Origin of the sequence: Actinomadura rubteroloni, from assembly GCF_002911665.1 — a bacterium.
GTDB classification, from domain to species: domain Bacteria; phylum Actinomycetota; class Actinomycetes; order Streptosporangiales; family Streptosporangiaceae; genus Spirillospora; species Spirillospora rubteroloni.
The window spans coordinates 456,369-542,245 of the sequence record NZ_MTBP01000004.1 but is presented as its reverse complement, the minus strand read 5'-3'; the positions used below and the strand labels follow the sequence as shown (position 1 = coordinate 542,245).

69 protein-coding genes and 1 rRNA gene (1 of these 70 only partly in view) are annotated in these 85,877 nt (G+C 74.7%); 28 read left to right on the top strand and 42 right to left on the bottom strand.

From position 1 onward, the window contains the following. Positions 1-95: ribosomal RNA gene (locus BTM25_RS26650) — 16S ribosomal RNA — on the bottom strand; the annotation flags it as partial. A gap of 689 nt (positions 96-784) precedes the next feature. Between BTM25_RS26650 and BTM25_RS26645 the strand changes: the two genes are divergently transcribed. From BTM25_RS26645 to BTM25_RS26620, 6 genes are all read left to right on the top strand, one after another. Next, a complete protein-coding gene (locus BTM25_RS26645) occupies positions 785-2,245 on the top strand; it encodes a flavin-containing monooxygenase (RefSeq protein ID WP_103565842.1) in 1,461 nt (486 codons plus the stop codon). A 9-nt stretch (positions 2,246-2,254) separates the two neighbouring features. Next, positions 2,255-3,022 carry an SDR family NAD(P)-dependent oxidoreductase gene (locus BTM25_RS26640; protein WP_103565841.1) on the top strand — a complete coding sequence of 256 codons (768 nt, stop codon included), beginning with the start codon at positions 2,255-2,257 and terminating at the stop codon, positions 3,020-3,022. Positions 3,023-3,128: 106 nt separating this feature from the next. Continuing rightward, positions 3,129-4,073, top strand: coding sequence for a DMT family transporter (locus BTM25_RS26635; RefSeq protein ID WP_103565839.1), 945 nt, complete (start codon positions 3,129-3,131; stop codon positions 4,071-4,073). Positions 4,074-4,082: 9 nt separating this feature from the next. Then, positions 4,083-4,826, top strand: a complete 744-nt coding sequence (locus BTM25_RS26630) for a serine protease (RefSeq protein WP_103565838.1) — start codon at positions 4,083-4,085, stop codon at positions 4,824-4,826. A 9-nt stretch (positions 4,827-4,835) separates the two neighbouring features. After that, on the top strand, positions 4,836-5,771 hold the full coding sequence (locus tag BTM25_RS26625) for an NAD-dependent epimerase/dehydratase family protein (protein ID WP_103565836.1): 936 nt from the start codon (positions 4,836-4,838) through the stop codon (positions 5,769-5,771). A 10-nt stretch (positions 5,772-5,781) separates the two neighbouring features. After that, positions 5,782-6,102: a GroES family chaperonin gene (locus BTM25_RS26620; protein ID WP_103565834.1), complete on the top strand. Its 321-nt coding sequence runs from the start codon at positions 5,782-5,784 to the stop codon at positions 6,100-6,102. Here the strand turns inward: BTM25_RS26620 and BTM25_RS26615 are convergent, their stop codons facing one another. Together BTM25_RS26615 and BTM25_RS26610 are read right to left on the bottom strand one after the other, a co-directional pair. Then, the gene (locus BTM25_RS26615; RefSeq protein WP_103565832.1) at positions 6,103-6,912 is read right to left on the bottom strand and encodes a class I SAM-dependent methyltransferase; all 810 of its coding nucleotides are present in this window, start codon (positions 6,910-6,912) and stop codon (positions 6,103-6,105) included. Next, positions 6,909-8,129, bottom strand: coding sequence for an alpha-hydroxy-acid oxidizing protein (locus BTM25_RS26610; protein WP_103565830.1), 1,221 nt, complete (start codon positions 8,127-8,129; stop codon positions 6,909-6,911). Before BTM25_RS26610 ends, BTM25_RS26615 begins: the two co-directional genes overlap by 4 nt. Positions 8,130-8,489: 360 nt before the next feature. Between BTM25_RS26610 and BTM25_RS26605 the strand changes: the two genes are divergently transcribed. From BTM25_RS26605 to BTM25_RS26595, 3 genes are read left to right on the top strand one after another with little or no spacing between them, the layout of a single operon-like run. Continuing rightward, a complete protein-coding gene (locus BTM25_RS26605) occupies positions 8,490-9,803 on the top strand; it encodes an acyltransferase domain-containing protein (protein WP_168212253.1) in 1,314 nt (437 codons plus the stop codon). Positions 9,804-9,808: 5 nt separating this feature from the next. Continuing rightward, positions 9,809-15,274, top strand: a complete 5,466-nt coding sequence (locus BTM25_RS26600; protein ID WP_103565826.1) for an SDR family oxidoreductase — start codon at positions 9,809-9,811, stop codon at positions 15,272-15,274. A 55-nt stretch (positions 15,275-15,329) separates the two neighbouring features. Further along, complete coding sequence (locus BTM25_RS26595; protein ID WP_146059160.1) at positions 15,330-16,670, top strand: hypothetical protein; 1,341 nt, start codon at positions 15,330-15,332, stop codon at positions 16,668-16,670. 18 nt (positions 16,671-16,688) lie between these two features. Here BTM25_RS26595 and BTM25_RS26590 read toward each other — a convergent pair whose 3' ends face one another. After that, on the bottom strand, positions 16,689-17,894 hold the full coding sequence (locus BTM25_RS26590) for a hypothetical protein (RefSeq protein WP_168212252.1): 1,206 nt from the start codon (positions 17,892-17,894) through the stop codon (positions 16,689-16,691). Between the two features lie 529 nt (positions 17,895-18,423). Between BTM25_RS26590 and BTM25_RS26585 the strand changes: the two genes are divergently transcribed. From BTM25_RS26585 to BTM25_RS26575, 3 genes are all read left to right on the top strand, one after another. Beyond that, positions 18,424-19,824, top strand: a complete 1,401-nt coding sequence (locus BTM25_RS26585) for a tetratricopeptide repeat protein (RefSeq protein ID WP_103565821.1) — start codon at positions 18,424-18,426, stop codon at positions 19,822-19,824. 95 nt (positions 19,825-19,919) lie between these two features. After that, on the top strand, positions 19,920-21,710 hold the full coding sequence (locus BTM25_RS26580; protein WP_103565954.1) for an APC family permease: 1,791 nt from the start codon (positions 19,920-19,922) through the stop codon (positions 21,708-21,710). 57 nt (positions 21,711-21,767) lie between these two features. Further along, positions 21,768-22,634: a glycosyltransferase family 2 protein gene (locus tag BTM25_RS26575; protein WP_103565820.1), complete on the top strand. Its 867-nt coding sequence runs from the start codon at positions 21,768-21,770 to the stop codon at positions 22,632-22,634. A gap of 3 nt (positions 22,635-22,637) precedes the next feature. Here BTM25_RS26575 and BTM25_RS26570 read toward each other — a convergent pair whose 3' ends face one another. The 4 genes from BTM25_RS26570 to BTM25_RS26555 form a co-directional block, all read right to left on the bottom strand. Next, positions 22,638-23,003, bottom strand: a complete 366-nt coding sequence (locus tag BTM25_RS26570) for a hypothetical protein (protein ID WP_103565817.1) — start codon at positions 23,001-23,003, stop codon at positions 22,638-22,640. Positions 23,004-23,070: 67 nt separating this feature from the next. Further along, positions 23,071-24,657: a Na+/H+ antiporter gene (locus BTM25_RS26565; RefSeq protein ID WP_103565816.1), complete on the bottom strand. Its 1,587-nt coding sequence runs from the start codon at positions 24,655-24,657 to the stop codon at positions 23,071-23,073. 23 nt (positions 24,658-24,680) lie between these two features. Further along, complete coding sequence (locus BTM25_RS26560) at positions 24,681-27,695, bottom strand: AAA family ATPase (RefSeq protein ID WP_103565815.1); 3,015 nt, start codon at positions 27,693-27,695, stop codon at positions 24,681-24,683. Further along, complete coding sequence (locus BTM25_RS26555; RefSeq protein ID WP_103565813.1) at positions 27,692-28,828, bottom strand: exonuclease SbcCD subunit D; 1,137 nt, start codon at positions 28,826-28,828, stop codon at positions 27,692-27,694. Before BTM25_RS26555 ends, BTM25_RS26560 begins: the two co-directional genes overlap by 4 nt. Positions 28,829-28,978: 150 nt before the next feature. On the opposite strand from BTM25_RS26555, the gene BTM25_RS26550 reads away from it, so the two are divergent. Together BTM25_RS26550 and BTM25_RS26545 are read left to right on the top strand one after the other, a co-directional pair. Then, positions 28,979-29,665 (top strand): RibD family protein, encoded by a 687-nt coding sequence (locus BTM25_RS26550; protein ID WP_205648283.1) that lies wholly within the window; start codon positions 28,979-28,981, stop codon positions 29,663-29,665. Beyond that, the gene (locus BTM25_RS26545; protein ID WP_103565951.1) at positions 29,658-30,125 is read left to right on the top strand and encodes a deaminase; all 468 of its coding nucleotides are present in this window, start codon (positions 29,658-29,660) and stop codon (positions 30,123-30,125) included. Before BTM25_RS26550 ends, BTM25_RS26545 begins: the two co-directional genes overlap by 8 nt. Positions 30,126-30,130: 5 nt before the next feature. Here BTM25_RS26545 and BTM25_RS26540 read toward each other — a convergent pair whose 3' ends face one another. The 3 genes from BTM25_RS26540 to BTM25_RS26530 all read right to left on the bottom strand — a co-directional run bounded on the left by BTM25_RS26540 (position 30,131) and on the right by BTM25_RS26530 (position 35,225). Further along, positions 30,131-31,081, bottom strand: a complete 951-nt coding sequence (locus BTM25_RS26540) for an AMP-binding protein (protein WP_103565811.1) — start codon at positions 31,079-31,081, stop codon at positions 30,131-30,133. A gap of 74 nt (positions 31,082-31,155) precedes the next feature. Next, positions 31,156-32,670: an AMP-binding protein gene (locus BTM25_RS26535; protein WP_103565946.1), complete on the bottom strand. Its 1,515-nt coding sequence runs from the start codon at positions 32,668-32,670 to the stop codon at positions 31,156-31,158. A gap of 101 nt (positions 32,671-32,771) precedes the next feature. Continuing rightward, positions 32,772-35,225 carry an ATP-binding protein gene (locus BTM25_RS26530; protein ID WP_168212251.1) on the bottom strand — a complete coding sequence of 818 codons (2,454 nt, stop codon included), beginning with the start codon at positions 35,223-35,225 and terminating at the stop codon, positions 32,772-32,774. Positions 35,226-35,485: 260 nt separating this feature from the next. On the opposite strand from BTM25_RS26530, the gene BTM25_RS30570 reads away from it, so the two are divergent. Then, positions 35,486-37,039: a nitroreductase family deazaflavin-dependent oxidoreductase gene (locus tag BTM25_RS30570; protein ID WP_103565810.1), complete on the top strand. Its 1,554-nt coding sequence runs from the start codon at positions 35,486-35,488 to the stop codon at positions 37,037-37,039. Here BTM25_RS30570 and BTM25_RS26520 read toward each other — a convergent pair. The 3 genes from BTM25_RS26520 to BTM25_RS26510 form a co-directional block, all read right to left on the bottom strand. Further along, complete coding sequence (locus BTM25_RS26520; RefSeq protein ID WP_103565808.1) at positions 36,988-37,482, bottom strand: VanZ family protein; 495 nt, start codon at positions 37,480-37,482, stop codon at positions 36,988-36,990. The two genes, BTM25_RS30570 and BTM25_RS26520, sit on opposite strands and share 52 nt — an antisense overlap. Before the next feature lie 60 nt (positions 37,483-37,542). Then, complete coding sequence (gene lon, locus BTM25_RS26515; protein WP_103565807.1) at positions 37,543-39,939, bottom strand: endopeptidase La; 2,397 nt, start codon at positions 39,937-39,939, stop codon at positions 37,543-37,545. Between the two features lie 176 nt (positions 39,940-40,115). Then, positions 40,116-40,508 carry a DUF2267 domain-containing protein gene (locus BTM25_RS26510; protein WP_103565805.1) on the bottom strand — a complete coding sequence of 131 codons (393 nt, stop codon included), beginning with the start codon at positions 40,506-40,508 and terminating at the stop codon, positions 40,116-40,118. Positions 40,509-40,652: 144 nt separating this feature from the next. Here BTM25_RS26510 and BTM25_RS26505 point away from each other — a divergent pair, with 144 nt between their 5' ends. Beyond that, positions 40,653-42,020 (top strand): glutamate decarboxylase, encoded by a 1,368-nt coding sequence (locus tag BTM25_RS26505; RefSeq protein ID WP_103565803.1) that lies wholly within the window; start codon positions 40,653-40,655, stop codon positions 42,018-42,020. A gap of 3 nt (positions 42,021-42,023) precedes the next feature. On the opposite strand, the gene BTM25_RS26500 is transcribed toward BTM25_RS26505, so the two are convergent. The 4 genes from BTM25_RS26500 to BTM25_RS26485 all read right to left on the bottom strand — a co-directional run bounded on the left by BTM25_RS26500 (position 42,024) and on the right by BTM25_RS26485 (position 45,694). Beyond that, positions 42,024-43,283, bottom strand: coding sequence for an MFS transporter (locus tag BTM25_RS26500; protein ID WP_168212250.1), 1,260 nt, complete (start codon positions 43,281-43,283; stop codon positions 42,024-42,026). 1,163 nt (positions 43,284-44,446) lie between these two features. Further along, positions 44,447-44,944: a GNAT family N-acetyltransferase gene (locus BTM25_RS26495; RefSeq protein ID WP_103565801.1), complete on the bottom strand. Its 498-nt coding sequence runs from the start codon at positions 44,942-44,944 to the stop codon at positions 44,447-44,449. Continuing rightward, positions 44,941-45,288 carry a DUF3817 domain-containing protein gene (locus tag BTM25_RS30090; RefSeq protein WP_103565799.1) on the bottom strand — a complete coding sequence of 116 codons (348 nt, stop codon included), beginning with the start codon at positions 45,286-45,288 and terminating at the stop codon, positions 44,941-44,943. The genes BTM25_RS26495 and BTM25_RS30090 overlap by 4 nt, the downstream gene beginning before the upstream one ends. Before the next feature lie 49 nt (positions 45,289-45,337). After that, positions 45,338-45,694: a hypothetical protein gene (locus BTM25_RS26485; RefSeq protein ID WP_103565797.1), complete on the bottom strand. Its 357-nt coding sequence runs from the start codon at positions 45,692-45,694 to the stop codon at positions 45,338-45,340. Positions 45,695-45,793: 99 nt separating this feature from the next. On the opposite strand from BTM25_RS26485, the gene BTM25_RS26480 reads away from it, so the two are divergent. Next, a complete protein-coding gene (locus BTM25_RS26480; protein ID WP_205648282.1) occupies positions 45,794-47,104 on the top strand; it encodes a DprA-like winged helix domain-containing protein in 1,311 nt (436 codons plus the stop codon). Beyond that, entirely contained in the window at positions 47,101-49,695 is a 2,595-nt protein-coding gene (locus BTM25_RS26475) for a DUF6493 family protein (protein ID WP_103565795.1), read from the top strand. The genes BTM25_RS26480 and BTM25_RS26475 overlap by 4 nt, the downstream gene beginning before the upstream one ends. A 28-nt stretch (positions 49,696-49,723) precedes the next feature. Here the strand turns inward: BTM25_RS26475 and BTM25_RS26470 are convergent, their stop codons facing one another. From BTM25_RS26470 to BTM25_RS26425, 12 genes are all read right to left on the bottom strand, one after another. Beyond that, on the bottom strand, positions 49,724-50,632 hold the full coding sequence (locus tag BTM25_RS26470) for an oxidoreductase (RefSeq protein WP_103565793.1): 909 nt from the start codon (positions 50,630-50,632) through the stop codon (positions 49,724-49,726). Between the two features lie 83 nt (positions 50,633-50,715). After that, positions 50,716-51,204 (bottom strand): glutathione peroxidase, encoded by a 489-nt coding sequence (locus BTM25_RS26465; RefSeq protein ID WP_103565791.1) that lies wholly within the window; start codon positions 51,202-51,204, stop codon positions 50,716-50,718. Between the two features lie 37 nt (positions 51,205-51,241). Beyond that, the gene (locus tag BTM25_RS29835) at positions 51,242-51,409 is read right to left on the bottom strand and encodes a hypothetical protein (protein ID WP_168212230.1); all 168 of its coding nucleotides are present in this window, start codon (positions 51,407-51,409) and stop codon (positions 51,242-51,244) included. 222 nt (positions 51,410-51,631) lie between these two features. Then, positions 51,632-51,787, bottom strand: a complete 156-nt coding sequence (locus BTM25_RS29830) for a hypothetical protein (RefSeq protein WP_168212248.1) — start codon at positions 51,785-51,787, stop codon at positions 51,632-51,634. Between the two features lie 151 nt (positions 51,788-51,938). Then, positions 51,939-52,226: a hypothetical protein gene (locus tag BTM25_RS26460; protein ID WP_103565789.1), complete on the bottom strand. Its 288-nt coding sequence runs from the start codon at positions 52,224-52,226 to the stop codon at positions 51,939-51,941. 94 nt (positions 52,227-52,320) lie between these two features. Then, positions 52,321-53,394, bottom strand: coding sequence for an LCP family protein (locus BTM25_RS26455; protein ID WP_103565788.1), 1,074 nt, complete (start codon positions 53,392-53,394; stop codon positions 52,321-52,323). Positions 53,395-53,557: 163 nt separating this feature from the next. Further along, positions 53,558-57,103, bottom strand: a complete 3,546-nt coding sequence (locus BTM25_RS26450) for an AAA family ATPase (RefSeq protein WP_103565786.1) — start codon at positions 57,101-57,103, stop codon at positions 53,558-53,560. A 151-nt stretch (positions 57,104-57,254) separates the two neighbouring features. Further along, complete coding sequence (locus BTM25_RS26445; RefSeq protein WP_103565785.1) at positions 57,255-58,034, bottom strand: SGNH/GDSL hydrolase family protein; 780 nt, start codon at positions 58,032-58,034, stop codon at positions 57,255-57,257. Positions 58,035-58,145: 111 nt separating this feature from the next. After that, complete coding sequence (locus BTM25_RS26440; RefSeq protein ID WP_103565937.1) at positions 58,146-58,733, bottom strand: GTP-binding protein; 588 nt, start codon at positions 58,731-58,733, stop codon at positions 58,146-58,148. 28 nt (positions 58,734-58,761) lie between these two features. After that, positions 58,762-59,187: a DUF742 domain-containing protein gene (locus BTM25_RS26435; RefSeq protein ID WP_103565783.1), complete on the bottom strand. Its 426-nt coding sequence runs from the start codon at positions 59,185-59,187 to the stop codon at positions 58,762-58,764. A 40-nt stretch (positions 59,188-59,227) separates the two neighbouring features. Continuing rightward, positions 59,228-59,662 carry a roadblock/LC7 domain-containing protein gene (locus tag BTM25_RS26430; protein ID WP_103565781.1) on the bottom strand — a complete coding sequence of 145 codons (435 nt, stop codon included), beginning with the start codon at positions 59,660-59,662 and terminating at the stop codon, positions 59,228-59,230. After that, positions 59,659-62,961 carry a nitrate- and nitrite sensing domain-containing protein gene (locus BTM25_RS26425; protein WP_103565780.1) on the bottom strand — a complete coding sequence of 1,101 codons (3,303 nt, stop codon included), beginning with the start codon at positions 62,959-62,961 and terminating at the stop codon, positions 59,659-59,661. Before BTM25_RS26425 ends, BTM25_RS26430 begins: the two co-directional genes overlap by 4 nt. A 318-nt stretch (positions 62,962-63,279) precedes the next feature. On the opposite strand from BTM25_RS26425, the gene BTM25_RS26420 reads away from it, so the two are divergent. Then, complete coding sequence (locus tag BTM25_RS26420) at positions 63,280-64,260, top strand: ABC transporter substrate-binding protein (protein ID WP_103565778.1); 981 nt, start codon at positions 63,280-63,282, stop codon at positions 64,258-64,260. A gap of 10 nt (positions 64,261-64,270) precedes the next feature. Here the strand turns inward: BTM25_RS26420 and BTM25_RS26415 are convergent, their stop codons facing one another. The 7 genes from BTM25_RS26415 to BTM25_RS26385 all read right to left on the bottom strand — a co-directional run bounded on the left by BTM25_RS26415 (position 64,271) and on the right by BTM25_RS26385 (position 73,365). Beyond that, positions 64,271-65,905, bottom strand: a complete 1,635-nt coding sequence (locus tag BTM25_RS26415) for a bifunctional 3'-5' exonuclease/DNA polymerase (RefSeq protein WP_103565777.1) — start codon at positions 65,903-65,905, stop codon at positions 64,271-64,273. An 81-nt stretch (positions 65,906-65,986) separates the two neighbouring features. Continuing rightward, positions 65,987-66,484 (bottom strand): DUF4234 domain-containing protein, encoded by a 498-nt coding sequence (locus tag BTM25_RS26410; RefSeq protein WP_103565775.1) that lies wholly within the window; start codon positions 66,482-66,484, stop codon positions 65,987-65,989. A gap of 145 nt (positions 66,485-66,629) precedes the next feature. Continuing rightward, positions 66,630-68,171 (bottom strand): metallophosphoesterase family protein, encoded by a 1,542-nt coding sequence (locus BTM25_RS26405; protein WP_103565773.1) that lies wholly within the window; start codon positions 68,169-68,171, stop codon positions 66,630-66,632. 134 nt (positions 68,172-68,305) lie between these two features. Continuing rightward, positions 68,306-69,952, bottom strand: coding sequence for a solute symporter family protein (locus BTM25_RS26400; RefSeq protein ID WP_103565772.1), 1,647 nt, complete (start codon positions 69,950-69,952; stop codon positions 68,306-68,308). Continuing rightward, the gene (locus tag BTM25_RS26395; protein ID WP_103565770.1) at positions 69,949-70,290 is read right to left on the bottom strand and encodes a DUF485 domain-containing protein; all 342 of its coding nucleotides are present in this window, start codon (positions 70,288-70,290) and stop codon (positions 69,949-69,951) included. The genes BTM25_RS26400 and BTM25_RS26395 overlap by 4 nt, the downstream gene beginning before the upstream one ends. A 592-nt stretch (positions 70,291-70,882) precedes the next feature. Continuing rightward, a complete protein-coding gene (locus tag BTM25_RS26390) occupies positions 70,883-71,764 on the bottom strand; it encodes a diacylglycerol kinase family protein (RefSeq protein WP_103565769.1) in 882 nt (293 codons plus the stop codon). Further along, positions 71,764-73,365: an FAD-binding oxidoreductase gene (locus tag BTM25_RS26385; protein WP_103565767.1), complete on the bottom strand. Its 1,602-nt coding sequence runs from the start codon at positions 73,363-73,365 to the stop codon at positions 71,764-71,766. Before BTM25_RS26385 ends, BTM25_RS26390 begins: the two co-directional genes overlap by 1 nt. A 39-nt stretch (positions 73,366-73,404) precedes the next feature. Between BTM25_RS26385 and BTM25_RS26380 the strand changes: the two genes are divergently transcribed. From BTM25_RS26380 to BTM25_RS26365, 4 genes are all read left to right on the top strand, one after another. Then, positions 73,405-73,986, top strand: a complete 582-nt coding sequence (locus BTM25_RS26380) for a TetR/AcrR family transcriptional regulator (RefSeq protein WP_103565766.1) — start codon at positions 73,405-73,407, stop codon at positions 73,984-73,986. Beyond that, complete coding sequence (locus BTM25_RS26375; RefSeq protein ID WP_103565765.1) at positions 73,983-75,488, top strand: glycerol-3-phosphate dehydrogenase/oxidase; 1,506 nt, start codon at positions 73,983-73,985, stop codon at positions 75,486-75,488. Before BTM25_RS26380 ends, BTM25_RS26375 begins: the two co-directional genes overlap by 4 nt. 122 nt (positions 75,489-75,610) lie before the next feature. Next, positions 75,611-76,516 (top strand): sucrase ferredoxin, encoded by a 906-nt coding sequence (locus BTM25_RS26370; protein ID WP_103565763.1) that lies wholly within the window; start codon positions 75,611-75,613, stop codon positions 76,514-76,516. Positions 76,517-76,700: 184 nt separating this feature from the next. Next, positions 76,701-76,997, top strand: coding sequence for a WhiB family transcriptional regulator (locus BTM25_RS26365; protein ID WP_081640018.1), 297 nt, complete (start codon positions 76,701-76,703; stop codon positions 76,995-76,997). Between the two features lie 245 nt (positions 76,998-77,242). Here the strand turns inward: BTM25_RS26365 and BTM25_RS26360 are convergent, their stop codons facing one another. The 3 genes from BTM25_RS26360 to BTM25_RS26350 are packed head-to-tail and all read right to left on the bottom strand — an operon-like array spanning position 77,243 to position 80,037. Then, positions 77,243-77,875, bottom strand: a complete 633-nt coding sequence (locus BTM25_RS26360) for a phosphoribosyltransferase (protein WP_235828685.1) — start codon at positions 77,873-77,875, stop codon at positions 77,243-77,245. A gap of 39 nt (positions 77,876-77,914) precedes the next feature. Next, positions 77,915-78,868, bottom strand: coding sequence for a phosphotriesterase family protein (locus BTM25_RS26355; protein ID WP_103565762.1), 954 nt, complete (start codon positions 78,866-78,868; stop codon positions 77,915-77,917). A gap of 59 nt (positions 78,869-78,927) precedes the next feature. After that, complete coding sequence (locus BTM25_RS26350; protein ID WP_103565760.1) at positions 78,928-80,037, bottom strand: YihY/virulence factor BrkB family protein; 1,110 nt, start codon at positions 80,035-80,037, stop codon at positions 78,928-78,930. A gap of 594 nt (positions 80,038-80,631) precedes the next feature. Here BTM25_RS26350 and BTM25_RS26345 point away from each other — a divergent pair. The 5 genes from BTM25_RS26345 (at position 80,632) to BTM25_RS26325 (ending at position 84,513) form a co-directional block, all read left to right on the top strand. Then, on the top strand, positions 80,632-82,284 hold the full coding sequence (locus BTM25_RS26345) for a nitrite/sulfite reductase (RefSeq protein ID WP_103565759.1): 1,653 nt from the start codon (positions 80,632-80,634) through the stop codon (positions 82,282-82,284). A gap of 204 nt (positions 82,285-82,488) precedes the next feature. After that, a complete protein-coding gene (locus BTM25_RS26340; RefSeq protein WP_103565757.1) occupies positions 82,489-83,199 on the top strand; it encodes a phosphoadenylyl-sulfate reductase in 711 nt (236 codons plus the stop codon). Between the two features lie 11 nt (positions 83,200-83,210). After that, complete coding sequence (locus BTM25_RS26335; RefSeq protein ID WP_103565756.1) at positions 83,211-83,915, top strand: sirohydrochlorin chelatase; 705 nt, start codon at positions 83,211-83,213, stop codon at positions 83,913-83,915. A gap of 31 nt (positions 83,916-83,946) precedes the next feature. After that, positions 83,947-84,192, top strand: a complete 246-nt coding sequence (locus BTM25_RS26330; RefSeq protein WP_103565754.1) for a hypothetical protein — start codon at positions 83,947-83,949, stop codon at positions 84,190-84,192. 66 nt (positions 84,193-84,258) lie between these two features. After that, positions 84,259-84,513: a hypothetical protein gene (locus BTM25_RS26325; RefSeq protein ID WP_103565753.1), complete on the top strand. Its 255-nt coding sequence runs from the start codon at positions 84,259-84,261 to the stop codon at positions 84,511-84,513. Positions 84,514-84,569: 56 nt separating this feature from the next. On the opposite strand, the gene BTM25_RS26320 is transcribed toward BTM25_RS26325, so the two are convergent. Both BTM25_RS26320 and BTM25_RS26315 read right to left on the bottom strand, forming a co-directional pair. After that, complete coding sequence (locus BTM25_RS26320) at positions 84,570-85,457, bottom strand: alpha/beta hydrolase family protein (protein ID WP_103565751.1); 888 nt, start codon at positions 85,455-85,457, stop codon at positions 84,570-84,572. A 135-nt stretch (positions 85,458-85,592) separates the two neighbouring features. Next, positions 85,593-85,877, bottom strand: partial view of a DUF1707 domain-containing protein gene (locus BTM25_RS26315; protein ID WP_103565750.1) — the end only. The gene runs 357 nt beyond the window's last position; the window shows 285 of its 642 coding nt (coding positions 358-642); its start codon lies beyond the right edge, outside the window — the gene reads right to left on this strand; it ends in the stop codon at positions 85,593-85,595.

Sequence of the window (85,877 nt, the reverse complement as noted above, 5' to 3'; positions counted from 1 at the left end):
CCGCTCGAGTACCCCGAAGGGCCTTTCCGCTCGACTTGCATGTGTTAAGCACGCCGCCAGCGTTCGTCCTGAGCCAGGATCAAACTCTCCATCAAGGTCCCAACGACGACACCGGGGGCGAACCCGGAACCGCCAAACCTCATGAAGGGATCGAAATCCCAGCATGCCGACCCCAAACGGGACCGGCTTGCCTCAAAGAAATCCCAGACCACCACGCGAACACGAGTGGCCTCGGGGACGACCCGAACCATGTCGGGCCGTTATAAAGGCACTGGCTTTTAACACGCTGTTGAGTTCTCAAGAAACGGACACCCACCGCGCTCCCACCACTTCCGTGATGCTCGCTCCGGGGCGACGTTTTCTACTTTATCAGATCCGCTCGGACTGTCAATTCCGCGCTTTTCCGATTCCTTTGCGCCGGGTTCGCTTTCGCGTCCGTCCGCAACGGCTCCGCTATTTCACCAGAGATCCCGCGGATGTCAAACCCGCAATTCCCGGCGCACCACAACACACCAGACACGGCGCAAGCCGACACTGGAGAAGGTTGTCGTGGAGGTCCCTCGGGATCGGTCATCGCGATGCACGCGACGTCCCGCACCCCATCGGGGGACAAGCGATTAACTTACGCGGTCGCGCGTCCGATGTCAAGGCGGGGCGCGCCGCCCGCGTCCGGCACGGTAGGAAGGGTCGGCAAGTGGGCGCATCGGGCCCAAGGGTCGCCTGGTGACCCAATGGTCACTTACGCTCGGGCGGTCGGGTCGTCCAGGAGCTGGGAGCCGCGGACATGGGTGCACCGCATGACGTCGTGATCATCGGCGCGGGGTTCGGCGGCGTCGGGATGGCGATCACGCTGAAGCGCGCCGGGGTGGACGACGTGGTCGTCCTGGAGCGGGCGGAGACGCTGGGCGGGACGTGGCGGGACAACACCTACCCGGGTGCCGCGTGCGACGTCCCCTCCCACCTGTACTCGTTCTCGTTCGCGCCGAAGACGGACTGGTCCCGGCGTTTTCCTCCCCAGCGGGAGATCCTCGGTTATCTGGAGGACTGCGCGCGCGAGCACGGCGTCCTGCCGCACATCCGGTTCGGCGCGGACGTGCGTGGCGCGCGGTTCGACGAGCACGCGGCCGTCTGGCGGGTCGACACGAGCGTCGGCGAGATCGCGGCGCGGGTGCTGGTCTCGGCGTGCGGCCAGCTCAACCGGCCCGTCGTCCCCGAGATCGAGGGGAGCGCGCAGTTTCGGGGCGCGACGTTCCATTCGGCGCGCTGGGACCACGACGTCGATCTGCGGGGCAAGCGCGTCGCGGTGATCGGGACGGGGGCGAGCGCGGTGCAGATCGTCCCGTCGCTGGCCGGACGGGTCGCGCATCTCGACCTGTACCAGCGGACGCCCCCGTACGTCATCGGCAAGCCCGACCGCGCGTACCGGCTCTGGGAGCGCACCGTGCTGGGTGCGTTCCCAGGCGTCCACACCCTGAGCCGGGCGAAGACGTACGCGCAGTACGAGTCCCGCGCAGTGGGGTTCGTGGTGAACCCGAAGCTCATGGGGTTCATGCGCCGCCGGTTCTTGCGGCGGCTGGCGGAGCAGGTCCCGGACGTGGAGCTGCGGCGAAGGCTCGTCCCGGACTATCCGATGGGGTGCAAGCGCGTCCTCATCTCCGACGACTACTACCCGGCGCTGACACGGCCGGACGTCGACCTCGTCACCGACCCGATCGCGCGCGTCACCGAGCACGGCGTCGTCACCGCGGACGGGACGGAACGCCCCGCCGACGTCATCGTCCACGCGACGGGGTTCGCCGCCACCGACTTCCTCGCACCGATGCGGATCGAGGGCCGGGACGGACGCGAACTCGGCGCGGAATGGCGGAACGGCGCACAGGCCCACCTCGGCATCACCGTGGCCGGTTTCCCGAACCTCTTCCTGCTCTACGGCCCGTACACCAATCTCGGCCACAACAGCATCATCTACATGCTGGAATCGCAGTTCCGCTATGTGAGCGCCTGCGTCCGAGCGATGCGGCGGCACGGTCTGGCGTCGATCGAAGTGCGTCCGCGCGTCCAGGAAAGGTTCGTCCGCGCGATGCGCCGGCGGCTGAGCGGGTCGGTCTGGGAAGCGGGCTGCGCGAGCTGGTACCAGTCGGCGGACGGCACCGTCGTCAGCAACTGGCCGGGCTTCACCTTCGCCTACCGGCGGGCGACGCGGCGGCCCGACCCCCGGCACTTCCGCGTGCGCCGCGCGGCTTAGGGTCGGACCATGCCGACTGCCTTCATCACCGGAGCGACCGCCGGGATCGGCGCCGCGTTCGCCCGGCGCCTCGCGTCCGACGGATTCGACCTCGTCCTGCTGGCGCGGAACGGCGAGCGCCTGGACGCGTCCGCGCGGGACCTGTCCGACCGGTACGGCGTGCGCGCCGAGACGGTCGTGGCGGACCTGGCGACGGACACGGGAATCGAGGCCGCCGAGAAGCGCGTTCGCGACGGCGTGGACCTGCTCGTCAACAATGCCGGGTTCGGCAACAACGGGACGTTCCTGGACGTCCCCGTGAACGCCGAGACGACGATGCTGAAAGTGCACTGCGAGGCGGTGCTGCGGCTGACGCACGCGGCGCTGCCGGGAATGCTGGAGCGCGGCCGGGGCGGGGTGGTGAACGTGTCGTCGGTGGCGGCGTTCGCGACGCGCGGCACCTATGGCGCGTCCAAGGCGTGGGTGGTGAGTTTCAGCCGGGGCGTAGCGCACGACATCGCCGCCAAGGGACGGCCGAACGTGCGCGTCATGGCGCTCTGCCCGGGATTCGTGCGGACGGAGTTCCACGAGCGCGCGGGAATGGACGTCCAGGGGATCCCCGAGTTCCTGTGGTTGCCGCAGGACAAGGTCGTCGACACCGCGCTGCGGGATCTGCGGCGCGGCGCGGACATCAGCGTGCCGGGCGCGCAGTACAAGGCGATCGTCGCCCTGTCGCGGATGGTGCCGCAGGGATTGGCGGGACGTCTGTCGTCGCGCGCGGGGCGCCGGTACGACTGAAACAGCGGGTTCGGCGTCCGCGCGTTGTCATCCGGCGATCTAGCCGGGCGCGAGGGCGGGCGGCAGGCTGGACGGTCGCCGTCCGCTCGCCGAGAGGAACCCCCCGATGGGCGACTCGCTGGGCAATTTCGTCCTGGCACTGCTCGCGTCCAGCGCTTATTACGTGGCGTTCGTGATCTTCCGTTCGGCGGCGGAGAAGATGCCGCCGCTGCGCGGGAGCCGGCCGTTCACGGTGGCCCGGTCGATGCTGCTCAGCCCGGTGTGGCTCGGCGGCGGGCTGGTGCTGGTCATCGGGCTGGGGTACGAGGTCGTCGCGTTCACGGTGATGCCGATGACGCAGGTGCAGCCGGTGTTCGCGGTGAGCCTGGTGCTGCTGCTGGTCTACACGGCGCTGTTCCTGGGCGAGCAGATGAGCGGGCGCGAGTGGACGAGCATCGCGCTGTTCGTCGTCGCGACCGTGCTGATCGGGCTGTCGGCGCGGACGGACGGCGTCCTGCGCGTCCAGCTCCACGCGACGGACGTGCTGCGGGCGCCGTGGATGATGGTCGCGGTGATGGGACCGGCGCTGGTCATCGCGGGCCTGGTGTGGCTGGTCGGGGACCGCAGGGCCAGCGGACGGCACGCGCGGCGGCTCGCCGGGGTCGCGTACGGGATCGGGTCGGGGGCGTGCGCGGGGCTCGCCGAGGCGGGGATCCGGGGGATGGCGATCCTCTACCACGACACGCAGAGCGTCGCGGCGGTGGCGCGGTCGCCGTACCCGTACCTGACGGTCGTGTTCGCGGTCATCGCGCTGGTCCAGCTCCAGGTGGCGGTGCAGCGGTGTCGGCTGTCGGTGGTGGCGAGCGTCCTGACCGTCATCGGCCGGACGTATCTGCTGGTCAGCAGCATGATCCTGTTCCAGGAGCGGTGGCCGGGCGATCCGGTCCCGTTCGCGTTGCGCGGCGGCGGGCTCGTCCTGGCGCTGGTCGCGCTGCTGCTGTTCCCCCGGTATGAGAACGCTCCGGACGGGGAAAACGCCGGAGCGGGTGCGGGGCGGCGGTCCGTCGCCTAGATTGCCGGAATGGACCTTCTCCCCCGGACCCTGGTCGCTCTGGGAGTCGCGGCGGGGGTCATGGGGGCGGCCCCCGCGGCGGCCATGGTGGGCGGGACGCCCGCCGACGCGTCCCGGTACCCGTGGCTGGCGGCGGTGGGGTCGCCGCTGTTCCTCGTCCGTCCGGGCGGGCAGTTCTGCGGCGGCGCGCTCGTCGCGCCGGACCGGGTGCTGACGGCCGCGCACTGCGCCGCGCTGTTCAAGTTCGCGCCGGGGCTGATGACCGTGACGTTCGGACGGTCCGACCTCGTGTCCGGCGGCGGCGAGCGGATCGCCGTGAAGAGGATCCGCGTCGACGCGCGGTTCCGCGAGGGCGACTTCCGGGGCGAGACCGTCGAGCACCACGACCTCGCCGAGCTGACGCTGGCGCGGCGGGTGGCGCGCACGCCCGTCCCCGTCGGCACGGCGGGCGGCGCGCGGACGGGCCGGATCCTCGGCTGGGGCCTGCGCAGTGAGAAGGACCTGTTCAACACGCGCCTGCGCGCGGCGGACGTCCCGCTGCCCGGCGACGCGGCCTGCCGCCGGGCCTACGGCGGCGACTACGACGCGGCCGACATGCTCTGCGCGGGGTCCCCGGCCGCCGACACGTGCCAGTTCGACAGCGGCGGGCCGCTGCTCGCCGGCGGACGGCTGGTGGCGCTGACGTCCTGGGCGTACGGGTGCGCGCGTCCCGGTTACCCCGGCGTGTACGCGCGGGTGGCGCCCTTACGGTGAGGAGTTGACATGCGGGTCCTGGTGACGGGCGCGGGCGGTCACGTCGGGTACGCGGTGGCGCGGCGGCTCGCGGCGGACGGGCACGAGGTGTCCGGGCTCGTCCGGGACGTCCGGCGGGAGGTGCCGCCGGACGTGGCGCCGGTCGCCGGGGACCTGCTGGACCCGCCGGGGCTCGCGGCGGCGCTCGCCGGGTCGTCGTTCGACGGGGTGTGCCACCTCGCCGCCGCCACCCGCGTCCGCGATTCGTTCGAGGAGCCGCTGGGGTTCTTCGCCGTCAACGCGACCGGGACCGCGAACCTGCTGGCCGCGCTGCCCGGCGGGGGACGCCCGCCGCGCGTGGTGTTCGCGTCCACCGCCGCCGTGTACGGGCCGTGCGGCACCGAGCCCGTCGGCGAGGACCGGGTGCCCGATCCGCGCAGCCCGTACGGGGCGTCCAAGCTCGCCGCCGAGCACCTGCTGCGGTTCCACGCGCGGACGGGGGCGATCGGCGTGACGGTGCTGCGGACGTTCAACGTCGCGGGATCGGTGGACGGCCGTCCCGACCCGGACCGGACGCGGCTCGTCCCGGCGGCGCTGGAGGTCGCGGCGTCCCGGGCGGAGCGGCTGGCGGTGCACGGGGACGGGTCGGCGGTCCGCGCGTACGTGCACGTGGACGATCTCGCCGCCGCGTACGCCGCCGCGCTGTCGGCGACCGTCCCGGGCGCGGACCGCGTCTACAACGTGAGCGGGGACGAGGCCGTCAGCGTGGCGGCTGTGGTCGCCGAGGTGACGGCCGTGACGGGACGGCCGGTGCCGGTGGAGCACCGTCCGGCGCGGCCCGAGCCGTCCCGGCTGGTGGGCGACGCTTCGCTGATCCGCCGCGATCTCGGCTGGCGCCCGCGCCGGTCCGGCCTGACCTCGATCGTCACGGACGCGTGGAACGCCGTGGTCGCGGGCCGGGGCTAGAATCTGCCGCGTGTCCGCCGCCAAGTTCGAGATCCAGATGCTGCACGACCGCGTCATGATCCGGAGCGAGAAGGACGCGGGCGAGCGCCGCAGCAGCGGCGGCATCGTGATCCCCGCGACGGTCGAGCAGTCCAACCGGCTCCAGTGGGGCGAGGTGTGCGGCGTCGGCCACCACGTGCGGACGGTGAAGGTCGGCGACCGCGTCCTGTACCACCCCGACGACCAGTTCGAGGTCGACGTCCAGGGCGAGAGCTACCTGGTCATGCGGGAGCGGGACCTGCACGCCGTCGCCAACGAGCGTCCCGAGCACGGCACCGGCCTGTACCTCTGATCAGCGTGCCGGGGACGCCGGCCGGGTCGCGGTGACGGTGACGGTCGCCATCCCCGGTTCGATGAGGCCCGGACGCGACAGCCGGTCGATGACGGCGGGAACGTCGTCCGGGCCGATTCCGGGCAGCTCGGTGATCGCCGGGCCCAGATGCCGGATCGTCAGCCGCCAGAACCGGCCCATCGGGGTGTCGTGGGCCGTGGTGGGGCAGGTGATGCGCATCTTGACGTCGGTCAGGCCGCACTCGGCCGCCTCGCGGGGCAGGTCGAGCGGCCACTCGCAGTCGGTGCCGATCCGCTCCGCGAGCACCGTGAACACGCCCATGGACACCCTGCGGTAGGTCTCGTCGCGTGCCGCCCACAGCGGGAACAGGGCCGACTCTTCGAGGACCACCTGGCCCCCGGGGGCCAGCCATCCGGCGATGTCGGCCAGGACCCGGCCGCGTTCGGGGAGGTGGGACAGCAGATAGCGGGCATGGATCAGATCGAAGGACGCGTCGGGGAACCCGTCCGACGTCACGTCGTGGCGGACGTACTCCAGGTTGGCGTGGCCGGCGGCGTCCAGGAAGCGCAGGTCCAGGTCGGTCGCGGTGACCTGCGCCGCGGGGTGGCGTTCGGCCAGCCGGCGCGCGACCGAGCCGGTGCCCGCCGCCAGTTCCAGGCAGCGGCGCACGGATCGTCGCGGCAGCGCGTCCAGGGCCTCGAAGGAGACCGGATCGAGCACCGCGCACAGCGCCTCCAGGCGCTCCCGCTCGTCGGCATGAGCATGGCTGAAGACGTCGTCGCCGTAGCGTTCGGAGTGGCGGGTCGTCATGACGTCGCTCCTTTCCCCGGGGTTCCGGGATCGGTGGGCGGAGCGACGGCGACGATGTCGGCGGCCGACAGCGACGCGCAGCTCCGGTGGCCGGTCAGCGCGAGGGCGCCGGTGAACTCTTCGCGCAGGCTGCGCAGGACGTGCTCGACTCCCGCCTGTCCCCCGACGGCCAGGCCGTACAGCCACGGGCGTCCGATCATCACGGCGTCGGCTCCCAGCGCCAGCGCGATCAGCACGTCGGTGCCGGTGCGGACGCCGGAGTCGAACAGGACGGGGACGCGTCCGGCGACCGCCGTGGCCACCGGCGGCAGGCAGTCCAGCGCCGCCACTCCGCCGTCGAGCTGCCTGCCGCCGTGGTTCGACACGATGAGGGCGTCGACGCCCGCCGCGCACAGGCGCGCCGCCTCGTCGGGACGGCACACCCCCTTGACGACGATCGGGAGGCGGGTCCACGAACGCAGCAGGGCCACGTCCGCGGGCAGGAGCGCGGGCCGGGTGAAGACCCGGTTCCACGTCGAGGCCGCCGCCTCGATCATCTCCGGGGTGAGGCGGTCGCGGTCCTCGGGCGCGGAGCCGAACCCCGCCAGCTCCCAGAACCGCCGGTCCGAGATGTAGTTGCCGAGCCCGTGCGCGTGCTGGAAGGGGAAGAAGCCCGAGGACAGTTCCCGGGTCCGCCACCCCGCCACGTGGCAGTCGCCCATCACGACCAGCGCGCCGTATCCGGCGGCCTCGGCCCGCTCGATCAACGAGCGGGCCAGCTTCTCGTCGTCGGGCCACGCGAACTGGAACCACCTGCGCCCCTGGGGAGCGGCGCGGGCGACCTCCTCCAGCGAGGCCGACGTCACCGCCGACAGCACCTGGACGGCCCCGGCCCGCTCCGCCGCCCGCGCCGCCGCCACCTCGGCCTCGGGGTGCGCCAGCTCCGCCACCCCCGCCGGGGCCAGCATCACCGGCATGCTCATCGGCGTGCCCAGCACGGTGGTGGACGCGTCGGCGGCGGCTCCGTCGCGCAGGACCCGGTAGGTCATCCCCCACCGGCCGAACGCCGCCTCGTTCGCCGCCACGGTCCGCTCGCGGCCCGCCCCGCCGGCGATGTAGTCGAAGTACCTGCGCGGCAGGTCCCGCCGCGCCGCCTCTTCCAGCCCCTTCGGTGTGAAAGGGAACGGACTCCCTCCGTCGGCGAACACTTGGGCCTGGTAACTGCCCGTGTAGGCCATGGCACCGGCTCCTTCCCTCGTTGACGCTCACGTGCTTTTCGCCGTCCCGGACCGCACTTCCGGTCGCGGAACGGACGGCTCTATCCCAGTAATTCGCCGAGGGCCGAGCAGAACAACGAGATTCCGCTCCCGGACATGTCACGCATGCGGAGAACGTCACGCCTTCTCGGTCGTGGCCCGGCCGACGCGCGAAGTCCGTCGCCGTTCCGCAGTGCGCTCGTCCGCACGTCGGCGGCGGCATGTCGTGACAATCAGAAAAGGCGTGACATGTGGACCGCGCGACGCCCTGGCATCGAAATCAGATCGCGGAGTAGGCAGGGAAGAAGGAGCCGTCATCCACCCGATTCCGGAAGGACGCGCATGCCACGCGAAACAGAGTCGACCACCGCAGGCCCCCGGGTGAACGGGCACGGCCCGCCCGGACGGGCGATCCGGCGCGGAACCGCCGTCATCTTCCCTGGTCAGGGCGCTTACCGGCCGGGCATCCTGCATGAACTCCGCACCGCCTCGCCCGACTCCGACGCCGTGCTGGAGGAGATCTCCGCCGCGCTCGACGGCGGACTCGACAAGCTGCTCGGCGGGGACGGGGACGCGTCGGCGGCGGAACTCGCGGCCGACGCGCCGGATCTGCTCCAGGCGGCCATCTTCGCCGCCTCGGTCGGCCTCTGGGCGGCCCGCCGCCGCGACCTCCCCGACGACGCCGTGCTGCTCGGGCACAGTCTCGGCGAGATCGCCGCCGCCACCTGCGCGGGAGCCTTCTCGATCAGCGACGGCGCCCGGGTCCTCCAGGCGCGGAACGAGGCGCTCATGGACCTCGCCTTCCGCGACGGCGGCATGGTCGCTCTCGGGCTCGACGCCGCGCGGGCCTCGGCCCTGATCCACCTCGCCGACGACCCGACGCTCGCCGTGGCGTGCCGGAACGCGCCGGACCAGACGGTGGTGTCCGGCTCGTCCGGCGCCCTGGTGCGTGTCGGGGAGATCGCGCGTGCGCTGGCCGTGCCCGCCGCCGCGCTCCCCGCGCCGTTCCCGTTCCATGGACCGCGCATGGCGCCGGTCGTGGCCCGGCACCGGGAACTGATCCGCGACGTCCCGCAGCGGCCCCTGTCCCGGAACCTCTACTCCACGCTGCACCACCGGCACCTGACCGACGCCGACGACGTCCGCGCGACGCTGGTCGACCAGGAACTCGTGACCGTGGACTTCCTGGACGCGGTCCGGACGCTCCACGCGCACGGCGTCCGCGACTTCGTCGAATGCGGGGCCGGCGAGATCATGAGCAAGGTCGTGCGCCGCAGCGTGCCCTCGGTCGACTGCCGGACCTGGGACGAGCCGCGAGAAGACCGGACCGAGCCGCAGCGGCCGACGCCGGCGGAGCCGACGGACGAGCGGGCCGCCGCGCCGGACGAGCCACGGGACCCCCCGCCCGAGGACGTCCTCGACGCCCTGCGCTCGCTCTACGCCGAGGTCCTCGGCTACCCGGTCGAGGTCATGGAGGACGACTCCGACCTCGAAGCTGACCTCGGCGTCGACTCCCTCAAGCAGACCGAACTGCTCGTGCGGGCGGCGGGACGGTTCGGGCTGCCCAACACCAACGACCTCAAAGTGTCCGACTTCCCCACGCTGGCCCACGTGGCCGAAGAGGTCCGACGCCGACTCGACCGCGACGCGAGGTGAGGGGCATGTCGGAGTTCGACGGCAGGACCGTGCTCGTCACCGGCGGCGGCCACGGGATCGGCAAAACGATCAGCACCCGCTTCGCGCTCGGCGGAGCCCGCGTCTACATCAACGACTCCGGCGAGTCGGCCGAGGCGACGGCCGCCGAGCTGACCGGGGCCGGGGGCGGCGTGGAAGTCCTCCACGGTTCCGTCGCCGAGCCCGATGACCTGCGCCGGATGATGGATCACATCCGGGCCACGGCGGGGACCCTCGACGTCCTGGTCAACAACGCCGCGCCGGGCGCGCTCGCACCCGTGCGCGAACCCACGCGACGCGACTGGACGCGGACCTGGCAGACCACGGTGCGGGGAGCCGTCGACTGCTCGCTCCTCGCCTCCGAGATCATGCGGCCCGGCGGCGCCGTCGTTACGATGTCCTCGACCGGCTCCGGTCTCGTCCCCGGCGAGCACGCGGCGCTGGGCATCGGCAACGCGGCGCTGGAGTCTGCGACCCGCTACCTCGCGGTCGAGCTCGCCCCGCTCGGAATCCGGGTCAACTGCGCCTGCGGCGTCGAGAGCCCGGCGCTGCGGGAGTCCCCCGAGGCCGGTGAACCGCGCGTCGACCCGGGCGCGTACGCCGACCTCGTCCTGTTCCTCGCCTCGGAACGGGCACGGTGGATCACCGGTCAGACCGTGCTCGCCGACGGCGGGCTCAGCATCGGCGCTCCCCTGCCGACGCCGCCGGCGCCCGAGCCCGCACAGATCGAGCCGGTGAACGCGGGCGAGGCGATCGCGATCGTGGGCACGGGCTCGGTGGTACCCGGCGCCGACGGCACCGACGCCCTCTGGAAGCTGCTCACCAGCGGCGATCCGGTCTTCCGGGAGCCCGGCCGGCGGTGGTCCGGGGAGAGCTACCACTCCCCCGACCGCATCTACGCACCGGAGCTGGGCTTCGTCACCACCGACGCGCCGGAATCCGTACGCGCCGAGGACCACAACACCACGTGGCTGCGCAGGGCGTTCGCGGAGGCGTGGGACGGCGTGGTCAGCCGTCCGGCCGACAGGACCGCGCTCTACATCGGGGCGTCGCCCGACGGAAGCCAGCATCTGGAGGACTCGGTGGTCCTCGCCGCCCTGCGCCGGGGCCTCGCCGGGACGCCGGACGCCGAGGAGGTCGTCCGGGCGGCACGCGAGCACCTGCGCCACGCCGCCCCGGACCCCGTCCGCTGCCTCCCGCACGCCGCGATCACGGCGGCGGCCGAATCCGTCCTGCCGACGCCGTCCGACGTCATGGTCGTCGACACCGCGTGCAGTTCGTCCCTCTACGCCATCGACCTCGGCATGCGCCGCCTGCGCTCGGGCGCCTGCGACATCGCCGTCTGCGGGGGCACCCTCGCCCTCGCTCCGCGGTCGATGGCCCTGTTCGCCGCGCTTCGCGGGTTCAGCCCCACGGGCGCCGTGCGCGCCTTCGACAGCGCCGCCGACGGGACGCTGTTCTCCGACGGCGCCGCCGTGGTCGTCCTCAAGACCCTGGAACGGGCGCGTGCGGACGGGGATCCGGTGCTCGGCGTGCTCACCGGCCTCGGCACCTCCTGCGACGGCAAGGGCAAGGCGATCTACGCGCCCAACAGCCGGGGGCAGGTGCTCGCCGTCCGGCGCGCCTACCGGGCGGGCCCGTCACCGGAGGACGTCTCGTGGATCGTCGCGCACGGCACCGGGACGCGGGCCGGCGACCAGACCGAGTTCGCCACGCTGGCGTCGGTGTTCCCGGACGACCAAGACCTCGTGATGACGTCGAACAAGTCGCTCATCGGGCACACCGGATGGCCGTCGGGCGTCCTGTCGGTGATCCACGCCGTGGAGGGGCTGCGGCGCTCGGCGATCCCCGCCCAGCGGCCCGCCGTCACCGCGCCCAGCCCGGACCTGCCGCCCCGGGTCACCGTCCCGGACGGCCAGGTGCCCTGGCCCCGTCCGGACACCGGTGTCCGGACCGTGGCCGTCAACTCCTTCGGCTTCGGCGGCACCAACGCCCATGCCGTGATCACCGACGACCACCCCGGCCTCGCGGCGGACCCGAGGCCGGCCGGGCGCGACCCGGTCGTGCTGGTCGGCTGGAACGCCGTCCTGCCCGGAGGGCCGTCCCGGCAGGACGTCTCGGCCTGGCTGGTCTCGGGCGCGGGCGAGACGCCGGCGGCGTTCGCGACGGTGCCTCCGGTGCCGTTGCGCATGCTGCGGACTCCTCCGGCGACCCATCGGACCCTCGACCCGTCCCACCGGCTCGCCCTGCTGGCGGTCGACGGGCTCCACGACGAGCTCGGCCCGTTCTGGTCGGAGCTCAAGGACACCTGCGGAGTGATCGGCGCGCACTGCGGCCTCACGTCCCACGCGGCACGGCACACCGTGCGCTGCGCGCTGGACGACCTCCGCGACAACGTGGTGGATCCGCGCACCGCGCAGCACCCGTCGCTCGCCGAATCGTTCGACCGCTTCGCCGCCGACGCGCGCGGCGCCATCGAACCGGCCACCGAGGACGCCTTCCCCGGCGGCATGCCGTCGCTGATCCCGGCGCGCGTGGCCGCCGCGCTGGACCTCCACGGCCTGGCGATGAACTGCGACACCGGCACGTGTTCCAGCCTGGACGCACTGCGGGCGGCCTGTGATCACCTGGCCTCCGGCGACCTCGACCTCGCCTTGGTGGTCTGCGTCAACGCCCACAGCGACGCGGCGTGGGCCGACCTCGTCCTGCCCGCGTTCGACGGCGTCGACGAACTGGGCGAGACGGCGGTGTGCTTCGCGCTGACGCGGCGGTCCCACGCCCTGCGCAACGACCTGCCGGTGCTCGCCACGCTCGGCGATACGACCGTCGTCGATACGGACGGCGCCCGCCCCAAGCCGCTCGAACGGCGCAGCTACATGGCGGCCGACTCGGCATTCGCCGTCCTGGCCCACGTCTTGCGGCGCGAGGACGCGACGGTGTCCTGGACGGACCCCTTCACCGGCCGCACGGCGCGCCTGGCCGTCGCCGCCTCCCCGGACACGGCCCCGCCCGCTCCCCCGGAGTCAGAGGTCGTCCATCGTTACGCCCTCGCGTACCGGTCCGTGCAGGCCGTGGCCGCCGATGAGGCGGTCGAGACGTTCCCCGACCACTGCCTCGTTCTCACCAACGGGTCGGTACCGCCCGCGACGCTCCCGCCGCACACGCTCGTGGTCTCCACGGCCGACGGTCCGGAACGTCCCGGCGTGCACACGGCCGCACCGGGCGAGGGCGTCATCGCCGGCCTGGTCGCGGCGGCGGGCTGGCGGCCCCGGCACCTGCGGATCGTCGCCGACTCCGACGCCGACGTCCTGGGCCTCCACGAACTGGCCTTCCTCGCCCTCAAGGAGTGCTTCGACGAGCTGGGCCACGGCAGCGTGGCGACGCTTCTCTACAACGCGGTCGCCCACGGGCTGCCGGTCGGCCGGGCCGGACTGTTCACCGGCTTCGGCAAGACCGTGGCCTGCGACCTTCCGGACGCCACGGTCCTCTGCGTCCTGTCCGACGCCGACACGCCGGAAGGCGGCCTGCGCCACTGGGGCGAGGAGCTCGGACGGCACTCCACCACGGGGATCGTTCTCCGTGTCGGCGCGGACCGTTTCGAGCCGCTTCCCACGCCCGCACCCGAACCGCCGGCGACGCCGTCCCCGCCGCTCGACGACACGAGCGTCATCGTCGCGGCGGGCGGGTCCCGCGGCATCACGGCGGCGCTCCTGGACGATCTGGCGCACGCCGCCCGGCCGAAGATATGGATCCTCGGCCGCAGCGACATCACCGGCGCCCCGGCGTTCCCGCCCGGCACATCGCGCAGCGACCACCTCCGCGCCCGCAGACGCGACGACCCGTCCGTCTCGATCGCGGCGGCCAACCGCGAATACGACCGGCAGGTCGAACGGCAGGAGACCCTCGACGCTCTCCGGGCGCTGACCGACCAGTGCGGCGCCGACCGCGTGCGCTACCTGACGTGCGACGTCCTGGACCGGGCGGCGGTCCAGCGGTCCGTCGACCGCATCCTGGCGGAGGACCAGGTCATCGACCTCCTGCTGTTCGCGGCGGGCGTCAACCGGTCCACCGAGACGCGCCGCAAGTCGCTGGAGGAGTTCCGTCTCGTCCGGGACGTCAAGGTCCGCGGGCACGCGCACCTGCGCGACGCCCTGGGCTCTCGCCATCCGCGCACATGGATCAACATGGGCTCGGTCTCCGCGTTCACCGGCCAGCCCGGGAACTCCGACTACACCTCCGCCAACGACTACCTGGCGACCGCCGCCGTTCAGGCGGACGCGGAGGGATTCGACCACCGCACCATCGCCTGGCCCATCTGGAAGGAGACCGGGCTCGCCTCCGGCGCGGTCATGCGCGAGCAACTGGCCCGGCAGGGCTATACCGCGATCACGACGGCGGAGGGCGTCCGGCAGTTCCGGCACGTCCTGGCGGGCGCCCCGCGTCCGCCGTGCGTCCTGCTTCTCGGCCCGCTGGACGCGGCCATCGCCGATCGGCGTTTCCCGGGCATCATCGCGGCGGCCGACGGACAGCCCCCGACCCACCCGCTCCTGAGCGACGCCCCGTCCGGAGAAGGCGACGTCCGGTGCAGCCTCGACGTCGAGCGCCACTCCTACCTCGACGACCATCTGGTCGACGGCAGGCCGACCGTTCCGGGCGCCTTCCTCGTCGAGATGGCGGTCGAGGCCGCCTCGGCGGCGTGCCCGGGACGGCTCCCCGTCCGCGTTCTCGACGGGACCTTCGAGCGTTTCCTCAAAGCGCACCCGCGCACCGGCACCGTCGATTTCCGGATCAGCACCGAGATCGAACGCTCCGACGACTCCGAGACCCACGTCGCCGTCACCTTCCACAGCGACCTCCGCAGCCCGAAAGGCAGGCTCCCGAGCCGTCGCCACGCGCGCTGCACGGTGGTCCTCGCCGATTCCGCACCGGACGCGCCACGGCATCCGATCGTCGTCCCGCCCGACGCCGTGCCGCTGCCCGACCCGTACCACCTGCCGAACGGCTCGATCGTCCTGCGCGGAGCCTTCGTCACCACCACGGCCACCGCCGTGCACGACGGCACGGCCTACGGCGGCTTCGCCCCGCCCGACCACGTCCACCGGCCGCCCTTCACCGCATTCCGCACACCGGCGCTCCTCCTCGACGCGCTCGCCCGGATCAGCGTCCTGCTGGACGGCACGGAGACCTCCCTCCCGGTCCACGCGCTCAAGTCCTTCCGGGAGATCACCTTCCACCGGACGGGCAGCGATCGCGACATCGCCGATCGGGCTCGGGCCGTCCTGCTGAGCGCCGTGCGGGAAGGCCCGCACGGCCGGTCGTGCGTCGCCGCCGACGACGCAGGGGAGGTCCTCCTCACCATCCGCGGTCTCGAAGGCCATCCGAAGGGCGTGGCCGATCCCCGTGAGCGTCGCGGAGAGAACGGCGGACCGAACCCGGGCCCGGATCGTTCTTGACATAACTTGTCACGTCTGCCAGAAACGAGACAGCATCCGATTCGGGAGCGTTGCCATGACGCTGTCACGTCCCCCCGCCCGCGGACCGAACGGCGCTTTGCGGAGACTGCTCGCCGAGGTCGGTTGGACCGAGGAGCGGCTGGCGTCCAACGTCAGCGAACTGGCCGCCGCGACCGGCGTCCCGCTGCGTCTCGACCCCGGGGCCGTGGCACGCTGGCTGGCGGGCGGGTCCCCGGCGCAGCCGGTCCCGTCCCTGGTCGCCGAGGCGCTGTCGCGCGGACTGGGCCGACCGGTCACGGTCGCCGCGACGGGCCTCGACCCCGGGAGCGGGGAACGGGCCGCGCCCGCCGACGTCCCGGCACGGGACCCGGTGACCGTCGGCGACGCCCGGCCGGGAGACCCGGCGGACGGCCCCCGCGGCCCGGTCGCGCCGCCGACGCCGCAGCGCACCGCCCGCGCGCATCCGCGCACACCCGCGCCGGACGCCGAGGCGATGGTGCGCGCCTTCTCCGCCATCGACGACGGCTTCGGCGGCGGCCATTCCCGGGGCGCGCTGGTCGCCTACCTCGCCCGTGACCTCGGCCCCCGGCTCGCCGACATCGGCGCCGGACGGGCGTCGCGCAGCGGGCTCTGGTCGGCCGCGACACAGCTCACCTACCGCTGCGGGTTCATGTGCTTCGACGAGAACCTCCACGATCTCGCGCGGCGCTACTACCGGGTCGCGCTGGACCTGGCGTCCGCGACCGGCGACTCCGGCGCCCGCGCGGTCATCCTGCGCACGATGTCGAACCAGGCCCGGCTCCTCGGCCACCGCCGGTACGCGGTCCATCTCGCCGAGGCCGCCATGGTGACCGGCGGACGATCGGTCTCCCCGGCCCGCAGCGCCTTCCTGCTCGGCCAGGTCGCCGTCGCGGCGGCCGGCGCCGGCGACCGGACCAACGCGGTGTCGTCCCTGAGCGCCGCGGAACGCCAGTTGAGCCGCGCCACGTCGCGGTCGACCGCCGACGACGCGGCGGACACGGCGGGCACCGCGATGGGCGGCTACCACCCCGCCGCGCTGTGGCATCAGCAGGCCGCCGTCCGGGCTCTGCTGGGCGACCGGGCGGGCGCCATCACGGCGCTCACCGTCTCCCTCACCCACCGTCCGGCCGAGGAACGGCGATCCCGCACGATCACACGGGCGCGTCTCGCGGAACTCCAGCTCTCCCACGGCGAGGTCGACCAGGCGGTCACGACCTGGCACGCGTTCCTGGACGACTACCGCCACCTGCGCTCGGGCCGCGCCACCACCGCCCTGCGCACCCTGCGCTCCCGGCTCGCCCCGCACGCGGCCGACCGGAACGTCGCGGGCCTGTTGACGCGCGCCGTCGCCGAATCCCGGCCGCGCACGCGCTGACCGTGCGCGCTCCGGCGATCAGACGAGCGAGTCGGGACGTTCCGCGACGGTGCCGCCCGTTCCGCGATCGCCCGCCGGAGCGTCCTCGATCGGCCCGGCGGCCCTGACGGGAAGAGGCGTGGTGTCGACGGTGCGCCGTCTGCACGTCAGCGGCCCGAGCCCGGCCAGCGCCGCGACGACCTGCTCCCGCAGCCCGGCCGGGGCCGACTGGGTGACGACGAGCCCGATCGCGGTGGCGCCGGCCAGCGGCTCGGCCTCCAAGTCCGCCAGGCGGGTCACGACCCGCACCGCCGGGAAGCCCGCCGGGGGGCGCGTCGCCGCCGAGCGGAGCGCGACCTGTGCGTCCGGGTCACGCTCGTCGGCGGCCAGGACGAAGGTCAGCTCGCTGCCCGACGACACCGAGGCGATCGTCTGCGCCCGGTCGGACGCGGCGTCGCACAGCACGTCGAAGTGGTGCCCGGCGAGCTGCGGGACGTGGTCGCGCAGTGCCGTGACGATCGGCAACGCGTCCTCGACGGCCATGCCGGGGTCGATCACGAAGGACACGGCGTCCTGCGTCCGGGCCACCGCCGCCGGGACGTCCGCCACGCCGTGGACGACCTCGGCGGCGGGTCCCGCGCAGGCCGTCAGGACGGGAAGCGACGCGTGGCTCCGGTCTCCGATCACCACCACGTGATCGCCCCTGGCCGCGTAGGCGGCGGCGTCGGCCTGGACGGCGGTCACCAGCGGGCACGTCCCGTCGATGACCCGCAGCGGACGCCTGGCCGCCTCCGCCCGGATCGACGGGGGGACGCCGTGCGCGGGGAACACGACCGGCGCTCCGTCGGGCACCGCGTCGAGGTCGTCGACGCAGACCACACCGGCCTGTCTCCACGCCGTCGGCCACGGCGCGCCCGTGACGGGACGGCCGACGACGAACAGCCGGCCGCCGTCCGGCCGCGTCGCCTCGCGCGCCATGCCGTCGACCATCCGCACCGCGCGTCTCCCGCCCCGGCACAGGGCGGGCATGTCGGTCACGAGCAACCGGCGGCTCCGCAGCAGCTCCGTCCACCGCCGCATCGCCGCGGTCGCCGCGGCCGAGGCGACGCCGTCGTCGCGGTGGGTCACGAGCGCGAATCCGCCGACGCCGCCGTCGCGGCCGACCCACGAGACCGAGGACATGACACCGGCGGCCGACGGCCCCGCACCGATCTCCCCGGCGCCCGGCACCGCGCGCAATTCCACGCCGTGAACATTTCCGGCGGCGCGCGACAGCGATGCGGACAGCCACTCGGCGAGCAAAGGGGCCGCGTCACAGCGGACCGGGCCGCGTTCAGGATCAATGAACCACGGCAGCACCAGGACATGCCCGATTCGGCCTTCGGGGACTCGGACCTGCCGCCGCTGCAGAGTTAGCTTCATCACGCTCCACTGAACCCGTCGACATTAACACGAGCATGGGTTGATCACATCGCGCGGCACAAAGAGCCGGGGGAAGCGGGATAACCCATTCACACCGTCGCGGACATTCCACCGTCGCGGGTTTCGAGCGGGGGCGAAGATCAGATCCGTGCGCGGCCCGCCCCAGTTCACCACGCCGGAATTCGGACGCCCCGCCGAACGGCGCATAAACATGTCTCGCTTGAGCGGCATGTCTCGCCCGCGGTCGCCGACACGACGGAGGGTTAAACGAAAAGAATCAAGGTACAATCCGCCCACAGCTCTCAACGTGACGAGGCGTCGGGAGCAGGGCGACCCCCGGTGGAGCACGGAAATGGCGGATTCGCGGATCCCCGACCCCCTGCTGCGCGCCCTGCTCGACGAGGCCGGATGGAGCGGCGCCGAGCTGGCGAGGCACGCCGCCGCGGTCGCCGCCGAGCAGGGCTCCCCGCAGACCTTCGACCGCAAGACGGTGTCGTTCTGGCTGGCGGGGCGCCGCCCGCGACCGCCCGTTCCGGCGATCGTGGCCGAGGCGTTCTCCCGTGCCCTCGGCCGCCGGGTGACCGTCGCCGACACCGGCCTGGCCCGCGACGCGTCGTCGCCGCGTCCCCCGGCCGCCCGCTCGGGCACGAGCCCGCACGCCGGCCCGTCCGACCCCGCGGCGGCGTTGCTCGGCCTCGGCCGGAGTCAGCGCGGCGGGCCCACGGACGCCGCCTACCGCCTCGACCTGCTCGACGTGCCGACGTGGACCGAGGCCGCGAGCGGACGGACGGCGCCGGTCGTCCCGGCCGACCACACCGAGATCGTGACCGAGCCGCAGGTGGAGACGATCGAGCAGATGGTGCGCCTGTTCCTGGACAACGACGGCGCGTTCGGCGGCGGCTACGCGCGGGGGCCGCTCGCGGCGTACCTGACCCACGACGTGGCGCCCCTGCTGCGGGCGTCCGCGCCGCCCGCGCTGCGCCTGCGGATGCTGCGCGCCGCGACCCGGCTCGCCTATCTGTGCGCGTACATGTGCTTCGACGACGAGCAGCACGCCCTCGCCCAGCGCTACCACCGGACCGCCCTCGACCTGGCCGTCGAGGCGGCGGACCCGGCGGGCTACGCCGTCGTCCTGCGGGGGATGTCGGTCCAGGCCCGTTCGCTCGGGCACCACCACGAGGCCCTCGTCCTCGCGGAGAACGCCGCGGCCACCGGGCAGCGGAAGGCGACCCCCGCCCGGCACGCCTTCCTTCTCGGTCAGGTCGCCGTCGCCGCCGCGGCCGAGGCCGACCGCTCGACCGCGCTGTCGGCCCTCTCGGCGGCCGAACGCCTGCTGGAACGGTCGACCTCGCGGTCCACGCCCTACCAGGTCAGGCCGTCGCAGACCACGGCCGGATCCGGGGACGTCGTCGGGGGCTACCACCCGGCGGCGCTCTCCCACCAGGAGGCCGCCGTCCGGGCCGAGCTCGGCGACCTCCAGGGCGCCATCGCGGCCCTGAAGACCTCCCTGCGCCACCGCCCGTCCGACGAGCGCCGGTCCCGCGCGGTCACCACCGCCCGCCTCGCCGAACTCCAGTTGCGGACCGGGCACCTCGACCAGGCCGTCCACACCTGGGACGCGTTCCTCGACGACTATCCCCGCCTGTCGTCCGGCCGGGTGACCTCGGCGCTGCGCACCATGAAGGCGCAACTGCGCCCCCACTCCGACAACGCGGGAGCACGCCACCTCCTGGCCAGGGCCGTCGAGTTCTAGCGCCGTCCTGTACCTCTGACCCGGGCGGCATGGCCGCCGGTCGTCCCGGGTACATGATCATCGCCGTGCCGGGGGGCGCGGCGGGGGGTGGCCGCATGCCGGGACGGATCGCGCCGCGCGTGCCGCCGCGGCGGGCCGAGCGGGAGCGGCTCGGCGCGTTCGGCGGGCTGGCGGCGCTGTCGCTGGACGCGCTGAGCTCGGTCGCGTACGGGCCGGAGGCGATCGTCCTCGTGCTCGTCGCGGCGGGGACGCCCGCGCTGCGGCTGACGCTGCCGGTCGCGGGCGCGATCGCGGTGCTGCTGGCGGTGCTCGTCGTGTCGTACCGGCAGGTCATCGCCGTCCATCCGAACGGCGGCGGCTCGTACGCGGTCGCCAAGAGCGAGCTGGGCGGGCCGGTCAGCCTGCTGGCGGCGGCGAGCCTGGTCGTCGACTACGTCCTGACGGTCGCGGTGAGCCTGTCGGCGGGCGCGGCGGCGATCGTGTCGGCCTTCCCGGGGCTGTCGGGGCATCTGCTGACGCTCGCGCTCGGCGGGCTCGCGGTGCTGACGGCCGTGAACCTATGGGGCATCGCCGAGAGCGCGCGGGTGCTGATGCTGCCGATGGCCGCGTTCGTCGCGCTGATCCTCGCGGTGATCGCGACCGGGCTGGTCCGGGGGCATCCGGCGGCGGCGGTCGGCGGAGCGCCGGTCGCGCACGCGGCGGAGGCGGTCGGGTTCCTGCTCGTCCTCAAAGCGTTCTCGGCGGGCTGCTCGGCGCTGACGGGCATCGAGGCGATCGCCAACGCCGTCCCGGCGTTCCAGGAGCCCCGGGCGCGGCGGGCGCAGCGCACCGAGATGATGCTCGGCGCGCTCCTCGGGACGATGCTGCTCGGCCTCGCGCTGCTCATCACCCGCGACCACCTGGCGCCGCGCGCGGGCGTGACCGTCCTCGCGCAGCTCACGGCGGGCGCGTTCGGGACGGGCCCGCTGTACTACGCGGCGAACCTCGTCACGACGCTCGCGCTGTGCCTCGCCGCGAACACGAGCTTCGGCGGGCTGCCGGTGCTGCTCAGCCTGCTCGCCAAGGACGGGCGCTTGCCGCACCTGTTCGCGCTGCGGTCGCGGCGGCCGGTGTTCCGGTTCGGGATCGTCGCGCTCGCGGCGTGCGCGGCGGTGCTGCTCGTCGCGGTGGACGCCGAGACGTCCCGGCTCATCCCGCTGTACGCGATCGGCGTGTTCATCGGGTTCACGGTCAGCCAGACGGGGCTCGTCCGGCACTGGCGGACGCGGCGTCCCCCGCGCTGGGCGGTGCACGCCGTCCTCAACGGCACCGGGGCGGTGCTGACGGCGACGGCGGCCGTCGTGTTCCTGCTCACCAAGTTCACCGAGGGCGCGTGGGTCGTCGTGCTGATCGTCCCGCTGCTGATGCTGCTGTTCTCGCGCATCCAGGGCTATTACCACGCGGTGGAGCGGGAGCTGGCGGCCGGGGAGATCGCGCCGCCGCCGCGCGCCACCGCCGGCCTGGTGATCGTCCCGGTCGGCGGCATCGACCGGCTGACCGCGCAGGCGCTGCGGGCCGCGCTGACGCTCGGGCCCGAGGTCGTCGCGGTCGCCGTCCACGACGATCCCGAGCGCGGCGCGGCGTTCCGGGAGCGGTGGAACCGGTGGGGTCCCGGGGTGCGGCTGGAGACGCTGAGCAGCCCGGACCACACGGTCGTCCACCCGATCGTCGGCTACGTGAAGGAGCGGCGGGACCGGCAGGTCGCGGTGCTCGTCCCGGAGGTCGAGCCGCGCCGGTGGCGGTTCCGGCTGCTCCAGGACCCGCGTCCGGTGATCCTCGCGACGCTGCTGCGCGCCGAGACCGACGCGATCGTCTGCACCTACCCCTACCGGCTGACGTCGCGGTGACCGTTTCCGGCGCCGGGGCGCCGGGTAGGCGGCCGGTCCGACCTGGAGGGAGCGACGATGACGGCCGCGACGACGATCGTGATCGCGACCCGGGACCGCCGCGACCCGCTGCTCCGCACGCTCGGCGAACTGACCGCGCTGCCCGGACGTCCGCCGGTGATCGTGGTGGACAACGGCTCGCGCGACGGGTCGCCGGACGCCGTGCGGGACGCGTTCCCCGGCGTCCGCGTCGTCGGGCTGCCCCGCAACCACGGCGCGTGCGCCCGCAACGTCGGCGTCCGGCTCGCGGCGACGCCGTACGTGGCGTTCAGCGACGACGACTCGTGGTGGGAGCCGGACGCGCTCGGCGCGGCGGCCCGGCTGCTGGACGCCCATCCCCGGCTGGCCGTGCTCATCGGGCGGATCCATCTCGGGTCGGGGGACGTCGACGTCGTGTCGCGGAAGATGCGCACCGCGCCGATCGGGCGTGCGCCGGACCTGCCCGGACCGTCCGTCCTCGGCTTTCCGGCGTGCGCGGCGGTCGTGCGGCGCACGGCGTTCCTCGCGGCGGGCGGCTTCGACGACCTGCTGTTCTTCGGCGGCGAGGAGAGCCTGCTCGCGCTGGACCTGGCGGCGGGCGGCTGGGGCCTCGCGTACGCGGACGAGGTCGTCGCGCGGCACTCCCCCGCGTCCGGACGGGACGAGACCCTGCCCGAACGCTGGGCGCTGCACCGCCGCAACGACCTGCTCGTGACGTGGATGCGGCTGTCCGGACGGCGCGCGCTGTCGCGGACGTTCGGGCTCGCCGCGCAGGCCGTCGCCGACCCGGCGGCGCGCAGCGCGCTCGGCGGGCTGCTGCGCCGGCTGCCCGCCGCGCTCGCACGGCGGCGCCCGGTGCCGCCGGCCGTGGCCGGGGGCGTCCGGGCGCTGCGCGAGCTGGAGTGACGCTCAGTCCTGCCGGTTCGGGTTCTCCAGCCGGAAGAAGTTACTCGGCGAGCCGTCCTTCTTGTGCTCCTGGTAGAGGAAGTTGAGCCTGCGCTCCTCGAACGTCCGGAACCAGTCGTCCCAGGAGATCTCCTGGAGGTCCTGGCCGCCGTAGCCGGGGAAGTCCAGCAGCAGCCGGCCGGGACGCCCGTCGTACTCGCTGCCCGGGACGGTCGCCGGACGCGCCCCGCGCTCCCCGGCCCACTGGCGGATCACGGCGTGGTCGGTGGTGATCAGGCTGCGGCCCTCCCGCTCCTCGTGCTCGTCGGGGGAGGCCACCACCTGCTGGTACGCGTGCTCGCCCTGGATGTCGTGCCCCTGTGCGGACATGGTCGTCCTCCTCTCGCGGTGCTCCGGACGCCGCCCCTCCCCGGACCCGGCGCGCGGCAAACCCCGGTCAGGGCCGCGCGGTGCGCATGTCGAGGCGGCGCATCAGCCGGTCCACCAGATCGGGCGGCATCCCGGTCTCGCGGCGCGCGGCGAGGGCCTCGCGGCGGCCTGCGGCCAGGACGTCCTGCTGGATCTCGCGCATCATCCCGGCCTTGCGCATCGTCCGGCGGGCGCCGGCGAGGACCTCCTCGTCGGCCGCCTCGGGGTCGGCCTGCGCGAGGCGCTGGACGACCGCGCCGCGCAGCCGCTCGTAGACCTCGTCGGGGACGTCGTCGCGGGCGCCGGCGATCTCCTTCAGCCGGGCCAGCTCGGCGCGCAGCACCCGGGTGACCAGCTCGCGCTCCAGGCGCCGTTCGACGGCGGTGTCGGCGGTGACGCCCGTCCAGCGCACGACGAGCGGGAGCGTCGGCCCCTGGACGAGCAGCGTGAACAGCACGACCCCGAACGCCGTCACCATGATCTCCGAGCGGTACGGGAACGCGGCGCCGTGCTCGGTGGTGAGCGGCAGCGCCAGGGCCAGCGCGACGGACGCGACGCCGCGCATCCCCGCCCACCACGTGACGATCGTCTCCTGCCAGGTGTACGGCTCGTCCACGGTGTGCTCGCGGTCGCCGCGCGTGAACGCCCACCAGGTGACGAGCAGCCACGCCAGGCGCAGCAGCACGACCACGGCGACGACGGCGGCGGCGCTGCCGAGCATGCCCGTCCAGGACGTCCCGGTCGTCGCGAGGACGGTCGCCAGCTCCAGCCCGATGAGGCCGAACGCGAAGCCGCTGACGAGCAGTTCGATGACGTCCCAGACCGAGTCGCCGACGAGCCGGTAGGAGCTGTCGTCGGTCGCGGCGGCCTGCTCGGTCAGGTACAGCGCGGACACCAGCACCGCGAGGACGCCCGACGCGTCGAACGCCTCCGCCAGCCCGTACGCCGCGAACGGGACGAGCAGGCTGAACGCGACCTTCCACACGGCCTCGTCCAGCCGTTCCATCAGCCGGCTCGCCGCCCAGCCGAGGACCGTTCCCCCCGCGACCGCGACCAGCGCCGACAGCAGGAACGCGCCCACCGCGCGCCACGCCGAGAAGTGGCCCGTCACTACCGCCTCGACCGCGACGCCGTAGACGACGATCGCGGTGACGTCGTTGAACAGCCCCTCGCCCTCCAGCACCGACACCAGGCGGCGCGGCAGGCCCAGCCGGGACGCCAGCGCCGTCGCCGCGATCGGGTCCGGCGGGGCGACCAGCGCGCCGAGCGCGACCGCCGCCGCGACCGGCACCGCCACGTGCAGCGCGTGGAACGCCGCCGCCACGGCCGCCGCCGTGACCAGCACCAGCGCGACCGCCCGCGCGGTGATCGCCTGCCAGCTCGCCGCGAACTCGCGGAACGACGTGCGGCGCGCCGCCGCGTACAGCAGCGGGGGCAGGACGAGCGGCAGGATCAGCCTCGGCTCGATCCGGATGTTCGGGACGGCCGGGATCACCGCGAGCACGCAGCCGAACACCGTCATCGTCACCGCCGGGGCCACGCCGAACCGGCGGCTCAGCGGCTCGGCGAGCACGGCGCCGAGCAGCACGACGAACAGCAGGGCGAGCTGGTCCACGTGATCAACCGTAACCCGGACGGTCAGACGCGGACCGCCGTGGTCGACCCGGCGCGCTCCTTGCGGACGTGGAGCTGCGCGGGCACGCGGGCGCGCAGCTCGGCGACGTGGCTGACGACGCCGACGGCCCGGCCGCCGTCGCGCAGGCCGTCCAGGACGTCCATCACCTCGTCGAGGGTGTCCTCGTCCAGGGTGCCGAAGCCCTCGTCCACGAACAGCGTGTTGATCTCGGTGCCGCCCGCCTCGGCGGTGACGACGTCGGCGAGGCCGAGCGCGAGCGCGAGCGAGGTGATGAACGACTCGCCGCCCGACAGGGTCGCGGGGTCGCGGGTCTGGCCCGTCCAGGCGTCGGCGACGCGCAGCCCGAGGCCGCCCGCGCCCCGGCTGCGGTCGCCCGCCGCCTTCTCGACGGTGTGCGCGAGGACGTACCGGCCGGACGACATGCGGCCGAGGCGTTCGTTGGCGGCGTGGACGACCTGCTCAAGGCGTGCCGCGAGGACGTAGGCCGACAGCGACATGTCGCGGCGGTTCGCCGGGTCCTTGCCGGACGCCAGACCCGCGAGCCGCGCCGCGACGGCGTGCTCGGCGGCGGCCGGGCGCCAGGCGTGGAGCGCCGCGCTCAGGTCCACGCAGAGCTGGGCCAGCCGGGCGCCGCGCCGCCGGGCCTGGTCGGCGGCGGACGCGGCGGCGGTGCGGGCCGCGTCGGCGGCGGCGAACGCGTGCTCCAGCGCGGGCAGGTCGGGGGCGGGGCCGTCGGCGGCGGCGCGCAGTTCGGCGTTGTCGAGTTCTTCCCGGACGAACGCCTCTTCCCGGTCGAAACGCCGCTGCCGGTCGCGCAACGGGGCCTGCTGCTCGTCGGTCAGCGCCGCCGCGCGGACGTCCTCCCGGGTGCGGAAGCCTTCGTCGGCGAGGGCCGCGTCGGCGGCGGCGCGGGCGGCGGCCAGTTCGTCGCGGGCGACGGCGGCGTCGCGGGCGGCGTCGGCGGCGGCGCGCAGCGCGTCGGCCTCCCGGCGGAGGCGGTCGACACGGGCGTCCAGGGACGGGTCGTCGCCGCGCGCCCGGTCCAGTTCGGCGTGCAGGCGGTCGTGCTCGGCGGCGCGCTCGTCCGCCTGGGCGCGGCGCGTGGCGAGGGTGCGCGCGATCTCGTCGGCCTCGGCACCGGCGGCTTCGAGTTCCTTCTCCGCGGCACGCAGCGCGGTCTCGTGGACCGTCTCGTCGGCGGCGCGCTCCGCCGTCTCCGCCAGGTCGGCACGCGCCTCGGCGAAGACCGCGTCGAGGTCGGTGACGGGCGTGTCACCGACGCTCTCCATGAGCGCCGCGTGCTCGGTCGACAGTCGGCTGACCTTGTCGCGAGCCTCATCGCGCTCCCGGTCGGCGCGGGCCGTCGCTCCGCGCGACCGTTCGATCTCGTGCTCGTCGGGGATCACGGCGGTGGACACGGCGGGCGCGGGGTGTTCCTCCGAGCCGCACACCGCGCACGGCGTCCCGGCGCGCAGCTCGCCCGCGAGGACGGCGGCCATGCCGTCCAGGCGCGCCTGGAGCAGGCTCTGCGCGACGTCCTTCACGCGCTGGGCCTCGTCCACGGCGGCGCGGTGCGCGTCCTCGGCGAGGATGAGTTCCGCGGCGACCCGGTCGCGGCGGCGGGCGGCGTCGCGGCGGCGTTCGGCGTGCTCGGCGGCGTCGCGCAGGCCGGGGACGGACGCGGCGGCCCGCTGCGCCGCCGTGAGCGCCGCCCGGCGTTCCTCGACGCGGGCGGGCAGCTCGGCGAGCGCGGCGTCGGCGCGGTGCGCCCGCTCGGTCAGCGCGGCGATCTCGCGGTCGGCGCGCTCGCGCTCCCCGGCGAGTTCGTGCAGGCGGCGGACGGCGGCGCGGCGGGTCTCCAGCGCGGCCACCTCGTCGCGGCGGTCCCGTTCGGCCTTGCCGAGGACGTCGTCGGACGCGCCCGGCGGCAGCAGCACCGCGACCCGCTCCCGCGTCTCGTCCTCGCGGCGGGACGCCTGCACGGCGCGGTGGCGGCGGTCCTCGGCGGCGCGCAGCAGCGGGAGGACGCGGTCGGCGCGGGCGGCGGCGTCCAGCCGGGACGCCAGGTCGGAGCGTTCCGCCGCGCGGTCCTCCAACGCCTGCCTGCGGGCGAGGGCGGCGGCGCGGCGGGCCTGGGCGTCGGCACGGACGCGCGCGGCGTCGAGCGTCGCGCGCGTCGCGTCGAGGGCGGCGGCCGACGTCCGGGCGGCGTCCGCCGCCGCGTCGGCGGCCACCGCCAGGTCGGCGGCGAGCCCTGCGGCCCAGCCGGGCAGGACGTCCAGGTCCAGCGGAACCGCGTCGCCGGGCCGGGGCGGGGGGACCTGGCCGCGCGGGCCGAGCGGCGCGGGCGACCCGGTGGTCTCGGCGATCCGGTCGGCGACCGACAGCGCGGCGGCGCTCAGCTCGTCCGCGCGGCGGTGCGTCGCCTGGCGGCGGTCGGCGAGCCACTTCTCGACCTGGGTGAACACCTCGGCCGCGAACAGCTTCTCCAGGACCTTGCGGCGCTCCTCGGCGCCCGCCCGCAGGAACCCGGCGAACTCGCCCTGCGGCAGCAGCGCGACCTGGCAGAACTGGGCGGGGTTCATGCCGAGCAGCCGGGTGACGACCTCGCCGGCCTCGTCCAGCCGGGTGGACAGGGCCGTCCACGCGCCGCGCTCGAACTCCTCCAGGAGCACGCGCGCCTTCTCGCTCGTCGTGCCGGTGCCGCGCAGTTTCGGACGTTCCCACGCGGGCGAACGGGTGACGCGCAGCCGCCGCCCCCGGATCGTCGTCTCCAGCGACACCGCCGGGGCCGTGCCGGGGGCGGCGTGGTCGCTGCGCAGGTTCTTCGCCGCGTTCCGGACGCCGGGCACCTGGCCGTAGAGCGCGAAGCACACCGCGTCCAGGACGCTCGTCTTGCCCGCGCCCGTCCGGCCCCGGATGAGGAACAGGCCCGCGTCCGACAGCGCGTCGAAGTCGATGTCCTCGGTGCCGGAGAACGGGCCGAACGCCGTGACCCGGAGCCGGTGCAGCCTCACGCGCGGGCCTCCTTGCGGCGGACGTCGCCGAACGCCTCGTCCAGCAGCGCCCGCTCGGCCGGGTCCGCCGCGCTCCCGGTGACCTCGGCGACGAAGTCCGCGGCGAGGTCCAGGGCGGTCTTCTCGCGGTGGCGCTCGGCGAACGTCCGGACGGGACGGTCGTCGCCGCCGCGCGGTTCGTAGCCGAGGACGAGCGTGTGCGGGAACCGGCGGCGCAGCTTCTCCATCGCGCCGGACGGACGGTCGGCGTCCGTCAGCGTGATCTGGACCCAGCGGTCCTCATGGTCGGTGAACTCGTCGTTCGACAGCAGGTCGTCCAGCGTGCCGGTCAACCGCCCGAGGCGGCGCGGCACCGGGGCCTCCACGAACTCGGCGGCGACCGAGCCGTCCGCGCCGAGATCCACCAGCCACGAGCCCTTCACGTGCCGCGCCTCGGAGAACGAGTACGCCAGCGGCGACCCCGAGTAGCGGACGCGGTCCGTCATCGCCTGCCGTCCGTGCAGATGCCCGAGCGCGACATAGTCCACGCCGTCGAACACCCCGGCCGGGACGCTCGCCGCGCCGCCGACGGTGATGTCGCGCTCGCTGTCGCTGGCCTCCCCGCCCGTCACGAACGCGTGCGCGAGCACCACCGACCGCGTCCCCGGACGGGTCGCGAGGTCGGCGCGGACGCGGCGCATCGCGGCGGTGAGGGCGGCGGCGTGCCCGCGCTCGTCCAGCTCCCACGGCGCGCGGACGAGTTCCGGTTCGAGATACGGGATCCCGTAGAACGCGACGCCGTCCACCAGCACCGGGTCCCCGACCGTCGCGAAGTCGGTGCGGACGTGCACGCCCGCCGCGTCCATCAGCGCCGAACCGAACCCGAGGCGCCGCGTCGAGTCGTGGTTGCCCGCGATGACGACGACGCGGACGTCCAGCGCGGCGAGCCGGGCCAGCGTCTCGTCCGCCAGCTTCACGGCCTCGACGCCGGGCAGCGCCCGGTCGTAGACGTCGCCGGAGACGACGACGCAGTCCACCCGTTCCGCGCGCACCGTGCCGACGAGATGGTCGACGAAGGCCGCCTGCGCGGCGAGCAGGTCCTCGCGGTGGAACGAGCGGCCGAGATGCCAGTCGGACGTGTGGAGGATTCGCATGTCGGGACGACACCCTAGGGACCGCCGCCGACAGTCGCTCGGTGAAACGCCGATCGCCCCCAAAGCCGGGGAAATGTCGGATTCCCCGTACCGTGCGACCGGGCGTGAGAATCTCTCCTGATCACCGGGCGGTTCCCCTACAGTGATCACGTGAGCGACCGCCCCTACACGCTGCTGAGCTGCGCGATGTCGGCCGACGGCTACATCGACGACGCCACCCCCGAGCGGCTGCGGCTGTCCAGCGCCGCCGACTTCGACCGGGTGGACGGCGTCCGCGCCACCTGCGACGCCATCCTCGTCGGCGCCGAGACCGTCCGCCGCGACGACCCGAAGCTGCTGCTGCGCTCCCCCGCGCGGCGCGAGCGGCGCGTCGCGCGCGGCGTCCCGGGCGACCTCGTCAAGGTGACGCTGACCTCCGGCGGCGACCTGGACCCGGCGGCGCGGTTCTTCACCACCGGGGACGTCGCCAAGCTCGTCTACACGCGCACCGAGGTCGTCCCGGCGCTCGCCGAACGGCTCGGCGGCGTGGCCGAGGTGATCGACGCGGGCGACCCGGTGAGCCTGCCGCGCGTCCTCGCCGACCTGTGGACGCGCGGGATCCGGCGGCTCATGGTCGAGGGCGGCGGCGGCATCCACACCCGGTTCCTCACCGAGGACCTCGCGGACGAGCTGCAGCTCGTCGTCGCGCCGTTCTTCCTCGGCGACCCGGCCGCGCCCCGGTTCGTCCGGCCCGGCGTGTTCCCGCAGAGCCCGCGCCGGCCGATGCGGCTCGACGCCGTCACGCGCGTCGGCGACCTCGCGCTGCTGCGCTACCTGATCGGCGGTGCCCGTGGCTGAGCCGCAGGCCCCCGGCTCGACCGACGCCGACCTCGTCTGGCTGGACCTGGCCTGCGACCTCGCCGCGCTGTGCCCGCCGTCGGAGTCGGCGTTCTCGGTCGGCGCGGTGATCGTCGCGGCGGACGGGACGCGGATCGCGCGCGGCCACTCCCGCGAGGACGACCCGAAGGACCACGCCGAGGAGTCCGCGCTGCGCCGCGTCCCGGCCGGGACCGACCTCGGCGGCGCGACGCTCTACAGCAGCCTGGAACCGTGCGGGCGCCGCGCGTCGCGTCCCCGGCCGTGCGCGGAGCTGGTCCTGGACGCCGGGATCCGCCGCGTCGTGTTCGCCTGGAGCGAGCCGGACGTCTTCGTCCCCGCGACCGGCGCCGACCGGCTCCGCGCGGCGGGCGTCGAGGTCGTGGAGATGCCCGTCCTCGCGTCCCGGGCCAAGGAGCCCAACGGGCACCTGCTCGGCTGACCGGTTCAACCGATCGAGACGACGATCCAGCCCCGGCGGGCGCGGCAGGCGGCGAGGACGTCCGGGTCGGGACGCCCGGTGACCAGGAGCCGGACGTCCCCGACCGGGATCTCGGCGTGGCCGAAGGCCAGCGCCCGCAGTTTGGCGGGGGTGACCACCGCCGTCGTCGCCCGGTGCCGGCCGATCGCGGCCAGCAGCTCGGGCAGACCCGGCTCGGGCACGGCGACGAGCGTCGCGCCGTGCAGCAGGCACAGGTCGACCAGGCCCGTCCAGGCGGGGGTGGAGCAGTCCCCCGGGTGGCAGGCCAGAACGTCATCCACGCCGAGCCCGGCCGTGCCGCCGAGGCGGTACAGGTCGGCCAGTCGCTCGGCGTGGGTGATCCCCTCCGGTGGATCGCAGAGGCGCAGCGCGAGGTCGCGCAGCGGGTCGGCGGGCGCGATCGGGCCCGGCCCGGGGTCGGGGGCGACGGGCGGCGCGCCCGCCTCGACCAGCCGCGCGAACGGCGTCGCGCCCGGGACGTTCCCGAACGCGAACACCTGCCGGACGTAGGACCGCTCGGTCGCGGCCAGGGCCTCGGCGGCGGTCGCGGCGCCGGTCAGCAGGAACCGGGCGCCGCACTCGGTCATCATCGCGGCGAGTTCGGGGACCTCGGCGGTCGCGGGCAGCGGCGCGGGCACGGCGCCCGCGGCGGCCACCGCGTGGACGGCGAGCGCGTGGTCGCAGACGCCGGTGACGTGGATCGCGGCGACGTCCCCGGTGCGGACGCCGAGCCGGCGCAGGCCGGTCGCGGCGGCGGGCACCGAGGCCGCGAACCGGCCGTAGTCCAGTTCACGGTGCGGGTCGACCAGGGCGGGACGTCCCGAGCCGCGCTCGGCGTGCTCCCGGGCCGCCGCCAGCACCGCCTGGGTCACCGTCGTCTCGGATACGGCCGCGTGGCCGAAGTGTCCGTCGAACATGCGCCGAACGTACGCGCGGCGGCGTCGCCACCACATCCGCAGAAGTGTGTAAGGGGGTGTGTAGCTCAGCGGTGTCACGATCCGAGTCCCGCCCGTTCCAGGAGGGCGCGGCGGCGGACGCGTCCGCCGGGGCCGCGCGGGATGGCGTCCACGACGTGCACGGCGGCCACGCCCCGGCTCGGCGGGACGTGCGCGTTGACGTAGGCGAGCAGGTCGGCCGCGGGGACCGGCTCGGCGAGGACGGCGAACGCGTGCGGGACGAGCCCGAGGTCCAGGTCGGGGGCGGGCGCGACGGCCGCGTCCCGTACGGCGGGGTGCGCGGCGAGGACGGCGTCGGGTTCGGGCTGCGGCTCGGGCCGGGGCCCGCCGATGCGGCCGAGGACGAACACGCGTCCGTGCTCGTCGGCGAACGCCGAGTCCCCGGCGGGCAGCCAGCGCGACGCGTCGCCCGCCGCCGGGACCCGCACGCACAGCTCGCCCGGCTGGTAGGCGGACTGGTCGTCGCCGGTGGCCGGGTCCACGACGCGCCAGGACACGCCGGGCAGCCCGCGCCCGACCGAGTCGGCGGTGCACTCCTCGGCGGCGCGCAGGTTGAGGTGGGTGAGGCCGCCCGCCTCGGCGAGCCCGTACGCCTGCCGGACGGGGCAGCCGAGCCGCTGGGCGAGGGCGCGGGCCGTCCGCGCGTCGAGCGGCCCGGCGGTGACGACGATCGCGCGCAGCCGCAGCCGGTACCGCGAGACGGCCCGGTCGTAGGCGAGCATCGTGGCGCGTCCGGGATCGAGGAGCGCGACGGTGACGTCGTGGTCCTGGAGGGCGCGCAGCAGGTCGTGGTGGCCGCCGCCGGGCAGCGCGACGACGGTCGCGCCGAGCCGCAGCGCCGGGTTCAGCAGCCCGTTGAGCGCGAGGACGTCGGCGAACGGCACCGCCGACAGGACGGTGTCGGCCGCGCCGATCATGCCCGCGTCCGCGACGCGCAGCAGCCCGGCGACGACCTCGGCGTGGGTGAGCGGGACCGGGCGCGGCGGGCCGCCGTCGCCGCGCGTGCAGACGAGCAGCGCGGTGTCGCGCGCGGCGTCCACGTCGACGCCCGGGGCGGGGCCGCCGGTGAGCAGCGCCGCGAACGGCTCGGTGCCGGGCACCGCGCCGAAGCAGAACACCCGGCGCAGGCCGGGGACGGTGCGCGCGGCGGCGCGGACCTGCTCCAGCGGCGCGCCGGGCCAGGTCACGAGCGCCTGCGCGCCGGCGGCGTTGAGCAGCCGGGACAGTTCGGTGGACGTCGCGGTGACGCGGACCGGGAACGGCACCGCGCCGGCCGCCGCGACGGCGTGCAGCGCGAGCGCGAACTCGGGCCCGTCGGGGAGGTGGAGCGCGACGACCGTCCCGGGGCCGACGCCCTCCCGGGCCAGTCCGGCCGCGGCCGACCCGACGGCGGCGGCCAGTTCGGCGTGGGTCGGGCCGTGGCCGGTCACGGCGTCCAGGACGGCCGTCCGCGCGCCCCGGACCCGGTCGTCCGCGGCGCCGAACACGGCCCGCGCCATCGTCATGGTCATGGTCATCAGGGCGCCCCCGCCCGCACCGAGGGAGATCATGGGGCGACCGTAGGCGCGCATCCGCACGATGCGCATGCTCCAGAGTGCGCAACCGGTTGCGTATTCGGAGCCGGGTGCCGTGTGTACGCATATCCGGCGGGTTAGCTGCGGGTTTCCTCGGAGATATGGTCCACTGCCCAAGCGGCCACCTGGGCGCGGGACGTGAAGCCCAGCTTGCCGAGAATGTTGGTGACGTGCCGCGCGACGGTCGCCGGACTGATCACGAGTTCGCCCGCGATGCCCCGGTTGCTGAGGCCGCGCGCGACGAGCCGGGCGATCTCCCGTTCCCGGGCCGTCAGCGTGCTGGCGGGGGTCGCGGCCCCGGCGGGCGCGTCGCGCGGGGCGTCGGGGACGGCGTCGCCGGGGCCCGCGAGCGCCCGCGCGATCGCCTCCTCCGGCGTCGTCACCCGGCCCTGGCCCCAGAGCTGCGCGACGACCGGCTCGCCGAGCCGCCGCCGGATCGGCTCCAGCAGCCCCTCGACGCGCGCCCCGCCGCCGGGACGCGGGTCCGGCGCGGCGGCCTCCTGGAGCGCCGCGCCCGCCCCGGCCAGCAGCACCGCGCTCCGCTCGTCGCCTTCGCGGGCCGTCAGCTCGGCGAACGCGATGAGCGAGCGCGCCACGTCCGGGCGGATGCCCGCCGACCGGCTCAGCTCCAGGCTCTCCCCGAGCGCCGCGCGCGCGGCGGCGGTGTCGCCGCGCGCCAGCGCGACCCGGCCGAGCCCGGCCAGGGCGCGGGCGCGTTCGGGCCGCGCGCCGACCGCGACCAGCGCGGGCAGCGCGGCGCCGTAGCAGGACCCGGCGGCGGCCAGGTCCCCGCGCAGCGTCGCGACGCGGCCGAGGCCGATCAGCGCGTGCGCCGCGCCCCAGAGCTGCCCGATCTCCCGCATCCCGGTCAGGCCCTGTTCGAGCAGGTCGCGGGCGTCGCGCAGCCGGCCCTCCCGGATCCGCAGCCGGCCCCGGACGATCCGCCCGTAGGCGCGGTTCCACTCCTGGCACTCGCCGCGCGCGACGGCGTCGGCCTCGTCCAGCCGGACGGTCGCCTCCGCGAACCGGCCCGCGACGATGTCGGTCTCGGCGAGGGTGTTGAGCGCGACGGCCGTCATGAAGTCGTCGCCCGCCTTGCGGCACGGCTCCAGGGCGCGTCCGGCGAACTCGGCGGCGGTGCGGTAGTCGCGGGCGCCGACGGCGAGCTGCGCGCGGCCCGCGAGCCCCGGGCCGTGGACGAACGCGGGCGCGTCCAGGGCGCCGACGAGGAACCGGTCGGTCATCTCGATCCACTCGCCGAGCCGTCCCCGGACGATCCAGAACGTGCGCAGCGCGGTGCAGAGCCGCAGTCCCTCCTCGTACTCGTGCCGGTCCAGCGACCAGGACAGCACCGCCCGGACGTTCTCCATCTCCGCGTCGTAGCGCTGGAACAGCGCGACGCGCTCCTCCCACGTCGCGGGGATCTCGGCGAGCGCGATCTCGGCGTGGCGCTCGGCGTCCTCCAAGAGGGCGTCGCGGTGCCGGGTGCGGACCTCGGCGTCCTCGCCCGCCGCGACGAGCCGTTCGGCGGCGTACTGGCGGATGCTGTCGGGCAGCCGGAACCGGGTCTCGCCCGCGACCTCGTCGGCGACGACGGCGAGGGACTTGTCCGACAGGGCGGTGAGCAGGTCGAGCGGGTCGTGCCCGTCCAGGCCGGTGAGCGCGGGCGGGTCGTCGCGGCACACCTGCTCGACGCGGGTGAGCGTCCAGCCCGCGAACACCGACAGGCGGCGCAGCAGGACGCGTTCGGCGTCGCCGAGCAGTTCGTAGCTCCAGTCGATCGCGGCGCGCAGCGTCCGCTGGCGGGGCGGGGCGGTCCGGTCGCCCGCGCTGAGCAGCCGGAACCGGTCGGTGAGGCGGTCGGCGATCTGCTCGGCCGACAGCACCCGCACCCGCGCGGCGGCCAGTTCGAGGGCGAGCGGGACGCCGTCCAGCGCGCGGCTGACCGCGGCGACCGCGCCGGTCACGGTGAAGTCGGGCCGGACGGCCCGCGCCCGCTCCACGAACAGCCGCTCGGCCTCCGCCGGTTCCAGCGGCGGGACGCGCCACACCGTCTCGGCGGCCATCCGCAGCGGCTCCCGGCTCGTCGCGAGGATCCGCAGCCCCGGGCAGCGGTTCAGCAGCACCCCGGCCAGCTCTGCGCAGTCGTCCACGAGGTGTTCGCAGTTGTCCAGGACGAGCAGGACGCCGCGCGTCCCGATCGTGTCGGCGATGACCCCGGCGGGGGCGCGGTGGTCCTCCTCGGCGATCTCCAGCGCGGCGGCGACGCGGCGGCCGACCGTGCCGGGCGGGCCGTCGGCGGGCGCGTCGGACAGGTCCACGAACCACGTCCCGCCGGGATGATCGGCGCGCAGCGACCGCGCGACGCGCACCGCGAGCCGCGTCTTGCCGATCCCGCCGGGGCCGCACAGCGTGACGACGCGCAGCGACCCGAGCAGGTCGCGCAAATCGGCGACGTCCCGGTCGCGACCGACGAACACGTCGGTCTCGGCCGGGAGGCTGCTCCCGCCAGGAGGTTTCTGCGTCGTCATACGCCCAGTTTCCGCGGCCCGTGCGTGCCCACCGCCGAGTCTTTCACCGCGCGCGGGTGATCGTCTCCCGATTCGGCGGGCCGGTCGCGGATTCCGCGCCGGGCCGGCGGGGCGGGACGGGCGGAACACGCCCGCTCAGGCGGCGATTCCCGTTCTGTCGGCGGGTGCGTCCGCGCCCGGTCGCGGCGGCCGGGAGCGGCCGACGGCGGCGCGCCCGGAATGAGCCGCGGCCCGGGACGGCCGGACGTTAGGTTCTAAGCGTGCGCGTCTTCCTCACCGGTGCTTCCGGTTTCGTCGGGTCCCATGCCGTGCGGGCGCTGGTGGAGGCCGGGCACCGGCCGCGCGCCCTCGTCCGCGATCCCGCCAAGGCCGTCCGGGTGCTCGGCGCGCTCGGCATCGCCGCCAAGGACATCGAGCTGGTGCGCGGCGACATGCTGGACGCGGCGACGGTGGCCGCCGCGCTGGAGGGCTGCGACGCGGCGATCCACGCCGCCGCCGCGCTCGGCGTGACGGGCCGCCCGGCCGATCTCGACGCCGTCAACGTCACCGGCACGAAGAACGTGGTCGGCGGCGCGGTCGCGGCGGGCCTGTCGCCGGTCGTGCACGTGTCGACGGTCGCGGTGTTCCTCCCGACGTCCGCGCCGGTCATCACCGCCGAGTCGCCGCTCGCCGGGGGCCGCACCGGGTACGGACGGTCCAAGCTCGCCGCCGAGCGCTACGTGCGCGGCCTCCAGGACGCGGGCGCCCCCGTCACGATCGTGTACCCCGGCGGGGTGTGCGGCCCGGACCAGCCGGCCCCGGACGCGCTGATGGAAGGGCTCGCCGCCGCGCTGCGGTTCGCGTGGCCGCTGACGGCGGGCGGGGTGTCGGTGCTGGACGTCCGCGACCTCGCCGCCGCGCTGGCCCGGACGGTCACCGGCGGCAAGACCGGCGAGCGGTGGCTGCTCGGCGGGCACTACCTGACGTGGCCGGAGCTGGCGGCGCTGTGCGACGCGGCGACCGGCGTGCGGTCGGTGAAGATCCCGCTGCCGGGGGCGGTGGTGACGGGCGCGGGCGCGGCGCTGGACGCGGTCCGGCGCGTCCGGCCGGTGCCCTATCCGCTGACGCGCGACGCCGCCGAGTTCATGGCGCGGCTCGTCCCGACCGACGACCGGCCCGCGCTGGACGCGCTCGGGCTGGAGCTGCGCCCGGTGCGCGAGACCGTCACCGACGCGCTGCGGTTCCTCGCCGCGTCCGGCCGTCTGGACGCGCGGCGCGCGGGACGGCTCGGCGGCGCGCGGCGGCCCTCGCTCGTGCAGCGCGGGCTCGGCCCCGCCGTCCGGCGGATGGCGGCGGCGCCGTGGTTCCGCAAGGTCGGGCCGAAGGTCGTCCCCCCGGCGGACCGGGCGCTGAACCGGCTCACCGGCGGACGGTTCCTGCTGTCGCAGGCGATGGTCCCGAGCCTGCTGCTCACGACGCGCGGCGCCGTGACCGGGCGGCCCCGGCGCACCCCGCTGGCCTGCCTGCCCGACGGCGACGGCTGGCTCGTCGTCGGCTCCAACTTCGGGCGCGCCGCGCATCCGGCGTGGACGGGGAACCTGCTGCGCCACCCGTCGGCCCTCGTGACCTGGCGGGGGCGGACCGTTCCCGTCACCGCGCGGCTGCTGGACGGCCCCGAACGCGCGGCGGCGTGGCCCCGGCTGGTCGCGGTGTGGCCCGTCTACGACCGGTACGTCGAGTCGTCCGGGCGGACGCTGCGCGTGTTCCGGCTCAGCCCCGTCCGTCAGGTGCGTCCGCGCAAGGTCCGCGACAGCCGGCGGCCGAGCGCGAGGTAGGCGAGCAGGACGCCGCAGGTGTTGAGGATGATGTCGTCCACGTCGAAGGCCCGTCCCGCCACCGCGAGGCCCTGCGCGCACTCGATGACGAACGACACGAGCGCGCCGAGGAACACGAGCCGCAGCGGGCCGCGCAGCCGCACCGACGCGATCGGCGCCAGCACGCCGAGCGGCGCGAGGAGCAGCAGGTTCCCGCCGATCTGGAGCGCCGCGTCCTTGAACGGACGGTCCCAGTAGAAGCGCAGTGAATGGCCGGGGTCGGTGTTGCCGCCCGCCTGGCCGTGGTCGGCGACCGGCGTGAGCGTCAGCCGGTACGCCGCGTAGGAGAAGGCCGCCAGCCCCGCGATCGCGATCAGCACCGCGGCGACGCGCAATGCCCGCACGTACCACCGGACCGGCTCGCGGGGTTTGGCCGGCTGCTGGAGTTCGATGGTTCCCGACACGCACGCCTTGTCCCCCGTCCCGCGCGGTTCATTCCACACGGGACGGGGGACTGCGGCGGATCAGGCGGCGACGGCCGTCGTGGCCGGCTCCAGCGCCAGGTCCAGCACCTCGCGGACGTCGCTGACGGTGAAGACCGTCAGGTTCTCCAGCACCTCGGCCGGGACGTCCTCCAGGTCCGGCTCGTTGCGCTTGGGCACGATCGCGGTCGTGATCCCGAGCCGGGACGCGGCCAGCAGCTTCTGCTTCAGCCCCCCGATCGGCAGCACCCGCCCGGTCAGCGACACCTCACCGGTCATCGCCACGTCCGCGCGGACCGGACGGCCCGACAGCAGTGACGCGAGGGCCGTCGTCATCGTGATGCCCGCGCTCGGCCCGTCCTTCGGGATCGCGCCCGCCGGGACGTGGACGTGGACGCCGCGGTCCTTCAGGTCCCCGACCGGCAGCTCCAGCTCCGCGCCCCGCGACCGCAGGTAGCTCAGCGCGATCTGCGCCGACTCCTTCATGACGTCGCCGAGCTGGCCGGTGAGCGTGACGCCCGTCCCGCCGGTCTCGGGGTCGGCCAGCGACGCCTCGATGAAGAGGACGTCGCCGCCCGCGCCCGTCACGGCGAGGCCGGTCGCGACGCCGGGCACCGCCGTGCGGCGCTCGGTGCGGCTCAGCTCCGCCTCCGGCGTGAACCGGGGACGGCCCAGGTAGTCCTTCAGGTCCCCGGCGTCCACCGTCACCGGCAGCGCCGCCTTCTCCAGCGCGACGTTCGCGGCGACCTTGCGCAGCACCCGCGCGACCGCCCGGTCCAGCGACCGGACGCCCGCCTCCCGCGTGTACTCCGCGGCCAGCAGCCGCAGCGCCGCGTCGGTGACCGTCACCTCGGCCGGGTCCAGCCCGGACTTCTCCAGCTCCCGGGGCAGCAGGTGGTCGCGGGCGATCGTGACCTTCTCGTCCTCGGTGTAGCCGTCGAGCTGGACCAGCTCCATGCGGTCCAGCAGCGGGCCGGGGATCTGCTCGACGACGTTGGCGGTGGCCACGAACAGCACGTCGCTCAGGTCCAGCTCGACCTCCAGGTAGTGGTCCCGGAAGGTGTGGTTCTGCTCGGGGTCCAGGACCTCCAGCAGCGCGGCGGTCGGGTCGCCCCGGTAGTCGGCGCCGACCTTGTCGATCTCGTCCAGCAGCACGACCGGGTTCATCGTCCCCGCCTCGCGGATCGCCCGGACGATCCGGCCCGGCAGCGCGCCGACGTAGGTGCGCCGGTGGCCGCGGATCTCGGCCTCGTCGCGGACGCCGCCGAGCGCCACCCGGACGAACTCGCGTCCCATCGCGCGGGCGATCGACTCGCCGAGCGAGGTCTTGCCGACCCCGGGCGGGCCGCCGAGCGCCAGCACCGCGCCGCTGCGCCGGCCGCCGACGACGCCGAGGCCCCGGTCCGCGCGGCGCTTGCGCACGGCCAGGTACTCGATGATGCGCTCCTTGACGTCCTCCAGGCCGGTGTGGTCGGCGTCCAGGACGGCGCGGGCGCCCGCGATGTCGTAGGCGTCCTCGGTGCGCTCGTTCCACGGCAGGTCCAGGACGGTGTCCAGCCAGGTGCGGATCCAGCCGCCCTCGGGCGAGGCGTCCGACGACCGCTCCAGCTTGTCGACCTCCTTGAGCGCGGCCTCGCGCACCTTCTCGGGCAGGTCGGCGGCCTCGATGCGGGCGCGGTAGTCGTCCTCCTCGTCGGCCGGGTCGCCCTTCAGCTCGGCCAGTTCCTTGCGGATGGCCTCCTGCTGCTGGCGGAGCAGGAACTCGCGCTGGGTCTTCTCCATGCCCTCCTGGACGTCCTTGCGGATCGTCTCGGCGACGTCCAGCTCCGCGAGGTGGTCGCGGACCCAGCCGATCGCGAGGGTCAGGCGCTCGTCGGTGTCGGGGGTCTCCAGCAGCTCGGTCTTCTGCTCGTCGGTCAGGTAGGGGGCGTATCCGGCGTTGTCCACCAGGGTGGACGGGTCGTCGATCTGCTGCACGACGTCCACGACCTGCCATGCGCCGCGCTTCTGCAGGACGGCGCTCACCAGGCCCTTGTACTCCTTGGCCAGCTCGTGCGTGCGTCCGGTGGGCGCCGGGACCGGGATCTCGGTGCCCTCGACCCACAGCGCCGCGCCGGGACCGGTCGTCCCGGTGCCGATGCGGACGCGGGCGACGCCGCGCACGACCGCGCCGGGCTCGCCGCCGGGCAGCCGGCCCTCCTGCTCCACGACGGCCAGCGTGCCGACGGCGGTGTACTGCCCGCCGCGGCGCGGGACGAGCAGCACCCGCGGCTTGGCGGCCGACCGGATGCCGGGCCCGCGCGTCTGGGCGACGGCCCGCGCCGCCTCGATGGCCGCGCGCACCTCGGTGCCGTCGGACAGGTCCAGGGGGACGACCATGCCCGGCAGAACGGCCCCGTCGTCCAGGGGCAGCACCGGCAGCGTCAGGGTCTCGCTCATGCTCAGCTCCGTTCCTTCGTCCGGATGACCCCGCCCCAGAGGGTTGAGTCATACACACTCAAGAAAACGTAGCCGAGTTTTGTTTCCTCCCCGCGTTCGCTCTCAGCGATCAAGCGGCGCGGGCCGTACCCCGGGGAACACCCGGGGCACGGCGTCGCTTCCCCAGTAGCTCAGCCCTAGTCGCTCAGCTCGTGCTCGCCGAACAGCGGCGCGTACCCGGACGGGAGCTGGCTCAGCACGCGGTTCAGCTCGCCGCCCGACACCGTCGCCGCGACCGTGGACAGGACGACGCTCGCGTCCATCTGCGCCGACGTGCCCGCCGCGTGCGTGCGCTCGGCCACCCGGCGGCAGAACTCGTCCACGCCGAACGACCCGGGCAGGTCGGGGGCGTCGGCGAGCAGGACGTCGTCCAGCGGCTCGGGGAGCTGGGCCGCCAGGTGCGCGGCGCCCTCGGGCGTCATCCGGCTGCGCAGCACCTCCAGCACCGAGACCGCGACGTGCTCGGCCTCCCGCCGGTCGGTGTACTCCCCGTTCTCCCGCACCGTCTTGATGAACTGGCCGTACTTCATGGATCACCCTCCTATCCGGAGAGCCTCCGCTACCCGGCGCGCCGCCCGGCGAACCCCGCCGCCGGTTCTTTACGCGCGTGAGGGATTCTGGACGGAACGTCCGGCGGAAAGACCACCGATGACCGCCGGAGACGAGGAGGCGTGATGGCGCTCCACCGCGTGGCGACCGAGACGACCGACGACGTGTTCACCGCGCCGCTGGCCGAGCGGCCCCTGCCGAAGACCCGCATCCCCGACGGCCCGACCGATCCGAAGGTCGTCTACGACCTGCTGCGCGCCGAACTGCTGCTGGACGGCAACTCCGCGCAGAACCTCGCCACCTTCTGCACCACGTACAACGGCGACGAGGTCAAGCGGCTCATGGCCGACGCGCTGGACAAGAACATGGTCGACAAGGACGAGTACCCGCAGACCGCCGAGATCGAGCGGCGCTGCGTCCGGATCCTCGCCGACCTGTGGAACGCGCCCGGCGGCCCGGACACGATGGGCTGCTCCACGACCGGGTCCAGCGAGGCGGCGATGCTCGGCGGGCTCGCGCTGAAGTGGCGGTGGCGCAAGGCGCGGGAGGCGGCGGGCAGGCCCGCCGGCACGCCGAACCTCGTCTGCGGGCCGGTGCAGGTGTGCTGGGAGAAGTTCGCGCGGTACTTCGACGTGGAACTGCGGCAGATCCCGCTGGAGCCGGGCGCGACGGGCATCCGTCCGCACCAGCTCGCGCAGTACGTGGACGAGAACACGATCGGCGTCGTCGCGATCCTCGGCGTCACGTTCACCTGCGACTACGAGCCCGTCGCCGAGATCGCCGGGGCGCTGGACGCGATCCAGGCCGACACCGGGCTGGACGTCCCGATCCACGTGGACGCGGCGAGCGGCGGGTTCGTGGCGCCGTTCGTCCGGCCCGACCTCGTGTGGGACTTCCGGCTGGAGCGGGTCGCGTCGATCAACGCGTCCGGGCACAAGTACGGGCTCGCGCCGCTCACCTGCGGCTGGGCGGTCTGGCGGTCGGCGGACCTGCTGCCGGAGGAACTGATCTTCCACGTGGACTACCTGGGCGGCGAGATGCCCACGTTCGCGCTGAACTTCTCCCGGCCCGGCGGCGAGGTCATCGCGCAGTACTTCAACCTGCTGCGCCTCGGCCGCGAGGGGTACCGGCGCGTCCAGCAGAGCTGCATGGACACCGCGCAGTACCTCGCCGGGCGGCTGCGCGACATGAAGGTGTTCGAGCTGCTGTACGACGGGTCGTCCGCACTGCCCGCCGTCTGCTACACGCTGGACGGCGACCCCGGGTACACGCTCTACGACATCACCGAGCAGCTCCGGACGCGGGGCTGGCAGGTGCCGTCGTATCCGCTGCCCGCCGGACGCAGTTCGACGGTCGTGCAGCGGGTGCTGATCCGGCACGGCATCAGCCGGGACGAGATCTCGCTGCTCGCCGACGACATCGAGGCCGTCCTGTCGAAACTGCGCGCGGGCGGCGGACGGGGCGGGCCGCAGGAGCCGTCCTTCCACCACTGACGGTCAGCCCGCGACCGCCAGGTCGGCCGGCGGCCCGAGCGCGGCCCGGTCCCGCTCGGGCCGGACCAGCGCCGCCGCCAGCAGCCCGCCCGCGACCAGCAGGACGGCGGCCAGGTCGAACGCGTGCCCGAAGCCCGCCGCCGCGTCCGGCGCGCCCTCGACCAGCGCGCCGGTCACCGCCGGGCCGAACGCGCCCGCCGTGGACGCCAGCGCGATGACCGCGCCGAGCAGCGGCGCCCGCTGCCGCACCGGCGCGATCTCGGCCAGCGCGGTCTGGGTGAGCGTGATGAACGTGTGGGCGCCCGCGAACGCGACGAGCAGCACGACGACGAGCGCGCCCGTCCCGCCGACGCGGGTGAGCAGCGCGACCGCCAGCCCGGACGCCGTGATCGCCGAGCCGCCGACCACGCCGCGCGCGACCCGGCTCGGCGCGCCCGCCCGCAGCATCCCGCGCGACCCGACGGCGACGCCGAGCACCAGCGCGATCGACCCGGCCTGCGCGAGCGCCGCGACCATGCTCGCCCGGCCCAGCGAGTGGCCGTGGACGCGCTGGAGGTACTGCGGCAGCCAGGTCGTCACGACCGCGAGCATCCAGTAGGCGGCGAAGCACGCGGCGAGCGCGGCGAGGACGCTGCCCCGGCCGAGCAGCCGCGCGTACGGGACGGCGCGGCCGTCCGCCTCGGGGGCCCGGGCCGCGTGCGGGCCGTCCGCGCCGAGCCGCAGCCACGCGACCGTCCAGGCCAGGCCGAGGACGCCGGTCAGCGCGAACGCCGACCGCCACCCCCACTGGCCGATCGTCAGCGCGAGGACGGGCGCGCCGACCGCGACGCCCGCCGCCGCGCCGATCGGCAGCATCGCGCCCGGGACGGCGCGCTCGCGGTCGGGGAACCAGCCGAACGCGGTGTGGTTGGCCAGCGGGAACGCCGGGCCTTCGGCCGCGCCGAGCACGACGCGCGTCGCGACCAGAACCGCGAACCCGGCCGCCGGGAGCGCCGCCACGAGCTGCGCGGCGCTCCACAGCAGGACCAGTCCGGTGAGCAGGCCGCGGGCCGGGACGCGGTCGGCGAGGAACCCGACGATCCCGCCGGACACGCTGAACAGCAGGTAGAACGCGCTGCCGACCGTCCCGAACGCGGTGTCGCCGAGGCGCAGGTCGGCCTGGATGTCCTTGCCCGCCAGGCCGAGGACCGTCTTGTCGGCGAAGTTCACGACCATGAAGAGGAACAGGAGCCAGACGATCGTCCAGGGACGCCGTGCCGCCATGGGCGCCCTCCGTGGTTCTCTCGTGACGCTGTGTGAGCGTCCCACTCTCGCGGGCGGGCGGGCGCCGCCGCAAGACCCCCGGACGCCTTGTGGCCCGAAGGCGATTCCCCGGTGGCGCTTCCCGGACGATTCTGTGGCGCCGACGGTCGGCGCCCGTCCCGGCGGCGCGGGCGGGCGGACCCGGCGCCCGGCGGCCCACGCGCCCCGGCCGTCCCGCGAACTTCTTTCTTGACCTGGGTTTACGCCCGCGATGACGACGGGTACCTTCCGCATGGAAATCGTGACGCTGGGTGACGGTCAACGTCGAGGTCCGGTCAAGGGGACTTCGCCTGATCCCACCGGAGAAAGGGGGTTTCGATGCCGTTCACTCGCGGGGGCGACGCCCCTGCCGGAAGCGTCGCCGTTCCGGGCGCGACACCGCCCGGTTCCGTCCCGGCGGCCGAGGACGTCCCCGACGGGCCGTCCCGCGACGCGCACCGGCCCCCTTGCCCTCCGGTGCGCGTCGCGGCGACGGTCGCCGGGTGCACACCTCGGGTCCTCGGCCGTCCAGGACGCGCACCGGCGAGCACCGGGCGGCCTTCGACCGGCCCGCCGCCGCGCGTGCGCGGAGCGGCGGCGGGCCGCTCCAGCCTCGCCCCGCCCCGGGATCGCGGCGCCGTGCGCCCCCGCGGCACCGTGACCAGCCGGGCCGGCGGCGCAGGCGAAGCGCAGCGCCGCCCGCCGGCCCGGCCTCCTCGCCTCCGGCGGCGGCACGCCCGCCCCGGCCCGCCTCCGACCCCGTCCGGCGCGCACCGCGCCCCGGACGCGAGGGGGTGAGGCCCCGGACACACCAACCGGCGCGAGCCGGTGCGGCCCCGGGCTTCCGGTACCACGTCCCGACCCCCGTCCCGGACGGCCCGCGGCCCCAGTGGAGAGACACTGCCCACCCGTCCCGGGCGGCACCGATACCGCCCGGGACGGGCCGTGTCCCCCACACGACTCAAGCGAACACACCCACCCGGCCGCGCGCACGGCGCGCGAACGAGAGCGCGACGTGACCGTGGGCTCGGAGGACGAACCGTCTCCGCCCCATAGCGCGAGTTCGGCGCGAGCAAGAACGCGGCGTGGTCGCGGGGTCGGCGGGCGAGCCGTCTCCGCGGGGGTTCGGTGTGTGGTGCGGCGGGTTAGAGGGGGCGGGTCCAGAGTTGGCCGTGGATCACGTCGCCGAAGCGGCGGACCGGCGGGTCCTCGGTCGTCAGGCGGAAGCCCGCGCGTTCGTAGAGGCGGATCGCGGCGCGTTGCAGGGCCGTCGTCCAGAGGGCGATCTCGCGGTAGCCGGCCTGCCGGGCGAACGTCAGGCACGCGTCGATCAGCGCGGCGCCGACGCCCGCGCCGCGCGCGAACGGTTCCACGTGCAGCATGCGGAGCTGCGCGACGTCCCCTTCGCGGGGCGAGCAGAAGACCGCGCCCGCGCGTTCGCCGTCGAGTTCGGCGATCCAGCCGTCGGCCCGCGCCGGGTCGCGGTTCACCACGTACGTGGACAGGACTTCGGCCACGCGCGCCTCGTAGGTCTCGTCCCAGCCGCACTCGGCCGCGTAGAGGGCGCCGTTGCGGGAGATCACCCAGCCGAGGTCGCCGGGCGCCAGGGCGCGCAGCCGCAGGCCCGGCGGCGGGGCCGTCACGCCTGGGCGGGGGCGGAGGCCGTCTCGGGGCCGGCCTCGCGGGCGGCCAGCTCGGCCCGCGCCTCGCCCACGATCTTGTGCTCGATGTAGAACGCGAGGAACGGGATCAGGCCCGCCGTGACCATGAGCGCCATCTTCGGCAGCGGCCAGGAGAACCGCCGCCACAGGTCGTAGGCCATGACCAGGTAGACGATGTAGAGGATGCCGTGGATCGGCGAGATGATCCCCGACGGCGTCGCGTTGCCGCCGATGTAGCGGATCGGCATCGCCACGAAGACGAGGAGCAGCAGCATCACGCCCACCGTGAGAGCGAGGGCGCGGTAGCGGGTGACGGCCGCTTCCACAGGTTCACACCTTTCTCGACGCGCCCGGCGCGCGGGCGGTCACGGCCGGTCAGGCGCGCTTGCCCTGCGCGTTGAGCCGGGCCAGATAGCGGTTGTAGGCGGCGAGCGCGGGGTCCTCTTCCTCCTGCCGCCGGATGATCTCCCGGGTCACCTTCGCCTCGGCGGGCTCCTCGATCGGCTCGGCCGACGGGGGCTTCACGCCGTTCAGCTCGTCCCGGATCATCTTGATCCACATCACGACGACGAAGACCGAGAAGACCGGCCACTCGAACGTGTACGCCCAGCTCCGGTCGTTGCCGCCCGTGGCCCGTTCGAACTGCCACCAGCCGAAGAACAGGAAGGAGAAGAACAGCACGATCGCGATGGCGTGGAGACCGAGCCAGCCGGGGGTGAGGAACCTGCGCACGTCACCCACCGTACCCCCGTCCCCGCCGAGCCCGCGCCCGCCCCCAAGGCTCGCCCGTTCGGCCGTGATTTGTCGGTTCTCTCCCCTACGGTGACGGGCATGTCGATCACGGCACCGGCCCAGGGGTACTCGTACGCGCGCCCGTCGGGGCTGTCGGACGGGCGGCTCGGCCTGTCCACCTCGGGCGGGCGCACCGCCGCCGGGCCCGCCGCGCGTCCGCACTTCTTCAGCGGCGTCGTGACGCGTCCGGCCCCGGCCGCCGCCGCGCTGCTGGCCGTCGCCGACGTCGCGACGACGCGTTACCACCGGCCCGGCGGCACGTCCCGCGACCCGGTGGTCACCTGCAACGGGGACCGGCTGCGGCTGGAGGCGTTCTCAGGCTGCGGCGGCGTCTACGCGCGGCTCGACCTGCTCGCCGGGGCGCTCGACGGAGACGTCCACGACCTCGGCACCACCAACGTGGACGTCAACCCGCCGCTGCGCACGGCGCTGGCCCGGGTGGGCGCGGGCGACCCGCTGCACTTCGCGGTCGGCGCGGACGAGCTGGTCGTCACCACCGGCGACGGCGCCGCCGTGGAGAAGAAGGTGCTGCTCCCCGACCGGTGGCTGCGCGGGTTCGCCGAGGTCCAGGTGATCACGGCGGGCTTCGACCCGCGCGCGGAGCTGCGCGGACCGGAGGCGGTGCGGTTCGTCCGGTCGCTGCGGTCGGGCGGGGCGCCGTGGTTCGTCCCGGCGGGGCGGACGCTGCGGCCGTCGGCGCGTCCGGTGCCCGGCGCGGTGTGCGCGGCGGCGCCCGAGCGGCTCCGGACGATGCTGCCGCTGCTGCGGTTCGCGACGGCGCTGCGCGCGTACGGGCCGCCCGCGCCGGACGGCCCGGCGGCGAGCGTGTGGGAGCTGGAGCTGCCCGGGATGCGGTACGTCCTCGCGCTGTCCCCCGAGATCCACCGGGGCTTCTCCGGTGAGGGCGCGGTGCTGGACGCCCTGTCCGCCGACGACACCGCCGACGACGCGGACCTGGTCGGCGCGCTGCTGGCGTTCGAGCCCCGGCTCGACACCGACGTGCTCGCCGAGCGGTCCGGCCTGCCCGCCGCCCGCGTCCGCGCCGCGCTGACCTGCCTCGGGACGGCCGGACGCGTCGGTTTCGACGCCGCCGAGGCCGCCTACTTCCACCGCGAGCTGCCCTACGACGGCGCCCGCGTCACTGCGCTGAACCCCCGGCTGCGGGCGGCGCGGGAGCTGGCCGGGACGGTGCGGCGCGCGGCGGACGGCACCGCGCTCGTCCCGGGCTCGGAGCGCGAGCACCGGGTGCGGGGATCGTCGTGCACGTGCTCGTGGTGGACGCGGCACGGAGGCGGGCGGGGGCCGTGCAAGCACGTCCTCGCCGTCCGGATCGCCGGGGAGGCGCGATGAACGTCCGGGACCTGGTCGACGCGGGCGACGCGGCGGGCGTCGTGCGGCTCGTCGCGACGATGCCCGAGGACGAGCGCCGCGCGACGGCCCGCGCGCTGCCCGCCCTGCTGCGCGAGCTGAAGGCCGGCGGCTGGCACCCGTGGGGCAAGGACGGCGAGCGCGCCGACGCGCTGGCCCTCGCCGGGGCGGGCTGCATCGCCGGGGCCGCCGCCGCGGCGACGTGGCTGTGCAAGGGCGACGTCGCGGACGTCGGGCAGCGCCCGCGCGCCTACCCCGCCCTGATCTCCGCGGCCACCGCGCACCGGACCGCCGCGTGGCGCGCGGACGTCGCCGCGCGGATGACCGGGCGGCTGCGGTTCCGCGACGACCCGATGATGTCGGTCGCGCGCTGGCGCGCGGCGGCGGCGCTGACGCTGGCGGCCGGAACCGCGCCGCCGGCCGGCGACGCCTTCGTCGTCGGCTGGGCGACGTGCACGACCGCGCTCGCCGACGACCCGTTCCTGTCCGCGTTGCTCCCCCGCCTGTTCGAGGCCGACGGCGTCGGCGCGGCGCTCCAGTGGGACGTGGGCGAGACCGCGCAGGTCTGGACGGGCGTCACGCGCGTCGAACGGCCGTCCTGGCTGGCGGCGCTCACCGCGCTGGCGGACGCGGGCCGCGTCGACCGGGACCTCCTGCTGGACGGCTGCCTCGGACGGTTCCTGCGCGGCGGGCGCTCGGTCGACCTCCAGTGGTTCGTCCGGCTCTACGACGCGCTCGCGCCCGGCCCGGACGAGACGGCCGCGCGGCTCCGCGACCATCTGCGGCTGCTGCCGTCCGCGCCCGTCCCGGTGGCGGAGCGGGCGCTCGCGGCCGTCCGGACGGCGGACGAGGCGGGCGGCCTCGACGCGGCGGCGTTCGCCGAGGCGGCCGGGGCGCTGCTGTTCCGGCCCGAGAAGAAGCTGGTCAAGGCGACCCTCGGCTGGATGGACCGCACCGCGCGGCGGCACGGCCGGGTGGACGCCACGCTGCGCGCGCTGCCCGTCCTGTTCTCCGCCGAGGCGGCCGACCTCCGGGACCGGGCCGTCGCGTGCGCGGTGAAGCACGCGGCGCACGCCGGAGCGGACGTCCGCGCCGAGATCCGGGACGCCGCCGCCGAGCTGCCCGCCGCGTCCCGCGCGACGATCGCGGAAGCGTTCGGCGCGGTCGCCGCGCCCGTCGCGCTCGCGTTCCCCGACCTGCCCGCCTACGCGCCCCGCCCCTTCCCCGCGCCCGCCGGTTCGGCCGCCGAGCTGGCGGAACGGCTCGCGGCGGCGCGGCCGGACACGGCGGCCTGGCAGGACGTCGAACGGCTCGTCGCGGACGTCGTCGCGTTCGCCTGGCGGGACGGCGCCGCGCTCCGGGCCGCCCTCGACGGCGTCGTCCCGCGCCACCCGGACACGCGGCTCGCGGCGGACTTCGGGACGGCGACGACGTGGCTCGGGCTCGCGACGGGGGCCGTCCTGGACGGGCGCACCCGGCCGCGTCCGAAGGAGGCGCACGCCCGCTTCCGCCGGGACCGGCCGCACGGCACCGGCGCGAACCGCTGGCTGCCGCCGATCCTCCAGCGGTTCCTGGCGTGGCGGATGCGGGAGGCGGCGGACGCGGTGGGCCGGATCCCGCTGCTGCTCGCGACGCCGACCGACGCGTCCGGGGCGCTCGACCCGGACGTCCTGCTGCGCCGGTGCGCCGAACTGGACGCCGCCGGGGTGCGGCCGGGCCGGGCCGACGCGGTCCAGGCCGTCCTGCGGCTGCCGCGCGAGGCCGCCGACGTCGCCGAGCGGCTGGTGCCCGGCGCACGCGCGTGGTTCGACGCGCCGGCGGTCGCGTGCGCGGTCGAGCCGGTGCGGGTCGGGCGCGGCGACCGCGACTACGCGCCGCGCCTCGCCGGACGGGTGACGCTCAAGGAGAAGGTGCCCGCCGAACTGGACCGGGCCGTGCGGCTGCCGTCCGGGCGGTCCTTCGGCGACGCGTTCGCCACCGGCTACACGATCAGCGTCGACCGGTGGCCCGGGATGCTGCCGCACCACCGCGAGGTCGCCGCCGCGCACCTGCTGCCGTCCCTGCCGCTCGGCATGGCCGTCGACTGGTTCCCCGCCGGGGTGACGGCGGGGCTCGCGGCGGCCGGCGGCCCGGCCGGGCCCGCGACCGCCGCCGTCCTCGCCTGCGGCCTGAGCGGCACGCCCGCCGCGCGGGCCGAGGCGGTGGACGCGCTGCTCGTCCTCGCCGCCCGCGACGCCCTCGCCGCCGCCGACCTCGGGACGGCCGTCGCCGCCCTGGCGGGCCAGGGGATCGTCAAGGTGAACCGCGTGGCCGAGTCGTTGGGGCAGGCCGCCGACGCGGGCGCGCATCGCGCGGTGTTCGCGGCGGTGACGGCGGGCCTGCCCGTCCTGCTGCCCGCCCCGGGCGCCCGCGCCGCCGCCGGGCTGCCCGATCTGCTGGCGCTCGCCGCCCGCATCGCCGAGACCGCGCGGCTGCGCGCGGACGTGCCGGAGGTCGCGGCCGTCGCGGCGCGCGGCGGATCGAGCCGGCTCGTCCGCGAGGCCGCCCGCCTGCACCAGGCGGCGAACGGCTGACCGTCCGGGCGCACGACCGGACAGGCCGTCAGGCGGGCGCGAAGGTGACGCCGGTCAGGCGCTCGGACGTCTCCCACAGGCGGCGGCCGAGGTCGGCGCGGTCCGCCGTGCGGCCCATCGGGACGCGGCCCGGCGCGCCGCGCAGGTTGAAGACGCCGCGCGGGCCGTAGCAGGCGCCGGTGACGACGTCCGGGGACGCCGCCGCGTAGAGGGTCGGCAGCGCCCCGCCCGCCGCGGACTGCCCGATCAGGGTGTTGCCGAGCACGGCGAGCCGGTCGGTGACGGCGTTGCCCGCCATCTGCGGGCCCGCCTGCTGGAGGTTCGTGGACGCGTACCCGGGGTGCGCGGCGACGCTCAGGACGTCGGAGTAGCGGCGGGCCAGTTCCTTGGCGAACACCAGGTTGGCCAGCTTGGAGTCGGCGTAGGCGACCCACTTGCGGTAGCGGCGCTCGCTCTGCAGGTCGTCGAAGCGCAGCCGCCCGACCCTGGCGAACCCGCTGGTGACCGTCACCACGCGCGGCGCGGCGGTCGCGCGCAGGGCGGGCAGCAGCAGGCCCGTCAGGGCGAAGTGGCCGAGGTGGTTGGTGCCGAACTGCATCTCGAAGCCGTCGGCGGTCGTGCGGTGCGGCAGCGCCATCACGCCCGCGTTGTTGACGAGCAGGTCGAGCGGCCCGTCGTGCGCGGCGGCGAACGCGCGGACCGACTCCAGGTCGGCGAGGTCGAGCGACGCCAGTTCGACGGCGGCGCCGGGGACGGCGGCGCGAAGCCGGCCGAGGGCCTGCGCCCCGCGCTCGGCGCTGCGGCAAGCGAGGACGACCGCCGCTCCGTGCCGCGCCAGTTGCAGCGCGGTGTGGTACCCGATCCCGCTGTTGGCGCCGGTGACGATCGCGCGCCGCCCGCCGAGGTCGGGAATGTCGTCCGCCGTCCAGCCCGTCATGGCCCCTCCGCCGTCGCTCTCGGTTCTCGTGACAACGACCGGCGTGCCGGTTCCGTCCCCGGAACGCCGGACCGGACACCGGATCAGGCGGGCAGCGCCGCCTCGACGGCCGCGACGACCTCGGCCGACTCCGGTTCGGTCTGCGGGGAGAACCGGGCCGCCACCGCCCCGTCGGGACCGATGAGGAACTTCTCGAAGTTCCACCGGATGTCGCCGGTGTGGCCCTCGGCGTCGGGGACGTCCACCAGCTCCCGGTAGAGGACGTGCCGGTGCTCGCCGTTGACGTCGACCTTCTCCGTCAGCGGGAACGTCACCCCGTAGGTCGCCGAGCAGAACGCGGCGATCTCCTCCGAGGTGCCCGGCTCCTGCCCCATGAACTGGTTGCAGGGCACGCCGAGGACGGTGAAACCGCGCTCGGCGTACCGCTCGTGCAGGCGCTCCAGCCCTTCGTACTGCGGGGTGAGGCCGCACTTGGACGCGACGTTCACCACGAGGACGGCCTTGCCCCGGTACTGCCCGAGGTCGGCGGAACCGCCCTGAAGGGCGTCGATCTCTACATCGAAGACAGACATGCGGCCGATCCTAGAAGATCGGCCCGCAGGCCCCGCGTCAGCCTCCCAGCACGCCGATCGACGTCACGAACGTGCCGAGCTGGTTGCCCGCGTCGCCCAGCCGCGCGAAGGCGTTGTTCACCACGTCGGCCGCCGCGCGCGGCGAGCTCAGGAGGTAGAAGATGACAAACGCGATGGCGACAAAGCGGCCGTACTTCTTCATCATCTGGCAACGCCGTCCTCGTAGTAGCGCAGCGACACAGGGACCCGGTCACATTGTGCCCCGCTGCTGTGATCTGCAAAGCGGGATTTTACTGTGACCTGGCGGCAACCGCCGACTGTCCCGCGATACGCGGACTTGACGGATCCGATCGCGTCCGCCACGCTCCGCGCCGCCGCGACGAAGCCCCGCGCCCGCCGGGGGCACGGGGCGCCGGCCCGGCGTGCGTCAGGGAATGGCGCTCATGAACTGCGCCAGCGAGTCCGCGGCGTTCCCGAGTCCGCCCAATCCGCTGTTCACCAGGCTGGCCGCACCGTCGGGACGACTGATGACGTACCAGGCGATAAACGCGATCGTGGCCATTTTCAGGTATTTCTTGTTCACGTCCCCCACCCTCTGCGGTGACTTGCCTACAGAGAGTAATTCCCTGGGGCCGGGGACGTCAGGCGCACCCAGGGTAAAGACACGACGACAGAACGTGATCATCCGGACGGGCCGCCGGGAACGGGCAGCTCAGCGCCCCGCGCTCCGCCCGTCAGCCGCCGTGTTCGGTGAGATAGCTCACATACACGGGCCGCAGCGCGTCGGCGAGGTCGCTGTCCCCCGCGTACCGGAACTCCTCCAGCAGCGACATCACGTGCAGCATGTCGAATTCGGCGCGGTCGACCTCCCCGGTGGCCGCGGCGGCGGCCGGGATGGCGCGCAGCAGCTCCCACAGAAAGCCGAGGTCGCGCCGCTCACGAGCACGCGCCACCGCCCGGTCGTGCAGCTCGGAGGTCGGCAGCAACTCCAGTTCGGCCGCGTCGGGCGTCTTCTCGGACATGCCATCGACTCTAACCGCTGCCCCCGCAGCCCCCACGCGGCCCCACCGGCACGGCGCCGCCGCCACACCCGGGCGTGGCGGCGGCGCGGACGGGTCAGTTGCTGATCACGCTCGCGGGGACGGGCTCGTCGTGGGCGAGGGCGCCGAAGAGCTTTCCGGCGCGGGCCCGGTCCCAGGTGATGTAGGCGCCCACGGACGGGGTCTGCCCGGTGCCGCCGATCGGGACGGTCGTCGTCCGGCCGCCGCCGCCGCTGACGCCGCGCATCGCCCACATCATGCGGGCCAGGTCGTAGAGGTGGTCGTGGTCGTCGACCAGGAAGTTGCTGGTGGCGTTGAGGGCCATCGGGACGCTGCGGAACGGGTTGAGCAGCACGCCCGGCCCGGTGGACTTCTTCATCAGGGCGCCGAAGAACTGGCGCTGGTGCTCGACGCGCTCCAGGTCGGCGCGGGCGTAGGCGCGGGACCGGACGTAGCCGAGCGCGTCCTTGCCGTCCAGGGTCTGGCAGCCGGGCTTGAGGTCCAGCTTGGCCTTCGGGTCCTTCATCGGGGACTTGACGCAGATGTCCACGCCGCCGACCGCGTCCACCACGCCGACGAAGCCGCTGAAGCCGATCTCGGCGTAGTGGTCGATGTGGACGCCGGTCGCGCCCTCGACCGTCCGGACGAGCAGCTTCGGGCCGCCGAACGCGAACGCCGCGTTGAGCTTGTTGGAGCCGTGGCCGGGGATCGGGAGGTAGGAGTCGCGCGGGAGGCTGACGAGCGTGGTGCCGCCGGAGCCGTAGTGCAGCAGCATCATCGAGTCGGTGCGGCGGCCCGCGGCCTGGCCCGTCCCGAGCTTGTGGCGCTGCTCGCGGGACAGGCCCGCGCGGCTGTCGGAGCCGACGATCAGCCAGTTCGTGCCGGGCGTGTCGGCGACGCGGCCCGCATAGTCCGAGAGGACGTCCTCGCGCTTGAGCCGCGAGTCCAGGTAGAAGTAGCCGCCCACCACGACCAGCACGAGCACGAGCACCAGGACCCCGAGGACGCGGGGCCACCGCCGCCGCCGGGGGTACCCGGACGGGCCGTCGTGGGCGCCCTGGCCGTGGCCGCGGAACTGGTCCCCGCCGTGCTGGCCCCCGTAGGCGTACGGGTCCTCCGGCGGGACGGGAGCGGACCTGCTGTGCGCCACGGGGACACCTTCCTGCGAACCACCCGGTCCGAACGCCGGGAACGTCCTTCAACAGTAGACATTCCCGCCGCGTGCCCGCGTCCCTCCGGCGCATGATTCACCGGCCCGTGACGTCATCTCCGTCGCCGACGCGCCACGGGCCGCGGTCAGACGAAAGGCTTAATCACAGGTAGTTCCCGGGTTCGAGGTCGCGGATCGGCCGGGCGGCGGCCAGGTCCCCCGCGCGCAGCTCGCGCACCTCGTCCGCCCCTGGCGTGCCCGCTCCGGTGATGCGGCGGCCCTGCTGCGCGATGGCCGCGTCCAAGAGGTTGCGGACGAACCGGGCGTTACCGAACGACGCGCCGCGCGGCTCCTCCGCGATCCGCCGCCGGACGGCGGGCAGCACGTCCTCGGCGAGGGTGTACCCGTTCGCGGCGGCCATCGACTCGAAGATCGTGACGAGTTCGGCCGTCGAGTAGTCCGGGAACCGCAGCACCTTCGGGAACCGCGACGCCAGGCCGGGGTTGGAGTCCAGGAACGCGCGCATTTCCGCGTCGTACCCGGCGACGATCACCACCAGGTCGGACCGGTGCTCCTCCATCAGCCGCAGCAGCTCGGCGACCGCCTCGTGCCCGAAGTCGCGCCGGTCGCCGCCGGGCGCGCCGAGCGTGTACGCCTCGTCGACGAACAGGACGCCGCCGAGCGCCCGGTCCACGGCGGCCCGGACGCGCGGCGCGGTCTGCCCGATGTACTGGGCGACCAGGTCCGCGCGCGTCACCTCGACCAGGTGCCCGGACGACAGCAGCCCGAGCCGCAGGTAGACGGCCGCTATCAACCGCGCGATGGTCGTCTTCGCGGTGCCGGGGTTGCCCATGAACACCATGTGCCGGGTGGGCGTGCCGAGCGGTATCCCGGCGTCGCGGCGCATCTGCTCGGCGCGGGCCTCGGCGACCAGCGCCGCGACCTCCTGCTTGATCGCCGACAGGCCGATGAGCCGCTCGATCTCCGAGAACGGGTCGCCGGGGACGGTCTCGAAGTCGGGCGCGGGGCTGTCGGGGACGTCCACGAGCAGGATCTCGTCCAGCGACTCGGTCCCGTCCACGACCCCGTCGGCGAGGACGCGCCGGCCCTGCCGGGCGATCGCGCGGTCCAGCAGGCTGATCGCGAGCCGCGCGTTGGCCAGGCCCCGGTCGCGGGGCGCGGCGCGGACGACCGCGCGGACCTTCTCAAGGACACCGTCGGCGAGGGCGAACCCGCCGTCGGCGGCGCGGGCGGCGAACAGCTCGGCCAGCTCGTCGTCGGCGAGGTCGGGGAAGCGCAGCGTCCGGACGAACCGCGCCGACACCTCCGGATGCGACTTCAGCAGCCCGTTCAGCTCGGCCTCGGGCCCGCCAAGGACGACGACCAGCTCGTTGCGGTGCGTCTGGACGGCCGTGAGCAGCACGTCCAGCAGCTCCTGCCCGCGTCCGGCGTCGGAGGCGAAGGTGTGGGCGTCGCGGACGAGCAGCACCCCGCCGACCGCGCGCTCCACCACGCGCCGCACCCGCAGCGCGCTCTCGCTGCTGTACTCCCCGATCAGGTCGGCGCGGTCGACCTCGACCAGATGGCCGCTGGCGAGGACGCCGAGGTCGGCGTAGATGCGGCCGAGGATCCGCGCGATCTTGGTCTTGCCGGTGCCGGGGTTCCCGGCGAACACCAGGTGCCGGGACCGCTCGGCGATGCCCATCCCGGCCTCGCGGCGCATCCGGGCGGCGCGGGTCTCGGCGACGAGCGCGTGGATCTCCCGCTTGACCGGCTCGATCCCGACGCACGCCTCCAGCTCGGCGAGCGGGTCGGTCTCGACGGCGCCGGCCGGGACGAGCCGCTGCGGCAGGTCGCCGAGCCGCACCTCCGGCGGCACCGCGCCGTGCCGCGACCGCGCGGTCGCCGCGCACTCCTCGGCCAGGTGCTCCACGAGCCGCGCGCCGCGCAGGTTGAGCAGCGGCGGCGTCCGGCTGAGCAGGACGCCCGCGGTGCGGGCGACGTCGGGCGCGACGGTCGCGCCCCGGGCGGTGACGGCGCGGCGGAACAGCTCGGTGAAGTGGTCCTCGGCGAAGTCCACGGTGCGGGCGGTGCGGAACGCGCGCACGAGCGCCGGGTTCAGGTCGAACAGCCGCAGGTCGCCGTCGGGACGGCAGAGCGCGACGACGTCCAGCCCCGGGCAACGGGCCATGAGGCAGCGCAGTTCCTCGACGGCCGCCGCGCCGCAGGTCTCGTGCCCGGCGAGGCGTTCCAGGTCGTCCACGACGAGCAGCAGCCGGCTCTCGACGCACTCGCGGACGCGCGCCTGCAACCACAGGACGGCGTCGCTGACCGTCAGCGAGGCGAAGACCTGGTCGGAGATCCACAGCGCCTCGCGGACGGCCCCGGCGTCGACTAACGCCAGCTCGACCAGCTCGGCGGCGGTCCCCTTGCCGGTGCCCTCGGGACCGGCCACGAGCAGCCGGACGGGACGGTCGGCCGTCAGCCGTTCGGTCAGCGCCCGTTGGAGCGCGGCCGTCAGCTCGGGCTGCCCGACGAGCACCCCGGACCCGGCGTCGGGGCCGGCGATCTCGGCCGGGGCGGGCGCCGTCTCCTCGCGCGGCCGGGGCACCTGGAGCGCGGACGTCAGGATGTTCGCGACGGGCCGGTGCCCGAACAGCCGCCGCACGTCGAGCTGGAACGCCCGGACGGGCAGCGGGCTGCGCGGCGCCGTCGCGGCCTCCGGCAGCCCCTGCAGCGCGCCGATGACGCGCGTGCCCATGTCGAGCCAGGCGCGGCAGGCGTCGGCCTCGCCCGCGACGAGCCCGCGCGCGAGCCACGCCCGGACCTCGCGCTGCCAGGTCTCGACGACGAAGCCGCCGCGCAGCGCGTGCGTCCGGTCCTCGACGGCGGCGTAGACGGCGAGGCCCGCGGCGGGCGCCAGCTCGGCGGGGACGGCGGTGAGCCCGGCGGCCAGCAGCAGCCGGGCGAGCGCGGCGTCGAACGCGTCGAACGCCCCGAGCGCGGCGAGCAGCCGCTCGTGCGCGGCGGCCAGGCCCGCGCAGGCCCAGCCGAGGTAGGCGACGGGCCCGGCCAGCTCGGGCAGGACGGAGAGGATCTCCTCGGGCAGCCCGGCCGTCCACTCGTCGGCGAGCGCGGCCTGCGGGACGGTCAGCGCCCGCTGCCGCAGCGCCGGGTCGGCCGCGCGCCGGTCGAAGATCTCCAGCAGCGCGCGGCGGCGGGCCTCGACCGGCGCGAGCCCGGCGAACAGCTCGACCCCGTCGCGGGCGAGGTCGAAGGTGACGGCGCGCAGTTCGGCGTCGTCCCCGGCGGGCTCGGGCAGCCACAGGCCGGGCGGGCGCCACCGGCCGCCCTGGGTGAACCAGGCCACGGCGTCGCGGACGGGCGGCTCGGGCGCGGCGAGCAGCCCGGCGAGCAGTTCGTAGTCGACGTCGCCGCGCGAGCCCCCGCGGACGGCGGCGGCGCCGAGCAGGAACGTCAGCAGCGACCACGCCTCCGCGCCGGCGGCCGTGGTCGTCGGGGCGTAGACGTCGCGCAGCGACCGGGTGAGCCGGCGGGCGCGCGGATCCCGGTTGTAGGCCGCGACCCGCTCGCGCAGCTCCTCGTACAGCCCGTCGGGGACCCGCCACGGACCGTGCGCGTACACGTCGAGCACCGGCTCGTCCGTGAGGAGCAGTTCGAGGTGGTCGGGCAGACGGGGAGCGCTCACCGATGGCAATCCTTCACGTGCGAGGGCCGCGGTACGTAGGTTTCTGGTGAGCAGATTACGACCCTCCGCGACCGGACACAGCCCCCCATGACGCGAAGACCGACCGCCTCGCGGCGTTAGTCCGCAATGGTCGCGCTGGAAGTTTCCGTCGTCAGAGCGGCAGCGGCGTCGGACGCTTCGGCTCGCGGCCGTCCCCGGACGAGCGGCCCGTCGCGCGGCGGCCGATCCACGGGAGCAGGTACGTGCGCGCCCAGTGGAGGTCCTGGCGGCGCTGCGTCAGCCAGTCGGGGGCGGTGCCGGGCTCGGGCCAGGGCTCGTGCCAGCTCCCGTCCACGTCGAGGCCGATGGCGTCGGCGACGCGCAGCGCCATCCGGCGGTGGCCCTCGGGCGACAGGTGCAGCCGGTCCTCGTACCAGGCGCGCGGGTCGTGGAACGCCGACGCCGACCACAGGTCCACGACCGTGCAGCCGCGCACGTCCGCGATGGCCCGCAGGTGCATGTTGAACGTGGCCGCCTTGCCGCGGATGCGCCCGCCCGCGCGCAGCTTGCCGGTGTCGAAGCCGGTGAACACGACGACGTGGGCGCCGGTGCCGCGCAGCCGCCGGACGGCGTCGTCGAACACCACGGCGAGCGCGTCGGGGTCGGCGCCGGGACGGATCATGTCGTTGCCGCCCGCGCAGAACGTCACGAGATCGGGGTCCAGCCCGACGGCGCGCGGCACCTGCTCGTCCACGACCTGGCGGAGCAGCTTGCCGCGCACCGCGAGGTTGGCGTAGCGCAGGCCTGGCCGCTCGCGCGCGAGGTGCTCGGCGAGCCGGTCGGCCCAGCCGCGGAACCGGTCGGGCTCGCCGCCCGGGTCCGGGTCGTTCAGCCCCTCGGTGAAACTGTCACCGATCGCGACATAGGTCGTGGCCTGCTGCGCTTCCCCCATGACGGTCCCTCCGGGCCTGGATCTGTCACCACCGACGCAATGATGCAGTCTGCATACATCCTTACGCGACCGTAACTCCCGACCCACGGGCCGCCCGGATTATTCCCGGCGTCAGGTCCAGCTCGGCGTGACGCTCCCGGACGGCGCCCGCGACCCGCCGGGCGCCCGCATCGACAGCGCGTGCTGCACCAGCGCGATCAGCACCCGCTTGGTGGACTCGCGGCTGCGCGCGTCGCACTCCAGCACCGGCACGTGCGCGCGGATCGACAGCGCCTCGCGGATGTCCTCGACGGCGTACTGGAACTCGCCGTTGAACCCGTTGACGCCCACGACGAACGGCAGGCCCAGTTCCTCGAAGTAGTCCACCGCGGCGAAGCAGTCCTCCAGCCGCCGCGTGTCCACCAGCACGACCGCGCCGATCGCGCCGCGCACCAGGTCGTCCCACATGAACCAGAACCGCGTCTGGCCGGGCGTGCCGAACAGGTACAGGATCAGCTCGCTGTCCAGCGACACGCGGCCGAAGTCCATCGCGACCGTCGTGGTCGTCTTGTCCGGGACGGCCGTCAGGTCGTCCACGCCCGCGCTCGCCGCCGTCATGACCGCCTCGGTCGTCAGCGGCATGATCTCCGACACCGAGCCGACGAACGTCGTCTTGCCGACGCCGAACCCGCCGCCGACGACGATCTTCACCGAGGTCAGCTCGGCGTCCGGGCCGCCCGGCGGCCGGTCAGAGGTTGCGAAGTCCACTGAGCACCCTTTCCAGAAGCCCGACGTCCGCCGGCGCTCCCGCCGGACGCGACTGGTGCAGCCGCAGCAGTCCCTCGGCGGCCATGTCGGCGATGAGGACGCGCGCGACGCCGAGCGGCAGCCGCAGCAGCGCCGACACCTCCGCGACCGACCGCGCCGACCGGCACAGGTCCATGATCGCCCGGTACTCGGGCGTGAGCACCGCCACGTCGCGCGGCGGGAAGGGGGCGGCCGTGACCAGCGCCTCGACCGCGAGGTCGTAGCGCGGCCTGGTCCGGCCGCCGGTCACCGCGTACGGGCGCACCAGCGAGCTGCCGTCCTCGCCGGCGCCGGTGTGCGCGGCGTGCGCCGCGCCCGGCCGTCCCGGCCCCGCCGGCGCCGCCCGGCGGGGGCCACCATGATCCATCGCACTGACCTCCGTTGGTCGGTCCCAGGCCGGGACCGGTTCAGTACCGGTTCCGGCCGGCGCCGGGATCGGGCAGCGGCCCGGCGTCCTCCGGGCCGCGCAGCGCCGGGGTCAGGACGCGCCCGACCCGCTCCACCAGCAGCGTCATCTCGTAGGCGACGAGACCGAGATCGCTGTCGGGCGCCGCGAGGACGGCGAAGACCGACCCGTTCGCGATCGCCATGACGAACAGCAGCCCGCGGTCCATCTCGACCACGGTCTGGTTCACCCCGCCCGCCTCGAAGATCTTGGCGGCGCCCTGCGTCAGGCTCATCAGCCCGGACGCGATGGCCGAGAGCTGGTCGGCCCGCTCCGGCGGGAAGCCCGCCGAGTACGCCATCGGGAGCCCGTCGGAGGACACCACCACGGCGTGCGCGACCTTCGGGACGCGATCGACGAAATTCGTGACCAGCCAGTTGAGATCCTGCCCGCTCACCGGGAGCCTCCTGTCTCTCCGTCGTGGTGCGACGGAACGTCGTTGTCGCCCTCCGCGCCGGCGCCGCGCGTCTCCGCCCGTCCCTTGCGCACGCCGCGCTGGAGGCCGGCGAACCGCTCGCGGACGGCCGCCGCGGAAACGCCATGCTCCCGCTCCGGCGGCGCTGGCGGCGCACCGGGGTCGGGGGCGCCGGGCCGCGCGACCGCGCCGGGCACCCGGTTGCGGCCGGGGACCCGCTTGGGCAGGCCCGCCGCCGTCCGTCCGCTCCCGGCCGGGCTGGCGGCCGACTCGGCGGCGCGGAAGCCCGCGTCGGCCGGGGAGTCCCAGCCGCGCGCGGGGTCGTCGCGGGGGGCTTCGGGACGGCTCAGGAACCATTCCGAGCGCATCGCGTCGAAGATCGGGGACCGGTGCGCGGGCGGGCCGGGCGGCGCGGGCGGCGCGGGCTCGGCCGGTTCGGGACGGGCCTCGGGCCGCCGGGGACGCTCCGGACCTTCGTCGGGGAAGGTCTGGAGCGGGCCGCTGTCCCAGGTGAAGGGACGCGTCTGCGGCTCGGGCGCGTCCGTCGTCCCGGCCGGACGGAACAGGTCCTCGCCCGGCGCGCTCTGCCGGTCGCGGCCGGGCAGCCGCGCCCCCGGGGTGCGGACCGGCAGGTCCGACGCGGGCCGCCGCTCGCCGGACGGTTCGGAACGCGGTCCCGTCCCGTCCCCGACGACCGGGAGCGGAGCGGTCTCCAGGGACGGCAGCGACCCGGTCTCCCCCGGCGCCGACGGGAAACGCCCCGTGTCCCGCGCGGCGGGGAACTGCCCGGTGTCACCCCGCTGCGCGGGGAACCGGCCCGTGTCGAACGAACCGGTGTCACCCCGCTGAGCGGGGAACTGGCCGGTGTCGCCCGACACGGCGGGGAACGAGCCGGTGTCGCCGCGCTGGGCGGGGAACTGGCCCGTGGTCCCCGGCATGGCGGAGAAGGTGTTGCCCGGCAGGGCGGGGAACTGGCCCGTGTCTCCCGGAACGGCCGGGAACTGGCCGGTGTCGGCGCGTCCCGTGGAGCGTCGGCCCGCGTCCTCCGGTCCGGCGGGGAACCGGCCCGAGTCCCCGGCCAGGGAGGCGAACGGGCCGGTGGCCGGGAACTGGCCCGAGTCGCGCGCGGCGGGACGCGGGCCGAGGGCGGGCAGGCCGCCCGTCCCGGCCGACGCCGTCCCGGCCGCGCCGAGCAGCGCGGGCTCGGCCTCGGGCAGCCCGGCGCCGGTGCCGTAGCCGCGCGGCCCGCCGGGCTCGGCCGCCGCGATCACCGACGCGGGCAGCAGCACGAACGCGGTGGTCCCGCCGCCCTGCGCCGCGCGCAGCTCGACCCGGATCCCGTGCCGGACGGCCAGCCGCCCGACCACGAACAGGCCCATGCGGCGCGCCGCCGAGAAGTCGATGACGGGCGGGCTGGCGAGCCGCCGGTTGGCCTCGTCCAGCTCGTCGTCGGCCATGCCGACGCCGTTGTCGGTGATCTGGAGCATCGCGCCGCCGCCGCTGAGCTGCTGCCCGGAGATCGTCACCTTGGTGCGCCGGTCGGAGAACTCGGTCGCGTTGTCGACCAGTTCGGCGAGCAGGTGGACGAGGTCGTTGACGGCGGCGCCCGCGACGGTCATGTCCGTCCGGACGGTCAGCGCCACCCGCTCGTACTGCTCGACCTCCGACAGCGACGCGCGGACGACGTCGATGAGCGGGACGGGCCGGGTCCGCCGCCGCACCTGGTCCTGCCCGCCGAGGACGAGCAGGTTCTCGCAGTTGCGGCGCATCCGGGTGGCGAGGTGGTCGAGGCGGAACAGGTGGGCGAGCTGGTCCTCGTCCCGCTCGCCCTGCTCCAGTTCCTCGATGAGCTGGAGCTGCTGCTCGATGAGCGTCTGGCTGCGCCGCGAGAGGTTGACGAACATCGCGTTGATGTTGCCGCGCAGGACGGCCTCGTCGGCGGCGAGCCGGACGGCCTCCCGGTGGACCTCGTCGAAGGCCCGCGCGACCTGCCCGATCTCGTCGGCGGTGTGGACGTCGATCGGCTCGACCTCGATGCCGCCGCTGGCCGCGCCGGGGTCGCGGAGCCGGTCCACCAGGCTCGGCAGCCGGTTGTCGGCGACCTCCAGCGCGCCGACCTGGAGCCGCCGCAGCGGGCGGACCAGGGACCGCGCGACCGCGAGCGTCGCGAGGGCGGCGAGCACGAGCCCGGCGAGCAGCAGCGCGCCGTCGGTGATCGCGGCCTGCCAGGCGTCGTGCTTGAGGCCGCGGCTGCGGTCCACGAGCGACTGGATGACGCTGCGCTCGGCGGTGCGCATCTGCTCCAGCCGGGTGCTGCTGGCCTTGACCCACTGGACGGCGTCGCGCGGGCGCAGCGGCGCGACCGACAGGTTCGGCGACGTGCCGGACCGGATCATCGCCTGCTGGTACATCAGCTCGGTCTGGCCGATGTCGGCGCCGGTCACGACGTCCTCGTAGCGCCGCCGCTGGGCGGTGGACGCCGTCTCGCCGAACAGGGCGATCTGGCTCTCCCGCTGGGCGTGCAGGGACTGCAGCTCCTCGCGCTCGGACGGCGTCGCGAACCGTCCGGCGAGGATCGTGATGTTGAGCCGCGCGCGCTCCTGCGACGCGAAGTCCTTGGCGCGGGCGAGGGCGGCGAACGCGCGGGCGTCCTCGGCGAGGACGGCGTCGGGGCTGCCCTGCGCGACGAGGTCGTCCAGGTCCACGAGCGAGCCGACGAGCTGGCTGTAGACGTCCAGCGTCAGCGTCACCGACTTGCTCTCCTGGCCCGACTGCTTGCGCATCGTGCCGAGCGTGTCGAGCCGGTAGCGCAGGTCGCGCAGCCGGGATCCTGCCTGTTCGGAGTAGTCGCCGTCGTGGACGGAGCCGAGCGTGGCGCGGACGGCGGCGGCGGCCCGGTCGGTGTCGCGGACCTGTTCGTTGAGCGCGGTGAGCGCGGCGGGACGCTTGCGCCGGGGGAGGCTGAGGTACTCGACCGTCAGGTCGCGTTCATCCTCAAGTTCCTGAACGAAACCCGCCGTTCGATCACTGAGCGTAGCCAGTCGCTCGATGCGCGTGTAGACGGCCGCCTCGGTCATCGCGTCGTGCAGGCGCAGCCCGGCGAGGAGGCCGGCGACGGCTCCGGGGATGAGGACGAGCAGCACCAGGCGCGTCGCGACGCGGCGGTCGCCAAGGCGCAGGCCGCGTCCGCGCGGCCGGTGTTCGGGCTGGTAGACGGGGTCGTCGCGGAGGGGATCCGCGGCTGGTCCGGGGACCTGGACCCGTTCCGTGGCCGGTCGCACTTCCCTCCATCACCTTTCCTGGCGTCGGGCCGCGACGGGGGATTCGCAAGCGATCCGGCCCGTCGGCGCCCGTGACCCTCGAAGCCTCCGGGGGCTGGGTCATTGGAGCACAGAGTAATCCCTGCGACCAACCTGAAGTCCGTCATTCCACACATTGACAACTTTGACAGAGTTTCGGACTGTTTAACGCCGTGTGTCCGAATTAGATCTCACCTGGATAAACAGCCGGTTTGGAACGGTTTACGCTCCGCGCGCTGCGCTAGAGTCCCCCGACGATCAAGCCGTGCCCGCGGCTCCCCCGCAGCCGAAGGAGCGTGCATGCCGTTCCCCCGTCCCGTCCGGGCCGTCCTCGGCGGAGCCCTCGCCGCCCTGCTCGCCCTCGGCGCGACCGGCTGCGGCGACGGCGACGGCGCGCGGCCCGCCGCCGGACCGGAGAAGGCGGAGCTGACGGTCGGGACGATGCCGATCGCCGAGGGCGCGGCGGTCCAGATCGCCATCGACCGGGGCTACTTCCGGGCCGAGGGGCTGACCGTCCACCAGAAGATCGTCGCGGGCGGCGCGCAGGCCCTGCCGCAGCTCAAGGACGGCGGCCTGGACATCGCGCACTGCGGGCACGTCCGGGCCATCGCCGCGCAGGCCGGCGGCGGCTACGACCTGCGGATCATCGCCGAGGCGTCGCAGATGACGCCGAACATGGCTGGGGTGCTCGTCGCGCGGGACTCCCCCGTCACGTCCCTCGCCGACCTCGCCGGCAAGAAGATCGGGACGAACGCGCGCGGCGACGAGGCGAGCCTGCTCCTGCGCGCCGCGCTCCAGCCCTACGGGGTGCGGGTGGACGAGAAGGACATCGTCGTCGCGCCCTTCCCCGACCAGGAGCACCTCCTGAAGACCGGCGAGGTGGACGCGATCGTCGTCACCGAGCCGTTCGTCTCGGAGATCCAGGAGCACCTCGGCGCCCGGCTGATCTCCGACTTCTCCAGCGGCCCGACCAAGGACTTCCCGATGACGGGCTACGTCACGACCCGGCAGTTCGCCCGCCGGTACCCGAGGACGGTCGCGGCGTTCCAGCGGGCGTTCGTCCGCGCCCAGGCCGTCGCGGAAGACCGCGCGATCCTCCAGGAGGCGCTGCCCCGCTTCACCAAGCTGGACCCGCAGATCATCAGCGCGATGAACCTGCCCGCCTACCCGACGTCGGTCAGCGCGACCCGCCTGCAGCGCGTCGCCGACATCATGCGCGAGTTCGGCTACATCCGCCAGAAGGTGGACGTGACGGCGATGGCGGCGCCGATCGGGCCGTGAGCCGGGCGGGCTACTTGGCGTCGGCGTAGCAGTCGACCACGGACGTCTCCATCGGGAACACGACCGGCGTGCCGGGGAACAGCAGGTCGCGGGCCTCGTCGGCCGCGTCCGGGACGGCCGCCGCGACCGCGTCCGCGAACGCCGCCGGGGTGTGGACGATCACCTCGTCGTGCTGGAAGAACACCAGCCGGGGCGGCCCGAGCGCGGTCAGCCGGCGGCGCAGCGCGCCGAGCAGCGCCAGCGCCCAGTCGGCGGCGGTGGCCTGGACGACGAAGTTGCGCGTGAACCGGCCCCGGCCGCGCGTCGCCGCCGCCGCGCGGTCCCCGCCCGCCGACGTGAGCGCGCGCCACTCGGCCGACGGCGGCGGGCAGGTCCGGCCGAGCAGCGACCGGACGAGATGCCCCCGCTCCCCCGCCCGCGCGGCGGTCTCGACGTACTCGAACGCGTCCGGGAACCGCTGTTTGAGGACGGCGAGCAGCCCGGCGGCGTCGCCCGTCCCGCCGCCGTACATCGCCGAGAGCAGCGCGAGTTTCGCCTGGTCGCGCGGGGCGACCGCGCCGCCGGACGGGAACGCGCCGGCCAGCGCGGCGTACAGGTCGCCGTGCGCCGCCGCGTCGGCGAACGCCCGGTCGCCCGCGAGCGCGGCGAGGACGCGGGGTTCGAGCTGCGCGGCGTCGGCGACGACGAGCTTCCAGCCCGGATCGGCGACGACGGCGCGGCGCAGCGTGCGCGGGATCTGGAGCGCGCCGCCGCCGTGCCCGGCCCACCGGCCCGACACGACGCCGCCGACGATGTACTCGGTGCGGAACCGGCCGTCCCGCACCCACGCGTCCAGCCACGCCCAGCCGTGCGCGGTGTGCAGCCGCGCCAGCTCCTTGTACTCCAGCAGCAGCGGCACCGCCGGGTGGTCGGTCTGCTTCAGGACGTGGGCGCGCGTCGACGACACCGGACAACCCGCCGCCGCGAACGCCTTCACGAGCTGCGCCGGGGAGTCGGGGTTGACGCGGCTGCCGAACGCGGCGGCGATCCGGTCGGCGAGGTCCTGGAGGCGCTTCGGCCGCATACCGGCGGCCGGGCGCGGGCCGAGCCGTTCGGTCAGCAGCGCGTCGTGGCGCGCGGCCGACCAGGGCAGGCCGTCGGCCGCCAGCTCGGCGGCGACCAGCGCGCCCGCCGACTCGGCCGCCGCGAGCAGCGCGAACCCGGGCAGCGCGGCCGTCCGGCGGCGCTGGTCGGCGTGCACCTCGACGACGCGGTCGATGTCGTCGGGCTCGGGGCCGGTGTCGAACAGCGAGCGCTGCGGACGTTCGGCGGACGGCGGCGGATCACCCGGGACGGGCTCGCCGCGCAGCCGCGCCGAGGCCGCCGCCACCGAGCGCGGCTCGCCGTGCCGTCCGGCGTGGCCGACCAGCAGCGCCTCGGTCAGCTCCAGGTCGTGGCAGCGCGCGACGCGGACCCCGGCGCGCAGCAGCGCCGGGTACAGCCGGGCGGTGGCGGGCCACACCCAGCGTGGCGCGTCCGGTTCACGGGCCGCGACCGCCGCCGCGAGGTCGGGCACCGGAACGGCCGGGCCCGCGGGCACGCCGTCGTCGGCGAGCGGGCGCAGCACGCCCCCGCCGTCCGGCCCCGCCGCCACCGCGATCCTCACCCGTGCATTGTCGCGCGGGGGTACGACGAAACGCCGCGGCCCCGGCGTCCGCACGGGACGCCGGGGCCGGGGAGACGCGGATCAGGCCGCCAGCGGGACCTGCTGGCCGGGCGCGGTGCCCGGGTAGCGGTCCACGACCTTGTTGAGCTCGATCTGGTAGTACAGCACGCCGAAGCCGAGGATCCCGAGCAGGAACGCGAGGCCCCCGTTGCAGGACGGCTGCAGCCCGGCCGCGCGCTGCGCCTGCGCGATGCGCCCGCCGAGCTTGACGTACATGATGAGCGGCCAGATGCCGAGCGTGACGAAGCCGAAGATCAGCGACAACAGCGCGTTGGTCGCGGCGTCGCCGGTGCGGCGGTCGTAGTTGAAGAGTTCGGCGTGGACCTTGTAGAACCACACCAGCCCGTAGATGCCGAACGTGATGATCGGCAGCCCGAGCCAGGCGCCGACCGGGTTGCGGCGCTTCATGCTGTAACCGGAGGCGACCGGGGCCGGCGCGTGCTGCGGCGCCGGTGCGGGGGCGTATCCGCCCTGGTAGGCCTGCTGCTGATGCGGCTGCCCCTGCTGGGGATGGCTCATTCTGTGCTCTCCTTGGACGCGGTCATAACGCGGCCGACCGTCCGGTGTCGCCGGTCATCCTGCATGGTCGAGGGACGACTGTAGGGGAGCTGACCCGGCTTGTCCGTGGATTAAGCAACAGATTCGGGAAACCGCCTACATTTCGTTATCTGACGGACGTACCCGGAACAAGAGGGATACGCACCTCATCTTCGACCGGCGGACGCCGCTCGTGATCACCGCAGCCCGTCACGCCGAAACAGCGAATCCGCAGCTCACCGGCCGTGACATCGAGACGGAGAACGCTCTTGAAGAACGGCGGCGTGTCCCAGTCGGCCAACTCCGAGCGGAACCACTGCGGCACCTTGCGCACCGGCAGCCGCAGGAATCGCCACCGGCGGCGTCCGCCGCGCGGCACGCCGAGCGCCACCGCGACGAACCGGGCCCGCAGCGACGGCGGCGCGTCGTCGTAGCCGCGTCCGGGCCGGATGCCGAGCCGGTGCCGGACGGCGGCCGTCGCCTCGCGCGGGGACAGCTCGAACAGGCCGGGCATCCGTGTCCACTGGCCGTACAGCTTGGAGTAGCGCGACAGGGAGTCGCCGCGCAGCGGATAGCAGCGGAAGTCGTCCTCGGCGACGGTCCGGGTGCGGCGGACGACGTGCGTGGCGTGCATGAACGCCCCGCCGCCGCCCGCGACGATGTACTGGATCGTCCGGTCGCCGGCCTTCACCGGGTAGCGCTGGTAGTTGTGGATGTCGCCGCCGATCGCGGCGACGTAGTTGCAGGCCGGGTCGCGGACGATCGCGTCGACCGTCCCGCCGCCCTCGATCGGCCCGGGACGATGCCGGTCGTCCACCACCAGCGGCTTGCCGGTGACCAGCAGCTTCGGCTTCGGCCCGGCCGAAACGCCGCGCAGCCACGCGCCCTGGTCGCGGTCCAGCGTCCCGTCGATGCCGGTGTCGATGCCGACGATCCGCAGGTGCGGCGTGTCGATCGCCCAGTACGGGCCGGGCTGGACGGACCGCTGCACCGACGCCCCCCGGTAGGCCTCGCGCGCCGCGTCCAGGACGCCCTCGTCGGTCGGCGCCGCCGCGCGCCACAGCAGCCGCGCGGCCCCGGCCAGCGGCCCGCCGAACGCCGGCCGCGCGTGCCCGCCGCCGGGCTCGTCGCGCAGGTCGCAGAACACCCGGACGAAGCCGCGCAGCCCGTCGTACCAGTCGTGGTTGCCGGGCACCGCGTAGATCGGGCCGGGGTAGCCGCAGTAGGGACGGAAGAACTTTTCGGGGTAGTCGGCGGAGTCACCCGTCGGGTAGATGACGTCGCTGGCGATGACCAGGAAGTCGGTGCCCGCGCCGATCTGTTCCAGCGCCGGGACGACCGCGTACTGCGACCGGTCGCCCTCCCCGGTGTCGCCCATCAGGACGAACGAGAACTCCTCGGCCGTCCGCTGGAGCGTGAACGCCGCCGGGGTGCCGCGCTCGGCGAGGGCCGCGACCCACGCGCGGCGGATCTCGTTCGACGGGTCGCCGAACAGCCGGGCGACGACGTCGTTGCGCGACCGCCACAGCGTGGACGGCCGGTACCAGAACAGCCGCCGCGTCCGGGGCGGGACGAGCGCCTCGAACGAGCCCGGCGCCGCGCACGTCCAGCCCGCGCCGGCCTCCGACGTCCGCGAGTTGCCCGACGCGGGCTCGGGCTGGGCCGCCACGGCGGATCGTCCTCCGGGGGTGCGGAACGGTCCGCCCACAGGGAGGAGCGGGCGGTACCCGGACAGGCCGGGCACCGCCACTTTCGCGGTCGCGCGGACGGCGCGTCAAGCCGTATGCGCAAGGCGGATCCGCCTTAGTGCGCTCCCTTTCCGGTGAGGGCGCGGACCTCCAGTTCGGCGAAGCGCTCGTCGGTGCGGGCGCGCGACAGGACCGTCCCGAGGAAGGCGCACAGGAACCCGACCGGGATGGAGATCAGGCCCGGGTTCTGGAGCGGGAACGGCGCGACGGTGTCGGCGCTGAACAGGGCGTCGGCGTTGCCCTTGGGCAGCGTGCCGGACGCGCCGCCCCAGCAGATCGGGCTGAGCAGGACGAGCCCGACCGCCGCGACGAGCCCGCCGTAGATCCCGGCGACCGCGCCGCTCGTGTTGAACCGCCGCCAGAACAGCGAGAACAGCAGCGTCGGCAGGTTGGCCGACGCGGCGACCGCGAACGCCAGCGCGACGAGGAACGCCACGTTCAGCCCGCGCGCGAAGATCGACAGCACGATCGCGACCGCGCCGATGACGAGCGCCGACAGCCGCGCGACCCGGACCTCGTCGCGTTCGGTGGTCTTCCCGCGCCGCAGGACGCTCGCGAAGATGTCGTGCGCGAACGACGAGGACGACGCGAGCGTCAGCCCGGCGACGACCGCGAGGATCGTCGCGAACGCCACCGCCGCGATGACCGCGAGGAACACCGCGCCGCCGGTGGTGCCCGCGCCGCCGCCGAGGTGCTCGGCGAGCTGCGGCGCGGCCGTGTTGCCGCCCTTGTCCTGCGCGACGATGGCCTTGCCGCCGACGAGCGCGGCGGCGCCGAACCCGATGACCAGCGTCATCAGGTAGAACACGCCGATGATGCCGATCGCCCAGTTGACCGACGCGCGCGCGGCGCGGGCGTCGGGGACGGTGTAGAAGCGGATGAGGATGTGCGGCAGCCCCGCGGTGCCGAGGACGAGCGCGAGCCCGAGCGACAGCAGGTCCAGCTTGGACCAGGCGTCGGTCGCGCCGTACTTCAGGCCGGGCTCCAGGAACGCGGCGCCCTTGCCGCTGCGGTCGGCCGCCGCGCCGAGCAGGTCGGACGGGTTGAACCCGTACTTGGCGAGCACCCAGACCGTCATGACGAGCGCGCCGCTCATGAGCAGGACGGCTTTGACGATCTGGACCCAGGTCGTCCCCTTCATCCCGCCGACCGTCACATAGAAGATCATCAGTGCGCCGACCAGGACGATCGTCCAGACTTTGGCGGCCTCGCTGGACGTCCCGAGCAGCAATGACACGAGCGCCCCCGCGCCGACCATCTGCGCGAGCAGGTAGAAGATCGACACGACGATGGTGGAGATCCCGGCCGCCGCGCGGACGGGCCGCTGCCGCATCCGGAACGCCAGCACGTCCGCCATCGTGAACCGGCCCGAGTTGCGCAGCATCTCGGCGACGAGAAGCAGCGCGACGAGCCAGGCGACCAGGAACCCGATCGAGTAGAGGAACCCGTCGTAGCCGGACAGCGCGAACATGCCCGCGATGCCGAGGAACGACGCCGCCGACATGTAGTCGCCGCCGATGGCGAGGCCGTTCTGGAGCGGGGAGAAGGAGCGTCCGCCCGCGTAGTAGTCGGCGGCGGTCCGCGTCTGCCGGCTCGCCCGGATCGTGATGAAGAGGGTGATCGCGACGAACACGGCGAACAGCGCGATCGAGATCGTCCGGTGCTCGTTCTCCGAGGTGGCGAGGACCAGGGGGGCGCTCATGACGCGTCCTCCGACGCGCCGACGGCGGCGGCCAGCGGTTCGAGCCTGCGGCGCGCGTACCGCTCGTACGACCAGGCGATGAGGAACGTCGACACGAATTGCAGCAGCCCGAAGACCAGCGCCACGTTGATGTTGCCCACGACCTTGGTGCCCATGAAGCCGCGCGCGTAGGCCGACAGCACGACGTACAGCAGGTACCAGACGAGGAACGCCACCGTCATCGGCAGGACGAAGCGGCGGAACGCCGAGCGCAGCCGCGCGAACTCGGGGCTCTCGGCGAGGGAGAGGAACGCCGCTTGGTCGGGAGCGGACGGCGTTCCGGGCGAATCGGTTGTCACATGTACCTCCGGCGTTGGTCGCCATCGGCGTCTACCCGGCCGGGAAGTCGGTCACACCGGGTGACGCCGCGCGGACCCTTCGGGTCCTATCGGTTCATGAGAGCAAGAACCGGCGCGGTCCGTGGAGGGTGGGAGATGAGACCGAAGCGGGGACGATGCAGAAATGAGACCCACGTCACAATGGATGCGCTCTATGCCGTCCGGACGCGTCGAGGCGCGGCCTCCGCCGAGGGAGGCCGCGCCGAAATCCGCGCCGCTCGGCCGTGCCGGAACGATCGGGTCAGCGTCCGCCGTCCGGCCGGCCCCGGTCCGCGGCCCGCGCGGGGAGCCGCCGGACGGGAACGGGTCCGGCCGCACACGGCGGCCGGACCCGGATGAGCGTGGCGGGCGCCGGCGCCACCCCCGTCGACACCGGCGCCACCACGGCGGGGTGGCCTGCGGGCATCATGAGTCCCCCCAGAACGGCGTGCGTGACGCCTCTCATGATGCCTCCAGCAGACGACCCGAAAGCCCCCAACCGGGACTTACCAGGAACGCTACCGAGGCCGTTGTCATGGGGGCGTAAACCGCCATGCCGGTGGCCGCCAAGCTTTCACGGCGCGAGGATCCGCAGGGCCCCGGGCAGCACGCGGACGGTCACGGGCAGCGTGCCGGGCAGTTCGCCGTCCGCGCCGTAGGGCAGCTCGCGGGCCGCCTCGATCCGCACCTCGCGGCCCCGCACGACCCGCACCTGCGGCCGGTGGACGTGGCGGCCGTCCTCCAGCTCGCGCATGACGGAGAAGAACATGGTCTTCGGGCCGTCGCCGACGATCACCACGTCGAGCAGCCCGTCGTCCGCGCGGGCGTCCGGCGCTATGCGGCGGCCGAAGCCGTAGTAGCCGGAGTTGGCGGCGACGACGGTGTAGCCGCGCTCGCGGTACTCGACGCCGTCGACCGTGACGCGGTAGTCGGCGGGCCGCCAGCCGAGCACGGCCCGCAGCGCGCCCGCGTAGTAGGACGCCGAGCCGCGCAGCAGCCGGGACCGGTTGGCGTACCGTCCCGCGACGGCGTCCACGCCCGCGTAGACGCTGCCGAGCACCGCGACTCCGTTGGCCTCGATCGCGTCCACCGCGCGCGGCGTGCCGTCCAGCAACAGCGGGGCAAGCGCGTCCGGCGCGGCGGGGATCGCGAGCTGGCGGGCGAAGTCGTTGCCGCGTCCGGCCGGGACGATCCCGAACACCGAGCCCGTCCCGGCGAGCGCGCCGCCGACCGCGCCCGCCATGCCGTCGCCGCCGACCGCGAGCGCGACGCGTCCGGCGCCGGCCGCCGCGCGGGCCAGCTCGGCGGCGTGCGCGAGGCTGCGCGTGTGCTCGACGGCGACGTCGGCGCCCGCGTCGCGCAGCCGCCGGGCGAGCGGGTGCACGGCCGCCGCGCCGTCCGCCGCCGGGTTGACGACGACGGTGAAGCTCCGCCCGCTCACAACGCGCCCGCTCATCACGCGTCTCCGGGCAGCAGGATCCCGGGGTTCAGGATCCCCGACGGGTCCAGCGCCGCCTTCACGGCCCGCAGGACGTCCGCGCCGAGCGGGCCGATCTCGCGGCCGTACCCGGCGCGGTGGTCGGTGCCGACGCCGTGGTGGTGGGAGACCGTCCCGCCCGCCGCGAGGATGGCGTCGGTGGCGGCGTCCTTGGCCTTCGCCCAGTGGGCGACGGGGTCGTCCGCGTCCTGCGCGGACACGACGGTGAAGTACAGCGATGCTCCGGTTTCGTACACGTGCGAAATGTGGCACAGGACGAGCGGCGGGGTCCCGGACTCGGTGAGCGTGGTCGTCAGTGCGTCCCGGACGGCCGCGTACAGCGCGGGGATCCGGGACCAGAACGCGGCGGTCTCCAGCGTCTCGGCGAACGCCCCGGCGTCGAGCAGCGCGTCGCGCAGGTAGGGCGCGGCGAACCGGCCGCGCTCCCACTTGTCCCCCGGCTCGGCGCCGAGCGGCTCGCCGCCCGCCTCGGTGAGCCGGACGCGGGCGAGGTCGCGGGCGGCGGCGATCTCGGCGTCCGTCCCCTCGAAGCCGAGGACGGCCAGGCACCCGGCGCCCGATCCTAGGGATGCGCCGACGGCGGACGGGTCGGCGAGCCCGACGAGCGTCTCGGTCTCGTCCGACAGGCGCAGCACGGCGGGCCGGGGACCGTCCTGGGCGAGGCGGCGCAGCGCGGCCGTGCCCGCCGCGAAACCGGGGAACCGCCAGCCTTCGTAGGCCGTCCCGGCGGGCCGGGGGCGGATCCGCACGGTCACCGAGGTGATCACGCCGAACGCGCCCTCGGAGCCGAGGACGAGCTGGCGCAGGTCGGGCCCGGCGGCCGAGCGCGGCGCGCGGCCGAGGTCGAGCGTCCCGGCGGGCGTGGCGACGGTGAGGCCGACGACCATGTCGTCGAACCGCCCGTACCCGGCGGACGCCTGCCCGCTGGACCGGGCCGCCGCGAACCCGCCGATCGTCGCCCACTCGTAGGACTGCGGGAAGTGGCCGAGCGTGTAGCCGCGCTCGTTCAGCAGCGCCTCGGCGGCGGGGGCGCGCAGGCCGGGCTCCAGGACGGCCGTGCGCGACTCCTCGTCCAGGTCCAGCAGCGTGTCCATGCGGCGCAGGTCGAGCGCGACGAACGGGCGGTCGCCGCGCGGGGCGAGGCCGCCGACGACGGACGTCCCGCCGCCGAACGGCACCACCGCGACGTCCAGGTCCGCGCAGCGGCGCAGCACGTCCAGGACCTCGGCGTGCGAGCCGGGCAGCACGACGGCGTCGGGCGCGGCGGCGGCGTCGCCCGCGCGCAGGCGCAGCAGGTCCGGCGTGGACTTGCCGCGCGTGTGCCGGACGCGGGCCTCGGCGTCGGTCCGGACGTGCGGGACGCCCACGACCCCGGCCAGCGCGGTGTAGGCGGCGTACTCCAGCCGGGACGCGGGCGGCGCGACGTCGGCGAGGTCGGCCGGGGGCGCGGCGGCGGGCCGGACGCCGAGCAGGTCGCGCAGCAGCCCGGCCGCCGCGTCCGGCAGCGGCGCGGCGGCGCCGGGGTCGCCCCAGCCGCGCCACAGCATGTCCTGGGTCATCGTTCTTCCTGTCCGTCGAATGTGCTTACACTGTGACACGTGACGTCGAATCGTAACAACAGGACGGACGAGGACGCCGTCCTCGACGCCGCGCGCGACTGCGTGCTGGCCGTCGGGGTCCGCCGTACGACCCTCACCGACATCGCGCGCCGCGCGGGCGTGTCGCGGATGACGCTGTACCGCCGCTGGCCGGACGTCCGGACGATCGTCGCCGACCTCATGACCCGCGAGTGGACGGCCCTCCCGGTCGAGATGCCGGCCGGCGCCGACGCCCGGACCCGGCTCGTGGCCGCCCTGGTGGACGGCGTCGCGACCTTCCGCGCCCACCCGCTGCTGCGCAAGATCCTGGAAGTCGACCCCGAACTGCTGCTCCCCTACGTCCTGGACCGGCTCGGCGCGACGCAGCGGCGGTTCCTGGAGCTGTTCGAGGCCGCGATCCGCGCCGGGCACGACGACGGGTCGATCCGGCCGGGCGACGCGGCGCGGCAGGCGCGGGCGCTGCTGCTCGTCGTGCAGTCGTTCGCGCTGTCGGGCCCGGCGGCGACGCGCGACGCCGAACTGCCCGCCGACGGCCTGGACGACGAGCTGCGCCGCGTCCTGGACGGGGCGCTGGCCCCGTGACCGGCCCCCGGGCGTCCTCGCTGAACGCCGCGCGGCGGGCCCGCGAGCTGGCCGCGCTGCCCGGCGAGGTCGTGGACGTCCTCGTCGTCGGGCTCGGCGCGACCGGCGCGGGCGTGGCGCTGGACGCGGCGTCGCGGGGCCTGTCGGTCGCCGCGATCGACGCGCACGACCTGGCGTTCGGGACGTCGCGGTGGAGTTCCAAGCTGATCCACGGCGGGCTGCGGTACCTGGCGTCCGGGCACGTCGGGATCGCGCGCGAGAGCGCCGTCGAGCGCGGGATCCTCATGACCCGCACCGCGCCGCACCTCGTCCGGGCACAGCCGTTCGTGCTACCGCTGACGCCCGCCGTCCCCCGTCTCCAGGGTGCTCTGGCGGCGGCGGGGCTGGTCGCGGGCGACGCGCTGCGGGCCGCCGCCGGCACGCCCCGCGCCGTCCTGCCCGGCCCGCGCCCGCTGGCGCCCGCCGCCGCGCTCGGGCTCGCCCCGGCGCTGTCCCCGGCGGGCCTGCGCGGCGGGCTGCTGTCGTTCGACGGGCGGGTCGCCGACGACGCCCGGCTCGTCACCGCGATCGCCCGCACCGCCGCCGCGCACGGCGCCCGGATCCTCACCCGCTGCCGGGCGCTCGCGCTGGCGGGCGACGGCGCCCAGGTCCGCAACGAGCTGACGGGCGCCGAGTTCGGGATCCGCGCCCGCGCGGTCGTCAACGCGGCCGGGGTGTGGGCGGGCGGGCTCGTGGACGGCGTCGCGCTGCGGCCCTCGCGCGGCACCCATCTCGTCCTGCGCGCCGAAAGCCTGCCGGGACTGCGCGCCGGGCTGCACGTGCCCATTCCGGGGGCGGCGAATCGGTTCGTGCTCGTCCTGCCGCAAGGCGACGGCCGTGTCTACGTGGGCCTCACCGACGAACCGGTGGACGGGCCCGTCCCCGACGTCCCCGAGCCAGCGCCCGGCGAGATCGGCTTCCTGCTGGACGTCCTCGGCTCCGTGCTGGCCGCGCCGGTGCGCCGCGCGGACGTGGCGGGCGCGTTCGCGGGCCTGCGCCCCCTGCTGGACGGCGGCGGGTCCACGGCCGACCTATCGCGCAGGCACGCCGTTGTCACCTCGCCGAACGGCGTTGTCACCGTCGTCGGCGGCAAGCTGACCACCTACCGGCGGATGGCGCAGGACGCGGTCGACGCGCTGGTCCGCGCCGGGCGCGTCACGGCCCCGCCGTCCAGGACGGACCGGATCCCGCTGGTCGGCGCCGGGCCCGCCGGGCCGGACGCGCCCGCCCGGCTCGTCGCCCGCTACGGCGCCGAGGCCCCGCTGGTCGCCGCCGACCCGGAGCTGCTGGAGCCCGTCGTGCCCGGCTCGCCGGTGCTGCGCGCCGAGCTGGCCTGGGCCGTCCGGCACGAGGGCGCGCTGTCGGCAGACGACCTGCTCGACCGCCGCACCCGGCTCGGGCTGGTCGCCGCCGACCGGGCCGCCGCGCTGCCCGTCGCGTCCGCCCTGCTCACGCGCGGGTGAGGAGCCCGGGTCCTGCGGGTATGGCGTGTCTCACCCGGGGTCGGTGTGACGGGAGAGGTGAGGTTAGCCTAACCTCGTGCTTACACCGGGTGACCGGTGGAATCGACGGGGGGAAGGGACTCGTGACGCGCGACAACGGCTGCGACCACTGCCCGGGGAGCCACTCGGGCGAGCGGCCCTGCCTGGCGAGCGCCACGACCGGCGCCCGGTCCTGGCTGCTGGTCGAGCATCCCGGGCCGTGGCCCGAGCGCGTCGAAGACCTGCCCGCGGGGCCCGTGGGCGACGCCGTCCGCGCGGCTCGCGCCGCCGGGGTCCGGCCGCAGCTCGTCCGGCGTCCGGGGCGGCGCCGCGCGACCCCGCCCGTCCAGGTCTACGCGGGGTACTCCGCGCCGGGCGCAAAGGTGTGGCTGGAGGGCCGGGAGCTGGCCGACCCGGCCGAACTGGCCGGACTCGATTTCGCCGCGCTCGCCGCCGGGCGCAGCCCCGGGCTCGGCGACCGCGTTCCCGGACCCGTCCTGCTGGTCTGCACGCACGGCCGCCGCAACGCCTGCTGCGCCCGCACGGGCGCCCCGCTGGCCCGCGCGCTCGCCCGCCGCTTCCCCGGCCCGGTCTGGGAGACCACGCACGTCGGCGGGGACCGGTTCGCCGCCAACCTCGTCTGCCTGCCGCACGCCCTGTACTACGGCGATCTCGGCACCGCCGAGGCCGTGGACGCCGTGACGGCCTACACGCGCGGCGAGGTCGCGCCGGCGCGGCTGCGCGGACGGGCCGGGCAGCCCGAGCCCGTCCAGGCCGCCGAGCACTTCGTCCGGGCGCGGACGGGCGTTCTCGGGATCGACGCCGTCCGCGTCGAATCACTGACCGGGACTTCTCCGTATGAAGCGGTCGTATCGGCCGGAGAAGCCCGTTATCGGGTCGTCATCGAGCGCGCGAAGGCGGCGGCTCCGTGCGGGCCGGACTGCCGGGAGAACCTGGAAACCTACATTGTTAGGGACCTCACCCTTCTCAACGCCGCCGCCCTCGTGTAATCTCTCGAAGGCCCCATTCGTGGGCTTCCCTGTCGCACGACCCCAGCTTCCGGATCACCGGGCGGGGAACAGAGCGGCAACTTCAGACGTTGGACTATTCGGCGCTTCGGACGCATCACGGGCGAAGCACGTCGAGCGTCCATGTCCGCAATTGCTCGGTAAAACCAATCAAGGTGGGTGTTCCATGGCTCAGGTACGTCGGCAGGCAAACCTCCCTCGTCCCTCATGGGGCTGGCAGGACGCCGCGGCGTGCCGGGGAGAAGACCTCGTGCTCTTCTTCGGCCCCGACGGTGAGCGCCAGCCCGAACGTGAGATCCGCGAGCGCAAGGCCAAGCAGATCTGCATGGGCTGTCCCGTCCGCTCGGAATGCCTGGACTACGCCGTGTCCCGTCCCGAGAAGTACGGGACGTGGGGCGGCCTGAACGAGGACGAGCGCGCCTCCGAGCGCCGTCGCCGGATGCGCCGCGCGAACGCCGCCTGACGGCTCGCGCGGCGGACGCGGTCCCTCCGGCCGCGCACGCATCCGCACGATCACCCCGGCACGCCACCGGACCCCGAAAACGTCACGGCCCCGCTCGCGCGGGGCCGTTCGCGTGTCCGGGGAAAATCGGCACCGCGCGGGACGCGCGATGCCGAAGAAAGATCACGGGAAGCGCTTATACCGCATGGCCTACTGGTGCGTAGGCCATTTCACGCAATCGCAAAGAACGGCTTTCGCGGCCCCGCTCACGCGCGCAGCGCGGCGACCACCTCGGCGTCGGTCGTCTGCGCGAAGTCCTCGTACCACTGCCCGACGGCGAAGAACGGGACGGGCTCGGCCAGCGTGACGATCTCGTCGGCGTCGGCCCGCAGCGCCCGGACGGTGTCGGCCGCCCCCACCGGAACCGCCAGCACCAGCCGGGCGGGCCGCCGGGCGCCGACGGCCTTCAGCGCGGCGCGGGCAGTGGAGCCCGTGGCGAGGCCGTCGTCCACCACGACGACCGTCCGGCCCGCCATGTCCGGCGGCGGGCGGTCGCCCCGGTAGGTGGCCACACGGCGGTCCAGCTCGGCCCGCTCGGCCTCGATGACCGGGGCCAGTTCGTCGGCGGTCACACCGGCCTCCGCCAGCAGCGCCGGGTCGAGCGCGGGCTCGCCGCCCTCGGCCACGGCGCCCACCGCCAGCTCCGGCTGGCCCGGCGCCCCGATCTTCCGGGTCACCAGGACGTCCAGCGTCCCGTTCAGCGCCCGCGCCACTTCGGCCGCCACCGGCGTCCCGCCGCGCGGCAGCCCGAGCACGAGCGCCCCCTCCAGGTTCCGCGGGACGAGACGTCCGGCCAGCTCTCGTCCCGCCGCGACTCGATCGGCGAATGGCACGTTCACGCCAGCGCCCCTACCCGGCGGGTGCCGGTTTTGGAACCTTCAGGAGGCGGTGAGCCAGCGGACGGGGTTGTCGCGCAGGATGCCGTCCAGCGTCGCCTCGTCCACTCCGGCCGCGCGCAGGGCGGGCAGGAAGGTCGTGAACAGGTAGCCGTAGCCCGCGCCGCCGTAGCGGGTCACCTGGCCCATCCGGGCGATGCCGGTGCTCAGCAGGATCCGGTCGGCGTGCCCGGCCTCCAGCAGCTCCATGACGGCCCGCACGCGGGCGCCGATCGCGGCGGCGTCGTCCCCGGCGAGGACGAGCGACCCGAACGCGACATAGGCGCCGCTCTCGGCGATCTTGCGGGTGGCGCCCGCGTCGTCGGCGCGGTCCTGGCGGCCGACGGCGATCCGGGCGGGGCTCGTCCCGGCGGTCGTGAGGATCTCCAGCTCGGCGAGCCCGGCGCGGCCGTAGGTGGCGATCGCGAGGCCCGAGTAGCGGGACGCCTGGGCGGCGGCGCGCAGCGCGCGCTCCTCGTCCCGGCTCGGCACCTCGTTCCAGGTGCCGACCTCCCCGATGACGCCCGGCAGCGAGCTGGTGCCGTCCATCCCGAAGCCGATCTCGGCGAGCAGCCGCTCGGCGAGCCGGTCCACGTCGGCCTCGCGGACGTAGGCGGGGTGGAACGGCTCTGCGAAGAACCCGGTCGCGGCGACCACGGGCACGCGCGCGCCGGCGCTGATCCGCGCCAGCGCGGCGGCGTTGCGGCCCATCCCCCCGCAGGTGAGGTCGATGACGAGGCCGAGGCCCCGGTCGGTGCGCAGCCGCGTCAGCTCGGCGGTGACGGCCTTCTCCTCGTCCAGCCAGCGGCCGGGGTCGGACGGCGTCGCCGCGGGGCGCGAGGGCCAGCGCAGATCGAGCTGGAGGTGCTCGTGCGCCAGCACCGGACCGGTGATGGCGGACGTCGGAATCGTGCCCGTGACGGTGCGCAGCCGCCCGGGCTCCTCACGAGGGGTCATGTAATCCGACATTACGACATGTTTGGCCATTTCAAACGGTGTATCGGGTTTGTTTTACCCTAGATCGGGGAGGCGCCGCCGTCCGGGGTCGCGGCGGCGCGGACGGCGCGGGCGCGGGCCGTCCCGGCGCTCGGCCAGCGGCGGTCGATCTCGGCGTTGAGCGCGGCGCCGATCAGCACCGCGAGCGCGGCGATGTAAAGCCAGCCGAGCACGGCGATGGCCGCCGACAACGACCCGTACACCGACACCCCGCTCAGCGAACCGGCCAGGTAGGTGCGCAGGAAGAAGCTGCCGAAGACGAGCATGACGAGCGCCAGCACCGCGCCGGGGACCTCGCGCCACCAATTCGTCCGCACCGGGACGCTCATGTGGTAGAGCAGCGCCAGGAAAACGACGGTCAGCGTCACGACCACGGGCCAGTACAGCAGTTCGATCACGGTCCCCCCGTCCGGGACGGCCCGGCGCGCCAGCGACGGCCCCGCCACCAGCAGCGGGATGACCACGATCATCACGACGAGCCCGACGAGGTAGAGCAGGAACGCCCGGACGCGCGTCCGGATCATTCCGCGCACGCCCGACAGCCCGTAGGCGATCGTGATCGTGTCGACGTACACGTTGGTGGCGCGCGACCCGGCCCACAGCGACAGCAGGAACCCGACCGACACCAGGTCCGGCCGGCCGCCCTTGATCACGTCGTCCAGCAGCGGCACGACCACGTCGTGGACGGCCGACGGCGTCAGCACCCGCTGCGCCTGCTCGATGAGCCAGGCCCGGCTGTCGGCGATCGTGTCGGCGCCGAGCAGCCCGGTGAAGTGCCCCATCGTGCCGACGAGCCCGATCGCGAGCGGCGGCAGCGACAGCAGCGCGAAGAAGGCCGCCTCGGCGGCGAGCCCGGTGACCCGGTGCCGGAACGCCGTGACGGTCGTCCCCCGCACGAGCGCCCAGGCCGTCCGCGCGACCCGGCGGACCCCCGCCGGCAGAGCGCCCCAAGCCCGCACAATCCACCCGCGCACCGCGCCCGCCCACCGCGCGGCGCGGGCGATGGGCTGCCGGTCGGTGATCTCGTCCCCCCTGGTCGCGGTCCGGTCGGCGGCACCGTCCGGGCGGTCCGGGTCCGGCGGGCCGGACGGCGGACCCTGCGGGCCGGGTGTTCCCGAAACGGTGGTCACAGCGCCTCACGGTAGGGGGTCTGCTCGCGGTCTACCCGCTTTGACGGCGCCCACCGCGATCCGGATCATGATCGTTTCGCGGGACGGGGGGCGCCGTTCCGGACACCGGGGACGATCGGCGACAATGAACCCATGATCTGTGTCGCCTGCCGCGAGGACCACCACGGCGCGTGCCGCGGCGGCTCGTGGTGCGACTGCCAGCACCAGCCGCCGGCCGCCGAGCGCGACGACGCCGCCGCGACCGCCCCTAGCGGACCGGGCGCCGAACCGGCTGAACCTCCGGTGAACTGGAGGCGGCAGGGATGACACTTCTCACCCGTCCGCATTCCGGACACAACTGGACAGTGGACGGATCCGCATGTCAGAGTCGACGCATGACTGCTGCGGACCCCCTGCTGGTGATGCGCCGGCACGTGGACTTCCTGCGCGTCCGCAGCGCGATCTGTCTGTGACGCCCCGACCACGCCCCCATCGTTGACTCGCGGGCGCGTGGCGCATCGGCGTCACCCATGACACCACCCTGCTCAGCGTCGAGCCGGCTGTCAGAGAGCCGCCGTGCGCTACGCGTCCTCCACCTGGATTAGGACGCGCGCCGTGCCACCTGCGACCAAGCGCAAGCGAGGCGAGGGCCAGTGGGCCCTCGGCTACCGCGAACCCCTCAACAAGAACGAAGAGAACAAGAAGAACGACGACGGGCTGAACGTCCGCCGCCGGATCCTCGACGTCTACTCCAAGGCCGGCTTCGACTCGATCGACCCCGCCGACCTGCGGGGAAGGTTCCGCTGGTTCGGGCTCTACACGCAGCGCAAGCCGGGCATCGACGGCGGCAAGACGGGCGCGCTGGAGGACGAGGAGCTCGACGACCGCTACTTCATGCTGCGCGTCCGCATCGACGGGGGCCAGCTCGACAGCGCGCAGCTCCGGACGCTCGCCGACATCTCGGTGAAGTACGCGCGGGGCACCGCCGACATCACCGACCGGCAGAACATCCAGTACCACTGGATCCGGATCGAGGACGTCCCGGCGATCTGGGACGCGCTGGAGGCGGTCGGCCTCGGCACGATGGAGGCGTGCGGTGACACGCCCCGCGTCATCATCGGGTGCCCGCTGGCCGGGATCGCGGCGGACGAGGTGATCGACGGCGGCCCGCAGGTCCGCGAGATCTACGACCGCTACATCGGCTCGAAGGAATTTTCCAACCTGCCGCGGAAGTTCAAGACGGCCGTGAGCGGCTGCACGGCGCACTGCACGGTCCACGAGATCAACGACGTGGCCTTCGTCGGCGTGGTCGACGCCGAGGGCAACACGGGCTACCAGGCGTTCGTCGGCGGCGGCCTGTCGACCAACCCGATGTTCGCCAAGAGCCTCGGGGTGTTCGTCCGGCCCGAGCAGGTCCACGAGGTGTGGAAGGGCGTCATCTCGATCTTCCGGGACTACGGGTACCGGCGGCTGCGGCACCGCGCCCGCATCAAGTTCCTGATGGCGGACTGGGGCGCGGAGAAGTTCCGCGAGGTGCTGGAGAAGGAGTACCTCGGGTACGCCCTGCCGGACGGTCCCGAGCCCGCCGCGCCGCTGCCCAACCGCGACCACGTCGGGGTCCGGCCGCAGAAGGACGGGAACTTCTACGTCGGCTTCGCGCCGCGCGTCGGCCGCGTCAACGGCGAGCTGCTCGGCGCGATCGCCGACCTGGCCCGGCGCTACGGGTCGGGACGGGTGCGCACGACGGCCGAGCAGAAGATGGTGATCCTCGACGTGCCCGAGGAGAACACCGCGCCGCTCGCCGCCGCGCTCGCCGAGCACGACCTCCAGGTGAACCCGTCCACGTTCCGCCGCAACACGATGGCCTGCACCGGCATCGAGTACTGCAAGCTCGCGATCGTCGAGACCAAGCAGCGCGCGATGGACCTGATGGACGAGCTGGAGAAGCGCCTCCCCGAGTTCGACCAGCCGCTGTCCATCAACGTCAACGGCTGTCCGAACGCCTGCGCCCGCATCCAGGTCGCCGACATCGGCCTGAAGGGCCAGCTCGTCGTGGACGACAACGGCGACCAGGTGGAGGGCTTCCAGGTCCACCTCGGCGGTCAGCTCGGCGCGACGTTCGGCAAGAAGGTCCGCGGGCTGAAGACGACGTCCGACGGGCTGACCGACTACGTCGAGCGGGTCGTCCGCAGCTACGACGCCCAGCGCGCGGACGGGGAGTCGTTCGCCGCGTGGGTGCGGCGGGCCGACGACGCCGACCTGAAGTGACCGTGCCGGGGCGCTCCCGCCCCGGCGAACGAAGGGAGATCTCATGAGTGAGCGTGCCGCTCCCTTCTACTGCCCCTACTGCGGCGACGAGAACCTCGTCCCGCTGGAGGCGGAGGGGACGTGGTCGTGCCGAGACTGTGTCCGTTCCTTCCGTCTCTCGTTCCTCGGTGTTGGAGCGCCCCAGCCTGTGAAGGAGGATCCCCGGTGACCGTGCTGGAGATCGACAGACCCACCCTCGATCTGGAGGACATCGTCGAGTCCGCGGCGAGCGCCCTGGAGGGCGCGCCCGCGCTCGAGGTGATCCGCTGGGCGTCCGCGACGTTCGGCGACCGCATCTGCCTGACGTCCTCGATGTCGGACGCCGCGCTCATCCATCTCGTGTCCAAGGTGAAGCCGGGTATCGACGTCCTGTTCGTGGACACCGGCTACCACTTCGCCGAGACGATCGGTACGCGCGACGCCGTCGAGGCCGTGTACCCCGTGAACGTCATCAACGTGACCCCGTCCCGGACGGTCGCCGAGCAGGAGGCCGCGCTCGGTCCGCGCCTGTACGGCCGCAACCCCGACCTGTGCTGCCACCTGCGCAAGGTCGAGCCGCTCGGCCGCGCGCTGGAGGGCTACATGGCGTGGTTCAGCGGCATCCGGCGGGACGAGACGGCCAGCCGCCGCGACCGCCGCGTGGTCGAGTGGGACCGCAAGCGCGGCATGGTGAAGGTCAACCCGATCCTCGGCTGGACGCAGGACGACATGGACAACTACATGTCCGACAACGGCGTCCTCGTGAACCCGCTGCACTACGACGGCTTCCCGTCGATCGGCTGCGAGCCCTGCACGAGCCGCGTCGCGCCCGGCGAGGACCCGCGCAGCGGCCGGTGGGCCGGAATGGGCAAGACCGAGTGCGGCATCCATCTCTGACCGTCCCCCCGATGGTGGCGGTGGCGCACGGGAGCCGTGACCCGCGTGCCGCCGCCACCGTGGCGGACCTGCTGGACGCGGTGCGCGCGTTGCGTCCGGACGTGCCCGTCCACGGGTCGTTCCTGGACCACGCGCCGCCCGCGCCCGAGCGGGTGCTGGCGGGGCTGGCGGACGGCGGCGCGGAGTCGGCGGTGGTCGTGCCGCTGCTGCTGACGGCCGCCTACCACAGCAAGACCGACATTCCGGGCGTGCTGGCGCGGGTGCGGCGTCCCCGGCTGCGGGTCCGGGTGGCCGCGACGCTCGGTCCCGACCCGCTGATCCTCGCGGCACTGGAGCGGCGGCTGGCCGAGGCGGGCGCGGACGATCCGGACGTTCCGGTCGTGCTGGCCGTGGCGGGATCGCGGGATCCGGCGGCGAACGCGTCCGTCCGCGCATTGGCCCGGGGGTGGCCGGGACGCACGGCCGTCGCGGCGTTCGCGTCGGGGACCGGGATCCGGCCGGACGCGGCGGTGGCGGCGCTGCGGGCGTCCGGCGCGCGGCGCGTGGCGGTGGCGTCGTGCTTCCTCGCACCAGGACACTTCGCCGACCGGGTGCGGCGGGAGGCGGGCGCGGACGCGGTGTCGCCCGTCCTCGGCGCGGCCCCGGAGATCGCGGAGCTGATCGTCGCCCGGTACGCGGCGGCACGGGCGCAGGCGGCGCCCGCGCGGGCCGTGTGACGGACGTGCCGGAGCGGGTAGGCGCCCGCCCATGAGCGAACGCGACGACCCCGGGCACGCGCCCCGGGAGACCGACGACGAGTGCTACGCCCCCGTCACCCGGGGGTCGGACTGGCGCGGCCGGACGGTGCCCGGCGCGGGGACGCCCGGCACCAGCGGGACCGGCGTGCCCGGCGTGGAGACCGAGTGGGCGGACGCGCGCGACGACTGGCGGGCCTCGCTGCGGCCCGATGAGGAGGGCGTGGAGCGCGCCGAACGGGACGACGACTCGCGCTGAGCCGGTATTGACCGATCGTCCAATGCGGGGCTAGCGTCGGTCCGCCCTCCCGAAAGGAACCACGTCATGGCCCTTCTGCGCACCGCCGGACTCGTCCTGGCCGCCACCGGCGCCGCCCACTTCGCGGCGCCGCGGGCGTTCGCGCCCGTCACCCGGATCGCCTTCCCGGAGAACACGCGGGCCTGGATCCAGCGCAACGGCGCGACGGAGATCGCGCTCGGCCTCGCGCTGACCGCCCGGCGGACGCGCCGCGCCGGCCTGGCCGGGACGGCCCTGTACGCCGCCTGGCTCGGCGCCCGCACGGCCCGCAACGCGCGCTGACCGGCGCCTGACCGGCGACGGCGGTGCCGCCCGGGCGGCACCGCCGTCGGCGGGGATCAGTGCAGCGGGCAGGTCGCCTCGGACTGGGAGATCTCGTTGTTCGTCGCCGGCTTCGGGCAGAGGAACTGGTCGTAGCGGTTGTCGTTGTCCACGAACCGCTTCAGCCACGACACCGCGTACTTGGCGATGTTCTTGTTGTAGCCCGTGAACGTGAAGTGGTTGGCGTTCTTCAGCTCGATGAGCGCCTTGTTCGTGGTGTCGGGAATGCCGTTGTAGAACGGCTTGGCGAACGAGCCGGTCGGCGCCAGCCAGTCGCCGTCGTCCGCGATGATCATGCTGGGGACGGTGATCTTGCTCTGCTCCAGGCCGACGTGCCAGGGCGCGAGCGCGACGTCGGCCTTCAGCGACGGCCGGTCGTAGGACGACTCCAGCGCGCCGCCGCCGCCCATCGACCAGCCGACGACGCCGAGGCGGCTCGTGTCGATGCGGTCCACGACCTTGCTCTTGGTCGTCAGGTAGTCCAGCGCGGCGAGCAACTGGTCGCCGCGGGAGCTCGGCGAGTCGACGAAGCCCTTGCTGTCGAGCGTCATCACGACGAAGCCCTGGGACGCCAGCAGCGGCCCGTACCAGCGGATCCAGTCCTGCGGGGACAGGAAGCCCGGCATCACGGCGATCGCGCCGAACGTGCCCTGGCTCGTGTCGGTCGGGTAGTAGATCGTCCCGTCGTTGAAGCCGTCGCCGCTGCCGGCGGGGACGTTGACCTGCGCGGTCGCGAACGGGCCCTTCTGCGCGCTCACGCTCGCCTCGGTGGGCGCGGGACCGCGCTGGAAGGGGTTGCTGTCGGCGTGCGCCGGGCTCGTGACGGCGGTGACGGACGTCAGCGCGGCGAACGCGGCGACCGCCGTCAGGGCGGTCTTCGGGCGCGCGTGGCTCCAGGAGGGCATGGGGGCGGTTCCTCTCATAAGTACTTACTTGTACTCGTGGGAGGCCATCATGACCGCACCCGGGGAGGGCCCGATACGACGCCGGATACAGATCAGCAACGCTGATTTGGCAGCAGCGGATGATACAAGTGGCCGTCAGTCGGCGGCGCGGGGCTCCGACACCGGACGGCGCCGCGCGTCCTGCCGGTCCCCCGCGACGATCCGCACGTCGCCGAGGATGGAGTTCGCGCGCACCCGCACCACCGGCAGGCGGCGGTCCGGCTCCTGGTCGCCGACGAGCACCCGCCGGTCCCCGAGGACGGCGCGGCCGGTCATCTCGACGCGCACGCCGTCCGGAACGATGATCCGCACGTCGCCGAGGACGGCCGTCGCGCTGACCGCGACCTCGCCGCTCGGCACCTGCGCGGCGCGCAGGTCGAG

What these genes read in the sequence shown, in the direction of transcription:
- BTM25_RS26645 (WP_103565842.1), top strand. Translation starts at nt 785, where the DNA reads ATGGGTGCACCGCATGACGTCGTGATCATCGGCGCGGGGTTCGGCGGC.
- BTM25_RS26640 (WP_103565841.1), top strand. Translation starts at nt 2,255, where the DNA reads ATGCCGACTGCCTTCATCACCGGAGCGACCGCCGGGATCGGCGCCGCG.
- BTM25_RS26635 (WP_103565839.1), top strand. Translation starts at nt 3,129, where the DNA reads ATGGGCGACTCGCTGGGCAATTTCGTCCTGGCACTGCTCGCGTCCAGC.
- BTM25_RS26630 (WP_103565838.1), top strand. Translation starts at nt 4,083, where the DNA reads ATGGACCTTCTCCCCCGGACCCTGGTCGCTCTGGGAGTCGCGGCGGGG.
- BTM25_RS26625 (WP_103565836.1), top strand. Translation starts at nt 4,836, where the DNA reads ATGCGGGTCCTGGTGACGGGCGCGGGCGGTCACGTCGGGTACGCGGTG.
- BTM25_RS26615 (WP_103565832.1), bottom strand. Translation starts at nt 6,912, where the DNA reads ATGACGACCCGCCACTCCGAACGCTACGGCGACGACGTCTTCAGCCAT.
- BTM25_RS26610 (WP_103565830.1), bottom strand. Translation starts at nt 8,129, where the DNA reads ATGGCCTACACGGGCAGTTACCAGGCCCAAGTGTTCGCCGACGGAGGG.
- BTM25_RS26605 (WP_168212253.1), top strand. Translation starts at nt 8,490, where the DNA reads ATGCCACGCGAAACAGAGTCGACCACCGCAGGCCCCCGGGTGAACGGG.
- BTM25_RS26600 (WP_103565826.1), top strand. Translation starts at nt 9,809, where the DNA reads ATGTCGGAGTTCGACGGCAGGACCGTGCTCGTCACCGGCGGCGGCCAC.
- BTM25_RS26595 (WP_146059160.1), top strand. Translation starts at nt 15,330, where the DNA reads ATGACGCTGTCACGTCCCCCCGCCCGCGGACCGAACGGCGCTTTGCGG.
- BTM25_RS26585 (WP_103565821.1), top strand. Translation starts at nt 18,424, where the DNA reads ATGGCGGATTCGCGGATCCCCGACCCCCTGCTGCGCGCCCTGCTCGAC.
- BTM25_RS26580 (WP_103565954.1), top strand. Translation starts at nt 19,920, where the DNA reads ATGCCGGGACGGATCGCGCCGCGCGTGCCGCCGCGGCGGGCCGAGCGG.
- BTM25_RS26575 (WP_103565820.1), top strand. Translation starts at nt 21,768, where the DNA reads ATGACGGCCGCGACGACGATCGTGATCGCGACCCGGGACCGCCGCGAC.
- BTM25_RS26570 (WP_103565817.1), bottom strand. Translation starts at nt 23,003, where the DNA reads ATGTCCGCACAGGGGCACGACATCCAGGGCGAGCACGCGTACCAGCAG.
- BTM25_RS26555 (WP_103565813.1), bottom strand. Translation starts at nt 28,828, where the DNA reads ATGCGAATCCTCCACACGTCCGACTGGCATCTCGGCCGCTCGTTCCAC.
- BTM25_RS26540 (WP_103565811.1), bottom strand. Translation starts at nt 31,081, where the DNA reads ATGTTCGACGGACACTTCGGCCACGCGGCCGTATCCGAGACGACGGTG.
- BTM25_RS26535 (WP_103565946.1), bottom strand. Translation starts at nt 32,670, where the DNA reads ATGATCTCCCTCGGTGCGGGCGGGGGCGCCCTGATGACCATGACCATG.
- BTM25_RS26530 (WP_168212251.1), bottom strand. Translation starts at nt 35,225, where the DNA reads ATGACGACGCAGAAACCTCCTGGCGGGAGCAGCCTCCCGGCCGAGACC.
- lon (WP_103565807.1), bottom strand. Translation starts at nt 39,939, where the DNA reads ATGAGCGAGACCCTGACGCTGCCGGTGCTGCCCCTGGACGACGGGGCC.
- BTM25_RS26510 (WP_103565805.1), bottom strand. Translation starts at nt 40,508, where the DNA reads ATGAAGTACGGCCAGTTCATCAAGACGGTGCGGGAGAACGGGGAGTAC.
- BTM25_RS26505 (WP_103565803.1), top strand. Translation starts at nt 40,653, where the DNA reads ATGGCGCTCCACCGCGTGGCGACCGAGACGACCGACGACGTGTTCACC.
- BTM25_RS26500 (WP_168212250.1), bottom strand. Translation starts at nt 43,283, where the DNA reads ATGGCGGCACGGCGTCCCTGGACGATCGTCTGGCTCCTGTTCCTCTTC.
- BTM25_RS26480 (WP_205648282.1), top strand. Translation starts at nt 45,794, where the DNA reads ATGTCGATCACGGCACCGGCCCAGGGGTACTCGTACGCGCGCCCGTCG.
- BTM25_RS26475 (WP_103565795.1), top strand. Translation starts at nt 47,101, where the DNA reads ATGAACGTCCGGGACCTGGTCGACGCGGGCGACGCGGCGGGCGTCGTG.
- BTM25_RS26470 (WP_103565793.1), bottom strand. Translation starts at nt 50,632, where the DNA reads ATGACGGGCTGGACGGCGGACGACATTCCCGACCTCGGCGGGCGGCGC.
- BTM25_RS26465 (WP_103565791.1), bottom strand. Translation starts at nt 51,204, where the DNA reads ATGTCTGTCTTCGATGTAGAGATCGACGCCCTTCAGGGCGGTTCCGCC.
- BTM25_RS29835 (WP_168212230.1), bottom strand. Translation starts at nt 51,409, where the DNA reads ATGATGAAGAAGTACGGCCGCTTTGTCGCCATCGCGTTTGTCATCTTC.
- BTM25_RS26460 (WP_103565789.1), bottom strand. Translation starts at nt 52,226, where the DNA reads ATGTCCGAGAAGACGCCCGACGCGGCCGAACTGGAGTTGCTGCCGACC.
- BTM25_RS26445 (WP_103565785.1), bottom strand. Translation starts at nt 58,034, where the DNA reads ATGGGGGAAGCGCAGCAGGCCACGACCTATGTCGCGATCGGTGACAGT.
- BTM25_RS26435 (WP_103565783.1), bottom strand. Translation starts at nt 59,187, where the DNA reads ATGGATCATGGTGGCCCCCGCCGGGCGGCGCCGGCGGGGCCGGGACGG.
- BTM25_RS26420 (WP_103565778.1), top strand. Translation starts at nt 63,280, where the DNA reads ATGCCGTTCCCCCGTCCCGTCCGGGCCGTCCTCGGCGGAGCCCTCGCC.
- BTM25_RS26410 (WP_103565775.1), bottom strand. Translation starts at nt 66,484, where the DNA reads ATGAGCCATCCCCAGCAGGGGCAGCCGCATCAGCAGCAGGCCTACCAG.
- BTM25_RS26400 (WP_103565772.1), bottom strand. Translation starts at nt 69,952, where the DNA reads ATGAGCGCCCCCCTGGTCCTCGCCACCTCGGAGAACGAGCACCGGACG.
- BTM25_RS26390 (WP_103565769.1), bottom strand. Translation starts at nt 71,764, where the DNA reads ATGAGCGGGCGCGTTGTGAGCGGGCGGAGCTTCACCGTCGTCGTCAAC.
- BTM25_RS26385 (WP_103565767.1), bottom strand. Translation starts at nt 73,365, where the DNA reads ATGACCCAGGACATGCTGTGGCGCGGCTGGGGCGACCCCGGCGCCGCC.
- BTM25_RS26365 (WP_081640018.1), top strand. Translation starts at nt 76,701, where the DNA reads ATGGCTCAGGTACGTCGGCAGGCAAACCTCCCTCGTCCCTCATGGGGC.
- BTM25_RS26355 (WP_103565762.1), bottom strand. Translation starts at nt 78,868, where the DNA reads ATGACCCCTCGTGAGGAGCCCGGGCGGCTGCGCACCGTCACGGGCACG.
- BTM25_RS26335 (WP_103565756.1), top strand. Translation starts at nt 83,211, where the DNA reads ATGGTGGCGGTGGCGCACGGGAGCCGTGACCCGCGTGCCGCCGCCACC.
- BTM25_RS26330 (WP_103565754.1), top strand. Translation starts at nt 83,947, where the DNA reads ATGAGCGAACGCGACGACCCCGGGCACGCGCCCCGGGAGACCGACGAC.
- BTM25_RS26325 (WP_103565753.1), top strand. Translation starts at nt 84,259, where the DNA reads ATGGCCCTTCTGCGCACCGCCGGACTCGTCCTGGCCGCCACCGGCGCC.
- BTM25_RS26320 (WP_103565751.1), bottom strand. Translation starts at nt 85,457, where the DNA reads ATGCCCTCCTGGAGCCACGCGCGCCCGAAGACCGCCCTGACGGCGGTC.